Source organism: Streptomyces sp. 11-1-2, assembly GCF_003595545.1.
Lineage (GTDB): Bacteria > Actinomycetota > Actinomycetes > Streptomycetales > Streptomycetaceae > Streptomyces > Streptomyces hygroscopicus_B.
This window is the reverse complement of the sequence record NZ_CP022545.1, coordinates 3,103,850-3,219,192: the sequence shown is the minus strand read 5'-3', so window position 1 is coordinate 3,219,192 and position 115,343 is coordinate 3,103,850. Positions and strand designations below refer to the sequence as shown.

The window sequence follows — 115,343 nt, the reverse complement described above, 5'->3', positions numbered from 1 at the left end:
ATCGTCAAGGCCCACCCCGACCACCCCGCCACCTCCGAGGTGGCCGCCTCCGCGCTGCGCCGCGCCGCCGAGCGGGTCGGGGTTCCCGCCGAGGTGATCGCGGTGGTGCACGGTTTCGAGGCGGGCATCGAGCTGGTCAAGCATCCGCTGATCGCCGCCGCCGGTTTCACCGGATCGGTCCGCGGCGGCCGCGCCCTGCACGACGCGGCGGCCTCCCGGCCGGTGCCGATCCCCTTCCACGGCGAGCTGGGCAGCCTCAACCCGGTCGTGGTCACCGAGGCCGCGGCCACCGAGCGCGGCGACCAGATCGGCGCGGGGCTCGCGGGCTCCATGACGCTGGGCGTGGGCCAGTTCTGCACCAAGCCCGGCTTTGTGCTGGCCCCGGCCGGTCCGGCGGGCGACGGCCTGGTGAAGTCCCTCACCGAGGCGGTCAGCAACACCGACGCGGGCGTTCTGCTCGACCACCGGATGCGGGACAACTTCGTCGCCGGGGTCAAGGAGCGCGCCGAACTGGCGGACGTGGACGCCCCGGTCACCCCCGGCTCCGGCGGTGAGCACACGGTCAGCGCGGGCTTCCTGACCGTCCCGGCGCGGCGGCTCACCGAGGACGGCCCGCACGATGTGCTGCTGGAGGAGTGCTTCGGCCCGGTGACCGTCGTGGCGCGCTACGAGAGCGACGACGAGATCAGCGCGGTGCTCGGCCGGCTCCCGGGCAACCTCACCGCCACCGTCCAGATCTCCGCCGCCGAGGGCGAGGGCACCGAGGGCCGGGCCGGTGCGCTGATCGCCGAGCTCACCCCGCTGGCCGGCCGGGTCCTGGTCAACGGCTGGCCGACCGGTGTCGCCGTCGCCCCGGCCCAGCACCACGGCGGCCCCTACCCGGCCACCACCTCCACCTCCACCTCGGTCGGCGGCACCGCCATCGAGCGCTGGCTGCGGCCGGTCGCCTACCAGGACACTCCGGCCGCCCTGCTGCCGCCGGAGCTGCGGGACGAGAACCCGCTGGAGCTGCCCCGGCGGATCAACGGGATCCGGGAGCAGCGCGGCTGAATCCCCGGAACGCACTCCGGGAGCAGCACCGCTGAAGCCCGGACCGACGGCGCGGCCGCCGGACCCGCGGACCTGACCCGCGGTTCCGTCGGCCGTGTCGGCATGCCCGCGGCCACGTACGGTTCCCGGGGTCTTCCGGCGGCCGATCCGCCGGGGTGTTCACCCGGGTGCCGCGCCAGACATGGGAATCGCCGCAGGCCAGCGGGGATCCATAAGGTTCCCTTGAAGGCACCCGACAGGGAAACGCGATGGACGCCGGGGTGAGCCCGTTCCATAGTGGTTGGACATGGAGAGCCTGGCGGGCGCCGAATTCGCGCCACACACGACGTATCTCACCACCGCGTCCAGCGGTCTGATCCCCGCACGCTCCGTGGCCGCCGTGAAGGCGGTCCTCGACGACTCGGCCGCCGGACGGCCCGTCATCGATGTGGCCTTCGAGGCGGTCGAGGAGAGCCGGGCCTCCTACGCCCGGCTCGTCGGCGTACCGGCGCGGCGGGTCGCGGCGGGCAGCTCGGTCGCCGGCTACGCGGGGATGATCGCCACCTCGCTGCCGCCCGGGGCCGAAGTCATCGTCGCCGACGGCGACTTCAGCTCCCTGGTCAACCCCTTCGCCGTCCGCGGCGACCTCAAGCTGCGCATCGTGCCGCTGGAGGAGATCGCGGAGGCGGTACGGCCCGGTACGGCGCTGGTGGCCGTGAGCGCCGTCCAGTCCGCGGACGGGCGGATCGCCGATCTCGACGCCATCGGGGAGGCGGCCCGGACCCACGGGGCCCGCACTCTGGTGGACACCAGCCAGGCGGCCGGCTGGTTCCCGGTGAACGCCGACGAGGCCGACTACACCGTCTGCGTGGCCTACAAGTGGCTGATGTGCCCGCGCGGGGCCGCCTTCCTGACCGTGCCCGAGGACCTCGGCGAGCTCACCCCGGTCTTCGCGGGCTGGGTCGCGGGCGAGAAGCCCTGGGAAAGCTGCTACGGACCGGTGGCCGAACTCGCCCACTCCGCCCGCCGCTTCGACGAGAGCCCGAGCGTGTACTCCTACGTCGCGGCCCGGCACTCCCTCGCGCTGATCGAGGAGCTGGGCACCGAGACCATCGCCGCGCATGACCGCGCGCTCGCCGACCGCTTCCGGGCCGGGGTCACCGGGCTCGGCCACCGGCCCGTCGCCGCCCCCGGCTCGGCCATCGTCTCCGTACCGGGGCTGGGGGACGCCGCGTCCCGGCTGGCGGAGGCGGAGGTGCATGTCTCGGCGCGGGCCGGCAACCTCCGCGCCTCCTTCCACCTGTACAACACGGCGGCCGATGTGGACCGGCTGCTGGCGGAGCTGTCCCGCTGAGACAGGGGCCGGAACGGGGCCGGAAAAGATCTGAGGGAAGCCGGGGCACCCCGGCTTCCCTCAGATCACGGACGTCAGCTCACCCGCACGGCGGTGATCACCGTACGGGCGTGAAGTCCCTGGCCCCGATGAAATCCGGCCGGGGGACCGGTGCCGCGAACGGCTCCACCGCGGTGTTCTCCACGCTGTTGAACACGATGAAGACGTTGCTGCGCGAGTAGGGCGTGATGTTGTCGCCCGAGCCGTGCATGCAGTTGCAGTCGAACCACGTCGCCGAACCGGCCTTGCCGGTGAACAGCTTGATGCCGTGCTTGTCGGCGAAACCCGTGAGCGCCTCGTCGGACGGGGTGCCCGCGTCCTGCATCTGCAGCGACTTCTTGTAGTTGTCCTTCGGCGTCTCGCCCGAGCAGCCGAGGAACGTACGGTGCGACCCCGGCATGATCATGAGGCCGCCGTTGGTGTCGTAGTTCTCGGTCAACGCGATCGAGACCGACACGGTCCGCATGTTCGGCAGCCCGTCCTCGGCGTGCCAGGTCTCGAAGTCCGAGTGCCAGTAGAAGCCCGAGGCGCCAAAACCCGGTTTGACGTTGATCCGGCTCTGGTGGACGTAGACGTCCGAGCCGAGGATCTGCCGTGCGCGGCCCACCACTCGCGGGTCGCGCACCAGGTTCGCGAACACCTCGCTGATCCGGTGCACCTCGAACACCGACCGTACGTCCTGCGACTTCGACTCGATGATCGAGCGTTCGTCGGCGCGCACGTCCGGGTCGGCGACCAGCCGGTCCAGCTCGGCGCGGTAGACCGCGACCTCGTCCGGAGTGATCAGCTCGTCGATTGCCAGGAAGCCGTCGCGATCGAAATCGCTCAGCTCGGACGGTTGCAGCGGCCCGGGGGCGCCGGGCTCGGACCACACCACGGGGTCCACGCGCGGAGTGGCGACCTCCATGGCCCCACGGGTCGGGTACAGGTCAGTGACCGCGGTCATCGAATCATGCCTCCTCGGTCTCGGTGATCAGCGGGTATACGCCGTTCTCATCATGGTCCTCCCGTCCCGTGATCGGCGGGTTGAATACACAGACGCACCGGAAATCCGTTTTGGGGCGCATCGTGTGCTTCTCGTGCCCGTTCAGCAGGTACATGGTGCCGGGCGTGATCCAGTGCTTCTCACCGGTCTCGTCGTTGGTGAGCTCGGCCTCACCCTCGACGCACAGCACCGCCTCGATGTGGTTGGCGTACCACATCGAGGTCTCGGTGCCCGCGTAGAGGATGGTCTCGTGCAACGAGAAGCCGACGCCTTCACGGGCGAGCACGATGCGCTTGCTCTCCCAGGTGCCGGTCTTGGCCTTCACATGCCTCTCGGTGTCCTCGATGTCCTTGAAGGATCGGACGATCACGGTGAGTTCTTGCCTTTCTCTTCTCTGCGGTACGGGAGGGTTATGCGGTCTCGCGGACCGCGCGGGCGAGGGTCCGCAGCCCCTCGTCCAGGTCATCGGGGGAGATGGTCAGCGCGGGCAGCAGCTTGACGACCTCGCTCTCGGGGCCGGACGTCTCGACCAGCAGACCGAGTTCGAAGGCGCGCTTGCAGACGGCCGAGGCGCGCGGCTTGTCCTCGAACTCCAGGCCCCACACCAGACCACGGCCGCGGAAGTGGGTGCCGGACTGCTCCTCGCAGATGGCGCGCAGGGCCTGCTCGACCTGCTCGCCGCGGGCCAGGGTCTGCTTCTCCATCTGGCTGTCGGCCCAGTAGGTGTCCAGGGTCGCGGCGGCGGTGACGAAGGCGGGGTTGTTGCCGCGGAAGGTGCCGTTGTGCTCGCCGGGCTCCCAGACGTCCAGCTCGGGCTTGAAGAGCGCGAGCGACATCGGCATGCCGTAGCCGCTGATGGACTTCGACACGGTCACGATGTCCGGGGTGATGCCCGACTCCTCGAAGGAGAAGAAGGCGCCGGTGCGGCCGCAGCCCATCTGGATGTCGTCGACGATCAGCAGCATGTCCTGGCGCTCGCACAGCTCGGCCAGGGCGCGCAGCCACTCGGGCCGGGCCACGTTGATACCGCCCTCGCCCTGCACGGTCTCGACGATCACGGCGGCGGGCTGGTTGAGGCCGGAACCCTGGTCCTCCAGCAGCCGCTCGAACCACAGGAAGTCCGGGATCGTGCCGTCGAAGTAGTTGTCGAACGGCATCGGGGTGCCGTGGACCAGCGGGATGCCCGCACCGGCGCGCTTGAAGGCGTTGCCGGTCACGGCCAGCGAGCCCAGCGACATGCCGTGGAAGGCATTGGTGAAGGAGACGATGGACTCGCGGCCCTTGACCTTACGGGCCAGCTTCAGCGCGGCCTCGACGGCGTTGGTGCCGGTCGGGCCCGGGAACATGACCTTGTAGGGCAGATCGCGCGGGCGCAGGATGTTGTTCTGGAACGACTCGAGGAACGCGCGCTTGGCCGTGGTGGACATGTCCAGGCCATGGGTGACGCCGTCACGCTCGATGTAGTCGATCAGCGCCCGTTTCAGTACCGGGTTGTTGTGGCCGTAGTTGAGCGACCCGGCTCCGGCGAAGAAGTCGAGGTAGGTGTGGCCGTCCTCGTCGAACATGTGGCTGCCCTGGGCACGGTCGAAGACGGCGGGCCAGCCACGGCAGTAGCTGCGCACCTCCGACTCCAGGGCCTCGAAGACGCTCAGGGCGGGCGGGGTGATGGTCACAGCGTTCTCCTGGGAGAGGGGTGTGAGGGGGGTGAGGAGGGAGGATCGGGGTGATCGGGGTGTGATCAGGGGAGATCAGGTCCGGTCCGCGCGCGGCCCGAGCGTGCCGAGCGGACCGATGCGGTAGAGCACCTCGGGCTCGTGCCCACCGTCGGGGAAGAGACCGCCGTGGAAGAGCACCTCACGCTCGAGCGGCGCTTCGTGCCGTTCGGCGAACGAGGTGAACAGCCGGTTCGAGGCGGTGTTGTCAGGGGTGATCGTCGTCTCGATGCCGCGGACGCCCGCCGCGGCGACCCGGGCGACCAGCCCGTCCAGCAGGGTGGCGGCCAGTTTGCGGCCACGCCAGGCGTGGTCGACGGCGACCTGCCAGACGACGAGGGTCTCGGGGCGCTCGGGACGGACGTAGCCGGTGATGAAGCCGACCGGTCCGCCGTCGGCGTCGCGCGCCACTACGGATGTGGCGGCGAAGTCGCGGCACCACAGGAGGTAGCTGTAGGAGGAGTTGAGGTCCAGGGTTTTGGAGTCGCGAGCGATTCGCCAGATCGCGGCTCCATCCTCGACGCGTGGTGTGTCGAGGGTGAGGCCCTCCGGCAAATCCAATTCGCTACGGACTAGGTCTGCTTGTGCGGCGGTCATGCAAATTCAATTTACCCAGCAGAATCAGAAAATGCATCGTGGTGGGGGGTTACGTAGAGGGGGGTCGATGTGTTATCACGCGGGAGCGCGCGTGCGCGCGGCCGTCGGCCGAAAGGCGGTAATTTGTAGGGGAGTTACTCGGGCAAAGTGGATCCCATGTGGGGTCCGTCACATATGTGTAACCGGCCGGTGACCGTCTTGAATTACGGGATCAGGAACCCGTGAAAAATTTTTTGTTTAGGAATCGCAAGGGCGGGCAGACGAATGTGGAAGCAGTAGCGGAAAAACGCGGAGAATTTCTGGCCACGCCGCTATGAATTCAATCCCCCGCGGTGAACCGAGGGAAGTCGCCCCGCACCGCGAAGGCCCCGGAGGCGCCGTTGCCCGAGGCCGAGTACGCGTCCCGGCCGGTGTCCCGGTCCCCCTCGGCGTGGTTGTACTGCCCCGCGAAGACATACCGGCCCGGGCGCACGGTCGCGCCCTTCCGGAGCGTCCAGCGGTAGACCAGCACACCGTCCTCGACGCGGGTGGCGGTGGCCACATCGCCGGTCGGCAGCGAGCCCCAGGAGCCGGTGGACAGCACATCCCCGGTGTCCGCGACCCGCAGCTCCACCGTCAGCGACGTCAGTGGCCTGCCGATGGTGAGCGTGATGTCGCTCTGCGCCCAGTACGGATTGGAATGGGCGTTGATGGCGCCCTTGGACCGAACGGTCGGCTCGGCGAGATGGTTTGGACCGGCCGCGGTGGGATAGGCGCTCGGCGTGTGCCGCTCAGCATCGCTCTGCGACCCGGCGCCCGGCTCCTCCCCGGGCCGTCTCTCCGCGCCCGCGCCCGCCGGAGGCGCGGGCGGTTCGCTCGAGGTGCGCACCGTCTGCGGCCGCTCGGCACCGTCCGTGGCCACCACCGCGATCCCCGTCGCCGCGACCGCCGCGGCCAGCCCGGCGACCGGGCCCACCAGCCGGGTCGCCCGGGGCCGGCGCGGGCCCGTCCGTGCGCCCCGGCTCCGGCCGTCGGCCGCCATGCCCGCCGTGACCCGGGCCAGCATCCGGATCCGGTCCGGCTCATGGGAGGCGGCGGCCGTACGCAACTCTGCGACGACATCGCGGCCCTCGGAGCGCTCGCGATGCTCGATCATCAACTGCCCCCTCCTGCATGCCCGGCGTGGCCCATGTGACCCGAGTGGCGCGTGGGTCCTGTGTGGCCTGTGTTCTCAGAGCGGAGCGTTCGTACCGTCTGATCGGCCTCCGCTGTCCCGGGCAGCTCGCCCTCGCCGTCCGGAGGGCCGAGCAGCCGCTCCAGCTCGGCGATTCCGCGGGAGGTCTGGCTCTTGACCGTGCCCACCGAAATGCCCAGCGTACGGGCCGTCTCCCGCTCGGAGAGGTCGAAGGCGTGCCGCAGCACCACACATGCGCGCTTGCGGAACGGCAGCCGGACCAGCGCGGCCTGCACATCCACCACGGCGGACACATCCGGATCGTCCACATGGTCGGAGCGCTGCGAGGAGAAGAGCGCCACCCGCCGTCGCTCACGCACCAGACTGCGGATCCGGGAGCGGGCCAGGTTGGCGACCACACCCCGGGCGTACGCGGCCGGATGGTCGGCGGCCCGCACCCGGTCCCACTGGTGCCAGACCGCCACCAGCGCGTCGGCCGCCAGGTCGTCCGCCCCGTCGGAGCTGCCGAGCAACAGATGGGCGAGGCGGGCCAGTTCGGCGTGGTGCCGCTCGAAGAAGTCCCGGAATTCGGCCTGTGGGTCGGTGGGGTGGGCCTGCGGGTCGGTCTGTGCGGCGGCCTGGGCCTGTAAGTCCGTCTGTGGGCCGGTGTGCGGGCGGGTCCGGGCGCCGGCCGATAAGCCAGCGGGGTCCTCCGGTGCGCCGGGCGCTCGCGCGGTGCCCGCGGCGGCCGCGTCATCGGCGGGAGCGTTCACGAGGACCTCCTCACTGCCGCTCCTCCGGTGGGTTGCGTGAGCGTAGCAGCGCTGCGCATGTTGTTCGAGTGGCGCCGTTCCAGCTCCTGGGAATTGGCCGGTCAACGCCCTGCCCCGGTCTCGTACAGTGCGTTGCATGAGGGATAGCGCGGTGCTCCACATCAAGGGCCGGGTCCTGGTCGGACCGGACACCGGCGACGCTGCCGGGGACGTCCGGGACGAGCTGTGGGTGGTCGACGGCAGGATCACGTTCGAGCGGCCGGCCGGGGCCAGGGACATCCGGTTGGTCGAGGGCTGGGTGCTGCCCGGTCTCGTCGACGCCCACTGCCATGTCGGACTCGACGCCCATGGGGCGGTGGATGATTCGACGAGCGAGAAACAGGCGCTGACCGACCGCGACGCCGGGGCGTTGCTGCTGCGGGATGCCGGATCGCCGGCCGACACCCGCTGGATCGACGACCGCGAGGATCTGCCCCGCATCATCCGGGCCGGCCGCCATATCGCCCGCACCAAGCGGTACATCCGCAACTACGCGCATGAGATCGAGCCGGAGGACCTGGTCGCCTACGTGGCCGCGGAGGCGCGGCGCGGCGACGGCTGGGTCAAGCTGGTCGGCGACTGGATCGACCGGGAGACCGGCGACCTGGGCGCCTGCTGGCCGGCTGGCGCGGTCGAGGCGGCCATCGCGGAGGCGCACCGGCTGGGCGCGCGGGTCACGGCGCACTGTTTCGCCGAGGAGAGCCTCGCGCCGCTGGTCGAGGCGGGGATCGACTGCATCGAGCACGCCACCGGGCTCACCGAGGAGACCATCCCGCTGTTCGCCGAGCGGGGCGTGGCGATCGTCCCGACGCTGGTCAACATCGCCACGTTCCCCCGGCTGGCGCTGGGCGGCGAGGTGAGGTTCCCGCGCTGGGCCGACCATATGCGGCGACTGCACGCGCGCCGGTACGAGACGGTGCGGGCGGCCTACGACGCGGGCATCCCGATCTACACCGGCACCGACGCGGGCGGCGGCCTGGCCCATGGGCTGGTCGGGCAGGAGGTGGCCGAGCTGGTGAAGGCGGGCATCCCGGCGCGGGACGCGCTCTCGGCGGCGACCTGGGGGGCACGGACCTGGCTCGGACGGCCGGGGCTCACCGAGGGGGCCTCCGCCGATCTCGTCGTCTACGACGCGGATCCGCGCGCCGATGTGCGGGTGCTGACGACGCCGCGGCGGGTGGTGCTGCGAGGCCGCGTGGTCGGCTGACGGGGCGCGGGGACGGGCTGACAGGGCACGGGGCGCAGGCCGACGGGGCTCGGGGCGCAGGCCGACGGGGCTCGGGGCGCAGGCCGACGGGGCTCGGGGCGCAGGCTGACTGGGCCCGGGGACGGGTGGGGCAGGGGGTCCTGAGGGGGCTCCTGAAGGGAACGCGGCTCGAACGCGGCGGCGAACCACACCCTTTGGGATGAACGGACATCATGTGTCTGCCTGTTTACCCACAGTGCGCAAATATGGCGTGGTCGAGGCCGTCGGCGCCCGTGGAGTCCCCCGCGGCAGGCGCCGGCGGCTCCATGTCTCCTGTGGGGGTCAACTCACGTGTCCTGTTCCCGTAACACCTACTTCGGCATGCCCACCCGCCGTCTGGCGGCCGCCACTGCCGCTGCCGCGGTCTCCGTCCTGGGCCTGCTGCCCGCGGCGACCGCGCAGGCCGACACCGGTGCCACCACCGGTAAGGCGGGTGCGGCCGTACTCCGCACCGATCTCGATGTCTCCCTGCTCAACAAGACCGTCACGGCTCCGCTCTCGGTGGTGCTGAACGAGGTGCACGCACCCGCGACGGCCAGCAAGACGGCGCTCACCGCGACCCTGGACGGCGTGGACGGGGGCCGGCCGTTCAGTGTGCTGCGGGCCGATGTGGCCACCGCCCGGGCCGCCGCGGACAAGCAGCGCGCCGAGGGGTACTCCAACCTCGTCAACGCCAAGGTCCATGTGCCGGGTCTGGCCGGGGTGCCGCTGATCTCGGTCGAGCAGGTGACCTCGAAGGCGGTGTGCGCCGCCGGGAAGCGGCCGACCGCCCAGTCCAACCTGCTCGGCAGCGTCAGCGTGCTCGGCAGGAAGGTCACTCTGAGCACGAGCGGCACCACCACCGTGGATGTGCCGACGCTCGGCCAGGTCCGGCTCGATCTGTCACGGACGGCCACCACCTCGCGCACGGCGGCGGCCACGGCCCTCAACCTGAAGGTCTCCGTGAACCCGCTCAAGCTCAACGTCTCCGAGGTCGAGGGTCAGGTCACCCTCGCCCGGGCGACCTGCGAGGCGCCCGTCGCCGCGGCGGTCCAGCCCAGCCCGAGCGTGGGCCCGCAGACCACGCCCGAGCCGAAGCCGGAGCACCTGGCCGAGACCGGTGGCAGCTCGGCCACGCCGTATCTGGTGGGTGGCGGCGCACTGCTGCTCGCCGTGGGCGGCGGGGCCGTCATCCTGGCCCGCCGCCGGCGCGCCGGCGCCAGCGGCGACGCCGGCTGACGCTTGGCGGCCGGCGCCTGATGCCTGGCGCCTGACGGATGTCCTGTCCTGGCCCGTTGGGTCCGGTGCCCGTGCCGTGCCCAACGGCTCGGGTACCGGGCCTGGGGGCGGGTGCCCGAGGGTGCGGCATTGGGTCCGGCGGCGGATGTTGGGTACGGGCATTGGGCCTGGTTGCGGGTGCCGGGTCGGGGCGGGGCCCACGGGTCGGGGCTCCGGTGTTGGGCCTGGGCTTGGGCGTTGGGCCGGGCCGCGGGTGCCGGGTCGGGGCGGGGCCTGCGGGTCGGGGCTCCGGTGCTGGGCCGGGGCGGGGCCTACGGGTCGGGGCACCGGTGCTGGGCCGCGGCTCGGGCTCGGGCGTTGGGTCCGGCCGCGGACCGGGGCACGACATTCGCCCGGGCGCTGGCGCCGAGCCGGGTCACGGGGCTCGGGCAAGCCGTACGTGACCGCACACCGCTCCGTGCGGTGCACGGTCTGGCGGCATGGTCAGGCAGCGCGGTGCGCGGTTCTGGCGGCGCGTGCAGGTGGCACCGTCAGACAGCGCGTTCAGGCGTCCGATTCGGCGATGGCCTTCGCCAGGGCGATGACGAAGTGGTCCGTCGTGGCGCGGTCGCGGACGGCGATCCGGAGCCAGTCCGGGCCGAGGCCCGGGAACGTGTCACCGCGGCGGACGGCGAAGCCCAGCTCGCGCAGCCGGGTGCGGATCGCCGCCGCGCCCGGCAGATGGATCAGCAGAAAGGGCCCGGCCGCCGGGCCGCACACCCGCACTGTCGTCAACTCGGCCAGCCGGTCGGCCAGATGGGCCCGGTCGGCGGCCGTACGGTCGGCGGCCCGCGCGGCCTCGGCGAGGGCGGGCGGGGCGCAGCACGCCTCGGCCGCCGTCAGGGCCGGGCTGGACACCGGCCACAGGGGCTGGACCCGCTCCAGCGCCGTGACGGTGTCCGGTTCCGCCAGCACATAGCCGATCCGCAGCCCCGCCAGACCCCAGGTCTTGGTGAGGCTGCGCAGCACCACGAGCCCCGGCACATCGGTGCGGGCCGCCAGCGACTCGCGCTCGCCCGGGACGGCGTCCATGAATGCCTCGTCCACCACCAGCGTCCGTCCCGGCCGGGCGAGACCGGCCAGGGCATTGGCCGGGTGCAGCACGGATGTGGGGTTGGTGGGGTTTCCGATCACCACCAGATCGGCGTCCTCCGGCACCGCGTCCGGGGCCAGCCGGAAGCCGTTGCGCTCATCGAGGATCACACGCTCGACGGTGTGCCCCGCGTCCCGCAGCGCCGCCTCCGGTTCGGTGAACTGCGGATGCACCACCACCGGCCGTTGGGCCGCGATGGCACGGGCGAGCAGGACGAACGCCTCCGCGGCGCCCGCCGTCAGCAGTACCCGGCCGACCGGAAGCCCATGGCACGCGGCGACCGCCTCCCGCGCCGCCCGCCCGTCCGGATAGGCGGCCAGCCCGTCGAGGGAGGCGGCGATACGGGCCTTGAGCCAGTCCGGAGGCGTACCGGCCCGGACATTGACCGCGAGGTCCGTCAGGTCGGCATCGGCCCCCCGCACCTCCGCGTCCCCGTGATGCCGCAGATCGAACCCGGCGGAGACGCCATCGGCGGCCGGGGCGGCGGACCCGCTCGTGGGCAGGCCCGCCGATGGATCAGTGGACATCGGCGTGGGTATCGGGATGCGCGAAGGCATGGGCCTCATCGCCGAACCCGGCGCGCCCGGCGGTGTCGGCCACCTCCTCATAGCGCTCCATGACGAGGTCGGCCAACTCCTTCGCCGGGCCGATGACATCGGCGGAGACCACCTCGACCTCGGGGTAGGCGAGCCCCCAGCCCTCCGCCTGCTGCCGCACCCGCTCCAGGGTGTCACCGGCGAACAGGAAGTACGGCAGTACCACGACCCGAGTGGCCCCCAGCTTGGCGCAGCGGTCGAGGCCCGAGGCGACATCCGGCGCGGCGAGCGAGGAGAAGGCCACCTCGACGCCCGCGAAGCCACGGCCCTCCCACAGCAGCCGGGCGGCACGGTGCACCTCGGCGTTGGCCTCGGGGAGCGGCGAACCGTCGCCCACCAGCAGCACGGTGGTCTCCGCGCGGTCCGAGGGCAGCCGGGGCCGGTTGCCCAGCGCCTCGTCGAGCCGCCGCTCCAGCACGCTCAGCAGCGTGGGGTGCGGGCCGAGCGGCCGGGCGGAGGCGAACGAGGCATCGGCATGCCGCTCCGCCTCCTGGGCCAGCGCGGCGGCGATACCGTCTCTCGGGGGAGCCGCCGGGATCAGCGTCAGCGGGACGACCGCGAAGCGGTTCACTCCCTCGCCGACGAGCCGGGTGACCGCATCGGACAGCGGGTGGCTGCCCGGTCCGGTGAGGCCACCCGCCACGGGCAGATCCGGGTGGCGTGCGGCCAACTCCCTTACGAATGCGTGAAAGGCGGTGGCATGCCTTTCGTCTCGCGTGCCGATGCCTGCGAGGAGCAGGGCGGGCGGGGTCGTCACGAGGTCTCCTTGGTGCAGGTGGTGCGGGTGTCACGGTCAGCAGGGGGCGGCGGGCTGTTCCGCCCCGAGACGTTACTGACCTGCGTCGGGACGGTCGACGGCAGGTCTTCGCTGCCCGCCCTGCCCGGATTTGTCCGCCGTTGGGCGGCGAGCGACGGCGCAGGTGGCCATCCCGGGGCGGCCGTGCGGCGCGGACTTCCGCTTGGCGACCAGGAGTTCGCCGCCAGGTCCGGCGGCCAGCAGCGCGGCCGCCTCGGCGACCCCGGCCGTGCCCACGGCGGTGAGCGCCGCCGCGGACGGGTTCGGCACCTCCACCGCGGCCAGCGCCGCCGCCGGGTATCCGCACAGCGGCACCCCCAGCCGCTCGGCCGCCGTCAGCAGCCCGGCCTCCCCGGCCTTGGCCTCCACGGTCGCCAACTCGGCCATGCCGCGCGGTGAAAGGCCCGCCTCCGCCAGGGTCGTCTCCACCAGCCCGATCACCTCGCCGACGGACACACCCCGGCTGGCCCCGACTCCGACGACAAGCGGTGCCCCGGGCAGGGGACACGCTGTGCCCCGGCCGATGACCTCCACGCCAGCTCACCGCCTCGGCTCAACCGGCAGGGGACACACATCTGTCGGCGAACCGGGCCGCCGCCCCTGGCACCGAGGCCCAGTGCACATGCAAATAGGAGGCATGCACATTTCCGTGTGCGAACCCTTCGGTACGACGCTCCGGGTGGACGAGCCCCCAAGCGGGCTCCGCCCCCGCTCCGGGCACAATGGTCGTGCGATGGAACTCATGGCCGCGCACCCGCGTCCCCGCGGCGGCGAGTGCGGTGTCGGAGATGGCCACGGCCTCACGGTAGCCCAGCGTCAGACGTTCCGACATCCGTGCCTCGGCAGCCAGCACCCCGCACATCGGCTCTCCGTCCAGCGAGTGCGCCAGATACAGCAGTCCGGCACATTCGGCGGCGATGGGCGCGCCGGACGCGGCGAGCTTCGCGACGGCTGCCCGGAGCGGCTCGTTCGCGGACAGCTCGGGGGCGTAGACCTCCGGGAACCCGCCGCCGATCACCAGACCGCCGGTGCCTTCCGGGAGGTGCTCGTCCCGCAGCGGATCGAAGGGGACGACCCGCGCCCCGGCCGCCGTGAGCAGCTCGGTGTGCTCCGCGTACGAGAAGGTGAACGCGGCCCCGCCGGCCAGGGCGACCACCGGCCGCGCCGCGCGCCCTCCCCGGCCCCCGGCACCGGGGACGGCCTCCACCGCACGGCGCATCTCCTCCTCCGGATCCCAGACCGGCTCGGACAGGGGCGGTGCGCTGCGCGCAAGCGCCAGCAGCCCGTCGAGGTCGCAGCCCTCCCGCACCCGAGCGGCCAGCGCGGCCGCCGAATCGACCGCCTCCGCCTGGCGCTCGGCCACCGGCACCAGACCCAGGTGGCGGCTCGGCGCCCGCACCTCCCGCGTCCGGCGCAGCGCGCCGAACACCGGCACTCCGCACCCCTCCAGCGCCTCGCGCAGCATCGTCTCGTGGCGGTCCGAACCGACCTTGTTGAGGATCACCCCCGCGACCCGAACCTCGGGGTCCCAGGACGCGAAGCCATGCACCAGGGCGGCCGCCGACCGCGACTGCGACGACGCGTCCACGACCAGCACCACCGGCGCCCGCAGCAGCTTGGCCACATGCGCCGTCGAGGCCAGCTCGCCCTGCCCGGCCGCCCCGTCGAACAGCCCCATCACCCCTTCGACCAGGGCCAGATCGCAGCCCGCCGCCCCATGCAGGAACAGCGGGGCGATCCGCTGCGGGCCGCACAGATAGGCGTCCAGATTCCGGCCCGGGCGCGCGCCCCCGGCCCGGGACCGCCCGGCCGAGGAGGCGGCCGAGGAGATCGCGAGCGCGTGATAGCCAGGGTCGATGTAGTCCGGGCCGACCTTGTGCGGGGACACGTCCAGACCGCGCTCCGCGAAGGCGGCCATGAGCCCCGCGGTGACCGTCGTCTTCCCGCTGCCGGAGGCGGGCGCCGCGATCACCAGACGCGGGACACTCACCACTCGATGCCTCGCTGGCCCTTCTGACCGGTGTCCATCGGATGCTTGACCTTGGACATGTCGGTGACCAGGTCGGCGAAGTCCACCAGCTGCGCCGGTGCGTTACGCCCCGTGATGACGACGTGCTGCGTCCCGGGCCGGTCCCGCAGCACCGACACCACCTCGTCGGGGTCCACCCAGCCCCAGTGCATCGGATACGCGAATTCGTCCAGCACATAGAGCCGGTATGTCTCCGCCGCGAGATCGCGCTTGACCTGCTCCCAGCCCTCGCGTGCGGCCTCCTCGCTGGAAGCCATGTCGCGCTGGACCCACGACCAGCCCTCGCCCATCTTGTGCCATGCGACGGTCCCCCCTTCGCCCGAGTCGCCGAGGACGCGCAGCGCACGCTCCTCACCGACCCGCCATTTCGCGGACTTTACAAATTGGAATACACCGACCGGCCAGTTTTGGTTCCATGCCCGCAGCGCCAGCCCGAACGCCGCGGTCGACTTGCCCTTGCCCTGACCGGTGTGGACGAACACGAGCGGACGGTTGCGGCGCTGGCGGGTGGTCAGCCCGTCGTCCGGGACGACGGTCGGTTGTCCTTGCGGCATCAGGCGGCCCTCCGAGGGTTCGATACGGTTCGTACATCGCGCACCAGCGCGGTCACGCTGTCCGCGCGCAGCTCGTCGAGCGTCACCGGCGTGGCCCGCAGTTCGCGGGCGAGCGCGCCCGCCAGCCCCAGCCGCACCGGCCCCGACTCGCAGTCCACGACCACCGAGGCGACCCCGTCGCCCGCGAGCATCCGCGCCGCGCGCCCGGCCCGCTCGACCGGCGTGGGCCCGCCGGCCCGCTTCGCCTCCGTGGCCCGTCCGTCGGTCACCACGACCAGCAGCGGACGGCGTGAGGGATCCCGCAGCCGCTCCACCCGCAGCACCTCCCGGGCCTTCAACAGCCCGGCCGCCAGCGGCGTACGGCCGCCGGTCGGCAGCCGCTCCAGCCGCACGGCCGCCGCGTCCACCGACGAGGTGGGCGGCAGCGCCAGCTCGGCGTCCGCGCCCCGGAAGGTGATCAGCCCGACCTTGTCCCGCCGCTGGTAGGCGTCCAGCAGCAGTGACAGCACCGCGCCCTTGATCGCGCTCATCCGTGTCCGCGCGGCCATCGAGCCCGACGCGTCCACCACGAACAGCACGAGATTGCCCTCCCGGCCCTCGCGCACCGCCTCGCGCAGATCGTCCCGGCGCACCAGGAGCCCGGGACCGCGCCGCCCGCGCGCCCGCTGATGCGGGGCGGCCGCCCGGACGGTCGCCGTCAGATGCAGCGCGGAGAGCGTCCCCCGCGGGCGGCGCGCCCCGGTGGTGCGGCCGTGCGCGCTGCGGGCGCGCGACCGACGCCCGGCCGCGCCCTCGCCCAGACCGGGGACGTCGAGCCGCCGGGTGCGGAACGGCTCGGCGGCGCCCACGGCCGCCCGCTCACCGCCGGCTCCGCCGGTACCTTCGTCCGCTTCCGCCGCCCCGTCGTCGCCATCGGCCCGGGCGGAGTCGGTCTCGCGGTCGGCCGTCTCGTGCTCACCGGTGCGCTGGTCGGGGACGGACGGCTCGGGCGCGGCGGGCGGCGCCTGCTCCCCGGCCCCGTCGCCCGTGTCCTTCTGGGGCCCGCCTCCGGGGTTCTCGGGGCCGCCCGGGCCGTCCGGCCCGTCGTCCGGGCTGTCGGGGCCCTCCGGGTCCGGGTCCGGCTCCGGCTCCGGCTCGTCCTCCTCGAACTGCCGGAGGATCTCGTCGAGTTTGTCCTCGTCGAGCCCCGGCGCGTCGAACGGAGCCCGCCGCCGGCGGTGGGGGAGCGACAGCAGCGCCGCCCCCCGTACGTCCTCGGTCCGCACATCGGTGCGGTCCGCCCAGGCGGCCAGCGCGGTCGCCGTACGGGCCGTCACGATGTCCGCGCGCATCCCGTCCACCTCGAACCCGGCGCACACCGCCGCGATCTGCCGCAGCGCGCGATCGCCCAGCCCCACCCGCGGCAGCAGGGCGCGCGCCGCCGCGATGCGCTCCCGCAGGGCGTCCTCGTCCGCCGCCCAGCGCGCCGCGAACCCCTCGGGGTCCTCGTCGTACGCCAGCCGCCGCCGCACCACCTCGACCCGCTCATCGGTGTCCCGGGACGCCGCGACCTCCACTGTGAGACCGAAGCGGTCCAGCAACTGCGGCCGCAGCTCGCCCTCTTCCGGGTTCATGGTGCCCACCAGCAGGAAGCGCGCCGCATGCCGTACGGACACCCCCTCGCGCTCCACGTAGGAGGCGCCCATGGCGGCCGCGTCGAGCAGCAGGTCGATCAGATGGTCGTGGAGCAGGTTGACCTCGTCGACGTAGAGCACCCCGCGGTGGGCGTCCGCGAGCAGTCCGGGCTCGAACGCCTTCACCCCGTCCGACAGCGCCCGCTCGATGTCGAGGGCGCCGACCAGGCGGTCCTCGGAGGCGCCCACGGGCAGTTCGACCATCCGCGCGGGACGCGCCTCGCCGGTGTCCGGCTCATGAGGGCCGTCCGGGCAGGACGGGTCGGGCGCGGCCGGATCGCAGGAGAACCGGCACCCGGCCACCACGTCGACCGCGGGCAGCAGCGCCGCGATCGCTCTTACGGCGGTGCTCTTGGCCGTGCCCTTCTCCCCGCGCACCAGAACGCCGCCCACGGCGGGGGAGACGGCGTTGAGGAGCAGGGCGAGCCGCAGACCGTCCATGCCGACGATCGCGCTGAAGGGGTAGGTGGTGGTCACGCGGCGGTACCTCCTGGTGTGCGTGGGCGTCCCGGTCCGGTGTCGGTGTGGGTGTCGGGGTTCATCACGACGTCCCTGCTGGCGCCCCCGGAGGGACGAATGGCAGCCCCTCCGGGACGCCCTTCTCGATGAGCCGCAGCAGTGCGTCGGTGTCGGCGTGCTCCTCGATCAGGTCGCCGAGCCGGTCGAGTTGCTCCTCGCGCAGCTCGCCGAAGCGGGTGTCCGGCGCCGGTACGAACGCCCGGCCCGCCGCGGCGGCCACCCGGCGCAGGAACGCCCGCCGGAAGCCGTCGCTCTCCAGCGAGCCGTGCCAGTGCGTGCCCCACACCGAGCCCACCCGGCAGCCGTCCAGGAAGGGCTCCTCGGCCCCGTCGAGCAGCTCGGCGACCCCGTGGTGGATCTCGTAGCCCTCCACCCGCTCACCGAGGGCCTCGCCCACCGGCCGGGCCAGGGTCTTCTCCGCCGCGAACCGCACCCGCACCGGCAGCAGCCCGAGCCCGGCGACCGTCCCGGCCTTCGACTCGACCTCATCCTCGATGCGCTCCCCGAGCACCTGGAAGCCGCCGCAGACGCCCAGCACCGGACGGCCCTCGGCGGCCCGCCGGGCGATCGCGTCGGCGAGCCCGCGCTCACGCAGCCACTCCAGCGCCCTTACGGTGCCCCGGGTGCCCGGCAGCACCACCAGATCGGCGTCGGCCAGCTCCTCGGGCCGGTCCACGAACCGCACGACCACGCCCGGTTCGGCCGCCAGCGCGTCCACGTCCGTGAAGTTGGACATCAGCGGCACGGCGGCCACCGCGATCCGCAGGACGTCCGCGCCGTAAGGGGGCGCCACGACGCTCTCCCGCACCGTGCCGCGCAGCGACACCCGCAGCCCGTCCTCCTCGTCGATCCCCAGCCCGTGGGCGAACGGGAGCACACCGACGGTCGGGCGCCCGGTGAGGTCGCGCAGCATCTCCAGACCGGGCTCCAGAAGGCTCACATCGCCGCGGAACTTGTTCACCAGATAGGCGGACACATGCCGTTGGTCCGCCGCCGACAGCAGCGCGGTGGTGCCGAAGAAGGACGCGAAGACGCCACCGCGGTCGATGTCCCCGACCACCACGACCGGAAGCCCGGCGGCGCGCGCCAGCCCCATGTTGACGATGTCGGTGCGGCGCAGATTGATCTCGGCCGGACTGCCCGCGCCCTCGCAGATCACCGCGTCATGGGTGCGCCGCAGCTCCTCCAGGCACTCCGTGACGGTCCCCAGCAGCGCCTCCCGCCCCGAGGGCCGCGTCCGCCCGGGGGAGGCCGCGCCCGACGGCGGGTGCGCCGCGGGCCCCGACCGCCCGAAGTACCCGCGCGCGCTCAGCTCGCCCACCGGCTTGCCCAGCAGCACCACTTGGCTGCTGCGGTCGCTGCCCGGCTTCAACAGGACCGGGTTCATCAGCGCGCTCGGCTCGACGCGCGCGGCGGCGGCCTGCATGGCCTGCGCCCGCCCGATCTCCGCCCCCTCCCGGGTGACGAAGGAGTTGAGCGACATGTTCTGCGCCTTGAAGGGGGCCACGCTGACGCCCTTACGGGCGAGCCATCGGCAGATCCCGGCCGTCACGATGCTCTTGCCCGCGTCGGAGGTCGTGCCCGCGACGAGCAGTCCCCCGCCCCGCGCCCCGGAACCGTCCGTGCCGCCCTTACCGCGTATCCCGCTCATCCGCCGCCCCCTTCAGCGGCCCGGGGCCGCCCCGTCAACGCCCTCAGGACCGGCCGGGCCGCCACGGACACCCCGAGCGCCAGGACGCCGACGCGCCGCGACAGCCGTATCGCCCGCTCGATGTCGGCCGACTCCACCGGCCGCCCGCCGGAGTTGAGCACCGGCCGGTGCTCGACCCGGCCGCCGTACGTGAGGGTGCCGCCCAGCCGTACGCCGAGCGCGCCCGCGAAGGATGCCTCCACGGGGCCCGCGTTGGGGCTCGGATGGCGCCGGCCGTCGCGCCGCCAGGCGCGCCGCGCACCGCGCGGATCGGGGCCGGAGAGGGTCGCCAGGGCCGCCGTAAGGCGCGCACCGGGCCAGCCGGCCACATCGTCCAGACGGGCCGCCGCCCAGCCGAACCGCCGGTAGCGCGGCGACTTGTGGCCCACTATGGCGTCCAGGGTGTTGACGGCGCGGAAGCCGATGAGCCCCGGCACGCCGCCCACGGCCCCCCACACCAGCGCGCCCACGACGGCGTCGGAGGTGTTCTCGGCGACCGATTCGACGACCGCGCGGGCGATCTGCGGCCCGTCCAGCGCCTGCGGATCGCGCCCGCACAGATGCGGCAGCCGCTCCCGGGCGACCTCCAGGTCCCCCGCGGCCAGGGCCCCGCCGATGGCCCGTGCCTCACGGCCCAGCGTCGTACCGCCCAGCACGGCCCAGGTGGCGGCGGCGGTCAGCGCGACCTCCGCGCCACCGCGCCCGCCGAGGGCCCGTACGGCGCGGGTCAGCAGCGCGGCACCGGCGGCCGCGCCGCCCGCGCACAACGCGGTGTGCAGGGCCCCGTAACCGCGGTGGTCACGCCACAGCCGGCGCTCGGCGGCCGCGGCGGCGCGCCCGAAGGCGGCGACCGGATGTCCGCGGCGCGGATCGCCCGTGGCGAGATCACCGAGGAAGCCGAGGGCCGCGCCGCACGCGAACGAGGCGTGGTCGGCACACATCCGTCAGCCCGCCGTCACGCCTCGGCGCGACGATACGTAACCAAAGGGGCCAGGTGGGCCGAAGGGGCCGGAAGAGCCAGTGGGGACAGAGGAAGCTGGCGGCGTGGCCGTGCCGGGCATGGCGGTATGTCCTCACTCAGGGTCCGCGCCCTGGTTCGACGTGACCGGCGGTGAAAGTCTCCTGGCTCCCGGATCCGCACCCCTCCCGGTCTTCCAGCCCCGCGTACGAAAGCAACCGTACGGTCGAGCCGTGACCCCATACAGGCGATGGGAGAGTGCTCCCCGGTGACAGTGGCGGGACCGCGCCGGATTCTCACCGGCTTCCTCTCCTGCCGCCGTTTGGCTCGGGAAGTCCACCATGGGCCGCGAATGGCCGTCAACTCGCATATGACCCATGACGCCCGAGTGTGCCGAGCCCCACAGACGCGGCCGCACACGAGGCGGCCGCCGGACGGTCGGCGCTGGTCAGCGCCACCATCCGGCGGCCGGTGGGTCGATGAGGACGCAAGCCTCAGGCGACGATCAGATAGATGCCGTACGCCACGGCCGCGGCGCACAGCGCGAAGCAGGTGTACGCGCCGGTGCGAGCGAGCGCGGAGGCGCCGACCGTGCCACCGGACACGGCGGCCGCGGCGCCCTGCTCCGGCGCGGCCTTACGGGACGTCCCGAGGATGCCCAGGGTGAAGACGCCCACCATGCCGACCGTCACCACGAGGCTGACGCCGAAGACCTGGCCGAGTGCCGCCCAGTCGATGCTCATAATTCCGTGGCTCCTTAGCGGGTGGTGCTGCTCGCGACGGCGGGGGTGGGGGTCTGCTCGGGCGTGCGCTCGGCGATGCCGCCCTCGGGGGCGGTCTCCACCGCGCTCTCGGGGGCGGAAAGCTTCGCACCCGCGGGCGGCGGGGCCACGGACCGCAGGGCGGCCGTGACGGCGCCCACCGGCTCGTGTGCGCCGACCTCGTTGACGTTGGTGTGGTCCACGGGCTTGCGGCGCGACAGCGCCCAGATCGCCCCGCAGGCCAGGACGGCGAGCACGGCCACCGCCGTGATCCCCGCGTTCCCCTGGTCGGCCAGCAGCGCGGCGCCGCCCGCCACCAGGCCCGCGGCCGGGAGGGTCAGCACCCAGGCGAGCACCATGCGGCCGGCGGTCGACCAGCGCACCACCGCGCCCTTACGGCCGACACCCGCACCCATGACGGCGCCGGAGCAGACCTGGGTGGTGGACAGCGCGAAGCCGATGTGGGAGGAGGCCAGGATGACGGTCGCGGCGCCGGTCTGGGCGGCGAAGCCCTGCGGCGGCTGGATGTCGGTGATGCCCTTGCCCATGGTGCGGATGATGCGCCAGCCGCCCAGGTAGGTGCCGAGCGCGATGGCCAGGCCCGCCGAGACGATGACCCACAGCGGCGGGTCGGAGTCGGGCGCCACCACGCCCCCGGTGACCAGCGCCAGGGTGATCACGCCCATCGTCTTCTGGGCGTCGTTGGTGCCGTGGGCCAGGGAGACCAGAGCGGCCGAGGCGATCTGCCCCGCGCGGTAGCCCTTCGCGGTGTCCTCCGAAGAGCGGTCGCGGCCGAGCCGGTAGGTGAGCCGGGTGGCGGCCACCGTGGCGATGCCGGCCACGACCGGCGCGGCGACGGCGGGGATCAGGACCTTCATGACGATCGCGTCGCCGTTGACCCCGTCCAGGCCGACGGAGACCACGGTGGCGCCGATCAGGCCGCCGAACAGGGCGTGCGAGGAGCTGGAGGGGAGCCCGGCGAGCCAGGTCACCAGATTCCACAGGATCGCCCCGACCAGCCCCGCGAAGATCACTTCTGGTCGGATACCGGAGTCCTCGTCGATGATCCCGCCGGAGATGGTCTTGGCCACCTCCACGGAGAGGAACGCGCCGACGAGATTGAGGACGGCCGACATCGCCACCGCCACCCTGGGACCGAGTGCTCCCGTGGAGATGGTGGTGGCCATGGCGTTAGCCGTGTCGTGGAAGCCGTTCGTGAAGTCGAACACCAAGGCCGTGACGATCACGATCCCGATGAGAAGCGTGATGTGTTCCATACACCCGGTCAATCAGTTCGAAGGTCGTTAGTGGCACGGTGAACGTAAGGAAACAGGGTGAACGGAAGATGAACTGAGTGGGGCATCAGGGTGACGTGGTTGCGGGAGTGCTACAGCCTGATGAATTCAAGTCTACTTTCCCATGTCGTACGGGAGTTGAGCCTCGATCGAGGACCGTCGGAGGAGGCCCCGGGACCGGCCCCGCGGCCGCCCGCCGTTCACCCTCGTTCACCCACACGGAGGCGGCTGCCCACGAGGCGCGGTCGTAGACAAGCGGCGCGCCCCTTCCGGTCCCGCCATCGCCCGGCCGCCGGACGCCTGGGAGGATCGGGCCTCGGAGGTGAGGGCAGGTGACCCAGTCGCGATCCACGCGGCAGCCGCAGTCGCGGCTGACCCATCCCCTGCGGCAGGCATGGACGCAGGTGGTGAGAACGGCCCGCAGAACCACCGCCGACGGCCTGGTCGTCGGCACCTCGGGCAATGTCTCGGCCCGGGTCGGCGACACCGTCCTGGTGACCCCGAGCGGCGTCCCTTACGACCGGCTCGGCCCACGGGACGCCGTCGCCGTCGACCTCGACGGACAACAGGTCCTCGGTACGCTCGAGCCGACCAGCGAGCTGCCCATGCACCTGGCCGTCTACCGGGAGACCGACGCCGAGGCCGTGGTCCACACCCACGCCGTCCACGCCACGGCCGTCTCCACGCTCGTCGACGAGCTCCCCGCGATCCACTACATGACCGCGGCCCTCGGCGGACCGGTCCGCGTCGCGGCCTACGCGCTCTACGGAACGGACCAACTGGCCGACGCCATGATCGAGGCGCTGCGCGACCGCAGCGGCTGTCTGCTGCGCAACCACGGCACCGTCGTCCACGGCGCCACCCTGGACCAGGCGTATGACCGCACCGCCCAGCTCGAATGGATGTGCCGGGTCTGGCTCACCGCGGCCTCCGTCCCCGGCCGCACTCCCTCCCTGATCCCGCCGGACGAGCTGCGGCGCGCCGCGGACAAGCTCAGCGGCTACGGCCAGCCGAGCTGAGCCCGCCGGGCACCCGCCCGGCCCCGCACCGCACGCGCCCGGGCCCCGGCCGTACGGTCACCCGGCCGGGTACGCCCGCTGGCCGGGGGCCGCCTCCCCGCCCACACTGGGAGGGATGCGTCTGCGGACAACGGCGGTCGCGGCCGCCACCACCTTGCTGAGTGCCGGCGTGGCCGCGGTGGCGGCCGGACGGTACGCCACCAATGCTGCGCTGAAACCGGCCCCCGACCGTCCGCTGCCGAACGAGCCCCCGCTCACCGTGCACGCGACGGCGGCCGGCCAGATCACCCTGACCCGCTCGCTCGCCTCGCTGCGCCCCGGTGTCTACGGCCTTACCGGCCGCTCCTGCCACGCCGTCGTCGGCCCCGTCATCGAGGACGCCCCGCACCCCGCCGACTGCGTGGTGCGCCGCCTGGAGCGGGTCACCCACGGCGACCTCACCCCCGGCACCCGGGTGCGGCTGACCCCCCAGGTGTACATCGGCAATCCGCGGGACGACCTCGGCATCGACCACGCCGACGTCGACGTGCCCGGTGAACTCGGCCCGCTGCCCGCCTGGTTCATCCCCGGCGAACGCTCCACATGGGTGATCACCACCCATGGCCTCGGCACCACCCGTGAGCACCCTATGGTCGTCATGCCCTTCCTGCGGAAGTTGCGGGTGCCGGTGCTCGACCTCGCCTACCGCGGGGACCCCGGCGCCCCCCGGCCCAAGGACGGCATATCCCACCTCGGCGACACCGAATGGCGCGACCTGGACGCGGCCCTCCGCTACGCGGTGGCGTACGGGGCCACCGGAATCGTGCTGCACGGCTGGTCCATCGGCGCCTCGATGGCCCTCCACGCCGCCGCGAACTCCGCGCTGCGCCACCGCGTCCTCGGCCTCGTCCTGGACTCCCCGGTGCTCGACTGGCAGGCCACCCTGCGCGCCCTCGCCGCGGCCCGCGGCATCCCCGCGCCGCTGCTCCCACTCGCCCTGCGGGCCGCCGAGGGGCGCACCGGGCTCCACGACAGCGTGCTTCCGGAGGTGGCCGATCCCGAGCGGTTGTCCGTGCCCACGCTCGTCGCCCACGGCCCCGACGACACCCTCGCGCCGTGGCACGCCTCGCGCGAATTCGCCGACCGCAGACGCGACCTGGTCACCCTTCACACGGTGCGGCGGGCCCCGCACGCGGCCATGTGGAACGCGGACCCCAAGGGGTACGAGGAGGCTCTGCGGCGCTTTCTGATACCGCTCCTATAGTGCCCGTAAGGCGATCGCGGAAGCGCTTGCGAGACGGCGCGGGAAGCGTTCGCGGGGCGGTGGCGCGAGCGTCCGTCAGATGGCGCGAACCGTTCGCGGCGACCGCCGGACGGGTGCCGATTGGGCTTTCGGGCCGTCAACGGCGAGACTGCTTCCGTGACGTCCCGTACTCCGCGCGACTCCCGGCTCCGACTCGTCCGCAACCGGCCGATGGCCACCGCCCGCCGGCCCGCGGTGAACCGCGGCTCAAGACCGGCGCCCCGCCCGCCGGAGGGCACTCCGCCCCCGGCGGAGCTGGCCCGGCGGGCCAGGGCGGGGCTCACCGGGGCCGTGGCGGTCGCCCACTGGGCCGCGGCCGAGCACGGCGCTCCCGGCGCGCTGTCCGACGAGGCCGCCGCCCGCGCCGCCGCCGCGCTCGGGCTGAGCGAACCGGAGGTGCGGAGCGACTGGGACCGCGCCCGCCTCATCGGCCTCATCGAGCACCACGCGGGCACCACCCGCCCCGGCTGGCGGCTGCAGGCGTGGGACCGGGACGACAGCGCCGTGCTGCGCGGCTGGGTCGCGCTCCTCGACGCATGGTCCCTGGCCTGCCCCGCCCCGGCGGCGGCCGAGCCGACGGCGGTCGCGGAGGTCGTCGAGGCCGTACCGCAACTGCTCTCGTTGCTGCAGCTCTCGGCCGGCCCCATGCAGATCTCCGCCCTGCTGGACATGCTCCGGCAGCGGGTCGCCGAGCTGCGCACCGAGCGGTGCGAGGTCCCCCAGGACGCCACGGAGCTCCGGGACGCCACGGAACCCCAGGAGCCCGCGCGGGGCGCCGGGAGCGCGGGGAGCCCCGACGACGCCGAGGACACCGCCACGCTGGAGGGGCTGCTCGACTGGGTCCTGGACGCCCTCTCGTCCGTCGGGGCGCTCACCGTAAGGGAGGAGCCCCAAGACGGGCCGGAGGGCGCCGGGAGCGTGGCCGACGACGCCAAGGGCGACAGCCGGGAGGCCGAGCTGTCCGCGCTCGGCAATTGGGCGGTGTGGGTCAAGCTGGAGCAGATCTGCGTCGCCGCCCAGAGCCCGGCCGGGAACATCGAGCAGCCCGCCGCCGACATGCTGCGCGGCTGTGCGGGCCTCACCCCGGGCCCCGCCCGCGCCGAGTACCGGGCCTGGCTGGCCGCCCGCCCCGTCGGCAGCGCCGTCACCGAGCTGATCGAGGCGGCGCGCGGCGACGACGCGCTGCTGCGCGGGCTCGCCTTCGAGGCGCTGCGCGTCGTCGGAGCGCCCGCCGAGCCCGCCGTACGGGCCGCCGTCGACGAATCGTGCCTGCGGCCGTACGCGCTTCTGTGGCTGGCCGAGCACGAGGGCGCCGACCCGGACGAGGCGCTGGACGCACTCACCCGCGAGGAGGCCACCTGGCTGTGGGTGGACACCGCCGCGGCCATTTCCGACCACGGGGAGAGCCCGCTGCTCGTCCGCCACCTGGAGTCCGCCGTCCAGGGCACCGTGCCCGCGCTGCTGGAGGAGGTACGGGCCGTGGGGCACCCCCGCACCGTGCAGGTCCTGGTGGCGCTGGCCGCCGCCCACCCCGATCCGGCCCTGGCCAAGGCGGTGCGCCGGGCGGCCTTCCAGGTGCACACGGGCGGGGCTTGACAGGTTCACACGGCCGGGCCCGAGGGGGAGCGGCCGAGGGGGAGAGGAGAGCGGCCGCCACGGGAGACCATGGGGGAAGACCGTAAGGTCGCGGCGAGGGCCGTAAGGCCGGGGGAAAACGACTTGCCCGCACCGCTAAACTAGCCGCATGGCAATTCTCCTCGTGCATTAGACGGCGTCGGCCGCTCTCGTCCGTCCCGTCCGCCGTCCACCCTGCCCAGGAGTAATTCCCGTGATCACCGCCTCCGGCGTCGAGCTGCGTGCCGGCGCTCGCGTCCTCATCGAGTCCGCTTCCTTCCGTATCGCCAAGGGCGACCGCATCGGTCTGGTCGGCCGTAACGGCGCGGGCAAGACCACGCTCACCAAGTGCCTGGCCGGTGAGGGCATCCCGACCGCCGGCACCATCACCCGCTCCGGTCAGGTCGGCTACCTCCCGCAGGACCCGCGCACCGGCGATCTCGACGTCCTCGCCCGCGACCGCATCCTCTCGGCCCGCGACCTCGACTCCGTGCTCCGCAAGATGCGCGAGAACGAGGACCGGATGGCCAACGGCAAGGGCGCCACCCGCGAGCGCGCGATGAAGAAGTACGAGCGCCTGGAGACCGAGTTCCTCACCAAGGGCGGATACGCCGCCGAGGCGGAGGCCGCGACCTTCGCCGCCAGCCTCGGCCTGCCCGACCGGGTGCTGGGCCAGCCGCTCCATACGCTCTCCGGCGGTCAGCGGCGCCGGGTCGAGCTGGCCCGGATCCTCTTCTCGGACTCCGACATCATGCTGCTGGACGAGCCCACCAACCACCTCGACGCCGACTCGATCACCTGGCTGCGGGACTACCTCAAGACCTACAGCGGCGGCTTCATCGTGATCTCCCACGATGCCGACCTCGTCGAGACGGTCGTCAACAAGGTCTTCTACCTGGACGCCAACCGCTCGGTGATCGACATCTACAACATGGGCTGGAAGCTCTACCAGGCCCAGCGCGAGGCGGATGAGAAGCGCCGCAAGCGCGAGCGCGCCAACGCCGAGAAGAAGGCCGCGGCGCTCAACTCGCAGGCCGACAAGATGCGCGCCAAGGCGACCAAGACCGTGGCCGCGCAGAACATGGCCCGCCGCGCCGAGCGGCTGCTGGCCGGACTGGACGACGTCCGGCAGAGCGACAAGGTCGCCAAGCTCCGCTTCCCCGACCCGGCACCGTGCGGCAAGACCCCGCTGACCGCGGAGGGGCTCTCGAAGTCGTACGGCTCGCTGGAGATCTTCACCGATGTGGACCTGGCCGTCGACAAGGGGTCCCGGGTCGTCATCCTGGGGCTGAACGGCGCCGGTAAGACGACCCTGCTGCGGCTGCTGGCCGGGGTCGAGAAGCCCGACACCGGCGAGGTGACCTCCGGCCACGGGCTGAAGCTGGGCTACTACGCGCAGGAGCACGAGACGCTCGACCCGGACCGCACCGTCCTGGAGAACATGCGCTCCGCCGCCCCGGATCTGGACCTGGTCGACATCCGTAAGACGCTCGGGTCGTTCCTGTTCTCCGGCGACGACGTGGACAAGCCGGCCGGAGTGCTCTCCGGCGGTGAGAAGACCCGGCTCGCGCTGGCCACCCTGGTGGTCTCCTCGGCCAATGTGCTGCTCCTGGACGAGCCCACCAACAACCTCGACCCGGCCAGCCGCGAGGAGATCCTCGGCGCGCTGCGCACCTTCGCCGGTGCGGTGGTGCTGGTGACCCACGACGGGGGCGCCGTCGACGCGCTGCAGCCGGAGCGGATCATTCTGCTTCCGGACGGTGTCGAGGATCTGTGGGGCGAGGCGTACGCGGACCTCGTCGCGCTCGCCTGACGAGGGCCGATGGCGGCGCCGGGGCGGCGTTCCGGCCGCCGCCCCAAGAGTCCGGTTCCTCCGCTCCGACGCCCTTCTCATAGATCATTCGGCCTATGCGTGATCCATCATCTGAGTGAGAGCGGCTGGTATCGCGGCGCGTCGCGGGCCACCGGCGCATGCGACGTGCCGTGCGCCGGTCCGGACCTCTGCGACCTTGTTCACGTATGCCCTGACCTGCCTCTTCGCCGATGAACACGAAAGAGTGTCAGGTTGAACAGCGCCGGAATCCTTGATTCCGAAGGCCGTCGCGCCGCGATCTCCCGCAATCCTTCATCCACAGACCTTGCCGAATGGGTGGCCAGGAAGCTCTGTAGGGGTGATCATGAGAGTCCAGAGCGCACTTCCCATGAGGAGGCACGGGTGGCCGAGACTCTGAAGAAGGGCAGCCGGGTGACCGGCGCCGCGCGCGAAAAGCTCGCGGCAGACCTGAAGAAGAAGTACGACTCCGGGGCGAGCATCCGGGCGCTGGCCGAGGAGACCGGCCGTTCCTATGGATTCGTTCACCGGATGCTCAGTGAATCCGGAGTCTCCCTACGGGGACGCGGTGGCGCGACGCGAGGCAAGAAGGCCGCCACGGCCTGATCGCACGCGCTGTGCTCCGTCATCATCAGCAGGCATGGACAGGGGTGCCACCCGGCTGATCGTCGGTTCGGCCGGGTGGTTACTGTGCAGTCACTTGTACTGACCGCACTCGACCGGAGGCCCCTGTGACCCTGCTCGACAAGGACGGCGTTCAGCTCAACGTCGATGACACGGTCGCCACGGTGACCCTGACCAACCCGGCGAAGCGCAACGCCCAGTCGCCCGCCCTGTGGCGGGCGCTGGCCGAGGCGGGGAAGCTGGTGCCGGGCACCGTGCGCATCGTGGTGCTGCGCGCCGAGGGCAAGTCCTTCTCGGCGGGCCTGGACCGTCAGGCGTTCACGCCCGAGGGGTTCGACGGCGAGCCGTCGTTCCTCGAGCTGGGGCGCGGCTCCGACAGCGAACTGGACGCCGCCATCGCCGAGTACCAGCAGGCGTTCACCTGGTGGCGGCGGAACGACATCGTGTCGATCGCCGCCGTCCAGGGCCATGCCATCGGGGCCGGTTTCCAGCTCGCGCTCGCCTGTGATCTGCGGGTCTGCGCGGAGGACGCACAGTTCGCCATGCGCGAGACCAGCCTCGGGCTGGTGCCGGACCTCACCGGCACCCATCCGCTGGTCGGGCTCGTGGGATATGCCCGGGCGCTGGAGATCTGCGCGACCGGGCGCTTCGTCCATGCCGAGGAGGCCGTGCGGACCGGGCTCGCCAATCTCGTGGTGCCCGCCGCCGAGCTCGACGGCGCGGTCCAGGACCTGGCGGCGGCCCTTCTTGCCGCGCCCCGCGACGCCGTGATCGAGACCAAGGCGCTGCTGCGGGGGGCCGTAGACCGCACCTACGAGGACCAGCGCGTCGCCGAGCGCGCCGCCCAGGCCCGTCGGCTGCGCGACCTGGCGGGGCTGACGGACTAGACGGCGCCGTTACGGACCAACGGTGCGCTGGTGTGGACAGCCGGCGCCGCTTCCCGGTGGGGCCGCCCGCGCCGCCAGCAGGTGCCCGCGCCGCCAGCAGTGCCCGCGCTGTCACGGCGTGCGCGCTGTCACGGCGCTCGCGGCGGCTCCACCGTCGGCACCGCCTCCAGCACCAGCACCGCGAGGTCGTCGTCGATCGGCTCGGGGCTGAAGTCATACGTGGCGCGCCGCACCCGCTCCGCGACCGCCTTGGCCCCCAGCCCGACGCAGTCCCGCAGGATGTCCGAGAGGCCGTCGTCGTCATCGAGCTGACGGACGCCGTTGCGCCGCTCGGTCACCCCGTCGGTGACGCACAGCAGCGTCTCGCCGGGCGCCAGGTCCAGCGTGTCGGCGTGGAAGTCCGGGTTCTCGTCGATGCCGAGCAGCATCTGGGGGCTGGCGGCGGGCGCGACCGTACCGTCGGTGGTCAGCCGCAGCGGCAGCGGATGGCCGGCGCTCGCCAGGGTGCAGCGGGCGCTGCCCCCTTCCGGGTCGGGCTCCAGCTCCCCGTACAGCAGGCTCAGGAAGCGTGGCCGGGACTGTTCGCCGTCGATCTCCGCCGCCTCCGCGTCCTCCTCCACCAGCGCCTGGTTCAGCCGGTTGAGCACCGACTCGACACCATGGCCCTCGCGGGCCAGCAGCCGGACCAGATGGCGGGCCAGCCCCGTGACCGACATCGCCTCCGGATCGCTGCCCTGGACGTCGCCCAGCAGGAAGCACCAGCGGCGGTCGCCCATGGGGAACAGATCGTAGAAGTCGCCGCCGACGGTCTGTCCCTCGCCGTGCGGCTCGTAGACGATCGCCGAGTCCACCCCCGGAATGTGGGCGAGCGACATGGGCAGCTGCCGGCGCTGCAGTGCCCGGCTGATCGTCGCCTGCCGGGTGTACTGCCGGGCCGTGGCCACCGCCTGGGCCACCCGCCGCGCCACGTCCTCCGAGAGCCGCACCACGCCCTCCGCCATCCGTGGCACGCCCGCCCGGCCGATGAGCAGGGCGCCGTGGCTGCGGCCGTGTGCGATCAGCGGGAAGCACACCGCCGATCCGCCCTGGCTGTCCGCGATCCCGGGCCAGGGCCAGGAGGTGCCCGCCGAACCGAGCCCGGTGGGCGGCGGATGCCGCTCCAGCGACATGCGGAGCGCGCCGATACGGTGCTCATCGCTGTGCCAGACGCGGGCGAGCTGCAGCCCGCCGCTCGGGGTGGTCAGCCAGACCGCGCACCAGTCGGCCAGCCGGGGCACCAGAAGCTGCCCGGCGAGGGCGGCGACCATGTTCTCGTCGAGCTGGCCGGTGAGCAGTTCGCTGGCCTCGGCGAGGAAGGACGGCCCGCCGCGGTCGACCCAATCGGCGGTCGGATCGCGCTGCTCGCGCGGCGTCACGGGGGCGAGGGTCTCGGCGAACCGCAGCTCACGCCCGAGCGCTTTGGTGGGGATGGCGTCGGACTCGGGCACCGCACGCTCGGCGTCCAGCCGGAACCAGACCGCCTTACGGGTGCGGTGATAGGTCACGCCCCAGGATTCGGCGAGCGCCCCGATCAGTTGGAGCCCGCGGCCGCGGCCCCGGCGCTGGGTCTGGGGCCCTCCGTAGACGGTGCTGGCGGGGTGGAGGTCCGCCACCTCCACGACGATCCCCGGCCGTCTCGGCGGGTCGGCCGGGGAGGGCGTCTCGTCGGGCTGCCCCATGGTGTCGCCCTCGTCGGCGGTGGCGTCACCTGGCTGGAGTCGGCAGACCACCTCGACCCGGGTGCCCGCGTGCAGGACCGCGTTGGTGACCAGCTCGCTCACCAGCAGCACAGCGTCGTCGATCGACCGCTCGTCGAGGGCGACCGGCTCGAACGCCTCCGCGGCGCTCTGTCCCGTAAGTGCCGTACGGACGAAGGTGCGCGCTGCGCCGGGCGCGCGCACGCTTCCGGGCAGCGTCGTCCGTGAGACGGACTCACGCGCGAGAGGAAACAAAGCTCCCACGTGCGGCTCCAGGGCAATATGGGCGGTTTAGGCCATCTAGGTGCCATATTATGACAGACAGGGGGAATTGAATGATCTTTAAGGGACGACGCCATGGCACTCGACCCGATCACCACCGACACTTCCCCGGCACGGCCCGCGGATGGTGCGGATTCCGCTGGGCCGTCCGGCCCGGCGTGCAATGCGGAGACCACGTCCGAGCTGCGTTCCCTGCTCGCGGCGATGAACGCACTGTGCGACGGTGACTTCACTGTCCGTGCGGACCCCTCGGCCGAGGGTTTGGTCGGCGAGATGGCCGGGGTCTTCAACCAGCTCGTGCTGCGCAACGCGCATCTGGCCGGGGAACTGCAGCGGGTGCGCCGAGAGGTGGTGCGCCAGGGCAGGCTGGACGAGCGGATCACCGCGAGCCCCGGTCCGGGGGCCTGGACGACCAGCGTGGATGCGGCCAATCACCTGTTGGACGCCCTGGTCGGCCCGGTGTCCAATGCCACGCGGGTGCTTGACGCGATCGCCTCGGGCGACCTGACCCAGCGGGTGGATCTGCACGACGGAAACCGCCAGCTCCGCGGCGATCTGCGGCGGCTGGGGCGCGGGGTGAACCGCACGGTGGACCAGCTGTCGCTGTTCACCGGCGAGCTGACCCGGATCGCCCGCGAGGTCGGCACCGAGGGCCGGCTGGGTGGCCGCGCCAAGGTGCAGGGACTCTCCGGCGACTGGCGCATGGTGACGGAGGCCGTCAACACCATGGCCTCCCGGCTGACCGCGCAGGTCCGCGACATCGCCGAGGTGACCACCGCGGTCGCCCGCGGTGACCTCACCCGTCAGGTGACCGTCGAGGCCACCGGTGAGCTGCTGGAACTCAAGCTCACCGTGAACACCATGGTCGACCAGCTCGGGGCGTTCGCCGACGAGGTGACGCGGGTGGCGCGCGAGGTGGGCACCGAGGGTGAGCTGGGCGGCCGGGCCCAGGTCAGGGGCGTGTCCGGGGTCTGGAAGGACCTTACGGACAGCGTCAACTTCATGGCGTCCAACCTGACCTCGCAGGTCCGCAATATCGCCCAGGTCACCACGGCGGTCGCCACCGGCGATCTCTCTCAGAAGATCACCGTGGATGCGAGGGGCGAGATCCTGCAGCTCAAGTCGACGATCAACACCATGGTGGACCAGCTCTCCGCCTTCGCCGACGAGGTGACGCGGGTGGCCCGCGAGGTGGGCACCGAGGGTGAGCTGGGCGGCCGGGCCCAGGTCAGGGGCGTGTCCGGGGTCTGGAAGGACCTTACGGAGAACGTCAACTTCATGGCCGACAACCTGACCTCGCAGGTCCGCAATATCGCCCAGGTGGCCACCGCCGTGGCGGAGGGCGATCTGAGCAAGACGATCACGGTGGAGGCGAAGGGCGAGATCCTGGAGCTGAAGTCGACGATCAACACCATGGTGGACCGGCTGTCGTCCTTCGCCGACGAGGTGACGCGGGTGGCCCGCGAGGTGGGCACCGAGGGCAACCTCGGCGGCCAGGCCCAGGTCCGCGACGTGTCCGGGGTCTGGAAGGACCTTACGGAGAACGTCAACTCCATGGCCCTGAACCTGACCTCCCAGGTCCGCAATATCGCCCAGGTCACCACGGCGGTCGCCAACGGCGATCTCTCGAAGAAGATCACGGTCGATGCCCGGGGCGAGATCCTGGAGCTCAAGGAGACCGTGAACACCATGGTCCAGCAGCTGCGCTCGTTCGCCGACGAGGTCACCCGGGTGGCCCGCGACGTCGGCACCGAGGGCCAGCTGGGCGGCCGGGCCGGAGTGCCGGGAGTCTCCGGGGTCTGGAAGGACCTTACGGACAACGTCAACTTCATGGCGTCCAACCTGACCTCGCAGGTCCGCAACATCGCGCAGGTCGCCACCGCCGTGGCGGAGGGCGATCTGAGCAAGAAGATCGACGTGGACGCGCGCGGCGAGATCCTCGAGCTGAAGACCACCATCAACACCATGGTCGACACGCTCTCCTCGTTCTCCGACGAGGTGACCCGGGTGGCCCGTGAGGTCGGCAGCGAGGGCCGCCTGGGCGGTCAGGCCCGGGTCGAGGGCGTCTACGGCACCTGGAAGCGGCTGACCACCGGCGTCAATGAGCTCGCCCTCAACCTGACCACCCAGGTGCGCGCGATCGCCGAGGTCGCCTCCGCCGTCGCCCAGGGCGATATGTCCGGGTCCATCTCGGTCGAGGCACAGGGCGAGGTCGCCGCGCTGAAGAACAACGTCAATCTGATGGTCGCCAACCTCCGCGAGACCACCCGTGCCAAGGACTGGCTGGAGTCCAACCTGGCCCGTATCGCCTCCCTGATGCAGGGCCACCGCGATCTGGTCGAGGTCGCCGATCTGATCCTGAGCGAGCTGACCCCGCTGGTCAACGCGCAGTTCGGAGCGTTCTTCCTCAGCGCGGCCGGTGCCAAGCCCGGTGAGGGGCTCGAGCTCATCGCCGGATACGGCACCGACCAGGACGCGGTCGGGGGCGACGGCCAGACCCCGCGGACCGGCCCACCGGGCCGCGGGCTGGTCGCCCAGGCGGCGGTGGGGAAGAAGCGGATCCTCATCAACGACGTCCCGCCCGACTACCTCGCCATCAACTCCGGGCTGGGCTCCGCGCTCCCGGCCAGCGTGGTCATCCTGCCGATCCTCTACGAGGACCAGGTGCTCGGAGTGATCGAACTGGCCTCGTTCAGCCGGTTCAGCGAGGTCCACCTGGCCTTCATCGACCAGTTCGTGAACACCATCGGCGTCTCGATCAACACCATCATCGCCAACGCCCGCACCGAGTCGCTGCTCTCCGAGTCCCAGCGGCTCACCACCGAGCTGCGCCAGCGCTCGAACGAGCTGCAGCGCTCCAACGCGGAGATGGAGGAGAAGGCCGCGCTGCTGGCGACCGCCTCCCAGTACAAGTCCGAGTTCCTCGCCAATATGTCGCATGAGCTGCGCACCCCGCTGAACTCGCTGCTCATCCTGGCCCGGCTGCTCGCCGACAACCCCGAGGGGCGGCTGTCCCCCCAGGAGGTGCAGTTCGCCGCCACCATCCACCGCTCCGGCTCCGATCTGCTCCAACTGATCAACGATGTCCTGGATCTGTCGAAGATCGAGGCGGGCCGGATGGACGTCCGTCCGAAGAAGCTGCCGCTGGTCAAGATCCTGGACTATGTGAACGCCACGTTCCGGCCGCTTGCCGTCGACCGGGGGCTGTCGTTCGAGATCGCCGTCGGCGAGGACGTACCGCGCGAGATGTTCTCCGATGAGCAGCGGCTCCAGCAGATTCTGCGCAATCTGCTCTCCAACGCCCTGAAGTTCACCTCCTCGGGCGGGGTGACGCTGCGCGTCGAGCGCACCCCGGGAGCGCAGTTCGACGAGGAGGCGCTGCGGTCCGCGGACGCCGTGATCGCCTTCGCCGTCACCGACACCGGTATCGGCATCCCGCCGGGGAAGCTGCCGGTGATCTTCGAGGCGTTCCAGCAGTCCGACGGCACGACCAGCCGCAAGTACGGCGGCACCGGCCTCGGCCTGTCCATCAGCCGGGAGATCGCCGGAATGCTCGGCGGCCGGATCGTGGCCGAGAGCGAACTGGGCGTCGGCTCCCGCTTCACCCTCTACGTTCCCGTGCACTACAGCGGCGTCGCCCCGGTGCCCGACCCTTCGGACCCCAGGGCCACCGGCTCCACCGTTCCGGCGGCGGCCCCCGCCCCGGACGAGACGCTGCCGGACACCACCGACCACGCCCCCAGCGGGGTCTTCGGCGAGGCGGACAGCCTGGTCGCCGCCCGGGCCCTGAGCGGCGGGGCCGAGACCGGGGACGGAGGCGAGGCCGGGGACAACGACGACGGCTGGCCGGGGGCCACGCAGCTCAAGGAGTGGCAGCGCGGACGCCCCGGCCGGGTGCTGGACGGCCGCCGCATCCTGATCGTCGACGACGACATACGGAACGTCTTCGCGCTCACCCATGTGCTGGGCCGGGTCGGCATGACGGTGAAGTACGCGGAGAACGGCCGTGAGGGGCTGGAGGTACTCCATCGCAACCCCGACGTCTCGCTGGTCCTGATGGACGTGATGATGCCCGAGATGGACGGGTACGAGACGATCCGGGCCATCCGGAGCACACCCCGGCTCGCCGATGTGCCGATCCTCGCCCTGACCGCGAAGGTCATGCCCGGTGACCGGGAGAAGGCCATCGACAGCGGTGCGAACGGCTATGTCCCCAAGCCCGTGGACGTCGACCGGCTGATGTCGGCGATCATCGAGCTGCTCGATCCGGTGGGGGAGGCGGGGAGCGGGGGCGGTGACGCCGCCGTGGCTGATGGTGACGCTGCCGCGTCAGGTGGTGACCCTGCTGTGGTCGGTGGTGACGCCGCCGCCTCCGGTGGTGACCCTGCTGCGGTTGGAGATGACGCCGTCGCGTCTGACGGTGATGCCTTCGACGACGCCTCGCTCGGCGTGCCGGGCGGTGTCGAGGACGGCGATGGAGACGGCGCCGAGGACGGCCGTGCGGATGACGGTGAGGGCGTCGGCCGGGACGGGAGCGTGCCCGACGAGACCGGTCCGCCGAGGCCGAGGCAGGGGGAGTGATGACGACCGCATGCGAGAAGGCCGGAATCCTCATCGTCGACGACATGGAAGAGAACCTGATCGCGCTGGAGGCCGTCCTCGGCCCGCTCGATCAGCAGCTCGTCCGCGCCCGCTCCGGCGAGGAGGCGCTGAAGGCGATGCTGCGGCAGGACTTCGCCGTCGTTCTGCTCGATGTGCTGATGCCGGGCATGGACGGCTTCGAGACCGCCGCCAACATCAAGCGGCTCGACCAGACCAAGGACGTCCCGATCATCCTGCTGACCGGGACCGACGCCGACTCCGACTACGCCTACCGGGGCTATGCGATCGGCGCCGCCGACTTCCTCACCAAACCCTTCGACCCCTGGCTGCTGCGGACGAAGGTCAATGTGTTCCTGGAGATGCACCGCAAGAACTGCCGGCTCGAGGCGCGGACCGAGCAGCTTGCCGACCGGGTGGCGGAGCTGGAGCGCACGGTCGAGGGGTTGCGGAAGTACAGCGCCGAGGGTTGATCGGCCCGGACTGACTGGCGGCGACGGTTGACCGGCCAGGTCCGACCAGGGCTGTGGTCAGGCGTCCACGGCGGTGACCAGGACGGCCACCGTGGGCGGCTGGTCCCCCGGGGCCGGGGCCGGGGCGGACTGCGCCACCGCCGTTCGTACCGCCCGCGCCACATCCACGGCGCGGTGATCCGCCGCCACGGCCAGCTCGATCCGGATGTGCGCGCCCTCGATCCGCACGGGCCGGGGCGATCCCAGCACCGACGCGAGCCGGGCGACGCCGGGCACGGATGCGGCGGCGCGAGCGGCGGCCGCGGCGGTGGGATCCGGGTCGGGGCGTTCGACCGACGTCGGCTGTGGCGGGGGTTGGTTTTGGTGGGGTCGTGGGGCCACCGGAGCCGAGGGCGGGGCCGGGAGTTCGTCCAGCACGTCCGTCACCCGTACGTCCACCGCCTCCACCAGGAGTCCCAGCCGGTCCGTCGCCGCGTCGAGGAGTACGTCGCGCAGTCGGTCCGCCGTCACCGGAAGCGGTTCCTCCAGCGTCGCCCCGCACTCCGCCGCGATGCACAGCGCTCCCGGCGGCAGCGCGCTCGGCGGGGGCGGTACCGCGGGCGTCGCGGCGGTGTCGGGGTCGGCGGGCGCGATCCGAAGCGCTCCCAGGTGTGCGTCGGGGACCTGGTCGGCGGCCCGCCGGAGCACCTCGCCCGCCGCGTGTTCGGTGATCCAGGAGCCGTCCTCCCGCTCGCCCAGGGGCAGCAGCCGTCCGAGCCGAAGCTGCTCCCTTACGGTCTGCGCGAGCCGGTCTGTGACCACCGTGTCACCCCTTGGCGCCGGACGGGACCGAGCCCTGCTGGTCTCAGCCTGCCGTGTGCTCACAGCCTGCCGTATCGATCGCGCGAGTGCCGCATCTCCGAGGCGGTTCGGGGAAGGTCCCTTTATGGTTGGCAGTAGAGCGAGCGGAAACCTCTTCGACCGCTCTTCGCCTCGGAAGGGACGATCGGTGATGTCCGAGACCGCACCACGGAACCGACCCGAGAACCCCGCCACAGAGCCCGCCGCAGGCACTCCCAGGACCCTGGGCGCCAGGGGCGGCATCGCCCCGGCCGCCGACCGGCCCCGGCGCGGCGGAGGCGATCCAGGCTCGCGGGGGCGCACCACCATCTCCGATGGCGTCGTCGAGAAGATCGCGGGTATGGCGGCCCGCGATGTGGTCGGCGTCCATGCGATGGGTGGTGGTCTCGCGCGAACCTTCGGAGTCGTACGGGACCGGGTGCCCGGTACCCGGTCGGTCGCCCGCGGGGTGAAGGCGGAGGTGGGAGAGGTACAGACGGCCCTCGACCTGGAGATCGTGGTGGACTACGGCGTCTCCATCGCCGATGTCGCACGGGCCGTGCGGGAGAACGTGATCGCGGCGGTCGAGCGGATGACCGGCCTCGAAGTGGTCGAGGTCAATATCGCGGTCAGCGATGTGAAGTTGCCGGACGAGGAAGAGGAATCGCCGGAGCCGCGGCTCCAGTAGGCCGGTAGCGGTTCCGGTTGGCTCCAGCAGGGGAGCACACGATGAGCATGGCCGTGGTCGGGATGATCGCGGGGATGGCGCTGGCTTTCGCCGGTTACTTCGGTGGTTTCGGGGCCTTTCTGCTGGTGGCGGCGCTGGGCGCCGTCGGGTTTATCGTCGGCCGGTTCCTGGACGGTGATCTGGAACCGGGCGACTTCTTCCGTTCCCGTGGCCGTGATGACGGACGGCCACGGTGAACACTTTGACGACGACAGGCGCGATGACGGCGGCAGAAGCCGTGACGACGGCAAGGGCCGTGGCGGCGGCAGGGGCCGTGGCGGCGGCAGGGGCCGTGGCGGCAGTTGAGGCCATGCCAGTTGAGGCCATGACGACAGTAAGGACGCGCCGTGGTCGAGCCGAGTGAGCGGGGTGCGACGCGTATCGCGGACCGGGTCGTCGCGAAGATCGCCTCGCAGGCGGCGCGGGAGGCGCTGCGGGCTGACGAGGCCGGCGCCGCGGACGCCAATGCCATGGACGCGGCTGCCGCTGCGGATATGGCGGATGTAGCGGACGTCGTGGATACCGCGGACGTTGCCCTTACCGATGCCGCCGCCGCGCGGCCACACGCGGTCGCGGTGGTGCGCGGGGACGTCGCGCGCGTCCGGGTCGCCGTCGAACTGGGCTATCCCTCGGACATCGGCGCACACTGTGGTGCGGTGCGTCGTCATGTGATCGAACGGGTAGGCGAGTTGACGGGCATGGAGGTGCCCGAGGTCGTGGTGACGGTCGAACGACTGCATGTGCCGCAGTGGGAGCACCCGGAGCGGAGGGTGCGTCGGGGGAGGGACAGGGTGCGATGAACGCGGACCAGAAGATGCGTCAGTCCACCTCGGCGTCGGCGTACGGCGGGAGAGCGGGCACGGGTGCCCGGGACGGGGATCCGCCCGTGCCTACGAGGCGCTTCTGGTCCGTGCGGCGGGTACCGGCCGGGATCGTCGCCCTGGTCATCGCCGCCATCAGCGGGCTGCTGCTGTACGACGTGGCGGCCGTGCGCTCGGGTCGGCCCGGCATGCGATGGCGGGAATGGCTCGCCGATGAACTTGCCGCACGGCCGCTGGACGACGCGTGGATCATGGGCGGGGCGGCGGCGTTGGCCGCGCTGGGAGTGTGGATGGTGGTCCTCGCGTTGGCGCCGGGGCTGCGTGGGCTGCTCCCGATGCGTCCGTCGGAGACGGGGGCTGAGGCGGAGGCGGGGCCGGGGAAGGGTGTGGAGGCGGGCGCCGGGGCCGGGGCGGGGCCCGGGGCCGGGGGCGCCGTACGGGCGGGGATCGACCGGACCTCGGCGGGTCTGGTGCTGCGGGACCGGGCGATGGAGGTGCCCGGTGTGCGGTCCGCCCGCGTGGACGTCGGCCGTCGGCGGGTCAGGGCCCGCGCGCTGGCCCACTTCCGCGATCTCGACGAGGTACGGGCGGATCTGGACGCCGCCCTCCACGAGGGCATCCGGCAACTGGGCCTGGCCCGACGGCCCGCCCTGTCCGTCCGTGTCCGGCGGTCGGCGAAGTCGAAGGGGTGAGCGCGCCATGCTGAGGGTCGTCAACCGGGTGCTGCTGGGGGTCGTGGGTCTGGTGCTGGCCGGGGTGGGCGCGGTGGTACTGGCCGGGTGGCCCCCGTTCGACGGGCGGAGTGATGTGCTGCTGAGCCGGGCGGATCGGACGCGGTGGCGGGACGCCGGATGGTGGTGGCCGGCCGTCATCGCGGTGCTGGCGGTGCTGTTCGTGCTCGCGCTGTGCTGGTTCCTGGCCCAGTTGCGGCGGCGTCGGCTGCAGGAGGTGCTGGTGGAGACGGGCGACGGCGAGGGCGCCCTGCTACGGGGGCGGGCCCTGGAGGCGGCGCTCCTGGCGGACGCGGAGTCGCTGGACGGTGTGGAGCGGGCCCACGTCCTGCTGCGAGGCCGACGGACCACGCCGGAGGCGCGGATGGGTCTGGTGCTGGAGCCGCGCGCCGAACCAACGCTGACACTGGACGCGCTGCGGGCGGAGGCCCTGGAGCGCGCACGGAGCTCGGCGGGCCTGGAGCAACTCCCGGCGGAGGTGCGCCTGAGGGTGGCCCGGCATGGGGCGGAGCGGGCGCGGTAGGTCTGCGGGGTGCGGGGTGCGGGGTGCGGGGTGCGGGGTGCGGGTGTGGTGGTGGTTGCTGGGGTGCGCGGTGGGTTCGGGGGTGGGTGCCGGGTGCGGGGTGCTCCGGGGCGGGGCCCTGGACCGTATATTTACGGCGCCATTGGCCGGGGGCGTTGAGTTGGTCGGGGATTGGCGCCACAAATACACGTAAGCGTCCAGGACCCCACCCCTGCGACCCCGCCCCCTCCCGTCTCGTCGGCGCCCGCGCCCCGGTGGCACAGGCCGCGCGTACGTCCCGCGTTCGGCCCGGGGGTCGGGTGTTGGGTGGTGGGTGTGGCCCCGTCCCCTCCCGTCTCGTCGGCGCCCGCGCCCCGGTGGCATGGGCCGCGTGTACGTCCCGCGTTCAGCCGGGGGCCGGGTGTTGGGTGGGTGCGAGCCCGCCCCTCCCGTCTCGTCGGCGACCGTGCCTCGGTGGCACGGGCCGCGTGTACGTCCCGCGTTCGGCCCGGGGGTCGGGTGTTGGGTGGGGGTGGGTGTGGCCCCGTCCCCTCGCGCCGTGTTGCGGGTACCGTCGGTGGCGCGGGTGGTGTGCGGTTTCGGATTGTCCGGGGCGGAAAATTCAGCCCCTCCGGCGTTTGAGGAGCGGGGTCCGGGGCGGAGCCCCGGTGGGGGTCCAGGGGGCGGAGCCCCATTCCGCGCGGCGGAGCCGGGAAGGGGCGGGGTGGGGGCTGTCCGCCGGAGGCGCCCCCAAGCCCCCTCAGATGTTGTGCAGGGCCCCGCCATCCACCGGCAGCATCAGCCCGGTGAGATACGACGCCGCAGGCGAGAGCAGAAACGCGGCGGCCTTGCCGAATTCCTCGGGCGTCCCATACCGCCGCAGCGGAATCGCCGCCGCGTTCCGTTCCCGCGAGGCCTCCGCGTCGCCGGAGAGGGCGTCGAGTTCGCGGACGCGGTCGGTGTCGATGCGGGCCGGGAGGAGGCCCACGACGCGGATGCCGCGGGGGCCGACCTCGAGGGAGAGGGACTTGGCGAAACCGGCGAGACCGGGTCGCAGGCCGTTGGAGACGGTGAGGCCGGGGATCGGCTCGCGGACGGAGCCGGAGAGGACGAAGCCGATCACGCCGCCGGAGGGGAGCTGCTCGGCGGCCGTACGGGCGAAGCGGACGGCGCCGAGGAAGACGGAGTCGAAGGCGGCCTGCCACTGGGCGTCGGTGATGTCGGCCGTCAGCCCGGCCGGCGGGCCGCCGACGCTGATGAGGACGCCGTCGAAGCCGCCGAAGCGCTCGCGGGCGGTGGCGATGAGCCGGGCCGCGGTCTCGGGGTCGGCGTTGTCGGCGGCGACGCCGACGGCGTTCAGGCCAAGGTCGGCGGCGACGGCGGCCGCCTTATCGGCGTCGCGGCCGGTGATGACGGCCTTCGCGCCGTCGGCGATCAGCTCACGGGCGGCGGCGAGGCCCAGCCCGCGGGTGGCTCCGGTGACGATGTACACCCGGTCTTTGAGTCCAAGATCCATGGAGTCAGTCTGCCCTGGGCCGTTCCGCGAGGGTGAGGGCGGTCCCCACGAGGCCGATGTGGCTGAACGCCTGGGGGAAGTTGCCGAGCTGTCGGCCGGTCGCCGGATCGTACTCCTCGGCGAGCAGTCCGACGTCGTTGCGGAGCGCGAGGAGGCGTTCGAAGAGCGCGCCGGCGTCCTTGTGGCGGCCGGCCAGGTGGAGGGCGTCGGCGAGCCAGAAGGAGCAGGCGAGGAAGGCGCCCTCGGAGCCGGGGAGGCCGTCCACACCGTCGGCGACGGTGTAGCGGCGGATCAGGCCGTCCTCGCTGAGCTCGCGGCGGACCGCGTCGATGGTGCCGATGACGCGGGGGTCGGTGGCCGGGAGGAAGCCGACGCGGGGGATGAGCAGGGTCGCGGCGTCCAGCTCGGGGGAGCCGTAGGACTGGGTGAAGGTGGACCGCTCGGGGTCGTAGCCCTTTTCGCAGACCTCGCGGTGGACGGCGTCGCGCATGGCGCGCCAGCGGTTCGCGTCGCCGCTCAGTTCGGGGGCGGCCGCCATGGTGCGGACGGCGCGGTCGGCGGCCACCCAGGCCATGACCTTGGAGTGGACGAAGTGGCGGCGGGGCCCGCGGACCTCCCACAGCCCCTCGTCGGGGTCGCGCCAGGCGGACTCCAGGAAGTCCATGAGCGCGGTCTGGATCTTCCAGGCGTGCGGTTCGGCGGGCAGCCCGGAGGCGCGGGCGAGGTGGAGGGTGTCGAGCACCTCGCCGTAGACGTCGAGCTGGCGCTGGTCGACCGCGCCGTTGCCGACCCGGACCGGGGCGGACCGCTCGTATCCCTCCAGCCAGGGCAGCTCGTGCTCATGGAGCCGGCGCTCGCCCCCGAGGCCGTACATGATCTGCAGCTCGGCCGGGTCACCGGCGATCGCGCGCAGCAGCCAGTCGCGCCAGGCGGCGGCCTCCTCGTGGTAGCCGGCGCGGAGCAGGGCGTTCAGGGTGAGGGTGGAGTCGCGCAGCCAGCAGTAGCGGTAGTCCCAGTTGCGGACCCCGCCGAGCCGTTCGGGCAGCGAGGTGGTGGGGGCCGCGACGATGCCGCCGCTCGGGGCGTAGGTGAGCGCCTTGAGGGTGATCAGGGAGCGGATGACGGCGTCCCGGTGCGGGCCCTCGTAGCGGCAGCGGGCGGCCCAGTCGCGCCAGTCCGCCAGGCTGGAGCGGAGGGAGTCGTACGGGTCGATGAGCCGGGGGCGGGGCTCGTGGGAGGGGTGCCAGGTGAGCACGAAGGCCACTCGGTCCCCGGCCGAGACGGTGAACTCGGAGCGGGTGCTGAAGTCCTTGCCGTAGGTGTGGACCTCGGGCTCCGAGCGCAGCCATACGGAGTCCGGCCCGGCGACCGCGATCCGGTGGCCGTCGGTGCGGCGCATCCAGGGGACGATCCGGCCGTAGTCGAAGCGCAGCCGGAGGACGCCGAGCATCTCGACGCTGCCGGAGACGCCCTCGACAATGCGGACGACGTCGGGGGCGCGATCGCGCTGCGGCATGAAGTCGATGACCTTGACCGTGCCGGTCTCCGTCTCCCAGACCGACTCCAGGACGAGGGAGTCGTCGAGGTAGCCGCGGCGGGTGCAGGCGCCCGCGCCCTTGGGGGCGAGCCGCCAGTGGCCGTTGTCACGGCCGCCGAGGAGCGCGGCGAAACAGGCCGCTGAGTCGAAGCGGGGCAGGCACAGCCAGTCGATCGAGCCATGGCGGCTGATCAGGGCCGCCGTCTGGTGGTCGCCGATGAGGGCGTAGTCGTCGATGTGCTGGGCCATGTCCGGGCGCCTTCCCCCGGAAGGCGGATTCTAGGCCCGGACGGCGCTCAGTCCGCCGTGGCCGCGGCGGGGACCTTCTCCGGGATGGCCGCCGCCTTCGCGGCCTCGGCGGCGCGGTCCCGGCGCTCGCGGCGGGCCAGGACGACCCAGCCGATCGGCACACCGGCGGAGAACAGCCACCACTGGACGGCGTACGCCATGTGCGGGCCGATGTCGCTGTGGTTGGGCGCGGGGACCGGCTGGGGCTGCTTGTCGCCCTTGGGGGAGGACGAGGTGAGCTCGATATAGCCGCCGAGGACGGGGCGGGACAGCGCCTTCGCCCGCTGCTCGCTGTTGATCAGCGAGACCTGGCGGGGCGGCAGCCCCTGCTTGTCCTTGATGCCGCTGTTGCCGGTGGTCTCGTCGGCCTTCAGCCGGCCGGTGACGGTGACCTTGCCGGAGGGGGCGGCGGGGACCTTGGGGAACGCGGTGAGGTCCGTACCGGCCGGGATCCAGCCCCGGTTGACCAGGACCGCGCGGTCGTCCGGGAGCAGCAGCGGGGTGAGGACGAAGTAGCCGATGGACTGCTCGTCGGAGCCGGTGCGCTGGCGGACGACGACCTCATGGGCGGTGTCATAGGTGCCGGTGGCGGTCACCGTGCGCCAGGTGTCGTCGCGGGCGACCGTACGGCCGGGGGAGGTGAGCTTGTCGACGGCCACGGCAGGGGCGGCGAGGCTGTCCCCGATCAGCTGGTTCTGCGCGACCCGGTGCTCATGGCGGTGCAGCTGCCAGAAGCCCAGCCTGATCATCGTCGGGATCAGCGCCAGGGCGACGAGTGTGAGGATCACCCACTGCCGGGTCAACAGGAAGCGGTACACGTCCTTGACCCTACTCGGCGTGGATTGTCCCTCGGCCGCTGGGGGCGGCCCAGGCACAATCCACGCAGGTGGCCGGGTTCACACATGGTCGACGATGCCCACCTTCCCTTCCGCCCGAGCGCAGTGCGCACAGCAGAAGAACTGGCCGTCCGCCTCCACGCCCTGCCCGATGATCTGGGCGCGGCAGTGTTCGCAGATGGGCGCCATGCGGTGGATGGCGCACTGGAAACAGTCGAAGACGTGCACATCGCCCTGCGCGTGCACCTCGAATGTCATCCGGTAATCGTTTCCGCATACCTCACAACGTGCCATGCGCCTCAGCGTGCGGGCCCGCGCGGTGGCGGGCGAGCGGTGGCCGGGCGCGTCGCGCCGACTTCACCTGTTTGTCGGCGGCGCTGGGGTGACGTCCTGGAGGAGCTGCATGAACGCCGCCTCGTCGATCACGGGCGTGCCGAAGGACCGGGCCTTGGCGGTCTTGGACGTGGGCGAGTCGGGGTCGTTGGTGACCAGCACGCTGGTGAGCCGGGAGACGCTGGTGGCCACGTGCAGCCCGGCCTCGATCGCCCGGTCCTCCAGCAGCTCGCGGTCGACGGAGGTGTCCCCGGAGAACGCCACCCGCATGCCCTGGACAAGCTGCCCGCCCGGCTCGTAGCGCCCGGGGTTGGGGTAGGGGCAGGCGGGGCGCTTGCGGCTGGGGCGCCAGGTCTGCCGGTACGAGCGCTGGCGGCCGATCGCCGGGCCGTCGGACCACTCGGTGAGCGGCTGGCAGGCCAGCAGCGGCAGGCGCAGCCCGGTCTCGGCGGCCCGGTGGAGGCTGGGCCGGAAGGTCTCGGCGAGCACCCGCGCGTCGTCCAGGGCGTGGTGGGCGCGCCGCTGGACCACTCCGTAGTGCGCGGCGAGGGTCTCCAGCTTGTGGTTGGGCAGCGGCAGGCCCAGCTCCTTGGAGAGGGCGATGGTGCACAGCCGCTGCCGCACGGGCGCGGCGCTCTTGGAACGGGCGTACTCCCGGGCGAGCATCGACCAGTCGAAGGCGGCGTTGTGCGCGACCAGGACGCGGTCGGCCAGGCGCTCGGCGAGCTCCCCGGCGATCTCGGGGAAGCGCGGGGCGCCCTCGAGCACCTCCTCGGTGAGGCCGTGGATCCACACCGGGCCCGGGTCGCGCTCCGGATTGACCAGGGTGTACCAGTGGTCCTGCACCGCGCCCCGGGCGTCGAGCTGGTAGACCGCCGCGGAGACGATCCGGTCGTCGCGGGCCAGGCCGGTGGTCTCCACGTCGACGACCGCGTAACCCTGCGGATAGGCGGCCGGCCAGGAGGACGGCGGTGCGGGGTGCGGTGCGGCTGTCGTGGGGTCTTCGAGCATGGTCAATGAGGATACGGGCCGCCGCCGACAACCCTGACCGGCGGGCCGGTCGGGGCAGGCGGAGCCCCGGGGTTGACGGGGCGTCGGGGCCGGGCGGTGGGTCAGAGCTGGGACAGGGCCAATTGCAGATCGATGTCGCTGGTGAGGATGCGGCCGGCGCGCTTGTCTCCCGGGCGGTCGGGCACCGTGACCTGCACGCCGGGCGAATCCCCGGTGAGAACGGTCACCTTGGCGCCGTCGAAGCGCGGGGCCCGCTGCTCGATGACGGACCTCAGCCGGCCGGCGGCGCGCTCGGCGGTCCGTTTGCCTTCGGTGAGGGCGCAGATGACCCCGGATGTCTCCTTCGCGGACTTCGCCCGCTGTCCGGTGGCCGACAGGCGCACGGTGTTCTTGGCGTGCTCGGCGTTCTTCCCGCCGAAGTCGACCCGGTAGGCATCGCCCAGGCAGTGGTCCAGGGCCTGGTAATCCGGGTCGTCCGCCAGGGACTTGCCCTTGGCCGGGCGCACCGAGGACAGGTCCTTGCCGGCGAAGCCGAAGGAGAGCTCGTCCCGGGCGATCCGGAGGGTTATGCCCTCCTTCTTCCAGATGGTCTCGCCGTGCCAGGTGGTCCGGGCGAATCCGCCCGCCTTGAGCTTGGCGGTGATGCCATCCGCGTCGAAGGAGCCGTCCCAGTGCCCGGCGTAGCCATTGGTCACATCGGTGTCGATCATGGCTGGATCGAGGCCGTAGGCATGGGCGTTGAAGCGGTAGCCGCTCAGCAGTGGGCTGCCCGCCTGGCCGACCGTGCGGAACCGCTGGGAGCCGCCCTTCTCCAGGGAGCGCACCCGGTCGGCGTCGAGATAGGAGACCTGGGCCCCCGTCGCGCCCGCGACCGAGATGTGCCCCACCGCGGCCATCAGGGGTGAGGGGGAGTCATCGTCGCCCGACCCGGAGGAACACCCCGTGGTGAGCGCCGACAGCAAGCAGGCGAGGGCTATGCCGCCGGTCCGGAACCGTTCTCTGGCTCTGCGCACAGGCGGGGAGCTTAATCGGCCATGCGCCCCTGGGCGACCCCTGTTGTTGACATCCCATCTACCATACTTGTTGGTAACTACCCCTAGCGGCGGCCTTACGAGCGGTTCTATGTTGCGGACATGCCGCACCTGCCCAATGCCGTGTTGTGGTCGATACCGGCCTTTGTCCTGCTCACCGTCGTGGAGATGGCGAGCTACCGCTTCCATCCCGACGACGATGCCGAGGGCTACGCGGCGAAGGACGCCGCGACCAGCGTCACCATGGGGCTCGGCAGCCTCGTCTTCGACCTGGTGTGGAAGATCCCGATTGTGGCGATCTACGCCGCCATCTACGAACTCACCCCACTGCGCGTCCCGGTGCTGTGGTGGACGCTGCCGCTGATGCTGCTCGCCCAGGACTTCTTCTACTACTGGTCGCACCGCGGGCACCATGTCATCCGCATCCTGTGGGCGTGCCATGTGGTGCACCACTCCAGCCGCAACTTCAACTTCACCACCGCCCTGCGGCAGCCCTGGACCACCTGGACCGTGTGGCCGTTCTACGTGCCGATGATCGCGCTCGGGGTGCACCCCGCGACGGTGGCGTTCTGCTCGTCGGTGAACCTCGTCTACCAGTTCTGGATCCACACCGAGCGGATCGGCACCCTGCCGCGCCCCATCGAGTTCGTCTTCAACACCCCCTCGCACCACCGCGTCCACCACGCCTCCCAAGGCGGCTACTTGGACCGCAACTTCGGGGGCATCCTCATCGTCTGGGACCGGCTCTTCGGGTCCTTCGTCCCCGAGATCGAGCGGCCCGTCTACGGCCTGACGAAGAACATCGACACCTACAACCCACTGCGGGTGGCCACGCACGAGTACGCGGCCATCGCCCGCGACATCGCGGCGGCGCGGGGCTGGCGGGAGCGGGCGGGCCGGGTCTTCAGGGGGCCGGGCTGGCAGCCCGGGCCGGTACCGGAGGGCGGGTCGGCTACGGAGATCGGGCCTGCTACGGAGCCCGGGTCGCCTCCGGAGGCCGGGCCGCGGGAGCCGGTCGGCGAGAGCGTGCGGTGACGGCCGCCGCCGGGCGCGCGACGAGGGCCCTGCCCGCCCTCTTCGCGCTGCTGACCGCCGTTCACCTGGGCGCGCTGCTCATGGACGCCACCACCGTCGTTCACCTCACCAAGCCCGCCCTGATGCCCGTCCTCGCCGCCTGGGCCCTGGTGCGCGGTGGGCCGTGGCCGCTCCCCGCCGCGCTGGTGTGCGGCTGTGGCGGCGATGTGCTGCTGCAGATCGGCGGTGAGACCGCGTTCCTGGCCGGAATGGGGTGCTTCGCGGCCGGGCACCTCTGCTACCTGGCGCTGTTCACCCGTGCCGGGCGGGGCGCCCTGTTCGCCCGCGCCGGGTGGCCTCGTACGGCGCCCTGGGTGGCCGCCGGGTACGGGGCCGCGTGGCTGGGCACGGTGGCGCTGCTGTGGCCCGGCCTCGCCTCGCATCTGCGGCTTCCCGTCGCGGGCTACAGCCTGCTGCTGACGGTCATGGCGCTGGCCGCGCTCGGGGCGGGCCCGTGGACGGGGCTCGGCGGGGCGCTGTTCATGCTGTCCGACACCCTGATCGCGGCCGGGCTCGCCGACTGGCCACGGCCGCCGGTGCCCCAGTTCTGGATCATGGCCACCTATATCGCCGCCCAGTGGCTGCTGATGGCGGGAGCGACGCGAGGCACGCTCCCGCGTCCCGGGCCACAACCGGCGCTCGTCGGGCCGTGAGAGGCGCTCGTCAGACTGGAACGGGCGCCCGTCGGGCCACAACCGGCGCTCGTCAGGCCGTGGCGGGCAGCCGCCTCAGCCGGACCACCCGCAGCGGGTCCGACGGGCGGTCATGGCTCAGCTCCCAGCCCCGGGCCCGCGCCGCCTCGATGACATAGCCCGCGCCCACCCCGCGGTACTCGCGCACGTCGACGTCGTGCGGGCCCGGCGGCGGGGCCTTCTTCGCCTTCTGGGCGGCCAGCTCCTTGCTGGTCCAGGCGGCGATGCGCTTGTCGACCCGGGCCCGGTAGAAGGCCGCGTCGCCCTCGTGCCGCAGCTCCGGGAGCGTCACGCACCAGGCGGGCCACACCGCCACGCTGTCCCCGAACTTGTCCATCAGGCCGAGGAACCCCTTCTCGAACCCGGGGATGACCGTAAGGATCTCGGCCACGATCCCGAAGGCGATGAAGCCGAGGAAGATCACCACGATCAGCGCCCACCACAGCGGCAGAAGCAGCACGGTCAGCACGAACCGGATCAGCAGCCAGAAGGCCGGCCGCGGGGGCAGCGGTCCCCAGGGGGCGTCGTGGTGCACGGGAACGGGGTCCTCTCGCCGCTACATGGGGGACGTGTACGGGCCGCCGGGCGGCTGATCCACCCCGGCGGCCCGTGCATTGTGTCAGCCGGTCACTTCTCGACGGCGTCCAGGGCGTCCGCGAGCCCGGCACCGTAGAAGCCGTTGTAGCGCTTGCCGCCCTCGCACACCGCGTCGACCGTGCCGTCGCCGTCGATGTCGTACGGCGTCGGGCAGGCGAGGTCATCGGCCTCGGCCTTCAGCAGCGCCTTCACCATCCAGGGGGAGGCGTGCGGATGGGTGCTCTTGACGAGCGCCGCGACACCGGCGACATGCGGCGAGGCCATCGAGGTGCCCGCCATGTAGCCGTACTGCCCGCCCGGCAGCGTGTTGTAGATCAGACCGCTGGTCGCCGGGGGCTCCGGCTTCTGGTAGATGGTGCTGTCGCCGCCGGGGGCCGCGATGTCGATGATCCCGAGGCCGTAGTTGGAGAACGAGGACTTGAGGTTCTTGGCGCCGGTCGAGGCGACCGTGACGACACCCGGCAGCTGGGTCGGGATGTCCAGGCAGACGCTCGGGTCCACCTCCCGGTCACCGGGGGTGGTGTCGTTGGGGCTGGAGGGGTCGGTGATGGTGTCCGAGGTCAGGTCGTAGTTCTCGTTGCCCGCCGCGGCCACATTGACCACGCCCTTGCGCTCCGCGTACGACGAGGCCCGGCGCACCGCCTCGACCAGGGCCTTCTGGTCCGGGTCGGTGGTGCAGTTGAAGTACCACGGGTCGGTGTAATAGCTGTTGTTGGTGACGTCCACGCCGTGCTCGGCGGCCCAGATGAAGCCGCAGACGACCGCCTCGGTGTAGAAGAACCCGGCCGTCGTGGACACCTTGATACCGGAGACCTTGACGCCCGGGGCCACGCCGGTGACGCCGATGCCGTTCTTCGCGGCGGCGATCTCACCCGCGACATGGGTGCCGTGCGGGGACTCCTCCGCGGTCGGCCGCCAGGCGCCGTCGGCGGTGTCCGGCTTGCCGGTCACACAGTTGACGGACGCCTTACGGTCGAAGTTCGGCGCCAGGTCGGGGTGGGTGTCGTCCACACCGGTGTCGATGACCCCGACGGTGACATTCCGGCTGCCCAGGCTCTTCTCATGCGCCTTGTCCGCCTTGATCGCCGGCAGATCCCACTGCAGCGGCTCCAGCGGGTCCTGCCCGGCCTTGGCCTTCGCCGCCACCGCCTGCCGCTCCTTCTCGCTCAGCAGCTTCGGCGTATCGATGTCGTCGGTGGACTGGGCCGGCAGCGGGGCGGTGCGGGTGTTACCGGCGGAGGCGACGCCGCGGACCTTACGGACGCTCTTGGCGAAGTCCGGGTTGGCGGAGTGGACGACGATGACGCCGATCCGGTCGTACGACACCACGACCGTGCCGCCGGCCTGGGCGATGGCCTTGCGGATCCGGGACGGGTCCTGCCCCGGGCGGGTGTTGACGACATAGCTCAGGGACGGACCGTCGGCCGCGGTGGCCGCGGAGGCGTGGCCGTCCCGTCCGAGAGCGGTGGCGGTGGTGGGCAGGAAGGCCAGCGCGGTGGTGAGCGCCATGGCGGCGGGTATCGCGGCGGTGCGCAGCGGCAGGGAGGTGCGGCGCGGCGTCATGGGTACTCCGGTTCTCTCGATTGGGTGAGGAGGCTCTGGGCGGACGGACCGGGCTGGATGGACAGCGTTCCGGACCGGGGGCGCGGACGCGCGCTCAGCGCGCCACTCGGGGGACGTGGAGCCCCCGGGCGCGGGCGGCGGCCCAGCGGGCCGCGTCAACGGCCGCGGTGCGGCCGGGGTCATCCGCACAAGCGAATGTGCGCGCCCTCGGGGCGCGGATCCCGCACGCCGCCTCGATGCCCCGGGACGCCGCGAGACCGGGGCAGAGGCGGCGGGGAGTGGCGATGGGGTGGTGCGAGGCCGACGGACCGTCAAAAGTCCGCCGTCCGGGTCTTGGAGGAGCCGATCTCAGATGAGCCATGGGGTCTCCACTTCATCCGTACGGGCCGCCCGAACGCCGTCGGCGTCTGGACGGGTACATGACGAAGGAAGCTATCGCTGATCAAGGTCGGACATCAATGCATTCCGGAAGAAAACCCGCCACAGTACCCGGAGTCGATCCGTCCTCCGAAGTTGTATCCGTCTTTCAACCAACCCGCCCCTGTCGTAGCGGGTCGGCGTCGCCCTACCATGCGTGATCTGGATCACCTCCGCCGCCGTATTCATCCCCGTCGGACCCACTCACCAGGAGAGACCGTGGATACCGCCCCGGCCAATGATCGTCCCGACGATCAGCGGCAACGAGACCGTTCTTCCTACGCCGAGGTGCAAGCGAGCGCGGAGTTCGGCGAACTGCGCGGTGCCCACCGCTCGTTCGCCTTCCCGCTCACCATCGCGTTCGTCACCTGGTACCTGCTCTACGTACTGCTGTCCAACTACGCGGGCGACTTCATGGGTGCCAAGGTCGTCGGCCATGTCAACGTGGCCCTGGTGTTCGGGCTCGCCCAGTTCCTGACGACCTTCCTCATCGCCTGGTGGTACTCCCGGCACGCCGCCGCCAAGCTCGACCCCCGCGCCGAGGCGATCAAGTCCCGTATGGAGGAGCGTTCATGAGCTTCCATCTGCTCGCGGCCGAGAGCGCCTCGGACAACCGGCCGCTGATCATCACGCTCTTCGCGGTCTTCGTCCTGGCGACCCTCGGCATCACCATCTGGGCGGGCCGGCAGACCAAGGACGCCAACGACTTCTACGCCGGCGGCCGCCAGTTCTCCGGCTTCCAGAACGGCCTCGCCATCTCCGGCGACTACATGTCCGCCGCGTCCTTCCTCGGCATCGCCGGCGCCATCGCGCTCTCCGGCTACGACGGCTTCCTGTACTCGATCGGGTTCCTCGTCGCCTGGCTGGTCGCCCTGCTGCTGGTCGCCGAGCCGCTGCGCAACTCCGGGCGCTACACGATGGGCGACGTCCTCGCCTACCGGATGCGCCAGCGCCCGGTGCGCACCGCCGCGGGCGTCTCCACCATCGTCGTCTCGATCTTCTATCTGCTGGCGCAGATGGCGGGCGCCGGTGTGCTGGTCTCCCTGCTGCTGGGCATCACCAGCGAGGCCGGGAAGATCCTCATCGTCGTCCTCGTGGGCGTCGTGATGATGCTCTACGTCACCATCGGCGGCATGAAGGGCACCACCTGGGTGCAGATGGTCAAGGCCGTGCTGCTGATCGCGGGCACCCTGCTGATCACCTTCCTGGTGCTGCTGAAGTTCAACTTCAACATCTCCGACCTGCTGGGCGAGGCGGCCAAGAACAGCGGCATCGGAGAGTCGTTCCTGGAGCCGGGGCTGAAGTACGGGCTCAACGCCACCACCAAGCTCGACTTCATCTCCCTTGGCATCGCCCTGGTCCTGGGCACCGCGGGACTGCCGCACATCCTGATCCGCTTCTACACCGTGCCCACCGCCCAGGCCGCCCGTAAGTCGGTCAACTGGGCCATCGGCATCATCGGCGTCTTCTACCTGATGACCATCGCGCTGGGCTTCGGCGCCGCCGCCCTGCTCGACCACGACGCCATCATCGCCTCCAACAAATCCGGCAACACCGCGGCCCCGCTGCTCGCCGAGGAGATCGGCGGTGGACCGGACTCCACGGGCGGCGCCATCCTGCTCGCGGTGATCTCCGCGGTGGCGTTCGCGACGATCCTCGCCGTGGTCGCCGGACTCACCCTCGCCTCCTCGTCCTCGTTCGCCCACGACCTGTACGCCAATGTCATCCGTAAGGGCAAGGCGACGCAGAAGGAGGAGATCTCGGCGGCGCGCTGGGCCACCGTCGGCATCGGCACCGTCGCCGTCGTCCTCGGGGTGTTCGCACGAGATCTCAACGTCGCCGGACTCGTGGCGCTCGCCTTCGCGGTCGCCGCCTCCGCCAACCTCCCGACCATCCTCTACAGCCTGTTCTGGAAGCGCTTCACCACCCAGGGCGCCCTGTGGTCCATCTACGGCGGACTGATCTCCTCGGTCTTCCTGGTGCTCTTCTCGCCCGTCGTCTCGGGCAAGGAGACCTCGATGTTCCCGGACGTGGACTTCCACTGGTTCCCGCTGGAGAACCCCGGCCTGATCTCCATCCCGCTGGGCTTCTTGCTCGGCTGGCTGGGCACCCTCGTCTCCAAGGAGCAGCCGGACAAGGACAAGTACGCCGAGCTGGAGGTCCGCTCGCTCACCGGTCACGGCGCCCACTGATCCGCCCCGACCACCCGCGCGGCCCCTCCCTGTCACACCCGTCGCGTACGCTGCGGGACAATTGACCACAGTGCACGTGATGTCAACCGTGGAGGGGCCGCACCATGCTGATCGACACCTATGGTCGCGTAGCCACCGACCTGCGGGTCTCCCTGACCGACCGCTGTAATCTCCGCTGCACCTATTGCATGCCGGAAGAGGGCCTGCAGTGGCTCGCCAAACCGGACCTGCTCACCGACGACGAGATAGTCCGGCTGATCGGGATCGCCGTCACCGAGCTCGGGGTCACCGAGGTCCGCTTCACCGGCGGTGAGCCACTGCTGCGCCCCGGTCTGGTCGGCATCGTGGAGCGCTGCGCGGCCCTCGCCCCGCGTCCTCAGATGTCGCTCACCACCAACGGCATCGGGCTGCAGCGCACCGCCCAGGCCCTGCGCGACGCGGGCCTGGACCGGGTCAATGTCTCGCTCGACACCCTGCGCCCGGAGGTCTTCCAGGCCCTGACCCGGCGCAAGCGCCATGACGATGTGCTGCGCGGCCTCGACGCGGCGCGCACCGCCGGGCTGACCCCGGTGAAGGTCAACACCGTGCTGATGCCCGGGCTCAACGACGACGAGGCGCCCGATCTGCTCGCCTGGGCCCTGGAAAACGACTATGAGCTCCGCTTCATCGAGCAGATGCCGCTCGACGCCCAGCACGGCTGGAAGCGCGACGGCATGATCACCGCCGGGGACATCCTGACGAGCCTGCGCACCCGCTTCACCCTCACCGCCGAGGGCGAGGACAAGCGCGGCTCCGCGCCCGCCGAGCGCTGGCTGGTCGACGGCGGCCCGGCCCGGGTCGGCGTCATCGCCTCGGTCACCCGGCCCTTCTGCCGCGCCTGCGACCGCACCCGGCTGACCGCCGACGGACAGGTGCGCACCTGTCTGTTCGCGCGCGAGGAGTCCGATCTGCGCGGAGCGCTGCGCTCCGGCGCCCCGGACGAGGAGATCGCCCGGCTGTGGCGGCTGGCGATGTGGGGCAAGAAGGCCGGATCCGGGCTCGACGACCCGACGTTCCTCCAGCCCGACCGCCCGATGTCGGCGATCGGCGGATGACGGTCCGCGGGGTCGGTGATGAGGGGCGGGGAGTGGCCGCGGTCAGTGGTCGGCGGCCGACCACTCCGCCAGCGTCACCACGTCCTTGAGGAAGCCCCGCATTCCGAGGAACTCCGACAGATACTCGCGGTGCTCCTCGCAGGCCAGCCAGGTCTTGCGCCGCTCCGGGGTGTGAATTTTGGGATTGTTCCAGGCCAGCACCCATACGGCCGGGGCACGGCAGCCCTTGGCGGAGCAGATCACGGTATCGGTCTCGGCGGAGGTCTCGCGGGTGTTCACACCGCAGACTCTACGGAAGGCCCGGCGGACATGACGACGCCGGGCAGCCACGGGGGGAGCCGCCCGGCGTCGGTCCGTCGCTCCGACGGGGGATGCGGAGCGCGTACGCAGTATGTCACGAGGGATGGGGCCCGGTGCACCGGTCCTGCACTATTGATCTGAGGTTTTCTTGAGCTTGCTGAAACGCGGCAGGTCAGCCCCGCTCGGCCCGTCCAGGCTCGCTGATATGTCCGACGTCCTCCGGGACGGATTCCGTCCCACGGGAATCGGTCGGCTCCTCGCCGCGCCCGGCGATCAGCATCGGACGGGGCGGGGTCGGGATGAAGGTGGTGGGCAGCGAAGTGGAGTTCTCCCGGCCCGCGTTGGCGATTACCACCGCGATGTAGGGCAGCACCACGCCCAGCACCAGAGCCACGATGGCCACATGGCGCTCCACGTTCCACAACACCGCCGCCAGCACGACCGCGAGGGTCCGCACCGACATCGAGATCACATAGCGTCGCTGCCGGCCGCGGATATCATCGGCCAGCCCCTGCCGGGCTCCGGTGATCCGGAAGACTTCCGCATTGCCATGCTTCCGCATCACGTTCCACCACCTGATCGCCGAGCGGGCTTCCCCCGCTCTGGGACGTACTCAACGTTACGCCGCGTCTGCTGTCGGTTCGAGACCGGGGCGCCCTGACGGGTGCTGTCCGGGGTGCGCCAGAAGGCGTACCGGCCCTCCGGCGTGCGCCGTACCCGAAGTGGCCGAACACTGGAGGGGGTGTGCATCTCCCGTGCATCCCTTCGCCGCGCGTGTCATGGAGGCGACATGAACTGGCTATGGGCGATCGTCGTGGGTTTGATCCTGGGTGTGATCGCCAGGGCGATTCTGCCCGGCAAACAGGCCATTCCGCTCTGGCTGACCTGCATCTACGGCATCCTCGGCAGCATCCTGGGCAATGCGGTGGCCGGCTGGATCGGAGTCAGGTACACCGAGGGCTTCGACTGGATCCGGCATCTGCTCCAGTTGGCGGGCGCGGTGCTGATCGTCGCCCTGGGCACCCCGCTGTGGCACTCCATCCGCGGCGGCGGACGCAGACACGGTGCCGAGCGGACCTGAGCGGCGGTCGCCGGGAACGAGGCGCGCCGCCCGGGGGTGCCGACACGACGGCGGCGGTCGGCGCGCGTGGTGGACGCGCACCGGCCGCCGCTTTCGTCCAGCGCTGAAGTGGGCGGGTTACACCCCGCGCACCTGGGCGATCTTCCGCCCGGCCTTGAGGTAGACCGTGCCGGAGCCCGCCGTCACCCCGGTGGACGCCAGCGTTTCCGCGATCACCTCGGCCAGCGGGCGCACCGCCTGGGCCTCGGGCAGCACCACCGACTCCTGGCCGCCCTCGGTCTCGATCACCAGCCGCAGCCCGTTCTGCTTGGCGACCCGGCGGGCGGCCGAGGCGCTGGGCTGGAACTCCAGCACCTTGCTCAGCACGGTCGCGATGGCCTCGGTGCCGTGCTCCCCGGCGTCGACCACCGGCAGCGTCCCGACGTCGGTGAAGCTCTTCTTGGAGAACTGGGCGACGAAACCCGCACGGGCCGTCATCGCCTTCTCGATGCCGTACAGCGCCGCCACGACCTCACCCGCCAGGACCTTCTTCAGATCCATCGGGTGCAGCGACCGGTCCTCCACCCGGGCGGTCGCGGCGGCGATCTCCGCGTCCGTCCATTCGGTCCATGCCTCCAGGTACGGCTTCATCAGCCGGTCCGGAATCGACATGATCTTTCCGAAGACATCGTCGGCGGTCGCGGACAGCGCGACGTAGTTGCCCTTGGACTTGGACATCTTGGCGCCGGTGCCGTCCGTGCCCTCGATCAGCGGCATCGTGACCACCAGCTGCGGCCGCTGCCCGCGCAGCTCCATCAGCTTGCGACCCATCTGCAGATTGAGCAGCTGATCCGCGCCGCCCAGCTCCACATCGCACTCCAGCGCCACCGAGTCGAGGGCCTGCGCGATCGGGTACAGCAGCTCGGACATGGTGAGCCCCGAGCCGGCGGCCAGCCGGTTGCGGAAGTCCTCGCGCTGCAGGAGCTGGGAGACCGGCACCTGGGAGAGCAGCCCCAGCAGCTCGGGGAAGGTGTACGGCGCCAGCCACTCGCTGTTCTGCCGGAAGCTGACCTTCTCGAAGTCGAAGAAGGGCCGGACCTGGTCCTGGTAGCCCGCGAGGTTCCGGGCGATGTCCTCGTCGGTCAGCGGCGGGCGCTCCGCCGTACGGCCCGACGGGTCGCCGATCTTGGCCGTGAAGTCGCCGATCAGCAGGGTGACGTCATGCCCCATGCGCTGGAAGCGGCTGAGGATGATCATCGGCACCACATGGCCCAGATGCACATCGGCGGCCGTCGGGTCGATGCCCAGCTTGATGCCCAGGCCCTGGCCCGCGCCGCGGCGCTCCTCGATCCGCTTGGCCAGCTCCGCCACGCCGGGCAGGATCTCGACCGTACGGGACGCGATCAGCTCGGCCTGCTCCGTCGGCGACAGGTCCGTCAGATCGATATAGCGCCGCGAGCCCGTCTCCTCGAGCAGTTGCTCGACGGTCTTGTCGGAGGAGAGGTCCTGGGAGAGGAGCTCGGTGGCGCGGGCGACGGATTCGCCGAGGCGTGTCATGGCGTTCCTGTTGATAGACGAAACGGATACGGATCAGATCGATCGGGCGTGGACCAGTCTATTCGGCTCGTTCACACCCCCTTGCTGACCGAGCTCATATTGAAGTCCGGGATGCGCAGCGCGGGCACCGCGGCGCGGTTGAAGTAGTCGCTCCACTCCCGCGCCAGCGTCCGCTCGGTGCGGCCCGCCTCGGTGGCGCGGGCGAGCAGATCCACCGGCGATTCATTGAACCGGAAATTGTTCACCTCGCCGACCACCTCGCCGTTCTCCACGAGATAGACGCCGTCCCTGGTCAGCCCGGTCAGCAGCAGCGTCGCCGGGTCGACCTCGCGGATGTACCACAGGCAGGTCAGCAGCAGCCCACGCTCGGTCGAGGCGACCATCTCGTCCAGCGAGCGGGTGCCGCCCGCGTCCGCGATCAGGTTGTCGACGGGGGGAGCGAGGGGCAGCCCGGTGAGCCCGGCCGTGTGCCGGGTGGTGATCAGATGCTGGAGTACGCCGTCGCGGATCCAGTCGGTCGCGGACAGCGGCAGACCGTTGTCGAAGACCGACGCGTCGTCCCCGGACGAGTGCGCGATCACGAACGGCGCCGCCTCAAGACCCGGCTCGGCCGGGTCGCTGCGCAGTGTGAGGGGCAGCTCGGACAGCTTCTCGCCGACCCGGGTGCCACCGCCCGGCTTGCCGAAGACCGTACGGCCCTCCGTCGCGTCCCGCGCCGAGGAGGACCAGAGCTGGTCGATCAGCAGATCGGCCACCGCGCTCGGGGGCAGCAGCGTCTCGTAACGGCCCGCCGGGAGCTCCACCTTCCGCTCGGCCCAGGCGAGCCGCCGGGCGAGCTCGGCGTCGATCGCGGCCGGGTCCACGTCGGTGAAGTCGCGGGTGGCCCGCCCGGCCCAGGCCGAACGCGTCCGGTCCGGGGACTTGGCGTTGACCTCCAGCGTGCCGGTCGGCTGGTCATGGCGCAGCCGCAGCCCGGTGGAGCTGCCCAGATAGCTGGAGACCAGCTCATGGTGGGCGAATCCGTACAGCTCCCGGCCGCCCGCGCGGGCCCGGGCGAAGGACTCGCCGAGGGCGGGGGCGAAGTCGGCGAACACCTCGGAGGAGGTCACGGCGGGGGAGTCGGCGAAGCCCGGGGAGACCGCCGCACCCGGATCCCGCTCCACCAGCGGCTGGGCGTCCTCGGCCGGCTCCGCCTCCCGCGCGGCCGCCTCGGCGGCCCGGACCAGCGGCTCCAGCTCCTCGACGGTGACCGCGGACCGCGACACCACGCCCGAGGCGGTGCCCTGCCCGCCGTTCACGGTGGCCACGACGGTCAGGGTGCGGCCACGGGTGACGCCGTTGGTCGTCAGGGCGTTGCCCGCCCAGCGCAGATTGGCCGTCGAGCTCTCGTTCGCGATCACCACACAGCCGTCCGCACGGGACAGCTCCAGGGCGCGCTCGACGATTTCATGCGGCTTGCTGCTCATCGTCCCGCCTCCTGGGTGGTGTTGAGGATGTTGACCCCGCGGAACAGCGCCGACGGGCAGCCGTGCGAGACGGCCGCGATCTGCCCGGGCTGGGCCTTGCCGCAGTTGAAGGCGCCGCCCAGGACGTACGTCTGCGGGCCGCCGACGGCCGTCATCGAACCCCAGAAGTCGGTGGTGCTGGCCTGGTAGGCGAAGTCGCGCACCTGCCCGGCGAGAGCGCCGTTCCTGATGCGGTACGCCCTTTGCGCTGTGAACTGGAAGTTGTACCGCTGCATATCGATCGACCAGGAGCGGTCGCCGACCAGATACAGACCGTTCTCGACGTCCCCGATCAGCTGCTCCGTCGAAGGGCCGCCGGGGGCGGGCTGGAGCGATACGTTCGCCATCCGCTGCACCGGCACATGGCCCGGCGAATCGGCGAACGCGCAGCCGTTGGACCGCTCGAAACCGGTCAGCCGGGCGATCCGGCGGTCCAGCTGATACCCGACGAGCGTGCCGTCCTTCACCAGATCCCAGGACTGCGCCGCCACCCCCTCGTCGTCGTACCCGATGGTGGCCAGCCCGTGCTCGGCCGTCCGGTCCCCGGTCACGTTCATGACCGGGGAGCCGTACTTCAGCGACCCGAGCTGATCGAAGGTGGCGAAGGAGGTGCCCGCGTACGCCGCCTCGTAACCGAGCGCGCGGTCCAGCTCGGTGGCGTGGCCGATCGACTCGTGGATGGTCAGCCACAGATTGGACGGGTCGACCACCAGGTCGTACGACCCGGCCTCGACGGATGGCGCGCGCATCTTCTCCGCGAGCAGCTCCGGGATCTCCGCGAGCTCTCCGTCCCAGTCCCAGCCGCCGCCCGCCCCGGGCCCCGCGGTCAGATACTCCCAGCCGCGCCCGACCGGCGGGGCCAGCGTGCGCATCGAGTCGAACTCCCCGCTCGCCGGGTCCACCGCGACGGCGGTCAGCTGCGGATGGAGCCGGATGCGCTGCTGGGTGGTCGTGGTGCCCGCGGTGTCCGCGTAGAACTTGTTCTCGTGGACGGTCAGGAGCGACGCGTCCGCGTGCGCGACCCCGTCGGCCCGCAGCAGCCGCGCGCTCCACTCGGCGAGCAGCCCGGTCTTGTGGGCGTCCGGCACCTCGAAAGGGTTGACCTCATACGACGAAACCCAGGTCCTGTCGGCATGCACCGGCTCCGCCGCGAGCTCCACCCGCTCATCGGACCCCGCGGCCTCGATCACCTTGGCCGACAGCTTCGCCATCGCCACCGCCTGCGAGGCGACGCGGGCGGCGGCGTCCATGCTCAGGTCCACCCCCGACGCAAACCCCCACGCCCCACCGTGCACCACCCGCACCGCATACCCCAGGTCGGTGGTGTCCGAGGCCCCGGACGGCCTGGCATCCCGCAACCGCCAGGCGGCACTGCGCACCCGCTCGAACCGGAAGTCGGCATGCTCGGCCCCGAGCGCGCGTGCCCGCGCGAGCGCCGCGTCGGCGAGCGCCCTCAGCGGCAGCGCGAGGAAGGACGGATCAATCTCGTGCGCCACGGGCGACTCCCCTTCGTCGGTGTACGTCCGGTTGGTTGGTGTCCGTCGGCAGTGAACCATGGCTGCACGGCACAGGGCGCCGCTTTCGCCGCGGATGCCGGGCCTCGCGTCTGTAACGTGGTCCCCCGCCTTGCCAGTCGTAGTATGAGGCCATCGGGCCGTGAACTCGACCGAAATCGTCAGCGCGGGTCTTTCGGTTCCGGCAACCCATGGAGAACGTAGATTGCCTGACGCTGCTCTTCCACGGTGCCTACCTCTGAGCAGGGTGCTGGATCGAGAATGTAAACCTCTGTTTGGTTCACAGTGCGATTCCTGGGGTCGAACGTGTAGGCGTACAGCCCGTCCGACATCTGTGCTTGCATGCCGCTCAACGTAATGTCCAGCCGTGCGCCTTGGCAGCAGAGCAGAAGTCCTTCCTTCTCCAACTCTCCCCTGAAGAGTGAGAGGCACCGAAAGAAGTTCCCAGCCTCAAATTCCGCCCTGATGCCACTCTCTCTCGTGCAGGCGATTCTGTGCGGATGTGTGCCGAGTAGTTCTACCTGAACAGACTCCGTCGCGCCGGACCTGCTTTGTGCGACGAGTGTACTTACCGTTGTCACTCTGGTCCCTTGTAGTGGGGGTTTGGAATCCAATTGTGGAATCTATCCCAAGCTCCAACGATATCAGAGGAGTTGATTTTTCTCGGGAAGGCTATCTCCTTTTCGTGGGAGCTGGGATTTCCGGGTAGTGCATTATTTACGTCGATGCCATCGTCAATGGTGTCGACCATATACACATAGCCATCGCTATTTGACCCGAAGCGACTGAATGCGTGAGATTTTTCTAGCGAGGTGGCCACATATCCCGATTCGGCTGTATGTACCCCCGAGATTCCGTAGACGTGCTCCTCCAGGCTCATGTTGTCGCCTTTCGGGGAGAAGCCGTTTTCGAATATCTCTTCCACGCCTCTCGAATCTTTCCGGTACCGATGGTTCTTGTTTTCTTTCGGGCAATCCGGTGCGAGCCCCAGTGGGTCAGTCTGTGCACCTGGATTGTGAACGTAAGTTCTCGGGTTAGGAGCTGGCTGCAGGCCCAACGGATCGGGGCATGTGTAGCGCGCCGTTTCGGGGTCGTAGTGGCGGAAGAAGTTGTAGTGCAGGCCGGTTTCGGGGTCTGCGTACTGGCCGGGAAAGCGGAGGGGGCAGTCCACCTCTGAGGTTCCCGGCGGGGTGGGGAGAGGGGTGCCCCAGAGGCTGGTGCGGTGTTGCCAGGCGAGGGTGCCCTCGGGGGTGATGAGCTCGGTGGGCGCACCCACCAGGTCCGTGACGATCGCGTGGAAGCGCGTGTCGTACCCGGTTCCGGCTGGCTTCGACGTCGTCGTCTGGGATATCGGACGGTGGGTGCCGGGGGCGTAGTCCCACGTCGTGGTGTGACCGTCGGCCGTGGTCTGTTCGGCCAGGCGCGTGCCGTCCCAGGTGAAGTCGATCCGCTCGGCGACCGTGTCGTTCGCCGCGAGGCGGTGCTTGGCGGTGCGGCGGCCCAAGGGGTCGTAGGCGTAGCGCCAGCGGGCGCCGTCCGGGGTGATGGCTTGAGTGAGGCGGTCCTCCGCGTTCCAGGTGTAGGTCCAGGTGTGGCGCTGGCCGTTCAGGAGGCGGCGGGTGCGGCGGATCAGACGGCCCTGGGCGTCGTGCTCGTAGGTCGTGCGGTTGCTGTCGCCGCCCGCGCCGCGGATAAGGGTGCCGCTGAACTCCCGCGGACCAGGGGATGGGTGCTTGGGAGCCTCGGCTGTGGTGAGGTTGCCCGCCGCGTCATAGGCGTAGGTCTCGGTCCAGCCATGCGCGTGGACCGCCGTCACACGGCCGACCGGGTCGAGGTCGAAACGGCGGGTGCCGGACGTCAGTTCACGGATCTCGGTGAGATGGTCGTCCGGGCGGTAGCCGTACGCCCGGTGCTGGATGAGGGCGTTGGCCGGGCCGCTGACGGTCTGGCCCGTCATGCGGTTCAGGTCGTCCCAAGCCTGCGTGAGTGTCACATCGGCGCCGAAGGTGCGCGACGTCTCGCGGCCCGCCGCGTCGTAGCCGAAGCGCAGACTGTTGTCCGCCGTGGTGAGGGATACCGGACGCGATGCCGCGTCATATGTCCATGCGGAGCGGATTCCGGCCGAGGTCATGCGTTCGGTGCGGTTGCCCACCGCGTCGTACGCGTAGGTCGTGGTGTGGCCGTTGACCGACTCGGTCAGGATCCGGCCGAGGGCGTCATAGGTGCGAGCGAGCTCCGTGTCCGGGTTCGTCGCCCCCGCCAGACGGCCTGCGGCGTCATAGCCGAAGGTCGTCTCGGCGCCGTCGCTGCCGCGTGTGGAGACCGTACGGCCCAGGACGTCCCGCCGATAGTGCAGCCGCTCGCCCGCGCCGTTGGTACGGGTGCTGATGCGGCCCGCCGCATCGTGCTCGTACGACAGCGTGCGCCCGTTGAAATCGGTTTCGGAGATGAGCCGCCCGGCCCCATCATAGGCATAGGTCCAGGTCAGGCCCTGAGGGTTGGTGACCTGGGTCAGGCGCAGCTCGGTGTCGTAGGCGAAGGCGTACTCCGCCCCGTCCGGGTCCGTCCGTGTCGCCGGGAGGTCGAAGTGGGTGTGGGTGTGGCGGGTGGTGTTGCCCGCCGGGTCGGTGTGTTCGGTGAGGTTGCCCTCGGCGTCCCAGGTCCACGTCTCGCGGCTGCCGTCCGGCCGGGTGCGCCAGGCGGGCTTGCCCTCGATGGTCCAGCCCTGGCGGGTGACATGGCCCAGGGGATCGGTGACGCGGGTGATGCGGCCGTGGGTGCCACGGCGGACGACCGTCGTATTGCCCAATGCATCGGTGACCTCGACCGGGAGGCCCGCCGCGTCGCACACGACCCGGGTGGTGTGGCCCAGCGGATCGACGACCGAGGTCAGGTTCCCCGACTCGTCATACGCGTAGTGCGTCTCCGCGCCCGTCGGGTCCGTCGTCCGGATGCGGTTGCCCCGGTCGTCGTAGGCGTGGCGCCACACCGCGCCGTCCGGTTCGCACACCTCCAGCGGCCGGCCATCCCCGTCGTACGCGGCCGTGGCCGCCGTGCCGTCCGGGCGGTCGACGCGTATCAGGTTGCCGGGGCCGTCGTACGCGTAGCGCGTGGTGTGGCCCAGCGGGTCCGTCACCGACAGCGGCAGGCGGCGCGTCCCCGGGTCCCACTCGGTGTGCGTGGTGTGGCCCAGCGCGTCGGTGCGGGCTATCGCCCGGTACGCCTCGTCGAAGACGTACGTGATGCGGTGGCCGAGCGAGTCCGTGTAGACGGTGGTGCGGGACGCCTCGTCGTAGTGGAAGCGGCCGGTCATCATGTCGTCCGAGCCGATGGTGCGCAGCACCCGGCCCCGGTGGTCGTAGACGTATCCGAAGCTGGTGCCGTTGCGGTCGGTCCATGAGGTGACGCGGTGCTGGTCGTCGTAGGTGAACCGCATCGGTTCGTCGGCGGAGTTGAAGACCTCGGTCAGGTCGCCCGCGCCGTTGTAGCCGAAGGAGACCAGCGTGGTGCCCCCCTCGGCGGCACCGACGCCCAGGAGCCGCAGCCCGGTGATGCGCGCGAGCTCCGGATCGGTGTCGATCGCGATGCGATACCCGCCGGAGTGCGCCACCTCGCGCGGGGTGCCGTCCTCGTCGTAGGTGAACGTGATGGTCCGGCCATTGCGGTCCTCGATCACCTCGAGAGGGAGCTCATTGGCGTTGCCGCCCAGCGGGGTGAAGTGCAGCGTGCGGGCCCGCTCGGGGATCTCGATCCGCATCGTGCCGCCCGCCGCGCCGTCCCAGCGCAGGGGCCAGCGCGGGCCCCGCGCCGGATATGTGTCCTCCCCGGGCGTCGGCACCCCGTAGCGCAGCACCATGCCGTCGGCCGTGACGAACACGATCCCGTCCGCGTCCAGCTCCAGCCGCTGGTCGAGCGTGGCCGCCCAGGTGCGGCCGAACCACCCACCGCAGGTGTGCCCGGAGACGAAGGTGCGCTCCAGGATCAGGGGGAGCGCTCCGGGCAGGGACACGTCCGTGGCCGGCATGACCATCTCGCCGGTGGCGACGTCGACCGGGTCGTCCTCGCAGTCCCTGTCGTGCGTATGCCGGTCGTGCGTGCCCTCGCTGTCCGCCCGGCCGGACGCCTCGCCGTCCCGGCCCAGGAGCCTCTTACGGAGCGCCAGCCGCTGCGCGGCGTTCTGGCCCGTCCGGAGCTCCTTGCGCAGCGCGCTCGCGCCGCCCGTGGCCAGGGCCAGCAGCAGCGACGGGGTGATCTCGCCCGCCGCGCGCAGCGGGTCCTTGGACCACAGGTCCCAGTTCGTGACCGCCTTGGCGAACTCCTTGGGGTGCTGGGCCGCGTACGCCGCGCCGTCCGCCATGCCGGCCAGCTGCATCGCCAGGCCCTTGCCGTCGCCCTTGGCGATCGAGGCCGGGATCTCGCCCAGGCTCAGGATGCCGTGGTGGACCTTCCACAGCCCGTCCTTGAAGCTGTCCCCGACCTTCTGCCAATTGCTCGGCTTGTCGGGGGCCTTCTCCGCCGCCTTGTCGATCTTCTTCTTCGACGCGTCGACGACCAGCCGCAACTCCTCGATCAGCTTGTCCAGCCGACCGACGCACGACTCCATCGCGGCGATGCCGGGATCGGTCTCCGAAGGCCGGTCCGGCAACTGCTCGTCGCCGCGCTTCACCGCGTCGTTGTACGTCTCGACCTTCGTGTTGTGCGCCTTGGACGCCGCCCGTGCCGCGTCCGCGTCCTCGATGATCGGCTCACAGCGCTTCTGCACCGACCGCAGCTTGGTCGCGTACGCCGCCAGCGCGCTCGCCGCATGGGTGAACTGGTCGTGGCCCGAGGTCAGTTCCTTCGGCAGCCGGTCGACCGACTTACGGAACTCGCTCGCGCCCTTGCCCGACCAGTCCGCCAGCTCCAGCGGCCTGAGCTTGTCCCTGCCGTCCTGGAAGGCGCCCGCGTACGCGCGCAGCTCCAGCACCAGGTCGTCGATGTCGTCCGGATTGCCGGGGATCAGGTCCTTGGGCTTGGCGTCCACCGGTATCCGAATCTGCGGGGCCCGCCCCGCGTCCGGATCGCCCATCAGGATTCGTCCTGGTATTCACTCAGCAGCTTGCGCGAGAACTTCGACAACCCCGTCTCCTCCGGGCGCTTCTCCATCTCGGGCGCGCCCACGTGCTCCCAGGACCACTTGCTCGCCGCGCCCCCCGAGGGGAGCTTGGCCATGTTCTCGTCCGAGGGCCAGAAGCCCTTCACCCGCAGCAGATCCGCCAGCATGTACCCGGCCACCGCCTCATACAGCCGCTCCACGACCGCATCCGCGTGGTCGGCCAGTTCCCCCATGCCGAAGCCCCACTCCTGGAGGAATCCCTTGCCGGATTCCAGGAGTTCGGGCGCGCCGCAGTGCTGGAGGTAGCCCGTCAGCTTCTCCTGGCCGTTCTTCACGGCGCGGGCCCCGACGACCGACTCCTCCAGCGGGGCGATCAGGCCCCTTACGGAGGCGATCTCGATCTTGTAGCCGTCGGCGCCTTCGTTTCCGCCGTATTTGCCGTGCTCGCCGCCCTCGCTGGGGGCGCGGTTCACATTCCGCGCGTCAGGATCCGCCACCGTCAGCCCCCTCGCCGTGGCTTTCCGCTTCCTGGTCCCCGGCTTCCCGGGCGTCGGCCTCCTGGTCCCCGGCTTCCCGGGCGTCCGCTTCCTGGTCCTCCGCGTCGCGCAGCGTCCGCGCGTCCAGCAGGAAGGGGCGCTCACCCAGCGGATCCACCAACGCCCGTACGCCCTCGGGCAGCAGGTCCACCAGGTCCTCGACCGTCGTGGACGCCCAGCCGCACGCCCCCGCGAAGAGCGCGAGCCCTTCGAGCGAGGTGAAGACCGGGACCAGCGGGCCGCCTTCGGCGGTCTCCGAGATCAGGAAGCCCGGGTGCTCCGGGCGCTGGAAGTACAGCCGCGCCGTCCGCAGCGCAGCCCACTTCTCGCGCTCCGTCATCCGCGCGGCGGTCTCCTGGCGGACGAGCTCTGCCAGCGTCATTCTGCCGCCCTGACCAGGCGGCCTACCGTCCCCTCCCTCAAACATGAGGGTCATCTTCGCACGGGTGACCGACACCTTCCGTAATCGACGCGCCGCTCCTCGCAGTCGCCGACCCGTGCGTTCCAGGACGTCGATGGATTCCGTCCGCTGAGCGCTAGTCCGCCGTTTCCGCGCCCGTGTGTTCGGCGGTGGCACGTACGAGGTTCTGCTCCAGGTGCTCCAGGGTGCGCAGGGCCGCGGCGCTTTCGTCGTCCGAGAGGCCCGCCGTCGAGATCTCCTCGAGCTGACTCCAGACCCGCTCCACCTCACGGCGCAGCGCGTGGCTGGCCGCTGTGGGTTCGATGAGCGAGGCGCGCTTGTCGGTGGGGGAGGGCCGGCGGCGGACGAAGCCGGCCTGTTCCAGGCGCCGGACGGTGCGGGTCATGGTGGCGGCGTCGGAGTCCATCAGCCGCACCAGGTCGGCCTGGCGCTGGGGGCCGAGTTCCCACAGATGCATCATCACCAGTTCCTGGCCCGGGTGCAGGCCGATGCGGCGCAGTAGCTGTCCCGCGAACATGCGGTGCAGGCGGGCCAGGCGAAAGATCGCATGGCTGACCGGCCCGCCTCTGGCGGCGCCCGGCATCGGGACGGTGGCCTCCTGTCCCGTCCCCACGGTGCTGTTCCCGGCCTCCGGCGTGGACTGCGTCATCTCTTACTCGCCTTTCCTGCTGCTTGGTCACCTTGATCCTACTGTCTCGCTCGGTGTATTGCTGCTCGGACAGCAATACGCCGAGCGCTGTGATGCGCGCTCCGGTCGTACCGTGCGTATGGTCTGCTGCCTGGCCGGATCGCTCGGTAGTGATGTGGCTCACGATCGATCGGGAATGCGTCACCGCGATTTACTTGTTCGGACAGTCAATGGTGTGATGGACACCAGGACAGCGGCGCGCCGCACCTCACGGCGGCCTCCACGTCGAACTAGGAAAGTGATCATGACGACGGCATTCGACTCGTACGACCTGGGCGGCACCCGCCTGGCCAACCGCATCGTGATGTCCCCGATGACCCGCAGCCGCGCCTACGGCCCGGGCACGAGCCCGACCGATCTGACCGCGACCTACTACGCACAGCGGGCGAGTGCCGGGCTGATCGTCACCGAGGGGATCCAGCCCTCGGTGATCGGACAGGGCTACCCCGACACCCCGGGCCTGCACTCCGCCGAGCAGATCGCGGCCTGGCGGAAGGTGACCGACGCCGTGCACCGCGCGGGCGGGGTGATCTTCGCGCAGCTCATGCACGCCGGCCGGATCGGCCACCCCAGCCTGCTGCCGGACGGCCTGGTGCCGGTCGGCCCCTCGGCCGTGACGCCGCGGGGGAAGGTGTTCACCCACGACGGCCCCAAGGACTTCGTCACCCCCAAGGCGCTGACCGAGGCCGAGATCGCGCAGACCATCGACGACTTCGCGGCCGCGGCGCGCAACGCGATCGCGGCCGGGTTCGACGGCGTGGAGATCCATGGGGCGAACGGCTACCTGGTCCACCAGTTCCTCGCCCCCAACGCCAACCGGCGCACCGACGCCTGGGGCGGCTCGGTCGACGGCCGCATCCGCTTCGGCGCCGAGGTGGCGGCCGCGGTGGCCGGGGCCATCGGCGGTGAGAAGGTCGGCTTCCGCATCTCGCCCGGGAACCCCGTCAACGACATCGCCGAGGACGACCTCCAGGAGACCTACGGCGCCCTGGTGGCCCGGCTGGCCCCGCTGGGCCTGGCCTATCTGCACCAGATGGAGGCCCCGGGCGTACGCGACCTGACCGTACGGCTGCGCAAGGAGTGGCCCGGCACCCTCGTCCTCAACCCGTCTACCGGCGACGATCCGACCGGACCGGGCGAGCTGACGCTGGTGGCGGACGGTACGGCGGACCTGCTCGCCTTCGGCGCGCTGTTCCTGGCCAACCCCGACCTTCCGGCCCGCCTCGCCGCCGACGGCCCGTTCAACACCCCCGAACGCGCCACCTACTTCGGCGGCGACCACCGCGGCTACACCGACTACCCCGCCCTCGGCTGAGCCGCGACCCCAGTCCGCATCCGATCCGCATACCTGACCGAACGCGATCAGCTGAACCGCGAAAGAGAGAGCGAACATGACCACCCACCACGACAAGCGGACCATTCTGGTCCTGGGCGCGACCGGCAACCAGGGCGGCTCCGTCGCCCGCGAGCTGCTCCGCCGGGGCCACCCGGTGCGCGGGCTGACCCGCGACCCGCACTCGGCGAAGGCACAGGAGCTGGCCGCGGCGGGCGCCGAGGTCGTCTCGGGCGACCTCGACGACCCGCGTTCGCTGGACGCCGCGTTGAGCGGTGTGTACGGGGTCTACAGCGTGCAGACCTTCATGGGTCCCGGCGGGATCGAGGCCGAGGAGCGGCAGGGCCGCGCGGTCGCCGAGGCCGCGGCACGGGCCGAGGTGGAACACCTCGTCTACGGCTCGGTCGGCGGCGCCGAGCGCGACTCCGGAGTGCCGCACTTCGACAGCAAGGCCCGTATCGAGAAGCACATCGTCGGCCTCGGGCTGCCCGCGACCATGCTGCGCCCGACCTACTTCATCAACAATTTCGCCTTCATGGGCCCCGTCCGCGACGCGGACGGGCTCGTGGTCAGCCTGGCTCTGAAGCCCGGGACGGCGCTGCAGATGATCGCCCCCGAGGACATCGGCCTGTTCGCCGCCGACGCCTTCGACAACCCCGAGGAGTACATCGGCGGCCGGCTCGAGCTGGCCTCCGAGGAGCTCACGGGTCCGCAGCTGGCCGAGGTGTTCGAGAAGGTCTCGGGCATTCCCACCCGCTTCGAGGAGCAGGATCTCGATCGGTTGCGGCAGGCCAGCTCCGAGATGGGCACCATGTTCGCCTGGTTCAACGACCACGGCTACCGGGCGGACATCCCCGCCCTGCGCGCTCGGCACCCCGAGCTGACCACCCTGGAGACCTGGGCCCGCCGGTCATGGACCGCCCCCGCCGCCCAGTAGCCCCAGGGCTCCGGCCACCCCGGCGGACCCGGGGCGGCCGGTCCGGGCGTGACGCGCCCCGAGGGCCCCGCGGCCACGGGGTTTCTGTAGGAAGTCGACAGGGAGGGACACACGCCCCTGTGGGCGCCCGATTCCTCCTCGGGGGCCTTGGACCGATAGTTTGCGGGGGTAGGAGTCGGCGCGCGCCGTGAATCGTCCCGGCACGTCACATCGACAGACGCCGACGGACACCGACGCACGCCGACAGACACCGACAGATATCGACAGCCGTCGACAGAGATCGACAAGAGAAGGTGGTCCCTTGAGCCGCTCGGTTCTCGTCACCGGAGGCAACCGCGGCATCGGCCTCGCCATCGCCCGTGCCTTCGCCGATGCTGGCGACAAGGTCGCCATCACCTACCGGTCCGGCGAGCCGCCGGCCGGCTTCCTCGCGCTCAAGTGCGACATCACCGAGCCGGAGCAGGTCGAGCAGGCGTACAAGGAGATCGAGGAGAAGCACGGCGCGGTCGAGGTCCTGGTGGCCAACGCCGGGGTCACCCGCGACCAGCTGCTGATGCGGATGTCCGAGGAGGACTTCGCCACTGTCCTCGAGACCAACCTCACCGGCACGTTCCGCGTGGTCAAGCGGGCCAACCGGGGGATGCTGCGGGCCCGTAAGGGGCGCGTGGTGCTGATCTCGTCGGTCGTCGGGCTGATGGGTTCGGCCGGTCAGGCGAACTATGCCGCCTCCAAGGCGGGCCTGGTGGGCTTCGCCCGCTCCCTCGCCCGTGAGCTGGGCTCGCGCAACATCACAGTCAATGTGGTCGCGCCCGGTTTCGTCGACACGGACATGACGCGCGCGCTCAACGACGACCAGCGCGAGAACATCGTGAAGCAGGTACCGCTCGCGCGTTACGCGCAGCCCGAGGAGATCGCCGCCTCGGTCCGCTTCCTGGCCTCCGACGAGGCCGCGTACATCACTGGAGCCGTCATCCCTGTCGACGGCGGATTGGGCATGGGTCACTGAACGTCATGAGTGGAATTCTCGCTGGCAAGCGCATCCTGGTCACGGGCGTCATCACCGAGGCGTCCATCGCCTTCCACGCCGCCAGGCTGGCCCAGGAGGAGGGCGCCGAGGTCATCCTGACCGGCTTCGGCCGGGTCTCCCTCGTCGAGCGGATCGCCAAGCGGCTGCCCAAGCCCGCCCCGGTCATCGAGCTGGACGTGCAGAACCAGGAGCAGCTCGACGGCCTGGCCGACAAGGTGCGCGAGCACCTGGGCGAGGGTGTCGACCTCGACGGTGTGGTGCACTCCATCGCCTTCGGCCCGCAGGGCGCGTTCAACTTCCTCGAGGGCAGCTGGGAGGACGTCGGCACGGCCGTGCACGTCTCGGCCTACTCCCTCAAGGCGCTCACCATGGCGTGCCTGCCGATGATGCCGCGCGGCGGCTCGATCGTCGGCCTGACCTTCGACGCCCAGTTCGCCTGGCCGAAGTACGACTGGATGGGTGTGGCCAAGGCCGCGCTGGAGTCCACCAGCCGCTACCTCGCCCGCGACCTCGGTGAGAAGAACGTGCGCTGCAACCTGGTCTCCGCCGGGCCGATCAAGTCCATGGCCGCGAAGTCCATCCCCGGCTTCGAGGAGCTCGCGGACGTCTGGAACCACCGGGCCCCGATCGGCTGGGACCTGACCGACCCGGAGCCGGCCGGCCGCGGCGTCGTCGCCCTGCTGTCCGACTGGTTCCCGCGCACCACGGGCGAGATCGTGCATGTCGACGGCGGTGTGCACATGATGGGTGCCTGAGCCCACGGCGTTTCCGCGCGACGGCCGCCGTCCCGCCCCCGCGAACCGGGGGTCCGGGGCGGCGGCCGTTCCGCGTGTGCGTTCACCCGTTCGGGGGAGCAGGACGCGCGTCCGGGTGGTGGGCACGCGCACTGTGGAGCCATACGACGAACCGACTCACCGGAGCGCCAGCGGCACGGCCGAGGAGGTCCCGCATGCGTACGACCCGCCGTGTCGCGGCCGCGCTGCTGCTCGTCGCCACGGTGGGTCTGGTCATCGCCGCCTCCAGGTCCGCCGCGCAGGAACGGCCCCGGAAGCGCGAGGCCGCCTGCAGCACCTCGGTCCGCGGCTCGCACGCCACGGCCAGTTGCTTCAACCCCAACCCCCGCGTGGACCGGGTGCAACTGCATGTCGAATGCGCCCGCTGGTGGGACCCGGACATGGACGCCCACCCGGTGGAGGTCGGCCCGGCCCAGCGCGTGGACCTCGCCGAGCGCTGCTGGAAGGAGATACGGAAAGCCTGGGTGAGCCACCACGCCGAGCGCTGAACCCACGCGCCCGAAGGCTGCCGCCTGCGTTCGGTCGGCCGCCGGTCGCTCAACGCTCGTCGGTCGCTCAGTGCCCGCGGATCGCTCAGTGCCCGCCGGTCGCTCAGCGCTCGTCGGTCGCTCAGCGCGCGCGGAAACGGCAGCCGAACGGGTGGGTGCTGGCCTCGGCCGCCGCCCGCTCCCCGTCCCCCTCCCGGATCGCCTCCACCAGCCGTCCGTGGTCCACATACGTGTCCGGGCCCATCCCGCTGCCCACGTCCGCGCGCAGGAAGTCCCGTACGACCGCGCCCAGATCCGCGTACAGCTCCGCCAGCACATCGTTGTGCGACGCGGCGACGACCGCCATGTGCAAGGTGGCGTCCGCCTCGACGAACGCGTCCGGGTCGCCCGCCTCCCAGGCCAGCTCGCGCCGGTCCAGTTGTGCGTCCAGTTGCTTGAGGTCCTGTTCGGTGCGGCGCTCCGCGGCGAGCTGGGCGGCTTTGGTCTCCAGGGCGCTGCGCAGCTCGGCCACGTGACGGGGGTCGGCGGCGGCGAAGCGGCGGTGCATCACCCCGGCCAGTTCGCTGGTCGCCAGCACATAGGTGCCCGAGCCCTGGCGGATGTCCAGCAGCCCGTTGTGCGCGAGGGCGCGTACGGCCTCCCGCACGGTGTTGCGCGCGACCCCCAGTTGCTCGACCAGCTCGGGCTCGGTGGGGATCCGCGAGCCCACCGGCCATTCGCCCGAGGTGATCTGGGCGCGCAGCTGGGCGATCACCTGGTCGGCGAGGGCGGAGCGCCGGGGCGAGGTCAGCGGCATGACTCTCCTGTGCGTGGGGCGGATGTGGCCCGAGGTGAGCGAACGGGCCCTTCCATGATGCCGTCAGGCTGTTACCGGGCGGTTGCTCACCACTGGACGGGTATTCATCCCATCATTCTATGATGGTCGGCATGCACACGCCCCCGTCTGACGATCTCGCGACGCTCGACACCGCCGACTCCGCGCCCCGCCCGGCGGAACCGGGAGCACCGCGCCGCGCCGCCTCACCCTGGCGAGGCCGCGTCATGGCGGCAGGGCTCATTCTCGCCGCGCTCAATCTCCGCCCCGCCGTCACCAGCCTCGGTCCGCTGCTCGAAGAGGTCCGCGCCGACCTCGGGATGAGCGGCACCGTCGCCGGAGTGCTCACCTCCGTGCCCGCGGCGTGTTTCGCGCTCTTCGGGTTCACCGCACCCCGGCTGGCCCGGCGCTGGGGGCCGGTGGCCGTCGTCTGCGCCGGGCTCGCCGCCATCGCCGCCGGTCTGCTGCTGCGTCCCCTGGCCGGCGGGACCGTGGCCTTCCTGGCGGCCAGCGCGCTCGCCCTGGCCGGGATCGCGGTGAGCAACGTCCTGATGCCGGTGATCGTCAAGCGCTGGTTCCCGGATCGGGTCGGCTCGATGACCGGGCTGTACTCGATGGGTCTGTCGCTGGGCACGGCCGCCTCCGCGGCGGTCACCGTGCCGATGACCGACGCGCTGGGCGGCTCCTGGCGGACCGGGCTCGGGGTGTGGGCGCTGCTCGCCGCGGTGGCGCTGGTGGCGTGGCTGTTCCTCGCCCGCGACCGTACGAGCGGTTCGCGGGCGGACGGCGCCGAGGCGACTCGTACCGAGGCGGGCGGTAAGGAGGCGGGCCGTACGGACGCGGACGCGTCGGCCCCGGCCGAGAGCGTCGCCGCGGCCGAGACCGCCGCCCCGGCCGACGGGCCCGCGATCCGCATCACCCGCAGCCCCCTCGCCTGGGCGATGGCCGTCTTCTTCGGCTTCCAGGCCACCGCCGCGTACATCTCCATGGGCTGGATGCCGCAGATCTTCCGGGACGCGGGGGTCTCCGCCTCCACCTCCGGATTGCTGCTGGCCGTGATGATGGCGATGGGCGTGCCGCTCGCCTTCGTCCTGCCGCGGATCGCCGCCCGGCTGCGGCACCAGGGCGTCCTGGTCGTCATCCTCGGAGTCTTCGGCCTCACCGGCTACGCCGGGCTGTGGCTGGCCCCGGCCGGCGGCGCCTGGGCCTGGGCCCTGCTGCTCGGCATCGCCAACTGCGCCTTCCCGCTCGCCCTCACCATGATCGGCATGCGGACGAGGACCCACGCGGGCGTGGTCCGGCTGTCGGCCTTCGCGCAGTCCGTCGGCTATCTGCTGTCCATCCCGGGCCCGCTGCTGGTCGGCGTGCTCTACCAGCACAGCGGCGGCTGGGGACAGCCCATCGCGCTGATGGCCGGGTTCATGGTGCCGCAGATCATCGCGGGCGTACTGGCCGGACGCGACCGCACTCTTGAGGACGAGGGCTGATCGAGGTTGAGCGTACGGGGGCTGATCCGTGTCGGGCACGGGGGCTGATCGGTGTCGCGTACGGGGGATGGGAGACTGGTGCCATGCCAGTGCTCGATGAGAACCCCCCGGACGGCCAGAAGAAGCTCCTCATCATCCTCGGCGTGATGCTGGGCATCACCGTGGTCGTCGGCGTGATCGCCACCCTCGCCTCGCCCTGACCCGGGGCGGGGGACCGGATGGTGGGGCCGGCCCCACCATCCCCTAGGGGGCTGGGCTCAGGGGTAAGTGGGTGGCTCACCGGATGGGAGCCGCCCCGCCCGCTCCGTACCGTCGAACCATCGACACGTTCGGCGACCCGGAGGCGATCCCATGTCCGCCCGCACACGTACCCGGCCCGCACACCCGGTGGACAGCGGCATGGACGTCCGGCTGCCGTGGTGGGCCGTCGTTCTCCCGACCGTGGCCTTCGCGGCGCTGCTGCTCCTGCTCACCGGGCCCACCGACGCCCATGCCGAGAGCGGCGTCTCCGGACCGGTCTCGCGGGTCGTGGAGTTGGTGCACCGGACCTTCGGGGACGCGGCACCGTGACCACCGTAGGCGGTGGTGATCAGCCGTGTCCGCCGTATCGCGGGTGTGCTCACGTTTGACGAGGTCGTTCCAACACCCTGCGCCTCGTGCACCGATTCATGCGAAGCTGGGACGCATGAGCGTCGATGTGCCCCGCAGGATTGTCCTCCTTCGACACGCCAAGGCCGACTGGCCCCAGGTGGCCGACCATGAGCGCCCGCTCGCGGAGCGCGGCCGCAATGACGCCCCGCTCGCCGGGCGCCGGATCGCGGAGGCCGGTCTCACCCCCGAACTCACCCTCTGCTCCACCGCGCTGCGCACCCGTGAGACCTGGAAGCTGGTGGTCCACGAGCTGCCGCACCGCCCCAAGACCGTCTACGAGGAGCGGCTGTACGACGCCCCGGTCGGTCAGCTCATCGAGGTGATCAATGAGACCGCGGACGACGTCACCGATCTGCTGGTCGTCGGCCACAACCCCGGGATGCACGGCCTCGCCGACGCGCTGGCGGGCGAGGCCGACGAGGGCGCCAGGGAGCGTATGGAGCGTGGTGCCTTCCCCACCTCCGCGTTCGCCGTCGTGACCTTCAGCGGCTCGTGGAAGTCGGTCGAGATCGGCTGCGGGCGCCTCGCCGGCTTCTGGGCGCCCCACGAGTGATGCCCGATTCCCGGGTGATCCCCCGGGCGTGATCTCAGCGCACCGGCCCCCGCTCCACCGTCGTCGTACGGGGAGCGGGGGCCGGTGCGCGTTCCGGGCCGGGGCCCGTCAGCCCTGGGGCCCTCGGTCTGAGCCCTCGGTCTGAGCCCTCGGGTCAGTCCACGTGCGCGTCCGCCGCCTCGACCTCGTCGCGGGTCACGCCCAGCAGATACAGCACCGTGTCGAGGAACGGCACGTTCACGGCGGTGTGCGCGGCCTCCCGGACTACTGGCTTGGCGTTGAAGGCGACGCCCAGCCCGGCCGCGTTCAGCATGTCCAGGTCGTTGGCCCCGTCGCCGATCGCGACGGTCTGCACCAGTGGCACCCCCGCCTCGGCCGCGAAGCGCCGCAGCAGCCGGGCCTTGCCCGCCCGGTCCACCACCTCGCCGACCACCCGGCCGGTCAGCTTGCCGTCCACGACCTCCAGGGTGTTGGCGGAGGCGAAGTCCAGCCCCAGCCGCTCCTTGAGATCGTCGGTGACCTGCGTAAAGCCACCGGAGACCACGCCCACCTGATAGCCGAGACGCTTCAGGGTGCGGATCAGCGTACGGGCGCCGGGGGTGAGCCGGACCTCGGCGCGCACCTTCTCCACCACGGACTCGTCGATCCCCGCCAGCAGCGCGACCCGCGCGTGCAGCGACTGCTCGAAGTCCAGCTCACCGCGCATCGCCCGCGCCGTGACCTCGGCGACCTCGGCCTCACAGCCCGCATGCGCGGCGAAGAGCTCGATCACCTCGTCCTGGATCAGGGTGGAGTCCACGTCCATGACCACCAGGCGCTGCGCCCGGCGCTGCAGCCCCGACGCCACCACGGCCACATCGACGCCGATGTCGGCGGCCTCGATGGCCAGCGCGGTGCGCAGCGGCTCCGTCTCGGCGCCGGACACCTCGAACTCCACGGCCGTCACCGGATACTTCGCCAGCCGGAAGATCCGGTCGATGTTGCCGCCGGTGCCGGTGATCCGGGAGGCGATGGCGGCGGTCGACTCGGCGGTCAGCGGGTTCCCCAGCACGGTGACATGCGACCGGCCGGTGCCACGCGGCCGGTTGTCGCCCCGGCCGGAGATGATCTCGGCCTGGAGCCGCATCGACTCCGCCCAGCTGTGCACGGTGGCCCGCAGATCACCTTCGGCGCCGTCGGCCGTCGGGGCCGTGACCAGGACGCACAGCACGATGCGGCCCCGGGTGACGACCTGCTCTATGTCCACTATGTGCACGCCGTAGGCGGCGAGGGTGTCGCAGAGCCCGGCGGTGATACCGGGGCGGTCCTTGCCGAAGATCTTGACAAGGAGCGTGGGGACATCGTCGTCGTCAGGGACGGCGGTGACAGGGGGGATCCGCGATGTGCTCATGGTCTTCCCACCGTATCCGGCCCTTCCCGTGGTGCGCGCGGCAGCCCGCACCGTGGACGGCCGCCTGAGGCGGAACGTTCATGTCCCGGTCGCCGCGGCGTCACCCCTCGCATGATCGGCGGCTTCATGCGCCACGTCCGCCGTCGTGCCCTTCGGGCCTCCCGTGCCCGTCGCCCCCGCCCCCGTCGTCCCGCCGCCCCACGGCCGCCTCGTCGTCCCGCCGTGCGAGCGCCGCGGCCCGGCGGCCCGCCGCGCCCGTGGCCCATGCCGCGAGCGCCCCGGCGGCTCCCGCCGCCGCGCCCCACCCCGCGCCCAGCGCACACGCGAGCGGAGCGTTTCCGTACAGCTCGAGCCCCGCCCCGAAGGCGTCGAAGCCGAGCACGGACAGGCTCGCCCCCGCCGAGACCCGGGTCAGCCACACCAGCAGCGGCAGCGCGAGCGCGGTCACCATGCCCAGCCGCAGCGCGCACCACCCCGCGAAGGCGAACGGCCGGCAGCTCGCTACGGGCGTACGGGCCGCGGTGAGCACCCCGGCGGCGAGCATCAGCAGCACACTCGCGACCACCAGCAGCCAGACCCGGCCGTCGAGCTCGGCCAGCCGCCCCACTGTGAGCGGCTCCCCGCCCGGCCCGGCGAGCAGATCGTCCACGGGGTCGGGCAGCACCTGCCTCAGCGCACCGCTCGCCCTGCCGTACCAGGGGATGAACAGCCCCAGCGGTATGCCGATCCACACCCCGTTGGGGGCGCCGAGCAGCGCCGACCCGAGCACCAGCCCCGGATGGTCGTCCCCGACCGCCGCGTAGATCCCGGCCACCAGACCCGCGCCGACCGCGAGCACCAGCACTCCGCACAGCGCTGACACCGCCGGCCGGACCGTACGGTGCAGCGCCTGCCCGCCGGGCGGCAGCGGGGTGCGGCGCGTGGCCAGCAGCGCGATCAGCAGGACGGCGACGACCCACACCGCGCCGCCCAGCACCGAGCGGCCGGCCGCCACGGTGAAGCCGACGGACGCCTTCGCGTCGACGAGCTCGGCCAGCCGGTCCGGCAGCAGCCCGGCGCCGATGTCCGCGATATCGCCGAGCTGCTCGGGGAGCCGGCTCAGCAGATCGTGCTCGGTGCGCTGTCTGCCGAGGCCAGGCAGGACGAGCGTGGCGCCGTCGATCGTGACCGTATCGTTGCCCACCCAGGTCAGCCCGGCGAGCAGCAACAGGAAGAGCACGGCCACGAGGCCCGCGCGCGCGGCGAGTTCGGCCCGGCCGATCACCGCCCCCGCGGCCCGTAACGACCGTACGAACAGCCACCCCAGCAGCAGTGCGCCGACCAGGCTCACCCCGAGTGGCGCGATATCGATGGCGGCGTGGGCCTGGGCGCCCTCCAGCCCGAAGACGCCCACATCGCCGGACGGGGTGACGGAACCGCCGACCGCCAGCACCGTCGCCGCGGCGGTCATCGGCCCGAGCGCGCCCGCACGGTCGGCGCCGATCAGATGCAGGCCGAGCGCGGCGATCCCCACCATGGCCAGAAACGCCCAGCTCACGGTCGCGATCGCGGCGAGTAGCGCGGGCCCCCAGGGCACTCGTCCGCCACCGCTCGCGCTCATATCGCCGACTCCCGATCGTCGCGAGTTGCCCGGATTAACCATGATCCGCACTATCCGTCAGTGCTTACCACTTTCCGAGGGCCTTTCGGATGAGTCAATGACGCCCGAGTTGTGGTCTTGTCAAAGCCCGACTTCCGGTGAAGGGACTGAGCCTGAAATAGTTCCTCAGGATGTTCGCCATCCCTAGACTCCCTCTGTCAGGGGGGTAACTCGGGGGACAACTAGTGGGGCATGGAGTGCCGGAACTCGTACTGGAATTGAACGGACAGACCTGGACACTTGATCCGTCCAGGTCGTACAGCCTGGGGCGTGACCCACAGGGCGACATGGTGCTGGACGACGCCAGGGTCTCCTGGCGGCATGCCACGGTGCGCTGGGGCGGGCGCAGTTGGGTCATCGAGGATCAGGGTTCCACCAACGGCACCTATGTGCAGGGCCGGAGAATCCAACAGGTGGAAATCGGCCCTGGTTCGGCCGTCCATCTCGGCAATGCCACCGACGGCCCTCGGCTCAGCGTCTCCGGGGGCGGCGCCTCGATGGGCGCCGCGGGTGCGTACGGTCAGCAGGCGGCGATGGGCATGCCCCAGCAGGGTCACCAGGCTCAGCAGGCCCAGCAGCCCCACCAGGCTCAGCAGCCCCCCGCCCAGCAGCCGCAGCAGCAGCCCGGCCCCGGCTGGCCGCAGCAGGGTGCGCCCCAGCAGGGCGGGCCCCAGCAGGGTGCGCCGCAGCCCCAGGGCTGGCCGCAGCCCCAGCAGCAGCCCCAGGCCCCGCACCAGCAGCAGCCGTTCATCCCGCAGCAGCAGGCGCCCCATCAGCAGCCGCAGCCGCAGCCGCAGCATCAGCGGGCACCCCAGCCGCCGCAGCAGCAGCCCCAGGCCCCGCAGAACAACCTCGCGCAGAACGGCCCCGGCACCGGCCCCTCCGGCGGCGCGCCCGCCCAGGGCGACCGCAGCCCGACCACCTTCCATCAGCTGGCCGCCGGCCGGGTGATGCGTATCGGTCGTGCGCTGGAGAACGAGCTGGTCGTCTCCGATCTGCAGGTCTCGCGCCACCACGCCGAATTCCGGGCGCTGCCCGACGGCCGCTTCGAGATACGCGACCTCGGCAGTCACAACGGCACCTATGTCAACGGTCAGCCGGTCCGGCAGCAGATCATCGGCCCCACCGACACCGTCGGCGTCGGTCACTCCACCTTCCGGCTGGTCGGCGACCGCCTCGAGGAGTTCGTCGACACTGGTGAGGTCTCCTTCTCGGCCCGCCATCTGACGGTGACGGTCGACGGCGGCAAGCAGATCCTCAAGGACGTCTCCTTCGGCGTTCCGGAGAAGTCCCTGGTCGCGGTCATCGGCCCGTCCGGCTCCGGTAAGTCCACGCTGCTCAAGGCGCTCACCGGCTATCGCCCGGCCAACCAGGGCGATGTCCTCTACGACAACCGGAACCTCTACAAGCAGTTCGCCGAGCTGCGCCAGCGCATCGGTCTGGTGCCCCAGGACGACATCCTGCACAAGGAGCTGACCGTCCAGAAGGCCCTGCGCTACGCGGCCAAGCTCCGCTTCCCCGGTGACACCGCCGAGGCCGAGCGCGAGGCCCGGATCGACGAGGTGCTGCGCGAGCTCAAGCTGGACATCCACCGGGAGAAGAAGGTCACCGCGCTCTCCGGCGGACAGCGCAAGCGGGTCTCCGTCGCGCTGGAGCTGCTCACCAAGCCGTCGCTGATCTTCCTGGACGAGCCGACCTCCGGTCTCGACCCGGGCATGGACCGCGATGTCATGCAGTTGCTGCGCGGTCTCGCCGACGACGGCCGCACCGTGCTGGTGGTCACCCACTCGGTCGCCGAGCTGGCGCTGTGCGACAAGCTCCTGGTGATGGCGCCGGGCGGTTCGGTGGCCTACTTCGGCCCGCCGGACGAGGCGCTCAACTTCTTCGGCTACGACAGCTGGGCGGATGTCTTCTCGTCGTTCGAGAACTACCGCGACTACGACTGGGCGGGCCGCTGGCGCGGTTCGCAGCACTACCAGATGTACGCGGCGGACCTCGACTCCGTCGCCCCGCAGTCCGTCCATGTGCAGGCCCCGCCGACCCGGATGCAGAAGCCACAGAGCTGGGGATCGCAGCTGTGGACGCTGATCCGCCGCTATCTGTCGGTGATCGGCTCCGACAAGGGCTTCATGGGTCTGATGGTGATCCTGCCCGCCGTACTGGGCTCGGTGAGCGTCGTCATTCCGGCGAAGTTCGGCCTTCAGCTTGCCCCGAAGGGCAGTTTCAACCAGGCCGCCGGGACGGTTCTGCTGATTCTCGTGGTCGGCATGTGCTTCACCGGCGCGGCCAACTCCGTACGAGAATTGATCAAGGAACGGGTCATCTACGAACGGGAACGGGCGGTCGGCCTGTCCCGCTCCGCGTATCTGATGTCCAAGGTGATCGTGCTCGGTGTGATCACCGCCTGCCAGGGCGTCATCATCTCCGCCATCGGTCTCTCGACGCGCAAGATGCCCGCGGAGGGCCTGCTGATGCCGCCGGCCGCCGAGCTCTGCCTGGCCGTCATCGCGATCGGCTTCACCTCGATGATGGTCGGCCTGGTCATCTCGTCCCTGGTGAAGACCGCCGAGAAGACGATGCCGCTGCTGGTCATGTTCGCGATCGTCCAGGTCGTCTTCACCGGCGTTCTGTTCAAGATCTACGGATCGCTCGGTGTGGAGCAGTTCGCCTGGCTGATGCCGTCGCGCTGGGCGGTCGGCGCGGCCGGCGCCACGCTGGACCTGGGCCCGGGCGTCGGCCACATGATGGCGCCGTGGGACAGCAAGAAGCCCCTGGACACCGACCCGCTGTGGGAGCACACCACGACCCAGTGGGGCATCGACATGATCGCGCTGATCGTCCTGGGCATCGCCTGCGGCTTCGTGGTCGCGCGGCTGCTGCGCCGCCATGAGCCGGAGGTCATGCGCAAGTAGCCGCAGCCGGAGGTCATTGCGCAAGCAGCCGCCGTCACCGTCATGCACAAGGGCGACGGCACCCCTCGCACACAGGGGGTGCCGTCGCCCTTCGGCGTCGGAACGCCGGGTTCGGGGCGGGCCGTTCAGGCTTAGTACGGGCCGTTCACGTTGTCCATCGAGCCATACCGGTCGGCCGCGTAGTTGCAGGCGGCGGTGATGTTCGCGACCGGGTCGTAGGCGTCCCAGGGGGTGCCCTCGACGTGGTAGGTCTGGAAGGTCGGGGCTATCACCTGGAGCAGGCCCTTGGAGGGCACGCCGTTCTGGGCGTTGATGTCCCAGTTGTTGATGGCGCGCGGGTTGCCGCCGGACTCCCGGATGATGTTGCGGTGGATGCCCTCGTAGGTGCCGGGGATGCCCTTCTTCTTCATGATGTCGAGGGATTCCCGGATCCAGCCGTCGAGGTTGTCGGGGTAGGTCTTCTTCTCGGCGGCGACCGTCTCGATGCGCGCGGCGGAGCGGCTCGCGGCCTGCTTGACGGCGCGCTCCTTGGCGGCCTTGGCCTCGGCGGCCTTCTTCTGGGCGGCCTCTTCCGCGGCTTTCTTCTTCGCGGCCTCCGCCGCGGCCTTCTTCTCGGCGGCCTCTTGCTTGGCCTGCTTGTCGGCGAGCGCGGACTGCTTGACCAGGACCTCGTGGTGGGCCTGGGCGTCGGCCTTCTGGGACGTGAGGGCGACCGGCTTGTTCGGCAGGTCCTGGGCCGTCGTCTTGGCGTCGGCGTTGCCGCCGGGGACGACTGCGAAGGCTATGGCGGCCGCACCGGCGGCAGCGATACCGGCGGCGGAGTACTTGTGCGTCTTGTTGAGACGGGCGTAACCGGGGATCTTGGGCAGGGGCATGGCGGAGTAGACCTCTTCCAATCGCTTGAGTCGCAGGCCATATCGGCGCGCAGAGCGCCGTTCCTGGATCTACGGCGCCGTGCGACTGGGGGAATTCTTAGCTGCCGCAAAAAGCTGTCGCAAAGGCGTGACATACGATGCTGCTTAGTGGATAAGTAGGCTGCTCATGCCCACGCGAACGGCCGTCATCCCCGCTCAGTCGCCTATGAAACGTCCACTAAGCACGTTCGTAAGTGATTTAGGTCGTGTGTCCGGGCTCACATCGCGGAGCTTCTCATATTGCGCGCTGTGCCCACGCAAATGCTCAGGGTGTTTGTTTTTTCCACCCCTGCAACAGCCCCTTTGGGGGTCCTGTGTGCGCCGTTCGACCTAGGGCTCAGGTCTTATCGGGTGGCCGCCGACCGGCCGATATGCCCACCGGATGGCGGGTCGGTACGGTAATGGCCATGACGAAAGGACGGGGCGGTGGACCCGGGGCCGGGCTCAGCCGGGTGAGCGGTGCGCTGCTCGCCATGAGCCGACATCTGGAAGTCCGTGATGTCCTAAAGACCATCGTTGTGTCCGCCCGTGAGCTGCTCGATGCGGAGTATGCCGCTCTGGGGGTCTCCGATGATCACGGAGGTTTCGCCCAGTTCGTAGTAGATGGGGTGAGTGACGAGCAGTGGAAGGCCATCGGGCCGCTGCCCCGGCAGCACGGCATTCTCGCCGCCATGCTCAAGGACGCCACCCCGCAGCGACTCGCCGATGTGCGACGAGATGTCCGTTTTGAGGGATGGCCATCAGCTCATCCGGAAATGTCGGATTTCTTGGGTCTTCCCATTGCCGACGGCGATGAAGTTCTCGGCGCGGTATTCCTCGCCAACAAACGATGCCCCAAGCCCGAGGGCGGCTGCGGTTTCACCGCCGAGGACGAGGAGCTGCTTTCCATCCTGGCCCAGCACGCCGCCATCGCCCTGACCAACGCCCGGCTCTACGAGCGCAGCCGCGAGCTCACCATCGCCGGGGAGCGGGCCAGGCTCGCCCATGAGCTGCACGACGCGGTCTCCCAGAAGCTCTTCTCGCTGCGGCTGACCGCCCAGGCGGCCACGGCCCTGGTGGACCGCGACCCCGGCCGCGCCAAGGACGAACTCCAGCAGATCGCCCTCCTCGCCGCCGAGGCCACCGACGAGCTGCGCTCCGCCGTCGTGGAGCTGCGCCCCGCCGCCCTCGACGAGGACGGCCTCGTGGCGACCCTGAGGACACAGGTGCAGGTGCTCGACCGGGCCCACTCCGCCCAGGTCACCTTCGCCTGCCACGGCGTGCGGGCGCTGCCCGCCGCCCAGGAGGGGGCGGTGCTGCGGGTGGCCCAGGAGGCCCTGCACAACGCGCTGCGCCACGCAGACGCGCGGCAGGTCGACGTCACCCTCGCCCGGCACGGCCAAGGCGCCCGGCTGCGCGTCGCCGACGACGGCAGGGGATTCGACCCCTCGGCCGTACGGCACGCCGGGCGCCACCTCGGGCTGGTGTCGATGCGGGACCGGGCCGGCGGCGTCGGCGGCGCTCTGACCGTGGAGTCGGCGCCCGGTAAGGGCACCGTGATCGAGATGGAGGTGCCCGGTGGCTGACCCCGGACGGATTCGGGTACTGCTCGTCGACGACCACCAGGTGGTGCTGCGCGGTCTGCGGACCTTTCTCCAGGTCCAGGACGACATCGAGGTGGTCGGCGAGGCGTCGGACGGCGAGGAGGGCGTCGCCCGCGCCGAGGAGCTGCGCCCCGACGTCGTCCTCATGGACGTGAAGATGCCCGGCCTCGACGGCATCGAGGCGCTGCGCACCCTGCGCGACCTCGGCAACCCCGCCCGGGTGCTGATCGTGACCAGCTTCACCGAGAAGCGCACCGTGGTCCCCGCCCTGCGCGCGGGCGCGGCGGGCTATGTCTACAAGGACGTGGACCCCGAGGCGCTCGCCCGCGCCATCCGGTCCGTCCACTCCGGGCATGTGCTGCTCCAGCCCGAGGTGGCCCTGGCGCTGCTCTCCCAGGAGGAGGGCGGCGGTCAGGGGCGCGGCGGCTCACTCACCGAGCGGGAGCGGGAGGTGCTCGCGCTGATCGCGGACGGCCGGTCCAACCGGGAAATCGCCCGTGCACTGGTGCTGTCCGAAAAGACCGTTAAGACTCATGTGTCCAACATTCTTATGAAATTGGATCTCGCCGACCGCACTCAGGCCGCGCTTTGGGCCGTACGGCATGGAATTGGGGCATGAACAGCGTTTCTCCGTGAAATCACACCAACGGGTGGCTATCACTCGAACAGCGCAACTCACCATCAGCCGGACCGTTTTTCACGGCGTACCGCGGCGGACCGCCGCGGTGACGCGCTGATGAATGAAGGGTCTTGCCAAGTGAAGAACATCAAGAGGTTCGCTGCCATCACCATCACGGCCGGCGGACTCGCCGTCGCCGGTGCCGGTGTCGCCACCGCCCAGGGCCCCTGGGCCGACGGTGGGGCCACGATGTCCCCGGGTGTCGTCTCCGGCAACAACATTCAGGCGCCCATCCACGTGCCCGTGAACTTCTGCGGCAACACCGTCTCGGTGATCGGGTCCATGAACCCGGCGCTCGGTACCCCCTGCGGCGGCTGACCGCCCCCGGCGGATACCTGACGCACCACCCGCCGGCCCCGGAGGCAGCCGCCTCCGGGGCCGGCTCCATGACATCCCCAGGAAAGCCAGAGACCGCCAGGGAAGCTCAGAGACCCCCGGGGATGGTCAGACCCCCCGGGATGGTCAGAGTCCGTCCCGGGGAAGGCCAGAGGCCCCCGGGATGCTCAGAGACCCCCGGGATGCTCAGAGCCCGCCCCGCTCCCGCTCCTCCACATACGCGTTGTACGCCGCCACCTGCGCCCGCCGTGAGGTGCGCTCCACCGGCCGCAGTGCCTCGGCTCGCGCTGTGATCTCCGACGCACTCACCGCACCGCCGTGCTCCCGGCCGTCCCCGCCCGCCATATAGGCGATGTTCACCAGCGCACCCACCCGCTGCGCCAGCTCCAGCACCCGGATGGCCCGCGGCGGATAGCCCGGGGCCAGCACCTCGCGCCCCCGCTCGGCGCGCGCCCGATACGCCTCCAGGGCCGCCTCGGCCACCGGGCCCGATCCGGCCACATTCAGCTGTGAGAGCACCTCCGTGGCCTCCCGGAGCGCCTCGGCCAGCTCCCGTTCGGCCTCGCTCAGCGACGGCACATCGGCCGGCGGCGCCTCCCGCACGCTCCGGCACCGCCACACCACCTCGATGTGCTGATCGCCCTCGGGCCCGGCCGCCGACACCTCGGGCACCAGGCCGAGCGCCGCGCCCGTCGCGATCACCGCCTCACCCGCGTCGAGCGCCTGGGCGTTGAACTCCGGCGGACCGCTCAGCCCCAGGGGATGCCCCGCTATGGGCAGCGCCACCCGCAGCCCCTTGGCCCCGAGCGTCCGCAGCCGCCCCAGCGCCAGCGTGAGCCCCACCGGCCCGGACTCCCCCGGAAGCCCGGCCACCCGGTGCGACGAGTCCTCGTCCGCGATGCGATGCGCCGCCTCATCAGGGGAGACAAGTCCGGCGATAAGGGCATTTCCCCAAGCTGCGAGGCGCCCTGAACGTGGTTCATCGAGCATGGCACCAGCCTAAGGACTGGCACCGACAACGTGTGGCGTAGGTTTTCCTCAGGGGGGCTGCGCCCACAGGCGCACGCACGACTCGAGACTGCAATGGGAGACAACGCGCTCATGAGCGAGGTTCTGGAGCTGCTGGACGTATCGGTGGTCCGCGATGGGCGGGCTCTGGTGGACGAAGTCTCCTGGTCGATCAAAGAAGGCGAGCGCTGGGTCATCCTCGGCCCCAACGGTGCCGGTAAGACCACCCTCCTCAACCTCGCCTCGAGTTACCTCTTCCCGAGCGCCGGAAGTGCCCGGATCCTCGGCGAGCAACTCGGCCGCGTCGACGTCTTCGAGCTGCGCCCCCGCGTCGGCATGGCGGGCATCGCCATGGCCGAGAAGCTGCCGCGCAGCCAGACCGTCCTGCAGACCGTCCTCACCGCCGCGTACGGCATGACCGCCCACTGGCAGGAGGACTACGACGCGGTCGACGAGACCCGCGCCCGCGCCTTCCTCGACCGCCTCGGCATGACCGAGTACCTCGGCCGGAAGTTCGGCACCCTCTCCGAGGGCGAGCGCAAGCGCACGCTCATCGCCCGCGCCATGATGACCGACCCCGAGCTGCTGCTCCTCGACGAGCCCGCGGCCGGACTCGACCTCGGCGGCCGCGAGGACCTCGTTCGCCGCCTCGGACGGCTCGCCCGCGACCCGCTCGCCCCGTCGATGATCATGGTGACACATCATGTCGAGGAAATCCCCCCGGCTTCACCCATGTTCTGATGATCCGCCAGGGCAAGGTACTCACCGCGGGCCCGGTCGAGACCGAACTGACCTCCCGTAACCTCTCCCGCTGCTTCGGACTCCCGCTGGTCGTCGAGCGTTACGGTGACCGCTGGACCGCCCAGGGCCTGCCGCTGGCCTGATGTCCGCCCCCTGCGCCCACCGTGCCACCGGCAGGTGATCCGCGCACTGTCCCCGGGGACCGGCGACAACTACCATGACCATGTGGATCCATGGGTGTGGTGGCTGATCGCCGCCGTAGGACTGGGTATCCCGCTCGTACTGACCGCGATGCCCGAATTCGGGATGGTCGCCGTCGGTGCCGTGGCCGGTGCCATCACCGACGCGCTCGGGGGCGGCATCGTGCTCCAGGTCGTCGTCTTCTGTGCCGTCTCGGTCGCGCTGGTCGCGGTCGTACGCCCGATGGCGGTCCGCAGCCGCCGTCAGCAACCCGAGCTGCGCAGCGGCATCGAGGCGCTGAAAGGACGTCAGGCCGTCGTCCTCGCCCGCGTCGACGACAGCGGCGGCGGCCGCATCAAACTCGCGGGCGAAGTGTGGTCCGCGCGCTCGCTCGACCCCGGCCAGGCTTACGAACCCGGGCAGCAGGTCGACGTGGTGGAGATCGACGGTGCGACGGCCGTCGTCATGTAGACGCCGTACCGGGAGTGTCCTACCAAGAGTTGAGGGCGCCCGGGTTGAGCTGCGGAGTCGACCATGGATCTGACAGACTCCACCCTCGGGAACCGCCAGACTTGATCATCCCGACCATCCGAATCACCGCATGAAGGGCACGGGGAGCCGCTGTGGAACCGATCATCATCGTCCTGATCATCCTGGTGGTGCTGGTCTTCATCGCACTGATCAAGACGATCCAGGTCATCCCACAGGCCAGTGCCGCCATCGTGGAGCGCTTCGGGCGCTACACCCGCACCCTCAACGCGGGCCTCAACATCGTCGTCCCGTTCATCGACTCGATCCGTAACCGGGTCGACCTCCGTGAACAGGTCGTGCCCTTCCCCCCGCAGCCGGTGATCACCCAGGACAACCTGGTCGTGAACATCGACACCGTCATCTACTACCAGGTGACCGACGCCCGCGCGGCCACCTACGAAGTCGCCAGCTACATCCAGGCGATCGAGCAGCTCACCGTCACCACCCTGCGGAACATCATCGGTGGCATGGACCTCGAGCGCACCCTGACCTCCCGCGAGGAGATCAACGCGGCGCTGCGCGGCGTCCTCGACGAGGCCACCGGCAAGTGGGGCATCCGCGTCAACCGCGTCGAGCTCAAGGCCATCGAGCCGCCCACCTCCATCCAGGACTCGATGGAGAAGCAGATGCGCGCCGACCGCGACAAGCGCGCCGCGATCCTCCAGGCCGAAGGTGTCCGGCAGTCCGAGATCCTGCGCGCCGAGGGTGAGAAGCAGTCCGCGATCCTGCGGGCCGAGGGTGAGTCCAAGGCCGCCGCGCTGCGCGCCGAGGGCGAGGCCCAGGCGATCCGTACGGTCTTCGAGTCCATCCACGCCGGAGACCCGGACCAGAAGCTGCTCTCGTACCAGTACCTCCAGATGCTGCCGAAGATCGCCGAGGGCGACGCCAACAAGCTCTGGATCGTGCCCAGCGAGATCGGCGACGCACTCAAGGGCCTCGGCGGGGCCATGGGCAACTTCGGCCCGCTGACCGGTGGCGGAAACAGCGGCGGCACCCCCGCCGCCACCGGTAAGGAGCCCGCCCCGCGCCGCGAACAGCCCACGATCGACTGAACGGACGGCAGCGGGGCGGTCCCTCCAGCGCCTGGGGCGGCCCGCCCGCGCTCCCAGCCGGGCCCCTGCGGGACGAACCCGGGGCTAGGCCGGCAGCGCCAGCCACTCCGGCAGAGCGTCTCGCTCCGCCGCCCCCAGGGCCAGCAGCAGCGCATCCGAAGGCGTCGGCTCGAACGGCGCCTTGAGCAGCCGCATCCCCGCCTGCTCCGGAGTCCGGTCCGCCTTACGGTGGTTGTCCTCCGCGCAGGAGGCCACCGTATTCAGCCAGGTGTCCCCGCCCCCGCGCGACCGCGGCACCACATGGTCGACGGTCGTCGCCCGGCGGCCGCAGTACCCGCACCGGTGCTGGTCCCGGACCAGCACCCCGCGCCGCGACCACGGGGCACGTCTTCGGAACGGCACCCGCACATAGCGGCACAGCCGGATCACCCGTGGCAGCGGCAGATCGATGTCCGCGGCCCGCACCCGCAGCCCCGGGTGGGCGTGTTCGACGACGGCCTTGTCCTGGAGGACCAGCACCACGGCGCGCCGCAGCGCCACCGTCGCCAGCGGCTCGAAGCTCGCGTTCAGAACCAGCGTCTCGCGCATCCCGACCACCCCCGCATCCCGGTATCCCGGACCCGCGCCTGGAATGGGCGGGACCGGGATCAACTCTGGCCGGGAGGCTGGCCGAGAACAACGCAATTTCGCGGCGTCAGCCCGCGGCCGGCACCTCGTACTCCCCGATCAACTGGGCCCGCCCCAGCGTGTGGAACCGCAGATTGAAGCCGACCACCGCGGGCGAGGCGTCCGCGTCCGGGCCCAGCTTCTCCGCGTCCACCGCGTAGACGGTGAACACATAGCGGTGCGGACCGTCCCCGGGCGGCGGCGCGGCCCCGCCGAAGTCGCGGGTCCCGTAGTCATTGCGCGCCTGCACGGCGCCGTCGGGCAGGCCCGTGAAACCGCCGCTGCCCGCACCCACCGGAAGCTCGGTGACCGTGGCCGGGATGTCGAACAACACCCAGTGCCAGAAACCGCTGCCGGTCGGCGCGTCCGGGTCGAAGCAGGTGACGGCGAAGCTCTTCGTACCCTCCGGGAATCCCTCCCAGCGCAGCTGCGGAGAGGTGTTCCCCTCCGCCTGCACCTGGGCGGACTTGAGCGTGCCGCCGGATTGCACATCGTCGCTCACCACCGTGAACGACGGCACCGGCGGATGGAAGTCATGGGGGAGCGGCGGCCGGTTCTGCTCGGACACGTCGAGAACCTCCTGAGGTTGCGGTGGATCATCTGCGCGGCCAGCCTAACGAGACCGCCAGACGGCGGGCTGGCACCATGGCGCCCATGACCGGCCCCACCCTCGCCCTCCACCTGCGCCTCGACGGCGTGACGGACAAGGACGGCTTCCTCGACCGCTGCGCCCGGGACCTGCGCTTTCCCGACTGGTACGGGCGCAACTGGGACGCCCTTGCCGACTGCCTCACGGATCTGTCCTGGTGGGCCGAGGGCCGCGAGCCCAGCGGCTGTCTGCTGGACATCCAGGGCTGGCTTGCCTTCCGCGACGCGGACCCCGACGCCGCCGCGATCGCGGCGGACATCCTGGCCGACGCGGAGGCGTACTGGGCGACGCAGGGACGGCCCCTGGTGGTGCGCTACGACGACGGCCCCTGACGCACGACGCACCACACGCCGACACACGGCGCGGGGCGTGCACCGACCTGCCGTCGGTGCACGCCCCGCGCGGAAGTCCGGCCCCGGGGAGAGGGAACCTCAGAACCAGTTGCGCTTGCCGCCGACCTGCGCGAGCCACTGGTTCAGATACGCGGCCCAGTCGGTGTCCTGGAAGGTCGCCAGGTTCATCGTGAACGACCGGTAGGTGTCACTGCCCTCGGTGAACAGCCCCGGCTTCTTGTCCATCTCCAGCACCACGTCCATCTCGCGGTCGTCCGCGACGAAGGACAACTCCACCTGGTTCAGCCCCCGGTACTGCTCCGGGGCGTAGAACTCGATCTCCTGGTAGAAGGGCAGCCGCTGCCGGGTCCCACGGATGTGCCCCTGCTCCAGGTCGGCGCCCTTGAACCGGAAGCCGAGCGAGCCGAAGGCGTCCAGGATCGCCTGCTGGGCGGGGAGCGGATGCACATTGACCGGGTCCAGGTCCCCCGAGTCCACCGCGCGCGCGATCGCCAGCTCCGTGGTCACCCCCACGTTCATACCGGTCAGATGCCGGCCCAGGAACATGGTGATCGGGGTCTCCCACGGGATCTCCAGGCCGAACTGCACCGCGTGCACCGCACCCGGCTGCACCTCGAACGCACCGCCCAGCTGCTGCCGGGTGAACTCCACGTTCTGCTTGTACTCCTGGTCGTCCCGCTCCACCTCGACCCGCGCCTGCAGGCCGACCGAGAGCGCCTCGATCTGCTGCGCGACCGAGCCGCCCTGGATCCGGACCTCGCCCTGCACAATGCCGCCCGGGACGACGTTCTCCTCGGTCAGTACCGTCTCCACCGAAGCGCCACCGGCACCCAGACTCGCGAGCAGCTTCTTGAAGCCCATGTTCTCCCTCTCAAGGACGCGACCGCGTCTTGACCTGATCGCACTCGATCACTGTTGACACCTAGGAACGCGAAACAGCCGTGGACGGTTCCGCAGCTCATACCCTTCCAGCGGACCGGTGCCGCCTCCAACCACCGGTTCATATCTGTTCCACTACGCTCGGGCCGCGTGACAGCAGGACCTGACCGCGAGCCCCTCGACCGTGCCTTCTTCGACCGACCCGTTCTCGAGGTCGCGCCCGACCTCCTGGGCCGCGTCCTGGTGCGGCGCACTCCGGACGGACCGATCGAATTGCGCCTGACCGAGGTCGAGGCGTACGCGGGCCCGGCCGACCCCGGCTCGCATGCCTACCGTGGCCGCACCGAGCGCAACGCCGTGATGTTCGGCCCCCCGGGGCATGCGTATGTCTACTTCACCTACGGCATGTGGCACTGCCTCAACGTGGTCTGCGGACCGGAGGGCCACCCCAGCGGGGTGCTGCTGCGCGCGGGCGAGGTACGGCACGGCCATGAGTGGGCCCATCAGCGCAGGCCGAAGGCGCGTAACGACCATGAGCTGGCCAAGGGCCCGGCCCGGCTGGCCACGGCCCTGGGCGTCGACCGCCGGCTGGACGGCAGTGATCTCTGCGCGGGCGCCGATACCCCGCTCTCCATACTCACCGGCCACCCCGCCCGGCCCGACCAGATCCTCAGCGGCCCGCGCACCGGTGTGGGCGGCGAGGGCGCAACTCACCCCTGGCGCTTCTGGATCGACGGCGAGCCCTCGGTCAGCCCCTACCGGGCGCACACCCCGCGTCGCCGGAATGCGACGCGCCGTCAGGTCGGAACTTGACTCCGCTGGACGGGACGCCTAACGTAGCCCGAGCCGCTTGAGACGGGCAGCGCTGTCGGCACGATCGCAAGGTCGAGTCATAGCAGCCCCGGAGCGGCCAACCACTGAAGACAACTCCCGAACAGGGTCCTATTTCGCTGCGCGAAATTAAGACCCGGGGCTCCGATTAGGAGCTGAGCGGGAAATTGGCTAAAGTAGTGGACACGCCGGAAGGCGCGAAAGACCCCGCTCCAGCAGGGGGCCGGAAACGGAATTCGGACCGGAAACGGAACGGAAAACGGATCTGGTAAGGTTGGAAACACCGAAGGGAAGCGCCCGGAGAGACCGGTGAAACGGTTTCAAAGGAAGCGTCCGTTCCTTGAGAACTCAACAGCGTGCCAAAAGTCAACGCCAGATATGTTGATACCCCGTCCATCTCGGACGAGGTTCCTTTGGAAAAATACACAGCGAGGACGCTGTGAGCGGACTGGATTATTCCTCCGGTCTGCTCCGCTCTCGTGACTGTGTGACCGGGATATCCCGGAAGCATTCACGGAGAGTTTGATCCTGGCTCAGGACGAACGCTGGCGGCGTGCTTAACACATGCAAGTCGAACGATGAACCGGTTTCGGCCGGGGATTAGTGGCGAACGGGTGAGTAACACGTGGGCAATCTGCCCTGCACTCTGGGACAAGCCCTGGAAACGGGGTCTAATACCGGATATGACACGCTCCCGCATGGGATGCGTGTGGAAAGCTCCGGCGGTGCAGGATGAGCCCGCGGCCTATCAGCTTGTTGGTGGGGTGATGGCCTACCAAGGCGACGACGGGTAGCCGGCCTGAGAGGGCGACCGGCCACACTGGGACTGAGACACGGCCCAGACTCCTACGGGAGGCAGCAGTGGGGAATATTGCACAATGGGCGAAAGCCTGATGCAGCGACGCCGCGTGAGGGATGACGGCCTTCGGGTTGTAAACCTCTTTCAGCAGGGAAGAAGCGAGAGTGACGGTACCTGCAGAAGAAGCGCCGGCTAACTACGTGCCAGCAGCCGCGGTAATACGTAGGGCGCAAGCGTTGTCCGGAATTATTGGGCGTAAAGAGCTCGTAGGCGGCTTGTCGCGTCGGATGTGAAAGCCCGGAGCTTAACTCCGGGTCTGCATTCGATACGGGCAGGCTAGAGTTCGGTAGGGGAGATCGGAATTCCTGGTGTAGCGGTGAAATGCGCAGATATCAGGAGGAACACCGGTGGCGAAGGCGGATCTCTGGGCCGACACTGACGCTGAGGAGCGAAAGCGTGGGGAGCGAACAGGATTAGATACCCTGGTAGTCCACGCCGTAAACGTTGGGAACTAGGTGTGGGCGACATTCCACGTTGTCCGCGCCGCAGCTAACGCATTAAGTTCCCCGCCTGGGGAGTACGGCCGCAAGGCTAAAACTCAAAGGAATTGACGGGGGCCCGCACAAGCGGCGGAGCATGTGGCTTAATTCGACGCAACGCGAAGAACCTTACCAAGGCTTGACATACACCGGAAACCTCTGGAGACAGGGGCCCCCTTGTGGTCGGTGTACAGGTGGTGCATGGCTGTCGTCAGCTCGTGTCGTGAGATGTTGGGTTAAGTCCCGCAACGAGCGCAACCCTTGTTCTGTGTTGCCAGCATGCCTTTCGGGGTGATGGGGACTCACAGGAGACTGCCGGGGTCAACTCGGAGGAAGGTGGGGACGACGTCAAGTCATCATGCCCCTTATGTCTTGGGCTGCACACGTGCTACAATGGCCGGTACAATGAGCTGCGAAGCCGTGAGGTGGAGCGAATCTCAAAAAGCCGGTCTCAGTTCGGATTGGGGTCTGCAACTCGACCCCATGAAGTCGGAGTCGCTAGTAATCGCAGATCAGCATTGCTGCGGTGAATACGTTCCCGGGCCTTGTACACACCGCCCGTCACGTCACGAAAGTCGGTAACACCCGAAGCCGGTGGCCCAACCCTTGTGGGGGGAGCCGTCGAAGGTGGGACTGGCGATTGGGACGAAGTCGTAACAAGGTAGCCGTACCGGAAGGTGCGGCTGGATCACCTCCTTTCTAAGGAGCACATAGCCGACTGCGAGCGCATGTCTCGCACGGTTTGCTCATGGGTGGAACGTTGACTATTCGGCATCGTCTGGATGCTCTTCTCTGTTAGTACTGCTTCGGCGTGGAACACAGAGCGAGCAGAAAAATGATGCCGGGCACGCTGTTGGGTGTCTGAGGGAATGAACCCTCGACAGGCCGGAGTCCATGCAGGTAGTGGATGACTGGTCGTTGCTTGAGAACTGCACAGTGGACGCGAGCATCTGTGGCCAAGTTTTTAAGGGCGCACGGTGGATGCCTTGGCACCAGGAACCGATGAAGGACGTGGGAGGCCGCGATAGGCCCCGGGGAGCTGTCAACCGAGCTTTGATCCGGGGGTGTCCGAATGGGGAAACCCGGCAGTCGTCATGGGCTGTCACCCATACCTGAACACATAGGGTATGTGGAGGGAACGCGGGGAAGTGAAACATCTCAGTACCCGCAGGAAGAGAAAACAACCGTGATTCCGGGAGTAGTGGCGAGCGAAACTGGATGAGGCTAAACCGTATGTGTGTGATACCCGGCAGGGGTTGCGCATACGGGGTTGTGGGAGTGCTCTTGATCGGTCTGCCGGCCGGTCGGTGAGTCAGAAATTGTTGATGTAGGCGAAGGGCATGCGAAAGGCCCGGCGTAGAGGGTAAGACCCCCGTAGCTGAAACGTCAGCAACTTGCTTGAGTATTTCCCAAGTAGCACGGGGCCCGAGAAATCCTGTGTGAATCTGGCGGGACCACCCGCTAAGCCTAAATATTCCCTGGTGACCGATAGCGGATAGTACCGTGAGGGAATGGTGAAAAGTACCGCGGGAGCGGAGTGAAATAGTACCTGAAACCGTGTGCCTACAAGCCGTGGGAGCGTCGCGCAGGGATTCGTCTCTGCGTCGTGACTGCGTGCCTTTTGAAGAATGAGCCTGCGAGTTTGCGGTGTGTTGCGAGGTTAACCCGTGTGGGGAAGCCGTAGCGAAAGCGAGTCCGAATAGGGCGGTTTAGTAGCGCGCTCAAGACCCGAAGCGGAGTGATCTAGCCATGGGCAGGTTGAAGCGGAGGTAAGACTTCGTGGAGGACCGAACCCACCAGGGTTGAAAACCTGGGGGATGACCTGTGGTTAGGGGTGAAAGGCCAATCAAACTCCGTGATAGCTGGTTCTCCCCGAAATGCATTTAGGTGCAGCGTCGTGTGTTTCTTGCCGGAGGTAGAGCACTGGATAGGCGATGGGCCCTACCGGGTTACTGACCTTAGCCAAACTCCGAATGCCGGTAAGTGAGAGCGCGGCAGTGAGACTGTGGGGGATAAGCTCCATGGTCGAGAGGGAAACAGCCCAGAGCATCGACTAAGGCCCCTAAGCGTACGCTAAGTGGGAAAGGATGTGGAGTCGCAGAGACAACCAGGAGGTTGGCTTAGAAGCAGCCATCCTTGAAAGAGTGCGTAATAGCTCACTGGTCAAGTGATTCCGCGCCGACAATGTAGCGGGGCTCAAGCGTACCGCCGAAGTCGTGTCATTGCAGCATGTGGTCTAACGATCGCTGTGATGGGTAGGGGAGCGTCGTGTGCCGGGTGAAGCAGCCGTGTAAGCGAGTTGTGGATGGTTCACGAGTGAGAATGCAGGCATGAGTAGCGATACACACGTGGGAAACGTGTGCGCCGATTGACTAAGGGTTCCTGGGTCAAGCTGATCTGCCCAGGGTAAGTCGGGACCTAAGGCGAGGCCGACAGGCGTAGTCGATGGACAACCGGTTGATATTCCGGTACCCGCTTTGAAGCGCCAACGTCGAACCAGGCGATGCTAAGTCCGTGAAGCCGCCCTGATCTCTTCGGAGTTGAGGGGAGTGGTGGAGCCGACGGTCCAGACCTGTAGTAGGTGAGTGATGGGGTGACGCAGGAAGGTAGTCCAGCCCGGGCGGTGGTTGTCCCGGGGTAAGGGTGTAGCCCGAGGAGTAGGTAAATCCGTTCCTCATTGAAGGGTGAGACCTGATGCCGAGCCGATTGTGGTGAAGTGGATGATCCTATGCTGTCGAGAAAAGCCTCTAGCGAGTTTCATGGCGGCCCGTACCCTAAACCGACTCAGGTGGTCAGGTAGAGAATACCGAGGCGTTCGGGTGAACTATGGTTAAGGAACTCGGCAAAATGCCCCCGTAACTTCGGGAGAAGGGGGGCCATTGCTGGTGATGGGATTTTCTCCTTGAGCTGGTGGTGGCCGCAGAGACCAGCGAGAAGCGACTGTTTACTAAAAACACAGGTCCGTGCGAAGCCGTAAGGCGATGTATACGGACTGACGCCTGCCCGGTGCTGGAACGTTAAGGGGACCGGTTAGTCACATTTCGGTGTGGCGAAGCTGAGAACTTAAGCGCCAGTAAACGGCGGTGGTAACTATAACCATCCTAAGGTAGCGAAATTCCTTGTCGGGTAAGTTCCGACCTGCACGAATGGCGTAACGACTTCTCGACTGTCTCAACCATAGGCCCGGTGAAATTGCACTACGAGTAAAGATGCTCGTTTCGCGCAGCAGGACGGAAAGACCCCGGGACCTTTACTATAGCTTGATATTGGTGTTCGGTTCGGCTTGTGTAGGATAGGTGGGAGACTGTGAAGCCGCAACGCCAGTTGTGGTGGAGTCATTGTTGAAATACCACTCTGGTCGTGCTGGATGTCTAACCTGGGTCCGTGATCCGGATCAGGGACAGTGTCTGGTGGGTAGTTTAACTGGGGCGGTTGCCTCCTAAAGGGTAACGGAGGCGCCCAAAGGTTCCCTCAGCCTGGTTGGCAATCAGGTGTTGAGTGTAAGTGCACAAGGGAGCTTGACTGTGAGACCGACGGGTCGAGCAGGGACGAAAGTCGGGACTAGTGATCCGGCGGTGGCTTGTGGAAGCGCCGTCGCTCAACGGATAAAAGGTACCCCGGGGATAACAGGCTGATCTTCCCCAAGAGTCCATATCGACGGGATGGTTTGGCACCTCGATGTCGGCTCGTCGCATCCTGGGGCTGGAGTCGGTCCCAAGGGTTGGGCTGTTCGCCCATTAAAGCGGTACGCGAGCTGGGTTTAGAACGTCGTGAGACAGTTCGGTCCCTATCCGCTGTGCGCGTAGGAGTCTTGAGAAGGGCTGTCCCTAGTACGAGAGGACCGGGACGGACGAACCTCTGGTGTGCCAGTTGTCCTGCCAAGGGCATGGCTGGTTGGCTACGTTCGGGAGGGATAACCGCTGAAAGCATCTAAGCGGGAAGCCTGCTTCGAGATGAGGACTCCCACCCACTTGATGGGTTAAGGCTCCCAGTAGACGACTGGGTTGATAGGCCAGATATGGAAGCCGGGTAACTGGTGGAGTTGACTGGTACTAATAGGCCGAGGGCTTGTCCTCAGATGCTCGCGTCCACTGTGTGGTTCCCGGGTTGCGAACAGTCGCACCGGTGAATCAGTTCCACTTGACTTAATTGAAGAGTGTGCTTGTTCGCTAGAACCCGATAGGGTTTCGGTGGTCATTGCGTTAGGGAAACGCCCGGTTACATTTCGAACCCGGAAGCTAAGCCTTTCAGCGCCGATGGTACTGCAGGGGGGACCCTGTGGGAGAGTAGGACGCCGCCGAACAATCTTTGAAGGACCCTTGGTCCCAGCGTGCATGCTGGGACCAAGGGTCCTTTTTGTTTTTCTGGGCCCGCATCGGTGTGACTGGTGCGGGAGAATGGCTGCAGTACATGAAGACAGGAGTCACGCCGATGTCCACCAACTCTCCCGACGACCGGTCGGGCCGCGAGCCGCGTCGCCGGGACGCCGGCGACCGGCGGGACGTCCGCGGCTCGGGACCGCGCCGCGATGGCGATCGTGGTGGTTTCCGGCGTGATGACCGCCGTGACGACCGTCGTGACGAGCGGCCGCGTGGGCCGCGCCGCGAGGATGACCGTGGTGGGTTCCGCCGCGATGACCGCCGGGACGATCGCAGGGATGATCGCCGGGACGACCGGCCGCGTGGGCCGCGTCGGGACGACGACCGCGGAGCCCGCCCGGGCGGCTTTGGGCGCCGCGACGACCGGGGTGGGGGCGGCCGTCCCACCGGCCGCTATGAGCGTCGGGACGATCGGCGTGATGACCGTCGTGACGAGCGGCCGGGCGGGCCGCGCCGGGACGACGACCGCGGCGGGTTCCGCCGTGACGAGCGGCGTGATGAACGGCCGCGTGGGCCGCGCCGCGATGACGATCGTGGTGGTTTCCGTCAGGGCGGTCCCCGCCGGGACCGTGACGATCGGCCGGGCTTCCGCCGGGACGACGACCGCGGTGGCTACCGGCGTGATGACCGCCGTGACGACCGTCGTGACGAGCGGCCGGGCGGGCCGCGCCGGGACGACGACCGCGGCGGGTTCCGCCGTGATGACCGCCGGGATGAGCGGCCGGGCGGGCCGCGCCGCGATGACGACCGTGGTGGTTTCCGGCGTGATGACCGGGACCGCGGCGGCCGGGGCGGCGGCCACGAGCGCCGGGACGACCGGCCTTCGTACCGACGTGAGGATGACCGCGGCGGGTTCCGCCGGGACGATCGTCGGGACGAGCGGCCTTCGTACCGGCGTGACGACGACCGCGGTGGGTTCCGTGGTGGAGACCGTCGTGCGGACGATCGTGGTGGGTTCCGGCGTGATGACCGCCGTGACGACCGTCGTGACGAGCGGCCGGGCGGGCCGCGCCGGGACGACGACCGCGGCGGGTTCCGCCGGGACGACCGCCGTGACGAGCGGCCGCGTGGGCCGCGCCGCGACGACCGGGACGGGGGCTCCCGGGGTGGCCGGGACGACCGTGGGCCGCGTCGTCCGTACGGTCAGGGCGGGGGTCGCGACGACCGTCGCTCCGGCGGCGGTGGTTTCAACCGCCGTGACGACCGCGCCGGGGGCTACGGACGCCGTGACGACCGTTCGGGAGGCTACGGGCGCCGCGATGACCGCGGCAGGGACCGCGACCGCGAGCCGATCAAGCGGCTGCCGATCCCCGAGGACGTCACAGGCGAGGAGATCGACAAGGGTGTGCGGCAGGAGCTGATGAGCCTGCCGAAGACTCTCGCCGAGGACGTCGCCAGGAACCTCGTCATGGTCGCCAAGTTGCTGGACGACGATCCCGAGCAGGCGTACCAGTACGCGCGCGTCGCCCTGCGGCTCGCCTCCCGGGTGGCCGCCGTGCGCGAGGCCGCGGGCTTCGCCTCGTACGCCGTCGGGAAGTACTCCGAGGCGCTCGCGGAGTTCCGCGCCGCGCGCCGGATGACCGGCAACTCCGACCTGTGGCCGGTGATGGCCGACTGCGAGCGTGGCATGGGCCGTCCCGAGCGGGCGCTGGCCATGGCCGGTGAGCCGGAGGTGCAGAAGCTGGACCGGGCCGGTCAGGTCGAGATGCGGATGGTGGCCGCCGGTGCCCGGCGGGACATGGGCCAGGCCGACGCCGCCGTGGTCACCCTGCAGAGCCCGGAGTTGGCCTCGCATTCCATCCAGCCGTGGACCGCCCGGCTGCGCTATGCGTACGCCGACGCGCTGCTGGCGGTCGGCCGCGAGGACGAGGCCCGCGAGTGGTTCGCCAAGGCGCTCGAGGCGGATCAGGGCGGGACCACGGACGCGTCGGATCGGCTCGCCGAGCTGGACGGGGTTGAGTTCGTGGACGCCCTCGACCCCGAGCAGGAGGCGGACGACGCCCTCAAGCCGGTCGCGGAGCCCAAGGTCGAAGAGGCCGAGGCTGACGCGGAACCCGAGGCTGACGCGGAACCCGAGGCCGTCGAGCCCGCGGTCGAGGAGCTCCAGTCCGACGAGGAGCCCGAGGACGCCGAGGACGAGGGCCAGGACGACGACGCCGAAGACTCGGCCGAGGACGTCGAGCCGACGGCGGAGGCGATGTCCGAGGACCAGGCCGGGCTGCCCGAGAAGGACGGCGACGACAGCTGATGTCATGAGTGGGGCGGGATCCCGGTTCGGGGTTCCGCCCCACTCGTATGTCCGCTCGCGTCTCCGCCCGCACGTCCGCGGTCGAAGGGCTCAGCCCAGCGTCAGGCTCCGCAGCACCAGCCCCGTCGCCGGCTTCGGCCCGAAGGACGTCGACTTGTGCGGCATCGCGATGCCCTGCCGCGCCAGCTCGTGCACGATGTCCTCGCCCACCGCATGCATCAGCACCGCCGTACCGCCCAGCCGCTCCGCCTGCTCGACGGCCGCCGCCGGGTCGTGGATGTAGCCGATGTGCTCGGGTGTGTCCGGGACGTGCCACAGATGGTCCAGCAGGGTGTGGTGGAGCACTGTCGCGTCCAGGGTCCGCCATGCCTCCGGTCGTCCCTCGGGGACGGTACGGGCCAGCAGTTCCGGATCCGGCCGGTCCAGGAGGTGGAAGCGGCCGTCCCCGGCCAGCAGGAAGGTGTTCGGCGCGCCGGGCTCGGCGCGGGCCGCCTCGGCCGCCTCGGCGAGTGTCTCCAGGGCGCGCGGGAGCGGGCCGTCGATCGTCCGTACCCGGAAGGCATGCGCCGCCGCCGTGAGCGCGTCGTCCGGTGACAGTTGGCGGAGCAGCCGGTGGATGGCCCGGACGCGGAGGGGATAGCGGGCGGTGTCGACGAGCAGGACGAGCCCGAAGTCCCAGGGGCCGGGCTCCCGGCGCTCCTCGCGCAGCCGAAGATAGGTGGCCCAGCGGTGGTGGCCGTCGGCGATGAGGGCCTGGTGGTGGCGGAGGTCGGCGGAGACCGCCACCAGGTCGGCGGGATCCGTGACCCGCCACAGATGGTGGTCGACGCCGTCCTCGGTGGTCGTGGAGAGCAACGGCTCGCGCTGGATGGCGCTTTCGATGACTCGCGCGGCCCCTCCGGTGCCCGGCCCGGCGGCTCCGTTCCCCGAAGTCCCCTTGCCGTTGCCGTTGCCGCGGTAGGCGAGGAGCAGCGGCTCCAGATGGGCGGCCGTGGCGCGCATCAGATCGGCTCGGTCCTCGACGACATGCGGCATGACCTCCTCGTGGGGGAGGACGATGCCCTCCTCACGGGGGCTCAGCCGCAGTGCGCCGATCAGCCCGCGCTGGAGGGTGGGGCCGTCGCGCTGTTCGTAGACGTAGAGCGCGGGTTCGGGGTCCGGGGCGAGTACGCCGTCCGCCTGCCAGCGGCGCAGCGTATCGGCGGCCTGGCGGTGGCGGGCCTCCGGGGAGTCGGCCTGCGGCAGGATCAGCCGGACGATGTTGTAGGGGTCCGCCGTCTCGAGTTGGCGCAGGCCCTCGGGCCGTACGACCACGTCGTAGGGCGGTGAGGTGACAGCGGCGAGACTGCCGACCCGCTCCGCGACATAGCGCAGCCCCCGGAAAGGGGTGAGCTGCAGACCTTGTCCGCCAGGCCCTGGAATGCTCATCAGTGAATGTTATGCCCCGTGCGGCGATACGCGATGATCGGGGGAGAAGCGCACAGATCAGCGAGGAGTTCCCGCCATGAACCAGCCCGTCCGCACCCGGCCCGAGCCCAGCCGGCAGTCGCTGAACGAGGCGTACGACACGGCCCTGCTGGACCTCGACGGGGTGGTGTACGCGGGCGGCGAGGCGATTGACCATGCCGTGGAGTCGCTGGTCACCGCGCGGGACGCCGGGATGCGGCTGGCGTATGTGACCAATAACGCGCTGCGGACGCCGGAGGCGGTGGCCGAGCATCTGACGCGGCTCGGGATGCCCGCCGCTCCCGACGATGTGATCACCTCCGCGCAGGCGGTCGCCCGGCTGATCTCCGAGCAGTTGCCCAACGGGGCGCGGGTGCTGGTGATCGGCGGGGAGGGGCTGCGGGTGGCGCTGCGCGAGCGCGGGCTGACCCCGGTGGACTCGGCGGACGACGACCCGGCGGCGGTGGCGCAGGGGTACGGGGGGCCGGACATGCCGTGGGCGCGGCTGGTGGAGGCGGGGTACGCGGTGGCGCGCGGGGTGCCGTGGTTCGCCTCCAACCTGGATCTGACGATTCCCAGCGGGCGGGGCATCGCCCCGGGCAACGGCGCGGCGGTGGAGGTCGTGCGCATCGTCACGGGCAAGACCCCGCAGGCCGCGGGGAAGCCGCTGCCGCCGATGCACCGGGAGACGATTCTGCGGACCGGCGCCGAGCGGCCGCTGGTGGTCGGGGACCGGCTGGACACCGATATCGAGGGCGCGTACGCGGGCGGGGTGGACTCGCTGCTGGTGCTGACCGGGGTGACCACGCCCGCACAGTTGCTGGCCGCCGAGCCCGGGCACCGGCCGGCGTATGTGGACCGCGACCTGCGGGGGCTGCTCACCCCGCAGCCGGAGGTGGCGCACGACGAGGCGTCCGGCGGTTTCCGGTGCGGGGGTTGGACGGCGCGGGTCGCCCAGCGCGAGCTGGTGCTGGAGGGCGAGGGCAAGGAGCCGCTGGACGGTCTGCGGGCACTGTGCGCGGCGGCGTGGTCCGAGGCGGGGGACGGTGTGAGCGAGGCGGATGCGGGGAAGGCGCTGGCACGGCTGGGGTGGTGAGCCGGGCTCGCGCTCCGGGGAACCCGTACGCATGCGACCAGTAAGACTTAGGACTTAGGGTAACCTAACCTGAGTCCTGATCGGCCGTGCTGTGAGGTGGAGTTCCGCGTGACCCTGGTCAGTCCGGCGAAAGCCGGGACCGAGACAGCGAGCGCGCCGCCCCGGCGGCGCACCGCGCGCCGTGCGACCGGGTTGGTCGCCTCCCTGGGCGTGCTGCTGGCGATCGCCGCGGCGTCCATCGCGTTCGGCGCCAAGCCGATTCCGCTGGACCAGGTGTGGCACGGGCTGTTCCACTACACCGGCAGCGACACCGATGTGGTGATCCGGGACGTACGGCTGCCGCGCACCATCCTCGGGCTGCTCGTCGGGGTCGGCCTCGGCCTCGCGGGCGCGGTCATCCAGGCCCTCACCCGCAACCCGCTCGCCGACCCCGGGCTGCTGGGGCTGAACGCGGGCGCGTCCGCCGCCGTCGTCTCGGCCATCAGCTTCCTCGGCGTCACCTCCCTGACCGGCTATGTGTGGTTCGCGTTCCTCGGCACCGCCGTCGTCTCCGTGCTGGTGTACGCGCTCGGGGGCAGCAGGAGCGCCACCCCGGTGCGGCTCGCGCTCGCCGGTACGGCGGTGTACGCGGCGCTCTACGGCTACATCAACGCCGTTCAGCTGCTGGACAGCGCGGCGCTCGACAAGATGCGCTTCTGGACGGTCGGTTCGCTCGCCTCCGCCAATATGACCGTGGTCCAGCAGGTGACCCCGTTCCTCCTGATCGGCGCGGTGCTCGCGCTCGCGCTCGGCCGTTCGCTCAACGCCGTGGCGCTCGGCGACGACACGGCGCGCGCGCTCGGCACCAACCTCAACCGCACCCGGGCGCTCTCGATGGCCGCCGTCACCCTGCTGTGCGGGGCCGCGACCGCCGCCTGCGGGCCGATCGCGTTCGTCGGGCTGATCGTGCCGCATCTGGTCCGCGCGATCACCGGGCCCGACATGCGCTGGATCCTGCCGTACGCCGCCGTGCTCTCGCCCGTTCTCCTGCTGGGCTCCGATGTGCTGGGGCGGCTGGTCACCCGGCCCGCCGAACTGCAGGTCGGCATCGTCACCACGTTCATCGGCGGGCCCCTGTTCATCTACCTCGTACGCCGCCGAAGGATGGCCCAACTGTGAACGCGAGCAAGCGCATCAGCAAGCGCGGGACGCGCGGGGTCACGCTGCGCACCGCCGGCCTCTCGCTGCGCCTGGAGGTCCGCGGCGCGGTCGTGGGGCTGCTGCTGCTCGTCGTGGCGCTGGCGATGAGCGTGGTCCTGATCGGCACCGGCGACTTCCCCCTCGCCCCCGCCGATGTCCTGCGCACCCTGGCCGGAAACGGCACGGTGGCCCAGGACTTCATCGTCAACGAACTGCGGCTGCCGCGAGTCCTGGCGGGGCTGCTGGTCGGCGCGGCCCTCGGGGTGGCCGGGGCGATCTTCCAGTCCATCTCCCGCAACCCGCTGGGCAGTCCGGACGTGATCGGCCTCGGCCAGGGCTCTGCGGCCGGGGCGCTCACCGTGATCGTCCTCCTCCAGGGCGATCCGACCGAGGTCGCCATCGGCGCGCTCGGCGGCGGCCTGCTGACCGGGTTCGCGGTCTACACCCTGGCGTGGCGGCGCGGCGTGCACGGATACCGGCTGGTGCTGGTGGGCATCGGCACGTCCGCGATGCTCACCGCCGTCAACGGCTACCTGCTCACCAGGGCCGACCTCCCGGACGCGACCCGCGCGGTGGTGTGGATCGCCGGATCGCTCAACGGGCGGGACTGGGCCCAGGTGTGGCCGCTGGCGTGCGTCTGCGCGGTGCTCCTGCCCGTGGTCCTCGGGCAGGCGCGGAACCTGCGGATGCTGGAGATGGGCGACGACAGCGCGTACGCCCTCGGGGTGCGGGTCGAGCGGACCCGGCTGGTGCTCATGTTCACGGCCGTCGTGTTCACCGCCGCCGCCACGGCCGCCGCCGGGCCTGTCGCCTTCGTGGCGCTCGTCGCCCCGCAACTCGCCCGCAGGCTCACCCGCTCGTCCGGGCCCAACCTGCTCCCCGCGGCCTGGATGGGCGCCGCCCTGCTGGTCACCGCCGACTGGGCGGCCCAGCGGGCCTTCGGCGCCGACCAGCTTCCGGTCGGGGTGCTGACGGGGATGCTGGGCGGGGCCTATCTGCTGTGGCTGCTGGTGACTGAGCGCAGGGCGGGGCGGATATAGGGCGGGGCGGGTATGAGGGCTTGGATGGACGCGATGCTGGGGCTCGGTATGACGCTGGGGCGGATATGACGACTGTGGGCTCGACCCGGACGGAAGGCGACATGGACAAGGACACCCGGCAGACCGTGGCCGACGGCGGCAGCGGGAGTGACGGCGGTAGCGACAGCGGGCGCGGTAGCGGGAGCGGCAGCGCACAGGGGCGGCAGCGGCTCATGGCGGAGGGGCTGACCCTCGCCTACGACCGGCGCACGGTCGCCGAGAAGCTGTCCGTGACCATCCCCGACCACTCCTTCACGGTGATCGTCGGGCCGAACGCCTGTGGCAAGTCGACCCTGCTGCGCGCCCTGTCCCGGATGCTCAAGCCGGTGGCCGGATCGGTGCTGCTGGACGGGCAGGCGATCGGCGCGATGCCCGCCAAAAAGGTCGCCCGCACCCTTGGGCTGCTGCCCCAGTCCTCGATCGCCCCGGACGGGATCACGGTCGCCGATCTGGTCGCCCGCGGCCGCTATCCGCACCAGGGGCTGCTGCGGCAGTGGTCGGAGACGGACGAGCGGATCGTCGACGAATCGATGGCGGCGACCGGGGTGGCGGAGCTCGCGGATCGTTATGTCGACGAATTGTCCGGCGGTCAGCGTCAGCGGGTATGGATCGCGATGGCCATCGCCCAGCAGACCCCGCTGCTGCTCCTCGACGAGCCCACGACCTATCTGGACATCCAGCACCAGATCGATGTGCTGGACCTGTGCGCCCAGCTCCACGAGGAGCAGGGCCGTACCCTCGTCGCCGTTCTGCACGACCTGAACCACGCCGCCCGCTACGCCACCCATCTGATCGCGATGCGGGGCGGCGAGGTCGTCGCCGAGGGGGCGCCGGGGGACGTGGTCACGGCGGAGCAGGTGGAGCGGGTCTTCGGGCTGCCCTGCCAGGTGATCGACGACCCGGAGACGGGGACGCCGCTGGTCATCCCGGCCGCCCGCCGGTCCCGTACGGCACGGGTCGAGGCGCCCGCGCCGCTGGCCGGTGCGGTGAGCGAGTCCTGAGGGGCTCGCGGGGGCGCGGTTGGGTGGGCGTCCGCGCCCGTGAGCCGTGGCGTGCGGCCGCGGTGCCGCGCCGGCTGCGTGGCGGTGTGCGCGCCCGCCGCGTGGGCGAGCGATGTGGCGGCTAGAGCAGCTTCCGCAGTCGCATCAGGTCGCGCAGCCCGGCCTCGAGCTTGATCCGTCCGCTGCCCCACGCCCGTGCGAAGTGCAGCTCACCGTCGACCAGGGCCACCAGATCGTCGCCGCTCATCGCCAGCCGGATCTGCGCGCGCTCGGCGGGCGGGCCCGGCTCGGTCGTCACATCCTCGATCCGGCCCTCCATGAGACGGCCGGCGAAGGTGGTGTCCAGGTCGGTGATCCAGCAGCTGACGGAGCGGTCGAGCGCGGCAGCGCTGCGCAGGTCCCCGTTCGCGCTCGCGAGGTTCTCCGCCAGTTTGTCGAGTGCGCTGCGGCACTGTTCCAAGGTCGCCATCGCGGATGACGTTACCCCAGCTCTCGTACGTCGGAGAACGAGGGATTCGCGGTAGCGTCGGGGCCATGAGCGAGCCGATGTCGGCCGGATGGCCCGGCCCACAGCCCGATACGGCGGCCGAGCGGGCCCAGGAAGCCGCGGCCGAGCGGGCCCAGGAAGCCGTGCCCGGGCCGCTCCCGGGGGCTGGTGTGGAGCCCGGACCGCCCGGACCGGAGGCGGTCCCGTACACGGTTGCGGGCGGGGTCGGGGAGACGGATCCCGGGACCGGGACGGGGCGGGAAGAGGCGCCGGAGCCGGTGTCGGAGGAGGCCCCGGAGCCCGTGCCCGTGCCGGAGCCGCCCGGCCCCGCTGAACCGGCCCCGCTCGGCGTGGACCGTGCGCCCACCGGCGTCCCCGAGGTGGATGCCCGGCTCGATCGGCTGGCCGACGCCGACCACCTCGAGACGAGCGGGCATCTGGCGGTGTACGAGGATGTCCACGGGGGGCTCCGCGACACGCTGACAGCACTCGACCGGCGGCCCGGGCCCCCTGCGCCCGGCCCCCGGCCCCCGTCCGCTACGTAGACGACTCCGTCGGCTGGGTAAGCGACCCCGTCCGTTACGCAAACGACTTCGTCCACTACGCAGTGACCTCGTCCGCTACATGAACGACCTCAGGAGCTGAACCACCCGTGGCAGTGACCCGCCCACGACGCGTACGACTCGACGCGGAGCTGGTGCGCCGCAAGCTGGCGCGTTCGCGTGAGCATGCGAGCCAGCTGATCGCCGCGGGCCGGGTCACCGTCGGCGGGGCGGTGGCGACCAAACCGGCCACGCAGGTGGAGACCAGCGCGGCCGTCGTCGTGATCGAGGACGACAGCGATCCGGACTATGTCTCGCGCGGTGGCCACAAGCTCGCGGGCGCGCTGTACGTGTTCAGCGAGGAGTACCGGGAGGGTGCGGGCGCGGGGCAGGGCTCCGGAGTCCGCCCGGCCCCGGCTCCGGCCCCGGCAGCGGGAGCTGGCGCTGGTGCCGGAGCCGGAGCCGGGTTGAAGGTCGCCGGGCGGCGGGCGCTGGACGCGGGTGCGTCGACCGGAGGCTTCACGGACGTTCTGCTGCGTGCGGGAGCCGCGCGGGTGCTCGCCGTCGACGTCGGCTACGGCCAGCTCGCCTGGTCGCTGCAGAGCGATGAACGCGTCAGCGTTTACGACCGTACGAACGTACGCGAGCTGACACTTGAGCGGATTGGTGGGGAACCGGTGGACCTGGTGGTCGGCGATCTCTCCTTCATCCCGCTCGGGCTGGTACTGCCCGCCCTCGTGCGGTGCGCGGCGCCCGACGCCGATCTGGTGCTGATGGTCAAACCACAGTTCGAGGTCGGCAAGGAGCGGCTGGGCAGCGGGGGAGTGGTCCGCAGCGCCGACCTGCGCGCCGAAGCGGTGCGTACGGTGGCCGAGCGGGCGGCGGAACTCGGACTGGGTGTGCTGGGCGTGACCGCCAGCCCGCTCCCGGGGCCGTCGGGCAATGTCGAGTACTTTTTGTGGATGCGCGCCGGGGCGCCGGCACTGGACCCGGCGGATGTTGACCGTGCAGTGGCGGAGGGGCCCAGTTGACCACTTCAGAAGCAGCGCAGGAGAAGGAAGCAGTGTCCGTGTCCGAGACGGCTGTGCCCGGGGCGGGCGTGGCCGAGGCGGGTGCGGTCGGGGCGGGCGTGGCCGGTGCGGCTACGCCCGAAACGGCGCATGTACCGTTCACGCCGGCCGCCGAGCCGACGGCGGACCGCACTGTCTTCCTGCTTGCGCACACCGGCCGCCCGGCGGCCATCCGCAGCGCCGAACTGGTCGTTCAGGGGCTGCTGCGCAGCGGTATCGGGGTGCGGGTGCTCGCTGCCGAGGCCGCGGACCTGCCGCTGCCACCCGCTGTCGAGCGCGTCGACGCGGGCCGTGACGTGCTGAACGGCTGTGAGCTGCTGATCGTGCTCGGCGGGGACGGGACGCTGCTGCGCGGAGCGGAGTTCGCCCGGGTCTCGGGCGTGCCGATGCTCGGGGTGAACCTCGGGCGGGTGGGCTTCCTGGCCGAGGCCGAGCGGGACGACCTCGACAAGGTCGTGGACCGGGTGGTGACCCGGCAGTACGAGGTCGAGGAGCGGATGACGATCGATGTGCTCGTCCGCAACGACGGGCACATCGTGCACACGGACTGGGCGCTGAACGAGGCGTCGGTCGAGAAGGCGGCGCGTGAGCGGCTGCTCGAGGTCGTCACGGAGGTCGACAACCGGCCGGTCTCGCGCTTCGGCGGCGACGGCGTGGTCTGCGCGACCCCGACCGGCTCGACGGCCTACGCGTTCTCGGCGGGCGGTCCGGTGGTGTGGCCCGAGGTGGAGGCGCTGCTGATGGTGCCGATCAGCGCTCACGCGCTGTTCGCCAAGCCGCTGGTGACGTCGCCGAAGTCGGTGCTCGCGGTGGAGGTGCAGCCGCAGACTCCGCATGGGGTGCTGTGGTGCGACGGCCGCCGCACGGTGGAGCTCCCGGCGGGGGCGCGGGTGGAGGTGCGGCGGGGCGCGGTACCGGTGCGGCTGGCCCGACTCCACCATGCGTCGTTCACGGACCGCTTGGTCGCCAAGTTCGCGTTGCCGGTGGCGGGGTGGCGGGGGGCGCCGCACTAGTTTGGTGGCTGCTGGGGGTGCGGGGTGCGGGTGTGGTGGTGGTTGCTGGGGTGCGCGGTGGGTCCGGGGGTGGGTGCCGGGTGCGGGGCCTCCGGGGCGGGGCCCTGGACCGTATATTTACGGCGCCATTGGCCGGGGGCGTTGAGTTGGTCGGGGATTGGCGCCACAAATACACGTAAGCGTCCAGGACCCCACCCCTGCGCCCCCGCCCCCTCCCGTCTCGTCGGCGACCGCCCGCCGGTGGCACGGGCCGCCTGCCCGTCCCGCGTTCGGCCCGGGGCCGGGTGTTGGCTGGGGGTGGGTGCGAGCCCGCGCCGTCCTGCCGTCTTGTGGCTAGCCGCCGGTGGCACGGGGCGCCTGACTGTCCCGCGCTCAGCTCGGGGGTGGGAGCGACCCCGCCCCTCCAGCCGTGTTGCGGGTGTCGTCGGTGGCGCGGGTGGTGTGCGGTTCCGGATCGTCCGGGGTGGAAAATTCAGCCCCTCCGGCGTTTGAGGAGCGGGGTCCGGGGCGGAGCCCCCCCACGCGGCGGAGCCGCGTATTGATGCTGTGGGAAGGGGCGGGGTGGGGGCTTTCCGCCGGAGGCGCCCGTGCTCCGCACCGGGCATCTGTGCGGGTCGACCCCACAAGTGGCGCCCCTTCGTCGCATCGCACCGGCCAAACCTCGTATGGTCGTGCACGTGCTGGAGGAGATGCGGATACGTGCGCTGGGCGTCATCGACGACGCGGTCGTCGAGCTGTCGCCCGGCTTCACCGCGGTGACCGGTGAGACCGGCGCGGGCAAGACCATGGTCGTCACCAGCCTCGGGCTGCTGCTGGGCGGCCGGGCCGATGCCGCCCTGGTGCGGATCGGGGCCAAGGCGGCGGTCGTCGAGGGGCGCATTACGGTAGACGCCCGTTCGACGGCGGCCGTAAGGGCCGAGGAAGCGGGGGCCGAGCTTGAGGACGGCGTGCTGCTGATCAGCCGTACGCTCTCCGCCGAGGGGCGGTCGCGCGCGCATGTGGGCGGCCGGTCGGTGCCCGTGGGGCTGCTGGGCGAGCTGGCCGACGATCTGGTGGCCGTGCACGGCCAGACCGATCAGCAGGGGCTGCTGCGGCCCGCCCGGCAGCGGCAGGCGCTGGACCGGTACGCGGGGGACGCGGTGGCCGGGCCCCTGGAGAAGTACGCGGGGGCCTATCGCCGACTGCGCGCCGTCTCGGCCGAGTGGGAGGAGTTGACCACGCGGGCCCGCGAGCGGGCGCAGGAGGCGGATCTGCTGCGGTTCGGGCTCGAAGAGGTCGCGGACGCCGAGCCCCGGCCGGGGGAGGACGTCGAGCTGGCGGCAGAGGCCGAACGGCTGGGGCACGCCGAGGCCCTGGCGTCCGCCGCCGCGCTCGCGCACGCCGCCCTCGCCGGGAATCCGGAGGATCCGGAGGGTGTGGACGCGGCCACCCTGGTCGCGGGCGCCCATCGCGCCGTGGAGGCCGTGCGCTCCCATGACTCGGCGCTGGCCGGGCTCGCCGACCGGATCGGTGAGATCGGCATCCTGGTGTCCGATGTGGCCGGGGAACTCGCGGGGTACGCCGACAACCTCGACGCCGACCCGATCCGCCTGGGTGCCGTCGAGGAGCGCCGCGCCGCGCTGGCGCAGCTCACCCGTAAGTACGGCGAGACCATCGCGGACGTGCTGGCCTGGGCGGAGCAGGGCGCCGCCCGGCTGGCCGAACTCGACGGCGACGACGACCGCATCGGCGAGCTGGCCGCGGAGCGTGACGCGCTCCGCGCCGAGCTGGGCGAGCTGGCGCAGACGCTCACCGACGCCCGTACGGAGGCCGCGGGGCGCTTCGCGGAGGCGGTCACCGCCGAGCTGGCCTCCCTGGCGATGCCGCATGCCCGGGTCACGTTCGCGATCAGCCAGACCGAGACGGAGGCGGACGGCATCGAGGTGGGCGGCCGCGCGGTCGTTTTCGGGCCGCATGGGGCCGATGAGGTCGAGTTGCTGCTCGCCCCGCATCCGGGCGCCCCGCCCCGGCCGATCGCCAAGGGTGCCTCCGGAGGTGAGCTGTCCCGGGTGATGCTCGCGGTCGAGGTCGTGTTCGCCGGCTCGGACCCCGTGCCGACGTATCTCTTCGACGAGGTGGACGCGGGCGTCGGCGGTAAGGCGGCGGTCGAGGTGGGCCGTCGGCTGGCCCGGCTCGCGCGCTCCGCGCAGGTCGTGGTGGTCACCCATCTGCCGCAGGTCGCGGCGTTCGCCGACCGGCATCTGGTGGTCGAGAAGACCAACGACGGGGCGGTGACACGCAGCGGGGTCAAGGCCATGGAGGGCGAGGACCGCGTACGGGAGCTGTCGCGGATGCTCGCGGGCCAGGAGGACTCCGAACTCGCGCGGGCGCATGCGGAAGAGCTCCTGGAGGCGGCACGCGCGGGACGCTGACCTTCACCCGAAAGGGTGGTACCGCGGACGTACGGGCGAGCTCGGGGTAGACGTCGCCGGGGAGCGTTGCGACGAGGGTTCGGCGAGTGCTGGCATCCTTGGGCGGTCCCTCCTTTTCGCCCGACACCGTTTCAGGAGCTCCGCCCGCGTGAGCAGTACCGTGAGTAGCACCCCGGTCCCGCCGCTCGGGCAGTCGTCGCTGCACGCCGTTCAGGTGCTGGGCGGCGGGAGTTCGGGCAGCGGGGTGCATGTGCGGTCGCTGTCGGCCGGGCTGGAGGCGCGCGGACTGCGGGTGACCGTCTGCGGGCCCTGGAGCGCCGAGCGGGGCTACGGCTTCACCCAGACGGGAGCGCGGTTCACCGGGCTCGACGCCCTGACGGGCGCCGGAAGCATGGCGTCGCTGCGCAGGGCCACTCTCGGAGCGGCCCTGGTGCACGCTCACGGGCTGCGTTCGGGGCTGCTGGCCGCGGTGGCGCTGCGTGGCCGGAATGTGCCGTTGATCGTCACCTGGCACACCCGTGTGGACGCCGAGGGCGCGCGGGCCCGTCTCGTCGGGCTGATGGAGCGCCGGGTGGCGCGGGCCGCCGCGATCGTGCTCGGGGTGTCCTCGGATCTGGTGGAGCGGGCCCGGGCCCGCGGTGCGCGCGACGCGCGGCTCGCGCCGGTCGCGGTGCCCGCCCCGCGCCCGGCACCGGAGCCGGGCGACGGCCGCCGCCAGAAGGCGCGGGCCGAACTGGGCGTGGTGGAGCGGCCGTTGCTGGTCACGGCGGGTCGGCTGGAGGCGGTGGCCGGACACGGTCCACTGCTGGACGCGGCGCGGCGCTGGCGCGGGCTGGATCCGCAGCCGCTGCTGGTGGTGGCGGGGGAGGGGCCGGACCGTGCGGTGCTGCAGCGCCGGATCGACCTGGAGGGGCTGCCGGTGCGGCTGCTCGGCCGGCGTGAGGATGTGCCGGGGCTGCTCTCCGCGGCCGATGTAGCGGTGCTTTCCAGCCGCTGGGAGGCGCGCTCGCTGCTGGCCCAGGAGGCGCTGCACGCGGGGGTGCCGCTGGTGGCCACGGCGGTGGGCGGGGTGCCGGAGCTGGTCGGGGACGCGGCCGAACTCGTCCCTTACGGCGATCCGGAGGCCCTGGCCGACGCCGTGACCGGGCTGCTCGCCGATCCGGTGCGCCGGGCCGAGCTCGCCGCGGCGGGGCGGGCGCGGACGGCCGGCTGGCCGACGGAGGACGACACCGTCGCCCATGTGCTCAGCGTCTACGATGAGTTGGTGCAGACCTTTCTGCGTGAAGGGGTTGACGGGCCCGGTCGTTGATCGGCAGGGTGCTGGGCAGAGGAACGAGAGAGCGCTCTCAATTCGTACTTCTCGTTACCCCCCACGCCATTTTCCCGGCAACCCCCACTACGCCGAGGAGCACCATCATCATGATCAGTCGCAGGAAGCTGCTGGGTGGCATAGCCGCCTCCGCCGCTGCCGCGGGAACCGGCCTGGCCTTCGCCGGCGGCCGTGCCAGCGGTGCGCCGAGCGCGAAGGCCGCCGCCTCCCTGCCCCTGACTGTCGTCAACAAGACGGGGCAGTACGACAACGCATCGGTCTGGCTCTACATCGTCGGCAACGAGGGCGACCGGCAGGTCCACGTCACCCCCGACGGCACCATCGCCCCCGTCGCGCTCTCCGACAACGGCTCGGACGGCTTCACCGACTACGCGATCCCGCTGGCCGGCAGCGGTGACACCAAGCTGAACCTGCCGCAGATGTCGGGCCGGATCTATGTCGCGCTCGGCTCGAAGCTCAAGCTCAAGGTGGTCGAGGACGGGGCGGGCAAGCCCGCGCTGCAGTACCCGGCCGGCTGGGTGTCCGGCGACCCGAACTTCGACATCATGCACGACTGCGCGGAGTTCACGTACAACTCCTCCGGGATGTTCTGCAACACCACCATGGTGGACATGTTCAGCGTCCCGCTGTCGATCCACCTCACCGGTGCCCAGGACCAGACGACCGGCACCCTCAAGGACGGCGCCCGCGCCAAGGTCTTCTCCGACCTTGCCGGTGTCGACGCCTACAAGAAGCTGATCGTCGGCGACAATCTGCGGGTGATCGCTCCGGGCCATGGCATGGGCGCGGGGCTGTTCGCGGAGGACTACTTCGCGTCGTACATCGACCAGGTCTGGGACGCCTACGGATCGAAGGACCTCAAGGTCACCACCAACGCGGGCACCTTCACCGGCCGGGTGAGCGGCGGGAAGTTCGCCTTCACCGGCCCGGCGTCGGTCTCCTTCGACAAGCCCTCCACCAAGGACGTGCTGTTCTGCGACGGCGCCCTGGCCGCGCCCAACGACGGGACGACGGGCCCGGTCGCGGCGATCCTCGGCGCGGGCTTCAACCGCACCACGCTGCACAACACCGACGCCCAGCCGACCACCGACCCCGCCGCCTTCTACGGCGAGGAGGTCACCAACCACTACGCCAAGGCCATGCACGCGGCGACCGTGGACGGCAAGGCGTACGGCTTCGCCTTCGATGACGTGGCCGAGTTCGCGTCCTACATCCAGGACACCGCCCCCAAGGGGATCACGCTCACGCTGACTCCGTTCTAGGGAGCGTCCGGCGGATCGTGACGCCTGCGGCGGGCTGCTCCCTCTCCGCCCCCTTCCCGACGCCTGACGGTATGCGGCGGAGCCGCATATCGATGCTGCGGGAAGGGGCGGGGAGCGGAAAGACCCGCCAGGCCGGGCAGGGTCCGGCCGCGGTTCGGCACACAGCGGCCGGGCGGGGAGGTGTCCGCGGCGCACGGCGGGGCGGCGCGGCGGACGGTGAGGGAGCCTCTCCCCGCCCGGCTACCCGCGTGGCGACCCGCCCGGCGGCGCGGGGGGACGCCGGGCGGGGAGCCCGGGCACGGCGGAGCGGCCCGCGAACGCGTCACCGCACATGGCGGCGGGCCTGGAGGGCCACTCCCAGGGCGAGAACCGTCTGCGGGTCCTCCAGATCGCTGCCCAGCAGCCGGGAGATCCGGGCCAGCCGGTCGTACAGCGTCTGGCGGTTGAGGTGCAGCGCGCGGGCCGTCTCCGCCTTACGGCCCGCATGGCGCAGATATGTCTCCAGCGTCGGCACCAGCGGCGGGCGGGCGGTGCGGTCATGAGCGAGCAGCGGACCGATCACCCGGTCGACAAAGGCGGCCAGATCGCCGTGCTCCCGCAGTCGCCACAGCAACAGGTCGACATCCAGGCTCCGTACGTCGTACCAGTCGCGGTCGGTCAGCCCGCGCGCCGCGTTCGCCGCCTCCGCCGCATGCCGCAGTTCGGCACCGGCCGCGTCCCAGCCGACCGCGAGCCCGGCGATCACCACCGGCGGCCGGGCGCCGGCCCGGTCCGGCCAGGCCCGCTCCACCCCGGTTCGCAGCGCCGTCGCGATCCGCTCGGCCACGGCGCCGCGCTCGGTCGCGCCGCGCAGCCCCGCCAGCAGCGGAACCCGACCCTCCGGAAGCCGTACGCCGAGCAGCACCGGCACCCCGACCGCCGCCAGCTCCTCCTGCAGGGCGTGGGCCAGCGCCGCCCAGCTCTCCCCGCCCCCGGCGAGCGGGCGGGGATCCTCCACCAGCCGCATCACCACCGGCAGCAACGGCCCGTCCGCGCCCGGCCTAAAGCCCAGCACCCGGGCCTGGGCGGGGGCGTCCGACGCCTCGATGCGGCCCTCCGCGAGATCGGTGAGGAAGTCCCCGCGCCCGCGCGCCGCCAGCTCCTCCTCCTGACGCGTCCGCAGCAGCACCACCGCCAGCAGATCCGCCGTCCGCTCGGCGGCGATCCGGTGCACCGGCCCCAGCGGCCCGGCCACCGGAAGGACGGTCAGCCGCGCCCGTACGGAGCCGGGTCCTGGCCCGCCGCCCGGGATGTCCGCCATCACGCTGCCCGCCGGTGGTTCGGGCCGCTCGGCCGCGCGCCGCGCCCGCAGCCCCTCCCACACCTGCAGCGGATCGGCCGCGCCCGCCGGGGGCGTACCGCCCGGCCCCGCCGCGTACAGCAACTGCCCGTGGGGGGTCTCCAGGAAGACCGGATTGGCCGCGAAGGTGGCGAAGTGGCACAGGATCTCCGGCACCCCGCCGCCGCGCAGCAGCACCTCGGTGGCCTGCCGGTGCACCACATCGGCCTGGCGCAGCAGGGCGTAGTGCGCATTGACGATCTCGGTGTGGATCTCCTCGGTGACCGTGACGAACGGCACCTCGCGATGGAGTTGCACCAGCGGCAGCCCGCACGAGCGCGCCGTGTCCACGACCAGTCCCGGCAGCGTGCGGAACCGGGCCCCCAGCTCCACCACCAGCGCCGCGATGCCCCGCTCGGCGAGGCGGCGGACGAAGGCGCGCTGCTCGGCGGGGCGCGACCCGACCCCGATCCCGGTGGTCAGCAGCAGTTCACCGCCCTTGAGCAGCGCGGCGATGTTGGGCACCTCACCCGCGTGCACCCAGCGCACCGGGCGGTCGAGCAGGTCGTCCCCGGTCACGACCTCCGGCAGCCCGCGGCGCAGGGCGGGCAGGTCGAGGGCGCGCGCCACGGTGATCGTCCCCTGCGGTTCCATGCCGCCACGCTAGCCGCCCGCTCGACCCGCGCGAGGCCCCGCCTCGACCCGACTGGGCCCGGCCCCGCGGCTCGCGCACGCCGAAGGGCGGGGCGCACGCCGAACGGCGGG

Annotated in this window: 97 protein-coding genes, 3 rRNA genes, 2 pseudogenes and 1 riboswitch (1 of these 103 cut by a window edge); of the genes and pseudogenes, 56 read left to right on the top strand and 46 right to left on the bottom strand. The window is 71.0% G+C overall.

Features of this window, described 5'->3' with window-relative positions; translation table 11 throughout:
- Both CGL27_RS13505 and CGL27_RS13500 read left to right on the top strand, forming a co-directional pair.
- A protein-coding gene (locus CGL27_RS13505) for an aldehyde dehydrogenase (NADP(+)) (protein ID WP_237298823.1) crosses the window boundary here: on the top strand, window positions 1-1,050 show its 3' portion. 486 nt of this gene lie to the left of the window's left edge; 1,050 of the gene's 1,536 nt are visible here — the last part of the coding sequence; its start codon lies off the left edge, out of view; the stop codon is at window positions 1,048-1,050.
- A 286-nt stretch (window positions 1,051-1,336) separates the two neighbouring features.
- Complete coding sequence (locus CGL27_RS13500; protein ID WP_119986869.1) at window positions 1,337-2,383, top strand: aminotransferase class V-fold PLP-dependent enzyme; 1,047 nt, start codon at window positions 1,337-1,339, stop codon at window positions 2,381-2,383.
- Between the two features lie 97 nt (window positions 2,384-2,480).
- On the opposite strand, the gene thpD is transcribed toward CGL27_RS13500, so the two are convergent.
- The 6 genes from thpD to CGL27_RS13470 all read right to left on the bottom strand — a co-directional run bounded on the left by thpD (window position 2,481) and on the right by CGL27_RS13470 (window position 7,423).
- Complete coding sequence (thpD, locus tag CGL27_RS13495) at window positions 2,481-3,368, bottom strand: ectoine hydroxylase (RefSeq protein ID WP_119986867.1); 888 nt, start codon at window positions 3,366-3,368, stop codon at window positions 2,481-2,483.
- Window positions 3,369-3,372: 4 nt separating this feature from the next.
- Window positions 3,373-3,777, bottom strand: a complete 405-nt coding sequence (locus CGL27_RS13490) for an ectoine synthase (protein WP_014059807.1) — start codon at window positions 3,775-3,777, stop codon at window positions 3,373-3,375.
- 40 nt (window positions 3,778-3,817) lie between these two features.
- Window positions 3,818-5,080 carry a diaminobutyrate--2-oxoglutarate transaminase gene (gene ectB, locus CGL27_RS13485; RefSeq protein WP_078640757.1) on the bottom strand — a complete coding sequence of 421 codons (1,263 nt, stop codon included), beginning with the start codon at window positions 5,078-5,080 and terminating at the stop codon, window positions 3,818-3,820.
- Between the two features lie 75 nt (window positions 5,081-5,155).
- Window positions 5,156-5,716: a diaminobutyrate acetyltransferase gene (gene ectA, locus CGL27_RS13480; RefSeq protein WP_119986865.1), complete on the bottom strand. Its 561-nt coding sequence runs from the start codon at window positions 5,714-5,716 to the stop codon at window positions 5,156-5,158.
- A 319-nt stretch (window positions 5,717-6,035) separates the two neighbouring features.
- Window positions 6,036-6,851 carry a hypothetical protein gene (locus tag CGL27_RS13475; protein ID WP_119986863.1) on the bottom strand — a complete coding sequence of 272 codons (816 nt, stop codon included), beginning with the start codon at window positions 6,849-6,851 and terminating at the stop codon, window positions 6,036-6,038.
- Window positions 6,851-7,423 (bottom strand): SigE family RNA polymerase sigma factor, encoded by a 573-nt coding sequence (locus tag CGL27_RS13470; protein WP_240450977.1) that lies wholly within the window; start codon window positions 7,421-7,423, stop codon window positions 6,851-6,853. Before CGL27_RS13470 ends, CGL27_RS13475 begins: the two co-directional genes overlap by 1 nt.
- Window positions 7,424-7,778: 355 nt before the next feature.
- On the opposite strand from CGL27_RS13470, the gene CGL27_RS13465 reads away from it, so the two are divergent.
- Both CGL27_RS13465 and CGL27_RS13460 read left to right on the top strand, forming a co-directional pair.
- Complete coding sequence (locus CGL27_RS13465; RefSeq protein WP_205587688.1) at window positions 7,779-8,888, top strand: amidohydrolase family protein; 1,110 nt, start codon at window positions 7,779-7,781, stop codon at window positions 8,886-8,888.
- 360 nt (window positions 8,889-9,248) lie between these two features.
- Window positions 9,249-10,145 carry an SCO1860 family LAETG-anchored protein gene (locus CGL27_RS13460; protein ID WP_162953287.1) on the top strand — a complete coding sequence of 299 codons (897 nt, stop codon included), beginning with the start codon at window positions 9,249-9,251 and terminating at the stop codon, window positions 10,143-10,145.
- A gap of 543 nt (window positions 10,146-10,688) precedes the next feature.
- On the opposite strand, the gene cobC is transcribed toward CGL27_RS13460, so the two are convergent.
- From cobC to CGL27_RS13410, 10 genes are all read right to left on the bottom strand, one after another.
- Window positions 10,689-11,804, bottom strand: a complete 1,116-nt coding sequence (gene cobC / locus CGL27_RS13455; protein ID WP_240450486.1) for an Rv2231c family pyridoxal phosphate-dependent protein CobC — start codon at window positions 11,802-11,804, stop codon at window positions 10,689-10,691.
- Window positions 11,794-12,630: a sirohydrochlorin chelatase gene (locus CGL27_RS13450; protein WP_119986857.1), complete on the bottom strand. Its 837-nt coding sequence runs from the start codon at window positions 12,628-12,630 to the stop codon at window positions 11,794-11,796. Before CGL27_RS13450 ends, cobC begins: the two co-directional genes overlap by 11 nt.
- Before the next feature lie 72 nt (window positions 12,631-12,702).
- On the bottom strand, window positions 12,703-13,203 hold the full coding sequence (locus tag CGL27_RS13445) for a cobalamin biosynthesis protein (protein WP_119986855.1): 501 nt from the start codon (window positions 13,201-13,203) through the stop codon (window positions 12,703-12,705).
- Between the two features lie 19 nt (window positions 13,204-13,222).
- On the bottom strand, window positions 13,223-14,662 hold the full coding sequence (locus CGL27_RS13440) for a cobyrinate a,c-diamide synthase (RefSeq protein ID WP_119986853.1): 1,440 nt from the start codon (window positions 14,660-14,662) through the stop codon (window positions 13,223-13,225).
- Window positions 14,656-15,252, bottom strand: a complete 597-nt coding sequence (cobO, locus tag CGL27_RS13435; RefSeq protein WP_014059794.1) for a cob(I)yrinic acid a,c-diamide adenosyltransferase — start codon at window positions 15,250-15,252, stop codon at window positions 14,656-14,658. Before cobO ends, CGL27_RS13440 begins: the two co-directional genes overlap by 7 nt.
- Window positions 15,252-17,402, bottom strand: coding sequence for a putative cobaltochelatase (locus tag CGL27_RS13430; protein WP_119986852.1), 2,151 nt, complete (start codon window positions 17,400-17,402; stop codon window positions 15,252-15,254). Before CGL27_RS13430 ends, cobO begins: the two co-directional genes overlap by 1 nt.
- A gap of 64 nt (window positions 17,403-17,466) precedes the next feature.
- A complete protein-coding gene (locus tag CGL27_RS13425) occupies window positions 17,467-19,095 on the bottom strand; it encodes a cobyric acid synthase (protein WP_119986850.1) in 1,629 nt (542 codons plus the stop codon).
- Window positions 19,092-20,075: a cobalamin biosynthesis protein gene (locus CGL27_RS13420; RefSeq protein ID WP_119986848.1), complete on the bottom strand. Its 984-nt coding sequence runs from the start codon at window positions 20,073-20,075 to the stop codon at window positions 19,092-19,094. Before CGL27_RS13420 ends, CGL27_RS13425 begins: the two co-directional genes overlap by 4 nt.
- 153 nt (window positions 20,076-20,228) lie before the next feature.
- Window positions 20,229-20,449: riboswitch (cobalamin riboswitch) on the bottom strand.
- A gap of 137 nt (window positions 20,450-20,586) precedes the next feature.
- A complete protein-coding gene (locus CGL27_RS13415; protein ID WP_119986847.1) occupies window positions 20,587-20,835 on the bottom strand; it encodes a hypothetical protein in 249 nt (82 codons plus the stop codon).
- A gap of 14 nt (window positions 20,836-20,849) precedes the next feature.
- Entirely contained in the window at window positions 20,850-22,130 is a 1,281-nt protein-coding gene (locus CGL27_RS13410; RefSeq protein WP_119986845.1) for an inorganic phosphate transporter, read from the bottom strand.
- Between the two features lie 350 nt (window positions 22,131-22,480).
- On the opposite strand from CGL27_RS13410, the gene CGL27_RS13405 reads away from it, so the two are divergent.
- The 6 genes from CGL27_RS13405 to CGL27_RS13380 all read left to right on the top strand — a co-directional run bounded on the left by CGL27_RS13405 (window position 22,481) and on the right by CGL27_RS13380 (window position 29,405).
- Window positions 22,481-23,167 carry a class II aldolase/adducin family protein gene (locus CGL27_RS13405; RefSeq protein ID WP_205587687.1) on the top strand — a complete coding sequence of 229 codons (687 nt, stop codon included), beginning with the start codon at window positions 22,481-22,483 and terminating at the stop codon, window positions 23,165-23,167.
- A 115-nt stretch (window positions 23,168-23,282) separates the two neighbouring features.
- Window positions 23,283-24,410 carry an alpha/beta fold hydrolase gene (locus CGL27_RS13400; protein ID WP_119986843.1) on the top strand — a complete coding sequence of 376 codons (1,128 nt, stop codon included), beginning with the start codon at window positions 23,283-23,285 and terminating at the stop codon, window positions 24,408-24,410.
- 210 nt (window positions 24,411-24,620) lie between these two features.
- Entirely contained in the window at window positions 24,621-26,045 is a 1,425-nt protein-coding gene (locus CGL27_RS13395; protein WP_205587918.1) for a hypothetical protein, read from the top strand.
- A 232-nt stretch (window positions 26,046-26,277) separates the two neighbouring features.
- The gene (locus CGL27_RS13390) at window positions 26,278-27,876 is read left to right on the top strand and encodes an ABC-F family ATP-binding cassette domain-containing protein (RefSeq protein ID WP_119986839.1); all 1,599 of its coding nucleotides are present in this window, start codon (window positions 26,278-26,280) and stop codon (window positions 27,874-27,876) included.
- 402 nt (window positions 27,877-28,278) lie between these two features.
- On the top strand, window positions 28,279-28,500 hold the full coding sequence (locus CGL27_RS13385) for a helix-turn-helix domain-containing protein (RefSeq protein WP_014059784.1): 222 nt from the start codon (window positions 28,279-28,281) through the stop codon (window positions 28,498-28,500).
- A gap of 125 nt (window positions 28,501-28,625) precedes the next feature.
- Window positions 28,626-29,405, top strand: a complete 780-nt coding sequence (locus CGL27_RS13380) for an enoyl-CoA hydratase/isomerase family protein (protein WP_119986837.1) — start codon at window positions 28,626-28,628, stop codon at window positions 29,403-29,405.
- A gap of 128 nt (window positions 29,406-29,533) precedes the next feature.
- On the opposite strand, the gene CGL27_RS13375 is transcribed toward CGL27_RS13380, so the two are convergent.
- A complete protein-coding gene (locus CGL27_RS13375; RefSeq protein ID WP_119986835.1) occupies window positions 29,534-31,405 on the bottom strand; it encodes a SpoIIE family protein phosphatase in 1,872 nt (623 codons plus the stop codon).
- 222 nt (window positions 31,406-31,627) lie between these two features.
- Between CGL27_RS13375 and CGL27_RS13370 the strand changes: the two genes are divergently transcribed.
- Window positions 31,628-36,004 carry a HAMP domain-containing protein gene (locus CGL27_RS13370; RefSeq protein ID WP_240450976.1) on the top strand — a complete coding sequence of 1,459 codons (4,377 nt, stop codon included), beginning with the start codon at window positions 31,628-31,630 and terminating at the stop codon, window positions 36,002-36,004.
- On the top strand, window positions 36,004-36,495 hold the full coding sequence (locus CGL27_RS13365; RefSeq protein ID WP_078640738.1) for a response regulator: 492 nt from the start codon (window positions 36,004-36,006) through the stop codon (window positions 36,493-36,495). The genes CGL27_RS13370 and CGL27_RS13365 overlap by 1 nt, the downstream gene beginning before the upstream one ends.
- A 57-nt stretch (window positions 36,496-36,552) precedes the next feature.
- Here CGL27_RS13365 and CGL27_RS13360 read toward each other — a convergent pair whose 3' ends face one another.
- On the bottom strand, window positions 36,553-37,296 hold the full coding sequence (locus tag CGL27_RS13360; RefSeq protein WP_119986831.1) for a nucleopolyhedrovirus P10 family protein: 744 nt from the start codon (window positions 37,294-37,296) through the stop codon (window positions 36,553-36,555).
- 190 nt (window positions 37,297-37,486) lie between these two features.
- Between CGL27_RS13360 and CGL27_RS13355 the strand changes: the two genes are divergently transcribed.
- The 5 genes from CGL27_RS13355 (at window position 37,487) to amaP (ending at window position 40,116) form a co-directional block, all read left to right on the top strand.
- Window positions 37,487-38,002 (top strand): Asp23/Gls24 family envelope stress response protein, encoded by a 516-nt coding sequence (locus tag CGL27_RS13355; RefSeq protein ID WP_119986829.1) that lies wholly within the window; start codon window positions 37,487-37,489, stop codon window positions 38,000-38,002.
- Window positions 38,003-38,043: 41 nt separating this feature from the next.
- Window positions 38,044-38,238, top strand: coding sequence for a hypothetical protein (locus CGL27_RS13350; protein ID WP_078640735.1), 195 nt, complete (start codon window positions 38,044-38,046; stop codon window positions 38,236-38,238).
- Between the two features lie 150 nt (window positions 38,239-38,388).
- Window positions 38,389-38,841 (top strand): hypothetical protein, encoded by a 453-nt coding sequence (locus tag CGL27_RS13345; RefSeq protein WP_119986827.1) that lies wholly within the window; start codon window positions 38,389-38,391, stop codon window positions 38,839-38,841.
- Window positions 38,838-39,554, top strand: coding sequence for a DUF6286 domain-containing protein (locus CGL27_RS13340; RefSeq protein WP_119986825.1), 717 nt, complete (start codon window positions 38,838-38,840; stop codon window positions 39,552-39,554). The genes CGL27_RS13345 and CGL27_RS13340 overlap by 4 nt, the downstream gene beginning before the upstream one ends.
- Window positions 39,555-39,561: 7 nt before the next feature.
- Complete coding sequence (gene amaP, locus CGL27_RS13335; protein ID WP_119986823.1) at window positions 39,562-40,116, top strand: alkaline shock response membrane anchor protein AmaP; 555 nt, start codon at window positions 39,562-39,564, stop codon at window positions 40,114-40,116.
- A gap of 739 nt (window positions 40,117-40,855) precedes the next feature.
- Here the strand turns inward: amaP and CGL27_RS13330 are convergent.
- From CGL27_RS13330 to CGL27_RS13305, 6 genes are all read right to left on the bottom strand, one after another.
- Window positions 40,856-41,611, bottom strand: a complete 756-nt coding sequence (locus tag CGL27_RS13330) for an SDR family oxidoreductase (RefSeq protein WP_119986821.1) — start codon at window positions 41,609-41,611, stop codon at window positions 40,856-40,858.
- Between the two features lie 4 nt (window positions 41,612-41,615).
- Window positions 41,616-43,397, bottom strand: a complete 1,782-nt coding sequence (locus tag CGL27_RS13325) for a glycoside hydrolase family 15 protein (RefSeq protein ID WP_119986819.1) — start codon at window positions 43,395-43,397, stop codon at window positions 41,616-41,618.
- A gap of 47 nt (window positions 43,398-43,444) precedes the next feature.
- Window positions 43,445-44,254 carry an SURF1 family protein gene (locus CGL27_RS13320; protein ID WP_119986817.1) on the bottom strand — a complete coding sequence of 270 codons (810 nt, stop codon included), beginning with the start codon at window positions 44,252-44,254 and terminating at the stop codon, window positions 43,445-43,447.
- A gap of 78 nt (window positions 44,255-44,332) precedes the next feature.
- On the bottom strand, window positions 44,333-44,566 hold the full coding sequence (locus CGL27_RS13315) for a hypothetical protein (protein WP_078640728.1): 234 nt from the start codon (window positions 44,564-44,566) through the stop codon (window positions 44,333-44,335).
- A 63-nt stretch (window positions 44,567-44,629) separates the two neighbouring features.
- Window positions 44,630-45,616 carry a DEDDh family exonuclease gene (locus CGL27_RS13310; protein ID WP_119986815.1) on the bottom strand — a complete coding sequence of 329 codons (987 nt, stop codon included), beginning with the start codon at window positions 45,614-45,616 and terminating at the stop codon, window positions 44,630-44,632.
- Window positions 45,617-45,717: 101 nt separating this feature from the next.
- A complete protein-coding gene (locus CGL27_RS13305) occupies window positions 45,718-46,629 on the bottom strand; it encodes a hypothetical protein (protein ID WP_162952973.1) in 912 nt (303 codons plus the stop codon).
- A 120-nt stretch (window positions 46,630-46,749) separates the two neighbouring features.
- Between CGL27_RS13305 and CGL27_RS13300 the strand changes: the two genes are divergently transcribed.
- On the top strand, window positions 46,750-47,682 hold the full coding sequence (locus CGL27_RS13300) for a sterol desaturase family protein (RefSeq protein ID WP_119986811.1): 933 nt from the start codon (window positions 46,750-46,752) through the stop codon (window positions 47,680-47,682).
- Entirely contained in the window at window positions 47,679-48,374 is a 696-nt protein-coding gene (locus tag CGL27_RS13295; protein WP_119986809.1) for a lysoplasmalogenase, read from the top strand. The genes CGL27_RS13300 and CGL27_RS13295 overlap by 4 nt, the downstream gene beginning before the upstream one ends.
- A gap of 52 nt (window positions 48,375-48,426) precedes the next feature.
- On the opposite strand, the gene CGL27_RS13290 is transcribed toward CGL27_RS13295, so the two are convergent.
- On the bottom strand, window positions 48,427-48,948 hold the full coding sequence (locus CGL27_RS13290) for a hypothetical protein (RefSeq protein ID WP_119986807.1): 522 nt from the start codon (window positions 48,946-48,948) through the stop codon (window positions 48,427-48,429).
- 92 nt (window positions 48,949-49,040) lie between these two features.
- Window positions 49,041-50,573 carry a S8 family serine peptidase gene (locus tag CGL27_RS13285; protein ID WP_119986805.1) on the bottom strand — a complete coding sequence of 511 codons (1,533 nt, stop codon included), beginning with the start codon at window positions 50,571-50,573 and terminating at the stop codon, window positions 49,041-49,043.
- Between the two features lie 636 nt (window positions 50,574-51,209).
- Between CGL27_RS13285 and CGL27_RS13280 the strand changes: the two genes are divergently transcribed.
- The 3 genes from CGL27_RS13280 (at window position 51,210) to moaA (ending at window position 54,276) form a co-directional block, all read left to right on the top strand.
- Window positions 51,210-51,566, top strand: a complete 357-nt coding sequence (locus CGL27_RS13280; RefSeq protein ID WP_078640722.1) for a DUF485 domain-containing protein — start codon at window positions 51,210-51,212, stop codon at window positions 51,564-51,566.
- Complete coding sequence (locus tag CGL27_RS13275) at window positions 51,563-53,182, top strand: cation acetate symporter (protein ID WP_078640721.1); 1,620 nt, start codon at window positions 51,563-51,565, stop codon at window positions 53,180-53,182. The genes CGL27_RS13280 and CGL27_RS13275 overlap by 4 nt, the downstream gene beginning before the upstream one ends.
- A gap of 104 nt (window positions 53,183-53,286) precedes the next feature.
- The gene (gene moaA / locus CGL27_RS13270) at window positions 53,287-54,276 is read left to right on the top strand and encodes a GTP 3',8-cyclase MoaA (protein ID WP_119986803.1); all 990 of its coding nucleotides are present in this window, start codon (window positions 53,287-53,289) and stop codon (window positions 54,274-54,276) included.
- Window positions 54,277-54,318: 42 nt separating this feature from the next.
- Here moaA and CGL27_RS13265 read toward each other — a convergent pair whose 3' ends face one another.
- Both CGL27_RS13265 and CGL27_RS13260 read right to left on the bottom strand, forming a co-directional pair.
- A complete protein-coding gene (locus CGL27_RS13265; protein WP_078640719.1) occupies window positions 54,319-54,555 on the bottom strand; it encodes a hypothetical protein in 237 nt (78 codons plus the stop codon).
- 193 nt (window positions 54,556-54,748) lie between these two features.
- Window positions 54,749-55,138 (bottom strand): DUF3099 domain-containing protein, encoded by a 390-nt coding sequence (locus CGL27_RS13260; RefSeq protein WP_119986801.1) that lies wholly within the window; start codon window positions 55,136-55,138, stop codon window positions 54,749-54,751.
- Window positions 55,139-55,366: 228 nt separating this feature from the next.
- On the opposite strand from CGL27_RS13260, the gene CGL27_RS13255 reads away from it, so the two are divergent.
- Window positions 55,367-55,657: a GlsB/YeaQ/YmgE family stress response membrane protein gene (locus tag CGL27_RS13255; protein WP_119986799.1), complete on the top strand. Its 291-nt coding sequence runs from the start codon at window positions 55,367-55,369 to the stop codon at window positions 55,655-55,657.
- 117 nt (window positions 55,658-55,774) lie between these two features.
- Here the strand turns inward: CGL27_RS13255 and tyrS are convergent, their stop codons facing one another.
- From tyrS to CGL27_RS13220, 7 genes are all read right to left on the bottom strand, one after another.
- The gene (tyrS, locus tag CGL27_RS13250) at window positions 55,775-57,193 is read right to left on the bottom strand and encodes a tyrosine--tRNA ligase (RefSeq protein ID WP_119986798.1); all 1,419 of its coding nucleotides are present in this window, start codon (window positions 57,191-57,193) and stop codon (window positions 55,775-55,777) included.
- A gap of 71 nt (window positions 57,194-57,264) precedes the next feature.
- Window positions 57,265-58,659 carry a metallopeptidase TldD-related protein gene (locus CGL27_RS13245; protein ID WP_119986796.1) on the bottom strand — a complete coding sequence of 465 codons (1,395 nt, stop codon included), beginning with the start codon at window positions 58,657-58,659 and terminating at the stop codon, window positions 57,265-57,267.
- A complete protein-coding gene (locus CGL27_RS13240) occupies window positions 58,656-60,194 on the bottom strand; it encodes a TldD/PmbA family protein (RefSeq protein ID WP_119986794.1) in 1,539 nt (512 codons plus the stop codon). Before CGL27_RS13240 ends, CGL27_RS13245 begins: the two co-directional genes overlap by 4 nt.
- A gap of 595 nt (window positions 60,195-60,789) precedes the next feature.
- Window positions 60,790-65,280 (bottom strand): putative T7SS-secreted protein, encoded by a 4,491-nt coding sequence (locus tag CGL27_RS13235; protein WP_119986792.1) that lies wholly within the window; start codon window positions 65,278-65,280, stop codon window positions 60,790-60,792.
- Window positions 65,280-65,804 carry a hypothetical protein gene (locus CGL27_RS13230; RefSeq protein WP_119986790.1) on the bottom strand — a complete coding sequence of 175 codons (525 nt, stop codon included), beginning with the start codon at window positions 65,802-65,804 and terminating at the stop codon, window positions 65,280-65,282. The genes CGL27_RS13235 and CGL27_RS13230 overlap by 1 nt, the downstream gene beginning before the upstream one ends.
- On the bottom strand, window positions 65,791-66,225 hold the full coding sequence (locus tag CGL27_RS13225; RefSeq protein WP_119986788.1) for an SseB family protein: 435 nt from the start codon (window positions 66,223-66,225) through the stop codon (window positions 65,791-65,793). The genes CGL27_RS13230 and CGL27_RS13225 overlap by 14 nt, the downstream gene beginning before the upstream one ends.
- Before the next feature lie 154 nt (window positions 66,226-66,379).
- On the bottom strand, window positions 66,380-66,913 hold the full coding sequence (locus CGL27_RS13220; RefSeq protein WP_119986786.1) for a MarR family transcriptional regulator: 534 nt from the start codon (window positions 66,911-66,913) through the stop codon (window positions 66,380-66,382).
- 283 nt (window positions 66,914-67,196) lie between these two features.
- Between CGL27_RS13220 and CGL27_RS13215 the strand changes: the two genes are divergently transcribed.
- From CGL27_RS13215 to CGL27_RS13195, 5 genes are all read left to right on the top strand, one after another.
- The gene (locus CGL27_RS13215; protein ID WP_205587686.1) at window positions 67,197-68,267 is read left to right on the top strand and encodes an alkene reductase; all 1,071 of its coding nucleotides are present in this window, start codon (window positions 67,197-67,199) and stop codon (window positions 68,265-68,267) included.
- Window positions 68,268-68,343: 76 nt separating this feature from the next.
- The gene (locus CGL27_RS13210; protein WP_119986782.1) at window positions 68,344-69,222 is read left to right on the top strand and encodes an NmrA/HSCARG family protein; all 879 of its coding nucleotides are present in this window, start codon (window positions 68,344-68,346) and stop codon (window positions 69,220-69,222) included.
- A gap of 301 nt (window positions 69,223-69,523) precedes the next feature.
- Complete coding sequence (gene fabG / locus CGL27_RS13205; RefSeq protein WP_119986780.1) at window positions 69,524-70,228, top strand: 3-oxoacyl-[acyl-carrier-protein] reductase; 705 nt, start codon at window positions 69,524-69,526, stop codon at window positions 70,226-70,228.
- Window positions 70,229-70,233: 5 nt separating this feature from the next.
- The gene (gene fabI / locus CGL27_RS13200) at window positions 70,234-71,004 is read left to right on the top strand and encodes an enoyl-ACP reductase FabI (RefSeq protein WP_119986779.1); all 771 of its coding nucleotides are present in this window, start codon (window positions 70,234-70,236) and stop codon (window positions 71,002-71,004) included.
- A gap of 194 nt (window positions 71,005-71,198) precedes the next feature.
- Entirely contained in the window at window positions 71,199-71,531 is a 333-nt protein-coding gene (locus CGL27_RS13195) for a hypothetical protein (RefSeq protein WP_078640710.1), read from the top strand.
- Window positions 71,532-71,652: 121 nt separating this feature from the next.
- On the opposite strand, the gene CGL27_RS13190 is transcribed toward CGL27_RS13195, so the two are convergent.
- Window positions 71,653-72,327, bottom strand: coding sequence for a FadR/GntR family transcriptional regulator (locus tag CGL27_RS13190; protein ID WP_078640709.1), 675 nt, complete (start codon window positions 72,325-72,327; stop codon window positions 71,653-71,655).
- 131 nt (window positions 72,328-72,458) lie between these two features.
- On the opposite strand from CGL27_RS13190, the gene CGL27_RS13185 reads away from it, so the two are divergent.
- The 4 genes from CGL27_RS13185 (at window position 72,459) to CGL27_RS13175 (ending at window position 75,036) form a co-directional block, all read left to right on the top strand.
- On the top strand, window positions 72,459-73,832 hold the full coding sequence (locus CGL27_RS13185) for an MFS transporter (RefSeq protein WP_240450484.1): 1,374 nt from the start codon (window positions 72,459-72,461) through the stop codon (window positions 73,830-73,832).
- An 83-nt stretch (window positions 73,833-73,915) separates the two neighbouring features.
- On the top strand, window positions 73,916-74,032 hold the full coding sequence (locus CGL27_RS53130; protein WP_014059746.1) for an SGM_5486 family transporter-associated protein: 117 nt from the start codon (window positions 73,916-73,918) through the stop codon (window positions 74,030-74,032).
- Between the two features lie 151 nt (window positions 74,033-74,183).
- Window positions 74,184-74,402: a hypothetical protein gene (locus CGL27_RS13180; protein WP_119986777.1), complete on the top strand. Its 219-nt coding sequence runs from the start codon at window positions 74,184-74,186 to the stop codon at window positions 74,400-74,402.
- Window positions 74,403-74,517: 115 nt separating this feature from the next.
- On the top strand, window positions 74,518-75,036 hold the full coding sequence (locus tag CGL27_RS13175) for a histidine phosphatase family protein (RefSeq protein ID WP_014059744.1): 519 nt from the start codon (window positions 74,518-74,520) through the stop codon (window positions 75,034-75,036).
- 154 nt (window positions 75,037-75,190) lie between these two features.
- Here the strand turns inward: CGL27_RS13175 and serB are convergent, their stop codons facing one another.
- The gene (serB, locus tag CGL27_RS13170) at window positions 75,191-76,426 is read right to left on the bottom strand and encodes a phosphoserine phosphatase SerB (RefSeq protein WP_119986775.1); all 1,236 of its coding nucleotides are present in this window, start codon (window positions 76,424-76,426) and stop codon (window positions 75,191-75,193) included.
- 124 nt (window positions 76,427-76,550) lie between these two features.
- Window positions 76,551-78,026, bottom strand: coding sequence for a streptophobe family protein (locus CGL27_RS13165; protein ID WP_119986773.1), 1,476 nt, complete (start codon window positions 78,024-78,026; stop codon window positions 76,551-76,553).
- A gap of 224 nt (window positions 78,027-78,250) precedes the next feature.
- Here CGL27_RS13165 and CGL27_RS13160 point away from each other — a divergent pair, with 224 nt between their 5' ends.
- Window positions 78,251-80,977, top strand: coding sequence for an FHA domain-containing protein (locus tag CGL27_RS13160; RefSeq protein WP_119986771.1), 2,727 nt, complete (start codon window positions 78,251-78,253; stop codon window positions 80,975-80,977).
- Window positions 80,978-81,108: 131 nt separating this feature from the next.
- Here the strand turns inward: CGL27_RS13160 and CGL27_RS13155 are convergent, their stop codons facing one another.
- The gene (locus CGL27_RS13155) at window positions 81,109-81,852 is read right to left on the bottom strand and encodes a transglycosylase SLT domain-containing protein (RefSeq protein WP_119986769.1); all 744 of its coding nucleotides are present in this window, start codon (window positions 81,850-81,852) and stop codon (window positions 81,109-81,111) included.
- A gap of 446 nt (window positions 81,853-82,298) precedes the next feature.
- Here CGL27_RS13155 and CGL27_RS13150 point away from each other — a divergent pair, with 446 nt between their 5' ends.
- From CGL27_RS13150 to CGL27_RS13140, 3 genes are all read left to right on the top strand, one after another.
- Window positions 82,299-83,456 carry a GAF domain-containing sensor histidine kinase gene (locus CGL27_RS13150; protein ID WP_119986767.1) on the top strand — a complete coding sequence of 386 codons (1,158 nt, stop codon included), beginning with the start codon at window positions 82,299-82,301 and terminating at the stop codon, window positions 83,454-83,456.
- Window positions 83,449-84,093: a response regulator transcription factor gene (locus CGL27_RS13145; protein ID WP_119986765.1), complete on the top strand. Its 645-nt coding sequence runs from the start codon at window positions 83,449-83,451 to the stop codon at window positions 84,091-84,093. The genes CGL27_RS13150 and CGL27_RS13145 overlap by 8 nt, the downstream gene beginning before the upstream one ends.
- A gap of 138 nt (window positions 84,094-84,231) precedes the next feature.
- A complete protein-coding gene (locus CGL27_RS13140; protein ID WP_014059737.1) occupies window positions 84,232-84,471 on the top strand; it encodes a chaplin in 240 nt (79 codons plus the stop codon).
- Window positions 84,472-84,675: 204 nt separating this feature from the next.
- Here the strand turns inward: CGL27_RS13140 and CGL27_RS13135 are convergent, their stop codons facing one another.
- The gene (locus CGL27_RS13135; protein WP_119986763.1) at window positions 84,676-85,479 is read right to left on the bottom strand and encodes a hypothetical protein; all 804 of its coding nucleotides are present in this window, start codon (window positions 85,477-85,479) and stop codon (window positions 84,676-84,678) included.
- A gap of 111 nt (window positions 85,480-85,590) precedes the next feature.
- Here CGL27_RS13135 and CGL27_RS13130 point away from each other — a divergent pair.
- The 3 genes and pseudogenes from CGL27_RS13130 to CGL27_RS13120 all read left to right on the top strand — a co-directional run bounded on the left by CGL27_RS13130 (window position 85,591) and on the right by CGL27_RS13120 (window position 88,001).
- Window positions 85,591-86,381, top strand: a pseudogene (locus tag CGL27_RS13130) (ABC transporter ATP-binding protein).
- Between the two features lie 82 nt (window positions 86,382-86,463).
- Window positions 86,464-86,889, top strand: a complete 426-nt coding sequence (locus CGL27_RS13125; RefSeq protein ID WP_059147122.1) for an NfeD family protein — start codon at window positions 86,464-86,466, stop codon at window positions 86,887-86,889.
- A 152-nt stretch (window positions 86,890-87,041) separates the two neighbouring features.
- Window positions 87,042-88,001, top strand: a complete 960-nt coding sequence (locus tag CGL27_RS13120) for an SPFH domain-containing protein (protein WP_119986761.1) — start codon at window positions 87,042-87,044, stop codon at window positions 87,999-88,001.
- A gap of 84 nt (window positions 88,002-88,085) precedes the next feature.
- Here the strand turns inward: CGL27_RS13120 and CGL27_RS13115 are convergent, their stop codons facing one another.
- Together CGL27_RS13115 and CGL27_RS13110 are read right to left on the bottom strand one after the other, a co-directional pair.
- On the bottom strand, window positions 88,086-88,589 hold the full coding sequence (locus tag CGL27_RS13115; RefSeq protein ID WP_078647326.1) for an HNH endonuclease: 504 nt from the start codon (window positions 88,587-88,589) through the stop codon (window positions 88,086-88,088).
- A 106-nt stretch (window positions 88,590-88,695) separates the two neighbouring features.
- Window positions 88,696-89,235, bottom strand: coding sequence for a YbhB/YbcL family Raf kinase inhibitor-like protein (locus CGL27_RS13110; protein WP_078640701.1), 540 nt, complete (start codon window positions 89,233-89,235; stop codon window positions 88,696-88,698).
- Between the two features lie 86 nt (window positions 89,236-89,321).
- Between CGL27_RS13110 and CGL27_RS13105 the strand changes: the two genes are divergently transcribed.
- A complete protein-coding gene (locus tag CGL27_RS13105) occupies window positions 89,322-89,648 on the top strand; it encodes a barstar family protein (protein WP_237298815.1) in 327 nt (108 codons plus the stop codon).
- Window positions 89,649-89,747: 99 nt separating this feature from the next.
- Here CGL27_RS13105 and CGL27_RS13100 read toward each other — a convergent pair whose 3' ends face one another.
- A complete protein-coding gene (locus CGL27_RS13100; RefSeq protein WP_014059729.1) occupies window positions 89,748-90,530 on the bottom strand; it encodes a sporulation protein in 783 nt (260 codons plus the stop codon).
- Window positions 90,531-90,698: 168 nt separating this feature from the next.
- On the opposite strand from CGL27_RS13100, the gene CGL27_RS13095 reads away from it, so the two are divergent.
- From CGL27_RS13095 to CGL27_RS13065, 6 genes and pseudogenes are all read left to right on the top strand, one after another.
- Window positions 90,699-91,361, top strand: coding sequence for a DNA-3-methyladenine glycosylase (locus CGL27_RS13095; RefSeq protein WP_119986759.1), 663 nt, complete (start codon window positions 90,699-90,701; stop codon window positions 91,359-91,361).
- Between the two features lie 528 nt (window positions 91,362-91,889).
- Window positions 91,890-93,416, top strand: a 16S ribosomal RNA gene (locus CGL27_RS13085).
- A 255-nt stretch (window positions 93,417-93,671) separates the two neighbouring features.
- Window positions 93,672-96,793, top strand: a 23S ribosomal RNA gene (locus tag CGL27_RS13080).
- Between the two features lie 110 nt (window positions 96,794-96,903).
- A 5S ribosomal RNA gene (gene rrf, locus CGL27_RS13075) occupies window positions 96,904-97,020 on the top strand.
- The 16S, 23S and 5S rRNA genes sit together here, the layout of an rRNA operon.
- 221 nt (window positions 97,021-97,241) lie before the next feature.
- A pseudogene (locus CGL27_RS53470) lies at window positions 97,242-98,369 on the top strand (hypothetical protein); the annotation flags it as partial.
- 72 nt (window positions 98,370-98,441) lie between these two features.
- Complete coding sequence (locus tag CGL27_RS13065; protein WP_119994373.1) at window positions 98,442-99,344, top strand: tetratricopeptide repeat protein; 903 nt, start codon at window positions 98,442-98,444, stop codon at window positions 99,342-99,344.
- 90 nt (window positions 99,345-99,434) lie between these two features.
- Here the strand turns inward: CGL27_RS13065 and CGL27_RS13060 are convergent, their stop codons facing one another.
- Window positions 99,435-100,772: a DUF1015 domain-containing protein gene (locus CGL27_RS13060; protein WP_119986755.1), complete on the bottom strand. Its 1,338-nt coding sequence runs from the start codon at window positions 100,770-100,772 to the stop codon at window positions 99,435-99,437.
- A gap of 76 nt (window positions 100,773-100,848) precedes the next feature.
- On the opposite strand from CGL27_RS13060, the gene CGL27_RS13055 reads away from it, so the two are divergent.
- From CGL27_RS13055 to CGL27_RS13040, 4 genes are all read left to right on the top strand, one after another.
- Window positions 100,849-101,886, top strand: coding sequence for an HAD hydrolase-like protein (locus tag CGL27_RS13055; RefSeq protein ID WP_119986753.1), 1,038 nt, complete (start codon window positions 100,849-100,851; stop codon window positions 101,884-101,886).
- Window positions 101,887-101,994: 108 nt separating this feature from the next.
- Window positions 101,995-103,044, top strand: coding sequence for an iron chelate uptake ABC transporter family permease subunit (locus CGL27_RS13050; RefSeq protein WP_119986751.1), 1,050 nt, complete (start codon window positions 101,995-101,997; stop codon window positions 103,042-103,044).
- Complete coding sequence (locus tag CGL27_RS13045; protein WP_078640696.1) at window positions 103,041-104,105, top strand: iron chelate uptake ABC transporter family permease subunit; 1,065 nt, start codon at window positions 103,041-103,043, stop codon at window positions 104,103-104,105. The genes CGL27_RS13050 and CGL27_RS13045 overlap by 4 nt, the downstream gene beginning before the upstream one ends.
- 212 nt (window positions 104,106-104,317) lie before the next feature.
- The gene (locus tag CGL27_RS13040) at window positions 104,318-105,145 is read left to right on the top strand and encodes an ABC transporter ATP-binding protein (protein WP_107439329.1); all 828 of its coding nucleotides are present in this window, start codon (window positions 104,318-104,320) and stop codon (window positions 105,143-105,145) included.
- A gap of 121 nt (window positions 105,146-105,266) precedes the next feature.
- Here the strand turns inward: CGL27_RS13040 and CGL27_RS13035 are convergent, their stop codons facing one another.
- Window positions 105,267-105,614 carry a sterol-binding protein gene (locus tag CGL27_RS13035; RefSeq protein WP_078640694.1) on the bottom strand — a complete coding sequence of 116 codons (348 nt, stop codon included), beginning with the start codon at window positions 105,612-105,614 and terminating at the stop codon, window positions 105,267-105,269.
- A gap of 296 nt (window positions 105,615-105,910) precedes the next feature.
- Here CGL27_RS13035 and CGL27_RS13030 point away from each other — a divergent pair, with 296 nt between their 5' ends.
- The 6 genes from CGL27_RS13030 (at window position 105,911) to CGL27_RS13005 (ending at window position 113,260) form a co-directional block, all read left to right on the top strand.
- The gene (locus tag CGL27_RS13030) at window positions 105,911-106,177 is read left to right on the top strand and encodes a hypothetical protein (protein ID WP_119994372.1); all 267 of its coding nucleotides are present in this window, start codon (window positions 105,911-105,913) and stop codon (window positions 106,175-106,177) included.
- Window positions 106,178-106,290: 113 nt separating this feature from the next.
- Window positions 106,291-107,205, top strand: coding sequence for a TlyA family RNA methyltransferase (locus tag CGL27_RS13025; RefSeq protein WP_119986747.1), 915 nt, complete (start codon window positions 106,291-106,293; stop codon window positions 107,203-107,205).
- Between the two features lie 38 nt (window positions 107,206-107,243).
- Complete coding sequence (locus tag CGL27_RS13020) at window positions 107,244-108,257, top strand: NAD kinase (protein WP_276147844.1); 1,014 nt, start codon at window positions 107,244-107,246, stop codon at window positions 108,255-108,257.
- Window positions 108,258-108,922: 665 nt separating this feature from the next.
- Window positions 108,923-110,668, top strand: a complete 1,746-nt coding sequence (gene recN, locus CGL27_RS13015; RefSeq protein ID WP_203348407.1) for a DNA repair protein RecN — start codon at window positions 108,923-108,925, stop codon at window positions 110,666-110,668.
- 148 nt (window positions 110,669-110,816) lie between these two features.
- A complete protein-coding gene (locus CGL27_RS13010) occupies window positions 110,817-111,977 on the top strand; it encodes a glycosyltransferase family 4 protein (protein WP_240450483.1) in 1,161 nt (386 codons plus the stop codon).
- Window positions 111,978-112,087: 110 nt separating this feature from the next.
- Window positions 112,088-113,260 (top strand): glycoside hydrolase family 64 protein, encoded by a 1,173-nt coding sequence (locus CGL27_RS13005; RefSeq protein ID WP_078640692.1) that lies wholly within the window; start codon window positions 112,088-112,090, stop codon window positions 113,258-113,260.
- Between the two features lie 322 nt (window positions 113,261-113,582).
- Here the strand turns inward: CGL27_RS13005 and CGL27_RS13000 are convergent, their stop codons facing one another.
- Window positions 113,583-115,232: a PucR family transcriptional regulator gene (locus CGL27_RS13000; RefSeq protein WP_119986745.1), complete on the bottom strand. Its 1,650-nt coding sequence runs from the start codon at window positions 115,230-115,232 to the stop codon at window positions 113,583-113,585.
- Between the last annotated feature and the right edge of the window lie 111 nt (window positions 115,233-115,343).

Bases quoted from the DNA above. Each gene is read 5' to 3' on its own strand.
- CGL27_RS53130 (WP_014059746.1), top strand. From the start codon at position 73,916: ATGCCAGTGCTCGATGAGAACCCCCCGGACGGCCAGAAGAAGCTCCTC.
- CGL27_RS13150 (WP_119986767.1), top strand. From the start codon at position 82,299: ATGACGAAAGGACGGGGCGGTGGACCCGGGGCCGGGCTCAGCCGGGTG.
- recN (WP_203348407.1), top strand. From the start codon at position 108,923: ATGGTCGTGCACGTGCTGGAGGAGATGCGGATACGTGCGCTGGGCGTC.
- CGL27_RS13425 (WP_119986850.1), bottom strand. From the start codon at position 19,095: ATGAGCGGGATACGCGGTAAGGGCGGCACGGACGGTTCCGGGGCGCGG.
- thpD (WP_119986867.1), bottom strand. From the start codon at position 3,368: ATGACCGCGGTCACTGACCTGTACCCGACCCGTGGGGCCATGGAGGTC.
- ectA (WP_119986865.1), bottom strand. From the start codon at position 5,716: ATGACCGCCGCACAAGCAGACCTAGTCCGTAGCGAATTGGATTTGCCG.
- CGL27_RS13355 (WP_119986829.1), top strand. From the start codon at position 37,487: ATGTCCGAGACCGCACCACGGAACCGACCCGAGAACCCCGCCACAGAG.
- CGL27_RS13325 (WP_119986819.1), bottom strand. From the start codon at position 43,397: ATGGCCCAGCACATCGACGACTACGCCCTCATCGGCGACCACCAGACG.
- CGL27_RS13100 (WP_014059729.1), bottom strand. From the start codon at position 90,530: ATGGGCTTCAAGAAGCTGCTCGCGAGTCTGGGTGCCGGTGGCGCTTCG.
- CGL27_RS13465 (WP_205587688.1), top strand. From the start codon at position 7,779: ATGAGGGATAGCGCGGTGCTCCACATCAAGGGCCGGGTCCTGGTCGGA.
- CGL27_RS13040 (WP_107439329.1), top strand. From the start codon at position 104,318: ATGGCGGAGGGGCTGACCCTCGCCTACGACCGGCGCACGGTCGCCGAG.
- CGL27_RS13060 (WP_119986755.1), bottom strand. From the start codon at position 100,772: ATGAGCATTCCAGGGCCTGGCGGACAAGGTCTGCAGCTCACCCCTTTC.
- CGL27_RS13315 (WP_078640728.1), bottom strand. From the start codon at position 44,566: ATGGCACGTTGTGAGGTATGCGGAAACGATTACCGGATGACATTCGAG.
- CGL27_RS13340 (WP_119986825.1), top strand. From the start codon at position 38,838: ATGAACGCGGACCAGAAGATGCGTCAGTCCACCTCGGCGTCGGCGTAC.
- tyrS (WP_119986798.1), bottom strand. From the start codon at position 57,193: ATGACACGCCTCGGCGAATCCGTCGCCCGCGCCACCGAGCTCCTCTCC.
- CGL27_RS13460 (WP_162953287.1), top strand. From the start codon at position 9,249: ATGCCCACCCGCCGTCTGGCGGCCGCCACTGCCGCTGCCGCGGTCTCC.
- CGL27_RS13035 (WP_078640694.1), bottom strand. From the start codon at position 105,614: ATGGCGACCTTGGAACAGTGCCGCAGCGCACTCGACAAACTGGCGGAG.
- CGL27_RS13190 (WP_078640709.1), bottom strand. From the start codon at position 72,327: ATGCCGCTGACCTCGCCCCGGCGCTCCGCCCTCGCCGACCAGGTGATC.
- fabI (WP_119986779.1), top strand. From the start codon at position 70,234: ATGAGTGGAATTCTCGCTGGCAAGCGCATCCTGGTCACGGGCGTCATC.
- CGL27_RS13180 (WP_119986777.1), top strand. From the start codon at position 74,184: ATGTCCGCCCGCACACGTACCCGGCCCGCACACCCGGTGGACAGCGGC.
- CGL27_RS13210 (WP_119986782.1), top strand. From the start codon at position 68,344: ATGACCACCCACCACGACAAGCGGACCATTCTGGTCCTGGGCGCGACC.
- CGL27_RS13155 (WP_119986769.1), bottom strand. From the start codon at position 81,852: ATGCCCCTGCCCAAGATCCCCGGTTACGCCCGTCTCAACAAGACGCAC.
- CGL27_RS13475 (WP_119986863.1), bottom strand. From the start codon at position 6,851: ATGATCGAGCATCGCGAGCGCTCCGAGGGCCGCGATGTCGTCGCAGAG.
- CGL27_RS13500 (WP_119986869.1), top strand. From the start codon at position 1,337: ATGGAGAGCCTGGCGGGCGCCGAATTCGCGCCACACACGACGTATCTC.
- CGL27_RS13225 (WP_119986788.1), bottom strand. From the start codon at position 66,225: ATGACGCTGGCAGAGCTCGTCCGCCAGGAGACCGCCGCGCGGATGACG.
- CGL27_RS13175 (WP_014059744.1), top strand. From the start codon at position 74,518: ATGAGCGTCGATGTGCCCCGCAGGATTGTCCTCCTTCGACACGCCAAG.
- cobO (WP_014059794.1), bottom strand. From the start codon at position 15,252: ATGCCGCAAGGACAACCGACCGTCGTCCCGGACGACGGGCTGACCACC.
- serB (WP_119986775.1), bottom strand. From the start codon at position 76,426: ATGAGCACATCGCGGATCCCCCCTGTCACCGCCGTCCCTGACGACGAC.
- CGL27_RS13330 (WP_119986821.1), bottom strand. From the start codon at position 41,611: ATGGATCTTGGACTCAAAGACCGGGTGTACATCGTCACCGGAGCCACC.
- CGL27_RS13115 (WP_078647326.1), bottom strand. From the start codon at position 88,589: ATGCGCGAGACGCTGGTTCTGAACGCGAGCTTCGAGCCGCTGGCGACG.
- CGL27_RS13235 (WP_119986792.1), bottom strand. From the start codon at position 65,280: ATGGGCGATCCGGACGCGGGGCGGGCCCCGCAGATTCGGATACCGGTG.
- CGL27_RS13195 (WP_078640710.1), top strand. From the start codon at position 71,199: ATGCGTACGACCCGCCGTGTCGCGGCCGCGCTGCTGCTCGTCGCCACG.
- CGL27_RS13275 (WP_078640721.1), top strand. From the start codon at position 51,563: ATGAGCTTCCATCTGCTCGCGGCCGAGAGCGCCTCGGACAACCGGCCG.
- CGL27_RS13365 (WP_078640738.1), top strand. From the start codon at position 36,004: ATGACGACCGCATGCGAGAAGGCCGGAATCCTCATCGTCGACGACATG.
- CGL27_RS13220 (WP_119986786.1), bottom strand. From the start codon at position 66,913: ATGACGCAGTCCACGCCGGAGGCCGGGAACAGCACCGTGGGGACGGGA.
- CGL27_RS13285 (WP_119986805.1), bottom strand. From the start codon at position 50,573: ATGACGCCGCGCCGCACCTCCCTGCCGCTGCGCACCGCCGCGATACCC.
- moaA (WP_119986803.1), top strand. From the start codon at position 53,287: ATGCTGATCGACACCTATGGTCGCGTAGCCACCGACCTGCGGGTCTCC.
- amaP (WP_119986823.1), top strand. From the start codon at position 39,562: ATGCTGAGGGTCGTCAACCGGGTGCTGCTGGGGGTCGTGGGTCTGGTG.
- CGL27_RS13415 (WP_119986847.1), bottom strand. From the start codon at position 20,835: ATGAGCATCGACTGGGCGGCACTCGGCCAGGTCTTCGGCGTCAGCCTC.
- cobC (WP_240450486.1), bottom strand. From the start codon at position 11,804: ATGTCCACTGATCCATCGGCGGGCCTGCCCACGAGCGGGTCCGCCGCC.
- CGL27_RS13395 (WP_205587918.1), top strand. From the start codon at position 24,621: ATGGCCACCGCCCGCCGGCCCGCGGTGAACCGCGGCTCAAGACCGGCG.
- CGL27_RS13005 (WP_078640692.1), top strand. From the start codon at position 112,088: ATGATCAGTCGCAGGAAGCTGCTGGGTGGCATAGCCGCCTCCGCCGCT.
- CGL27_RS13165 (WP_119986773.1), bottom strand. From the start codon at position 78,026: ATGAGCGCGAGCGGTGGCGGACGAGTGCCCTGGGGGCCCGCGCTACTC.
- CGL27_RS13370 (WP_240450976.1), top strand. From the start codon at position 31,628: ATGAACGCACTGTGCGACGGTGACTTCACTGTCCGTGCGGACCCCTCG.
- CGL27_RS13420 (WP_119986848.1), bottom strand. From the start codon at position 20,075: ATGTGTGCCGACCACGCCTCGTTCGCGTGCGGCGCGGCCCTCGGCTTC.
- CGL27_RS13350 (WP_078640735.1), top strand. From the start codon at position 38,044: ATGAGCATGGCCGTGGTCGGGATGATCGCGGGGATGGCGCTGGCTTTC.
- CGL27_RS13215 (WP_205587686.1), top strand. From the start codon at position 67,197: ATGACGACGGCATTCGACTCGTACGACCTGGGCGGCACCCGCCTGGCC.
- CGL27_RS13105 (WP_237298815.1), top strand. From the start codon at position 89,322: ATGACCGGCCCCACCCTCGCCCTCCACCTGCGCCTCGACGGCGTGACG.
- CGL27_RS13300 (WP_119986811.1), top strand. From the start codon at position 46,750: ATGCCGCACCTGCCCAATGCCGTGTTGTGGTCGATACCGGCCTTTGTC.
- CGL27_RS13185 (WP_240450484.1), top strand. From the start codon at position 72,459: ATGCACACGCCCCCGTCTGACGATCTCGCGACGCTCGACACCGCCGAC.
- CGL27_RS13055 (WP_119986753.1), top strand. From the start codon at position 100,849: ATGAACCAGCCCGTCCGCACCCGGCCCGAGCCCAGCCGGCAGTCGCTG.
- CGL27_RS13135 (WP_119986763.1), bottom strand. From the start codon at position 85,479: ATGCTCGATGAACCACGTTCAGGGCGCCTCGCAGCTTGGGGAAATGCC.
- CGL27_RS13410 (WP_119986845.1), bottom strand. From the start codon at position 22,130: ATGGAACACATCACGCTTCTCATCGGGATCGTGATCGTCACGGCCTTG.
- CGL27_RS13255 (WP_119986799.1), top strand. From the start codon at position 55,367: ATGAACTGGCTATGGGCGATCGTCGTGGGTTTGATCCTGGGTGTGATC.
- CGL27_RS13260 (WP_119986801.1), bottom strand. From the start codon at position 55,138: ATGCGGAAGCATGGCAATGCGGAAGTCTTCCGGATCACCGGAGCCCGG.
- CGL27_RS13310 (WP_119986815.1), bottom strand. From the start codon at position 45,616: ATGCTCGAAGACCCCACGACAGCCGCACCGCACCCCGCACCGCCGTCC.
- CGL27_RS13000 (WP_119986745.1), bottom strand. From the start codon at position 115,232: ATGGAACCGCAGGGGACGATCACCGTGGCGCGCGCCCTCGACCTGCCC.
- CGL27_RS13400 (WP_119986843.1), top strand. From the start codon at position 23,283: ATGCGTCTGCGGACAACGGCGGTCGCGGCCGCCACCACCTTGCTGAGT.
- CGL27_RS13245 (WP_119986796.1), bottom strand. From the start codon at position 58,659: ATGAGCAGCAAGCCGCATGAAATCGTCGAGCGCGCCCTGGAGCTGTCC.